The organism is Pedobacter sp. MC2016-24, assembly GCF_015223055.1.
GTDB lineage: Bacteria > Bacteroidota > Bacteroidia > Sphingobacteriales > Sphingobacteriaceae > Pedobacter.
On record NZ_JADFBX010000016.1, the window covers coordinates 1 to 115,343 of the forward strand.

The 115,343-nt window shown below is 43.0% G+C and carries 102 protein-coding genes and 1 tRNA gene (1 of these 103 running past the window's edge); 68 read left to right on the forward strand and 35 right to left on the reverse strand.

Going from position 1 to position 115,343, the window contains the following annotated elements; all coding sequences use genetic code 11:
- The 7 genes from IM797_RS23810 to IM797_RS23840 form a co-directional block, all read left to right on the forward strand.
- Positions 1-900 (forward strand): hypothetical protein (locus IM797_RS23810; RefSeq protein WP_194129719.1); only part of this gene is annotated, 900 nt, incomplete at its 5' end.
- A gap of 149 nt (positions 901-1,049) precedes the next feature.
- Complete coding sequence (locus IM797_RS23815) at positions 1,050-1,502, forward strand: protein-disulfide reductase DsbD domain-containing protein (protein WP_194129720.1); 453 nt, start codon at positions 1,050-1,052, stop codon at positions 1,500-1,502.
- Positions 1,503-1,504: 2 nt separating this feature from the next.
- On the forward strand, positions 1,505-1,882 hold the full coding sequence (locus tag IM797_RS23820) for an AraC family transcriptional regulator (RefSeq protein ID WP_194129721.1): 378 nt from the start codon (positions 1,505-1,507) through the stop codon (positions 1,880-1,882).
- A 25-nt stretch (positions 1,883-1,907) separates the two neighbouring features.
- The gene (locus IM797_RS23825) at positions 1,908-3,026 is read left to right on the forward strand and encodes a cellulase family glycosylhydrolase (RefSeq protein WP_194129722.1); all 1,119 of its coding nucleotides are present in this window, start codon (positions 1,908-1,910) and stop codon (positions 3,024-3,026) included.
- 279 nt (positions 3,027-3,305) lie between these two features.
- Positions 3,306-3,683, forward strand: a complete 378-nt coding sequence (locus IM797_RS23830) for a hypothetical protein (protein WP_194129723.1) — start codon at positions 3,306-3,308, stop codon at positions 3,681-3,683.
- Between the two features lie 256 nt (positions 3,684-3,939).
- Positions 3,940-4,869, forward strand: coding sequence for a hypothetical protein (locus IM797_RS23835; RefSeq protein ID WP_194129724.1), 930 nt, complete (start codon positions 3,940-3,942; stop codon positions 4,867-4,869).
- Positions 4,847-5,179 (forward strand): hypothetical protein, encoded by a 333-nt coding sequence (locus IM797_RS23840; RefSeq protein WP_228099081.1) that lies wholly within the window; start codon positions 4,847-4,849, stop codon positions 5,177-5,179. The genes IM797_RS23835 and IM797_RS23840 overlap by 23 nt, the downstream gene beginning before the upstream one ends.
- Before the next feature lie 35 nt (positions 5,180-5,214).
- Here the strand turns inward: IM797_RS23840 and IM797_RS23845 are convergent, their stop codons facing one another.
- Positions 5,215-5,925, reverse strand: coding sequence for a DUF1826 domain-containing protein (locus tag IM797_RS23845; protein WP_194129725.1), 711 nt, complete (start codon positions 5,923-5,925; stop codon positions 5,215-5,217).
- 235 nt (positions 5,926-6,160) lie between these two features.
- Here IM797_RS23845 and IM797_RS23850 point away from each other — a divergent pair, with 235 nt between their 5' ends.
- The 4 genes from IM797_RS23850 to IM797_RS23865 all read left to right on the forward strand — a co-directional run bounded on the left by IM797_RS23850 (position 6,161) and on the right by IM797_RS23865 (position 9,652).
- On the forward strand, positions 6,161-6,904 hold the full coding sequence (locus IM797_RS23850; protein WP_194129726.1) for a hypothetical protein: 744 nt from the start codon (positions 6,161-6,163) through the stop codon (positions 6,902-6,904).
- A 145-nt stretch (positions 6,905-7,049) separates the two neighbouring features.
- Entirely contained in the window at positions 7,050-7,808 is a 759-nt protein-coding gene (locus IM797_RS23855) for a hypothetical protein (protein WP_194129727.1), read from the forward strand.
- 387 nt (positions 7,809-8,195) lie between these two features.
- The gene (locus IM797_RS23860) at positions 8,196-8,567 is read left to right on the forward strand and encodes a type II toxin-antitoxin system RelE/ParE family toxin (RefSeq protein ID WP_228099083.1); all 372 of its coding nucleotides are present in this window, start codon (positions 8,196-8,198) and stop codon (positions 8,565-8,567) included.
- Complete coding sequence (locus IM797_RS23865) at positions 8,567-9,652, forward strand: ImmA/IrrE family metallo-endopeptidase (RefSeq protein ID WP_194129728.1); 1,086 nt, start codon at positions 8,567-8,569, stop codon at positions 9,650-9,652. Before IM797_RS23860 ends, IM797_RS23865 begins: the two co-directional genes overlap by 1 nt.
- Positions 9,653-9,678: 26 nt before the next feature.
- Here IM797_RS23865 and IM797_RS23870 read toward each other — a convergent pair whose 3' ends face one another.
- Positions 9,679-10,065, reverse strand: a complete 387-nt coding sequence (locus tag IM797_RS23870) for a helix-turn-helix domain-containing protein (protein WP_194129729.1) — start codon at positions 10,063-10,065, stop codon at positions 9,679-9,681.
- A 101-nt stretch (positions 10,066-10,166) separates the two neighbouring features.
- On the opposite strand from IM797_RS23870, the gene IM797_RS23875 reads away from it, so the two are divergent.
- Positions 10,167-10,766, forward strand: a complete 600-nt coding sequence (locus IM797_RS23875; protein ID WP_194129730.1) for an FMN-dependent NADH-azoreductase — start codon at positions 10,167-10,169, stop codon at positions 10,764-10,766.
- Positions 10,767-10,890: 124 nt separating this feature from the next.
- On the opposite strand, the gene IM797_RS23880 is transcribed toward IM797_RS23875, so the two are convergent.
- Both IM797_RS23880 and IM797_RS23885 read right to left on the reverse strand, forming a co-directional pair.
- A tRNA-Ala gene (locus tag IM797_RS23880) sits at positions 10,891-10,967 on the reverse strand.
- 104 nt (positions 10,968-11,071) lie between these two features.
- The gene (locus IM797_RS23885) at positions 11,072-11,746 is read right to left on the reverse strand and encodes a helix-turn-helix transcriptional regulator (protein WP_194129731.1); all 675 of its coding nucleotides are present in this window, start codon (positions 11,744-11,746) and stop codon (positions 11,072-11,074) included.
- Between the two features lie 200 nt (positions 11,747-11,946).
- On the opposite strand from IM797_RS23885, the gene IM797_RS23890 reads away from it, so the two are divergent.
- Positions 11,947-12,312: a response regulator transcription factor gene (locus tag IM797_RS23890; RefSeq protein ID WP_194129732.1), complete on the forward strand. Its 366-nt coding sequence runs from the start codon at positions 11,947-11,949 to the stop codon at positions 12,310-12,312.
- Here IM797_RS23890 and IM797_RS23895 read toward each other — a convergent pair whose 3' ends face one another.
- The 5 genes from IM797_RS23895 to IM797_RS23915 all read right to left on the reverse strand — a co-directional run bounded on the left by IM797_RS23895 (position 12,313) and on the right by IM797_RS23915 (position 22,245).
- Entirely contained in the window at positions 12,313-13,068 is a 756-nt protein-coding gene (locus IM797_RS23895; RefSeq protein ID WP_194129733.1) for a LytTR family DNA-binding domain-containing protein, read from the reverse strand. It abuts the gene before it with no gap.
- 90 nt (positions 13,069-13,158) lie between these two features.
- Positions 13,159-14,481, reverse strand: coding sequence for a RagB/SusD family nutrient uptake outer membrane protein (locus IM797_RS23900; RefSeq protein ID WP_194129734.1), 1,323 nt, complete (start codon positions 14,479-14,481; stop codon positions 13,159-13,161).
- An 11-nt stretch (positions 14,482-14,492) separates the two neighbouring features.
- A complete protein-coding gene (locus IM797_RS23905) occupies positions 14,493-17,855 on the reverse strand; it encodes a SusC/RagA family TonB-linked outer membrane protein (protein ID WP_194129735.1) in 3,363 nt (1,120 codons plus the stop codon).
- Positions 17,856-17,883: 28 nt separating this feature from the next.
- Positions 17,884-20,547, reverse strand: coding sequence for a zinc-dependent metalloprotease (locus IM797_RS23910; RefSeq protein ID WP_194129736.1), 2,664 nt, complete (start codon positions 20,545-20,547; stop codon positions 17,884-17,886).
- 81 nt (positions 20,548-20,628) lie between these two features.
- Positions 20,629-22,245, reverse strand: coding sequence for a histidine kinase (locus IM797_RS23915; RefSeq protein ID WP_194129737.1), 1,617 nt, complete (start codon positions 22,243-22,245; stop codon positions 20,629-20,631).
- A 541-nt stretch (positions 22,246-22,786) separates the two neighbouring features.
- On the opposite strand from IM797_RS23915, the gene IM797_RS23920 reads away from it, so the two are divergent.
- Both IM797_RS23920 and IM797_RS23925 read left to right on the forward strand, forming a co-directional pair.
- Complete coding sequence (locus IM797_RS23920) at positions 22,787-23,482, forward strand: DUF4377 domain-containing protein (RefSeq protein WP_194129738.1); 696 nt, start codon at positions 22,787-22,789, stop codon at positions 23,480-23,482.
- A gap of 108 nt (positions 23,483-23,590) precedes the next feature.
- The gene (locus IM797_RS23925) at positions 23,591-24,043 is read left to right on the forward strand and encodes a nuclear transport factor 2 family protein (RefSeq protein ID WP_194129739.1); all 453 of its coding nucleotides are present in this window, start codon (positions 23,591-23,593) and stop codon (positions 24,041-24,043) included.
- Between the two features lie 42 nt (positions 24,044-24,085).
- Here the strand turns inward: IM797_RS23925 and IM797_RS23930 are convergent, their stop codons facing one another.
- The gene (locus IM797_RS23930; protein WP_194129740.1) at positions 24,086-24,610 is read right to left on the reverse strand and encodes a hypothetical protein; all 525 of its coding nucleotides are present in this window, start codon (positions 24,608-24,610) and stop codon (positions 24,086-24,088) included.
- 252 nt (positions 24,611-24,862) lie between these two features.
- Between IM797_RS23930 and IM797_RS23935 the strand changes: the two genes are divergently transcribed.
- The 4 genes from IM797_RS23935 (at position 24,863) to IM797_RS23950 (ending at position 27,733) form a co-directional block, all read left to right on the forward strand.
- Complete coding sequence (locus IM797_RS23935; RefSeq protein ID WP_194129741.1) at positions 24,863-25,198, forward strand: hypothetical protein; 336 nt, start codon at positions 24,863-24,865, stop codon at positions 25,196-25,198.
- Positions 25,199-25,232: 34 nt separating this feature from the next.
- On the forward strand, positions 25,233-26,054 hold the full coding sequence (locus IM797_RS23940; protein ID WP_194129742.1) for an alpha/beta hydrolase: 822 nt from the start codon (positions 25,233-25,235) through the stop codon (positions 26,052-26,054).
- Positions 26,055-26,092: 38 nt separating this feature from the next.
- Positions 26,093-26,668 (forward strand): GDP-mannose pyrophosphatase NudK, encoded by a 576-nt coding sequence (nudK, locus tag IM797_RS23945; RefSeq protein ID WP_194129743.1) that lies wholly within the window; start codon positions 26,093-26,095, stop codon positions 26,666-26,668.
- A gap of 87 nt (positions 26,669-26,755) precedes the next feature.
- Positions 26,756-27,733 carry a Gfo/Idh/MocA family protein gene (locus tag IM797_RS23950; RefSeq protein ID WP_194129744.1) on the forward strand — a complete coding sequence of 326 codons (978 nt, stop codon included), beginning with the start codon at positions 26,756-26,758 and terminating at the stop codon, positions 27,731-27,733.
- A gap of 8 nt (positions 27,734-27,741) precedes the next feature.
- On the opposite strand, the gene IM797_RS23955 is transcribed toward IM797_RS23950, so the two are convergent.
- Positions 27,742-28,335, reverse strand: coding sequence for a hypothetical protein (locus IM797_RS23955; RefSeq protein WP_194129745.1), 594 nt, complete (start codon positions 28,333-28,335; stop codon positions 27,742-27,744).
- A gap of 164 nt (positions 28,336-28,499) precedes the next feature.
- Between IM797_RS23955 and IM797_RS23960 the strand changes: the two genes are divergently transcribed.
- The 11 genes from IM797_RS23960 (at position 28,500) to IM797_RS24010 (ending at position 37,676) form a co-directional block, all read left to right on the forward strand.
- Complete coding sequence (locus tag IM797_RS23960; RefSeq protein WP_194129746.1) at positions 28,500-29,147, forward strand: FadR/GntR family transcriptional regulator; 648 nt, start codon at positions 28,500-28,502, stop codon at positions 29,145-29,147.
- Positions 29,148-29,149: 2 nt separating this feature from the next.
- The gene (locus IM797_RS23965; RefSeq protein WP_194129747.1) at positions 29,150-29,983 is read left to right on the forward strand and encodes a sulfite exporter TauE/SafE family protein; all 834 of its coding nucleotides are present in this window, start codon (positions 29,150-29,152) and stop codon (positions 29,981-29,983) included.
- 6 nt (positions 29,984-29,989) lie between these two features.
- Positions 29,990-30,391, forward strand: a complete 402-nt coding sequence (locus IM797_RS23970) for a DUF1634 domain-containing protein (protein ID WP_194129748.1) — start codon at positions 29,990-29,992, stop codon at positions 30,389-30,391.
- 61 nt (positions 30,392-30,452) lie between these two features.
- A complete protein-coding gene (locus tag IM797_RS23975) occupies positions 30,453-31,046 on the forward strand; it encodes a hypothetical protein (RefSeq protein WP_194129749.1) in 594 nt (197 codons plus the stop codon).
- Positions 31,047-31,107: 61 nt separating this feature from the next.
- Positions 31,108-31,605 (forward strand): phosphoheptose isomerase, encoded by a 498-nt coding sequence (locus IM797_RS23980; RefSeq protein ID WP_194129750.1) that lies wholly within the window; start codon positions 31,108-31,110, stop codon positions 31,603-31,605.
- Between the two features lie 35 nt (positions 31,606-31,640).
- On the forward strand, positions 31,641-32,369 hold the full coding sequence (locus IM797_RS23985) for an acyl-CoA desaturase (RefSeq protein WP_194129751.1): 729 nt from the start codon (positions 31,641-31,643) through the stop codon (positions 32,367-32,369).
- A gap of 5 nt (positions 32,370-32,374) precedes the next feature.
- Positions 32,375-33,160: a DUF1295 domain-containing protein gene (locus tag IM797_RS23990; protein WP_194129752.1), complete on the forward strand. Its 786-nt coding sequence runs from the start codon at positions 32,375-32,377 to the stop codon at positions 33,158-33,160.
- A gap of 169 nt (positions 33,161-33,329) precedes the next feature.
- Complete coding sequence (locus IM797_RS23995; RefSeq protein WP_194129753.1) at positions 33,330-34,361, forward strand: cyclopropane-fatty-acyl-phospholipid synthase family protein; 1,032 nt, start codon at positions 33,330-33,332, stop codon at positions 34,359-34,361.
- On the forward strand, positions 34,361-35,605 hold the full coding sequence (locus IM797_RS24000; protein WP_194129754.1) for an NAD(P)/FAD-dependent oxidoreductase: 1,245 nt from the start codon (positions 34,361-34,363) through the stop codon (positions 35,603-35,605). The genes IM797_RS23995 and IM797_RS24000 overlap by 1 nt, the downstream gene beginning before the upstream one ends.
- Positions 35,606-35,629: 24 nt before the next feature.
- The gene (locus tag IM797_RS24005; protein WP_194129755.1) at positions 35,630-36,424 is read left to right on the forward strand and encodes a DUF1365 domain-containing protein; all 795 of its coding nucleotides are present in this window, start codon (positions 35,630-35,632) and stop codon (positions 36,422-36,424) included.
- Between the two features lie 13 nt (positions 36,425-36,437).
- A complete protein-coding gene (locus IM797_RS24010) occupies positions 36,438-37,676 on the forward strand; it encodes a cyclopropane-fatty-acyl-phospholipid synthase family protein (RefSeq protein ID WP_194129756.1) in 1,239 nt (412 codons plus the stop codon).
- 59 nt (positions 37,677-37,735) lie between these two features.
- On the opposite strand, the gene IM797_RS24015 is transcribed toward IM797_RS24010, so the two are convergent.
- The gene (locus IM797_RS24015; RefSeq protein ID WP_194129757.1) at positions 37,736-38,158 is read right to left on the reverse strand and encodes an SH3 domain-containing protein; all 423 of its coding nucleotides are present in this window, start codon (positions 38,156-38,158) and stop codon (positions 37,736-37,738) included.
- Positions 38,159-38,165: 7 nt separating this feature from the next.
- Entirely contained in the window at positions 38,166-38,663 is a 498-nt protein-coding gene (locus tag IM797_RS24020; protein ID WP_194129758.1) for a BON domain-containing protein, read from the reverse strand.
- A gap of 181 nt (positions 38,664-38,844) precedes the next feature.
- On the opposite strand from IM797_RS24020, the gene IM797_RS24025 reads away from it, so the two are divergent.
- On the forward strand, positions 38,845-39,324 hold the full coding sequence (locus IM797_RS24025) for a hypothetical protein (protein WP_194129759.1): 480 nt from the start codon (positions 38,845-38,847) through the stop codon (positions 39,322-39,324).
- An 85-nt stretch (positions 39,325-39,409) separates the two neighbouring features.
- Positions 39,410-39,865, forward strand: a complete 456-nt coding sequence (locus IM797_RS24030) for a hypothetical protein (protein ID WP_194129760.1) — start codon at positions 39,410-39,412, stop codon at positions 39,863-39,865.
- Positions 39,866-40,111: 246 nt separating this feature from the next.
- Here IM797_RS24030 and IM797_RS24035 read toward each other — a convergent pair whose 3' ends face one another.
- Positions 40,112-41,440, reverse strand: a complete 1,329-nt coding sequence (locus IM797_RS24035) for a DEAD/DEAH box helicase (protein WP_194129761.1) — start codon at positions 41,438-41,440, stop codon at positions 40,112-40,114.
- 113 nt (positions 41,441-41,553) lie between these two features.
- The gene (locus tag IM797_RS24040) at positions 41,554-42,900 is read right to left on the reverse strand and encodes an MFS transporter (protein WP_194129762.1); all 1,347 of its coding nucleotides are present in this window, start codon (positions 42,898-42,900) and stop codon (positions 41,554-41,556) included.
- Positions 42,901-43,022: 122 nt separating this feature from the next.
- On the opposite strand from IM797_RS24040, the gene IM797_RS24045 reads away from it, so the two are divergent.
- The gene (locus IM797_RS24045; protein WP_194129763.1) at positions 43,023-44,927 is read left to right on the forward strand and encodes a DNA topoisomerase IV subunit B; all 1,905 of its coding nucleotides are present in this window, start codon (positions 43,023-43,025) and stop codon (positions 44,925-44,927) included.
- Here IM797_RS24045 and IM797_RS24050 read toward each other — a convergent pair.
- The 3 genes from IM797_RS24050 to IM797_RS24060 are packed head-to-tail and all read right to left on the reverse strand — an operon-like array spanning position 44,924 to position 53,334.
- Entirely contained in the window at positions 44,924-45,904 is a 981-nt protein-coding gene (locus IM797_RS24050) for a YihY/virulence factor BrkB family protein (protein ID WP_194129764.1), read from the reverse strand. The two genes, IM797_RS24045 and IM797_RS24050, sit on opposite strands and share 4 nt — an antisense overlap.
- Before the next feature lie 7 nt (positions 45,905-45,911).
- Positions 45,912-48,227 carry a BamA/TamA family outer membrane protein gene (locus IM797_RS24055; protein WP_194129765.1) on the reverse strand — a complete coding sequence of 772 codons (2,316 nt, stop codon included), beginning with the start codon at positions 48,225-48,227 and terminating at the stop codon, positions 45,912-45,914.
- A complete protein-coding gene (locus tag IM797_RS24060; RefSeq protein WP_194129766.1) occupies positions 48,211-53,334 on the reverse strand; it encodes a translocation/assembly module TamB in 5,124 nt (1,707 codons plus the stop codon). The genes IM797_RS24055 and IM797_RS24060 overlap by 17 nt, the downstream gene beginning before the upstream one ends.
- A gap of 158 nt (positions 53,335-53,492) precedes the next feature.
- On the opposite strand from IM797_RS24060, the gene IM797_RS24065 reads away from it, so the two are divergent.
- A complete protein-coding gene (locus tag IM797_RS24065; protein WP_194129767.1) occupies positions 53,493-53,981 on the forward strand; it encodes a cytidine deaminase in 489 nt (162 codons plus the stop codon).
- A 69-nt stretch (positions 53,982-54,050) separates the two neighbouring features.
- The gene (locus IM797_RS24070) at positions 54,051-57,113 is read left to right on the forward strand and encodes a DNA gyrase/topoisomerase IV subunit A (protein WP_228099092.1); all 3,063 of its coding nucleotides are present in this window, start codon (positions 54,051-54,053) and stop codon (positions 57,111-57,113) included.
- A 69-nt stretch (positions 57,114-57,182) separates the two neighbouring features.
- Here the strand turns inward: IM797_RS24070 and IM797_RS24075 are convergent, their stop codons facing one another.
- The gene (locus IM797_RS24075) at positions 57,183-59,510 is read right to left on the reverse strand and encodes a M1 family metallopeptidase (protein ID WP_194129768.1); all 2,328 of its coding nucleotides are present in this window, start codon (positions 59,508-59,510) and stop codon (positions 57,183-57,185) included.
- A 25-nt stretch (positions 59,511-59,535) separates the two neighbouring features.
- Positions 59,536-60,120, reverse strand: a complete 585-nt coding sequence (locus IM797_RS24080; RefSeq protein WP_194129769.1) for a HupE/UreJ family protein — start codon at positions 60,118-60,120, stop codon at positions 59,536-59,538.
- A 69-nt stretch (positions 60,121-60,189) separates the two neighbouring features.
- Here IM797_RS24080 and IM797_RS24085 point away from each other — a divergent pair, with 69 nt between their 5' ends.
- Positions 60,190-60,666: a DUF6702 family protein gene (locus IM797_RS24085; RefSeq protein ID WP_194129770.1), complete on the forward strand. Its 477-nt coding sequence runs from the start codon at positions 60,190-60,192 to the stop codon at positions 60,664-60,666.
- 172 nt (positions 60,667-60,838) lie between these two features.
- Here the strand turns inward: IM797_RS24085 and IM797_RS24090 are convergent, their stop codons facing one another.
- The 4 genes from IM797_RS24090 to IM797_RS24105 all read right to left on the reverse strand — a co-directional run bounded on the left by IM797_RS24090 (position 60,839) and on the right by IM797_RS24105 (position 64,736).
- Positions 60,839-61,885, reverse strand: a complete 1,047-nt coding sequence (locus IM797_RS24090) for a hypothetical protein (protein WP_194129771.1) — start codon at positions 61,883-61,885, stop codon at positions 60,839-60,841.
- 467 nt (positions 61,886-62,352) lie between these two features.
- On the reverse strand, positions 62,353-63,237 hold the full coding sequence (locus tag IM797_RS24095; RefSeq protein WP_194129772.1) for a class I SAM-dependent methyltransferase: 885 nt from the start codon (positions 63,235-63,237) through the stop codon (positions 62,353-62,355).
- A 15-nt stretch (positions 63,238-63,252) separates the two neighbouring features.
- Positions 63,253-64,005, reverse strand: a complete 753-nt coding sequence (locus IM797_RS24100; RefSeq protein WP_194129773.1) for an ABC transporter ATP-binding protein — start codon at positions 64,003-64,005, stop codon at positions 63,253-63,255.
- Positions 64,002-64,736 (reverse strand): ABC transporter permease, encoded by a 735-nt coding sequence (locus tag IM797_RS24105; RefSeq protein ID WP_194129774.1) that lies wholly within the window; start codon positions 64,734-64,736, stop codon positions 64,002-64,004. Before IM797_RS24105 ends, IM797_RS24100 begins: the two co-directional genes overlap by 4 nt.
- A gap of 195 nt (positions 64,737-64,931) precedes the next feature.
- Here IM797_RS24105 and IM797_RS24110 point away from each other — a divergent pair, with 195 nt between their 5' ends.
- The 17 genes from IM797_RS24110 (at position 64,932) to IM797_RS24190 (ending at position 87,898) form a co-directional block, all read left to right on the forward strand.
- Positions 64,932-65,621 carry an SDR family oxidoreductase gene (locus tag IM797_RS24110; protein ID WP_194129775.1) on the forward strand — a complete coding sequence of 230 codons (690 nt, stop codon included), beginning with the start codon at positions 64,932-64,934 and terminating at the stop codon, positions 65,619-65,621.
- A gap of 18 nt (positions 65,622-65,639) precedes the next feature.
- Entirely contained in the window at positions 65,640-66,359 is a 720-nt protein-coding gene (locus IM797_RS24115; protein ID WP_194129776.1) for a PspC domain-containing protein, read from the forward strand.
- A 2-nt stretch (positions 66,360-66,361) separates the two neighbouring features.
- Positions 66,362-67,303: a LiaI-LiaF-like domain-containing protein gene (locus IM797_RS24120; protein WP_194129777.1), complete on the forward strand. Its 942-nt coding sequence runs from the start codon at positions 66,362-66,364 to the stop codon at positions 67,301-67,303.
- 15 nt (positions 67,304-67,318) lie between these two features.
- Positions 67,319-67,936 (forward strand): RDD family protein, encoded by a 618-nt coding sequence (locus IM797_RS24125; RefSeq protein WP_194129778.1) that lies wholly within the window; start codon positions 67,319-67,321, stop codon positions 67,934-67,936.
- A gap of 69 nt (positions 67,937-68,005) precedes the next feature.
- Positions 68,006-69,961, forward strand: a complete 1,956-nt coding sequence (gene ispG / locus IM797_RS24130) for a (E)-4-hydroxy-3-methylbut-2-enyl-diphosphate synthase (protein ID WP_194129779.1) — start codon at positions 68,006-68,008, stop codon at positions 69,959-69,961.
- Positions 69,942-70,532 (forward strand): RNA polymerase sigma factor, encoded by a 591-nt coding sequence (locus tag IM797_RS24135; RefSeq protein ID WP_194129780.1) that lies wholly within the window; start codon positions 69,942-69,944, stop codon positions 70,530-70,532. The genes ispG and IM797_RS24135 overlap by 20 nt, the downstream gene beginning before the upstream one ends.
- Before the next feature lie 80 nt (positions 70,533-70,612).
- Positions 70,613-71,812, forward strand: coding sequence for a FecR family protein (locus IM797_RS24140; RefSeq protein ID WP_228099093.1), 1,200 nt, complete (start codon positions 70,613-70,615; stop codon positions 71,810-71,812).
- 186 nt (positions 71,813-71,998) lie between these two features.
- Positions 71,999-75,595 (forward strand): SusC/RagA family TonB-linked outer membrane protein, encoded by a 3,597-nt coding sequence (locus tag IM797_RS24145; protein ID WP_228099094.1) that lies wholly within the window; start codon positions 71,999-72,001, stop codon positions 75,593-75,595.
- Positions 75,596-75,606: 11 nt separating this feature from the next.
- Positions 75,607-76,995, forward strand: coding sequence for a RagB/SusD family nutrient uptake outer membrane protein (locus IM797_RS24150; protein WP_194129782.1), 1,389 nt, complete (start codon positions 75,607-75,609; stop codon positions 76,993-76,995).
- Between the two features lie 95 nt (positions 76,996-77,090).
- Positions 77,091-78,020 (forward strand): ABC transporter ATP-binding protein, encoded by a 930-nt coding sequence (locus IM797_RS24155; protein WP_194129783.1) that lies wholly within the window; start codon positions 77,091-77,093, stop codon positions 78,018-78,020.
- A 28-nt stretch (positions 78,021-78,048) separates the two neighbouring features.
- Positions 78,049-80,346: a Gldg family protein gene (locus IM797_RS24160; RefSeq protein WP_194129784.1), complete on the forward strand. Its 2,298-nt coding sequence runs from the start codon at positions 78,049-78,051 to the stop codon at positions 80,344-80,346.
- A gap of 30 nt (positions 80,347-80,376) precedes the next feature.
- Complete coding sequence (locus IM797_RS24165) at positions 80,377-81,717, forward strand: DNA mismatch repair protein (protein ID WP_194129785.1); 1,341 nt, start codon at positions 80,377-80,379, stop codon at positions 81,715-81,717.
- 1 nt (position 81,718) lies between these two features.
- A complete protein-coding gene (locus IM797_RS24170) occupies positions 81,719-83,041 on the forward strand; it encodes a DNA mismatch repair protein (RefSeq protein WP_194129786.1) in 1,323 nt (440 codons plus the stop codon).
- A 36-nt stretch (positions 83,042-83,077) separates the two neighbouring features.
- Entirely contained in the window at positions 83,078-85,615 is a 2,538-nt protein-coding gene (locus IM797_RS24175; RefSeq protein ID WP_194129787.1) for a zinc-dependent metalloprotease, read from the forward strand.
- A gap of 111 nt (positions 85,616-85,726) precedes the next feature.
- The gene (locus IM797_RS24180; RefSeq protein WP_194129788.1) at positions 85,727-86,317 is read left to right on the forward strand and encodes a TetR/AcrR family transcriptional regulator; all 591 of its coding nucleotides are present in this window, start codon (positions 85,727-85,729) and stop codon (positions 86,315-86,317) included.
- Positions 86,318-86,354: 37 nt separating this feature from the next.
- Positions 86,355-86,579 carry a hypothetical protein gene (locus tag IM797_RS24185; RefSeq protein WP_194129789.1) on the forward strand — a complete coding sequence of 75 codons (225 nt, stop codon included), beginning with the start codon at positions 86,355-86,357 and terminating at the stop codon, positions 86,577-86,579.
- Positions 86,580-86,599: 20 nt separating this feature from the next.
- Positions 86,600-87,898: an MFS transporter gene (locus tag IM797_RS24190; protein ID WP_194129790.1), complete on the forward strand. Its 1,299-nt coding sequence runs from the start codon at positions 86,600-86,602 to the stop codon at positions 87,896-87,898.
- Here the strand turns inward: IM797_RS24190 and IM797_RS24195 are convergent.
- Positions 87,840-88,658 carry a S9 family peptidase gene (locus tag IM797_RS24195; protein WP_194129791.1) on the reverse strand — a complete coding sequence of 273 codons (819 nt, stop codon included), beginning with the start codon at positions 88,656-88,658 and terminating at the stop codon, positions 87,840-87,842. The two genes, IM797_RS24190 and IM797_RS24195, sit on opposite strands and share 59 nt — an antisense overlap.
- A gap of 171 nt (positions 88,659-88,829) precedes the next feature.
- Between IM797_RS24195 and hemA the strand changes: the two genes are divergently transcribed.
- The 15 genes from hemA to IM797_RS24270 all read left to right on the forward strand — a co-directional run bounded on the left by hemA (position 88,830) and on the right by IM797_RS24270 (position 105,149).
- Positions 88,830-90,056, forward strand: coding sequence for a glutamyl-tRNA reductase (gene hemA / locus IM797_RS24200; RefSeq protein ID WP_194129792.1), 1,227 nt, complete (start codon positions 88,830-88,832; stop codon positions 90,054-90,056).
- A gap of 28 nt (positions 90,057-90,084) precedes the next feature.
- The gene (hemC, locus tag IM797_RS24205) at positions 90,085-91,662 is read left to right on the forward strand and encodes a hydroxymethylbilane synthase (protein WP_194129793.1); all 1,578 of its coding nucleotides are present in this window, start codon (positions 90,085-90,087) and stop codon (positions 91,660-91,662) included.
- 26 nt (positions 91,663-91,688) lie between these two features.
- The gene (gene hemB / locus IM797_RS24210; RefSeq protein WP_194129794.1) at positions 91,689-92,657 is read left to right on the forward strand and encodes a porphobilinogen synthase; all 969 of its coding nucleotides are present in this window, start codon (positions 91,689-91,691) and stop codon (positions 92,655-92,657) included.
- 28 nt (positions 92,658-92,685) lie between these two features.
- On the forward strand, positions 92,686-94,059 hold the full coding sequence (gene hemL, locus IM797_RS24215) for a glutamate-1-semialdehyde 2,1-aminomutase (protein ID WP_194129795.1): 1,374 nt from the start codon (positions 92,686-92,688) through the stop codon (positions 94,057-94,059).
- Positions 94,060-94,095: 36 nt separating this feature from the next.
- Entirely contained in the window at positions 94,096-94,962 is an 867-nt protein-coding gene (locus IM797_RS24220; RefSeq protein WP_194129796.1) for a sensor histidine kinase KdpD, read from the forward strand.
- A 2-nt stretch (positions 94,963-94,964) separates the two neighbouring features.
- Entirely contained in the window at positions 94,965-95,669 is a 705-nt protein-coding gene (locus IM797_RS24225) for a response regulator transcription factor (protein WP_015809248.1), read from the forward strand.
- Complete coding sequence (locus tag IM797_RS24230; protein WP_194129797.1) at positions 95,669-96,184, forward strand: hypothetical protein; 516 nt, start codon at positions 95,669-95,671, stop codon at positions 96,182-96,184. Before IM797_RS24225 ends, IM797_RS24230 begins: the two co-directional genes overlap by 1 nt.
- A gap of 16 nt (positions 96,185-96,200) precedes the next feature.
- Entirely contained in the window at positions 96,201-97,223 is a 1,023-nt protein-coding gene (hemE, locus tag IM797_RS24235) for a uroporphyrinogen decarboxylase (protein WP_194129798.1), read from the forward strand.
- Between the two features lie 8 nt (positions 97,224-97,231).
- Positions 97,232-97,780, forward strand: a complete 549-nt coding sequence (gene hemJ / locus IM797_RS24240; RefSeq protein ID WP_194129799.1) for a protoporphyrinogen oxidase HemJ — start codon at positions 97,232-97,234, stop codon at positions 97,778-97,780.
- 124 nt (positions 97,781-97,904) lie between these two features.
- Positions 97,905-98,471 (forward strand): RNA polymerase sigma factor, encoded by a 567-nt coding sequence (locus IM797_RS24245; protein ID WP_194129800.1) that lies wholly within the window; start codon positions 97,905-97,907, stop codon positions 98,469-98,471.
- A complete protein-coding gene (locus tag IM797_RS24250; RefSeq protein WP_194129801.1) occupies positions 98,461-99,171 on the forward strand; it encodes a hypothetical protein in 711 nt (236 codons plus the stop codon). The genes IM797_RS24245 and IM797_RS24250 overlap by 11 nt, the downstream gene beginning before the upstream one ends.
- Before the next feature lie 9 nt (positions 99,172-99,180).
- A complete protein-coding gene (locus IM797_RS24255; protein ID WP_194129802.1) occupies positions 99,181-100,002 on the forward strand; it encodes an outer membrane beta-barrel protein in 822 nt (273 codons plus the stop codon).
- A 26-nt stretch (positions 100,003-100,028) separates the two neighbouring features.
- A complete protein-coding gene (locus IM797_RS24260) occupies positions 100,029-101,021 on the forward strand; it encodes an ABC transporter ATP-binding protein (RefSeq protein ID WP_194129803.1) in 993 nt (330 codons plus the stop codon).
- Positions 101,022-101,173: 152 nt separating this feature from the next.
- A complete protein-coding gene (locus IM797_RS24265) occupies positions 101,174-103,741 on the forward strand; it encodes a DUF5686 and carboxypeptidase-like regulatory domain-containing protein (RefSeq protein WP_194129804.1) in 2,568 nt (855 codons plus the stop codon).
- A 184-nt stretch (positions 103,742-103,925) separates the two neighbouring features.
- Positions 103,926-105,149: a peroxiredoxin gene (locus IM797_RS24270; protein ID WP_194129805.1), complete on the forward strand. Its 1,224-nt coding sequence runs from the start codon at positions 103,926-103,928 to the stop codon at positions 105,147-105,149.
- A gap of 24 nt (positions 105,150-105,173) precedes the next feature.
- Here the strand turns inward: IM797_RS24270 and IM797_RS24275 are convergent, their stop codons facing one another.
- The 10 genes from IM797_RS24275 to IM797_RS24320 all read right to left on the reverse strand — a co-directional run.
- On the reverse strand, positions 105,174-106,142 hold the full coding sequence (locus IM797_RS24275; RefSeq protein WP_194129806.1) for a zinc-binding alcohol dehydrogenase family protein: 969 nt from the start codon (positions 106,140-106,142) through the stop codon (positions 105,174-105,176).
- Between the two features lie 70 nt (positions 106,143-106,212).
- A complete protein-coding gene (locus IM797_RS24280; RefSeq protein ID WP_194129807.1) occupies positions 106,213-106,791 on the reverse strand; it encodes a Crp/Fnr family transcriptional regulator in 579 nt (192 codons plus the stop codon).
- A gap of 89 nt (positions 106,792-106,880) precedes the next feature.
- Complete coding sequence (locus IM797_RS24285; RefSeq protein ID WP_194129808.1) at positions 106,881-107,297, reverse strand: hypothetical protein; 417 nt, start codon at positions 107,295-107,297, stop codon at positions 106,881-106,883.
- 113 nt (positions 107,298-107,410) lie between these two features.
- On the reverse strand, positions 107,411-108,658 hold the full coding sequence (ilvA, locus tag IM797_RS24290) for a threonine ammonia-lyase IlvA (RefSeq protein ID WP_194129809.1): 1,248 nt from the start codon (positions 108,656-108,658) through the stop codon (positions 107,411-107,413).
- A 78-nt stretch (positions 108,659-108,736) separates the two neighbouring features.
- Positions 108,737-109,795: a 3-isopropylmalate dehydrogenase gene (gene leuB / locus IM797_RS24295; RefSeq protein WP_194129810.1), complete on the reverse strand. Its 1,059-nt coding sequence runs from the start codon at positions 109,793-109,795 to the stop codon at positions 108,737-108,739.
- 54 nt (positions 109,796-109,849) lie between these two features.
- Positions 109,850-111,367 carry an alpha-isopropylmalate synthase regulatory domain-containing protein gene (locus tag IM797_RS24300; RefSeq protein WP_194129811.1) on the reverse strand — a complete coding sequence of 506 codons (1,518 nt, stop codon included), beginning with the start codon at positions 111,365-111,367 and terminating at the stop codon, positions 109,850-109,852.
- Positions 111,368-111,385: 18 nt separating this feature from the next.
- Positions 111,386-111,982, reverse strand: coding sequence for a 3-isopropylmalate dehydratase small subunit (leuD, locus tag IM797_RS24305; protein WP_194129812.1), 597 nt, complete (start codon positions 111,980-111,982; stop codon positions 111,386-111,388).
- A 17-nt stretch (positions 111,983-111,999) separates the two neighbouring features.
- Positions 112,000-113,406: a 3-isopropylmalate dehydratase large subunit gene (gene leuC / locus IM797_RS24310; RefSeq protein ID WP_194129813.1), complete on the reverse strand. Its 1,407-nt coding sequence runs from the start codon at positions 113,404-113,406 to the stop codon at positions 112,000-112,002.
- Positions 113,407-113,446: 40 nt separating this feature from the next.
- Positions 113,447-114,610 carry a 2-isopropylmalate synthase gene (locus tag IM797_RS24315; protein WP_194129814.1) on the reverse strand — a complete coding sequence of 388 codons (1,164 nt, stop codon included), beginning with the start codon at positions 114,608-114,610 and terminating at the stop codon, positions 113,447-113,449.
- A gap of 12 nt (positions 114,611-114,622) precedes the next feature.
- Positions 114,623-115,343, reverse strand: partial view of an ATP-binding cassette domain-containing protein gene (locus tag IM797_RS24320; protein WP_194129815.1) — the 3' end only. Its footprint extends 746 nt past the window's final position; only the last 721 of its 1,467 coding nucleotides appear in the window; the start codon falls outside the window, past its right edge; the stop codon is at positions 114,623-114,625.

Sequence of the window (115,343 nt, forward strand, 5' to 3'; positions counted from 1 at the left end):
CAATACTTAAAAACTGGAAAACTAAATGTAAAAGAGCGCATCGACTGGGATACGAGAGCACCTATTGTGGAACAAAATAATACAAAAGATGATGAATTTTTAGGTTACTCTTTACTTCGAAAAAGTAAGGGAGGAGCATCATTTAGTCAATCTGAAGAAAAAATATCTATAAGAGAGTTTGATTTTTTATGGCTATACAATATGGTTTTATCAATGGGTAGAAATAGCTATGTAGCTGGTGCATACAGAACAACTTTGGGAAATCCAAATTGGTTTGTTATAGAAATTAAGGGCAAAGAAGTTTCTCCTACAAATTATTACGAGGAAAGGGAGCATCCCCGTGATTCATTGATTAACTGGCTCGCTGGAACTTTCTATGATTATGATATTAAAGTTCCATATCCAGGCATTAAATCCGATAGTATTTTTTTTCGTGAATATATGCTGGTGGATTTGAATAGATTTTCACCTTATAAAGGAAAAATAGGAAAGCGAAAAGTAAAGTCCTGGATAATCATAAAAAAAGATAACTCTTCATCTTTTCTTTCAAAATCGCCAATAAAAGACCAAGACCGGTTTGTTGAGTATCATGATAATTTAACTAAAGACCGACTTGAAAAAGTGAAGAATGTGACTTTTGGTCAATTTATTCAATGGTGTATGTATGACCAACATGTAATGATGCCACCAGTTTTTAACGAAACCGGGTATAATAAGGAAAAAATATCGCTTAGTGATTTGAATTTGGATTTTTGTGCAAATAAGAGTAAAGCTTTTTACGATAAAGTAAATTTAAGTGAGTGGAGGGCTGCCTTTAATCGCAATGGGCTCGATATTAAAGTCGAAGATAGGGAAGTTGAAGTCATGGTATTCAATAAAAAAGAAACTCCTTTTAAATAAATAATGCTCACCTGTTCCGCTCCAAAATTGGAGCGGAACTACTTAGGAAAAGAAAACGCAACACATATGAAACCATCATGATTTTTCAAACCACACAGTGAGATGAATAAATCTGGTAGCTTCATCACAAATAAAAACAAATTAAACATATGAAAAAACAACTGATCACGTTGCTGGTCCTGCCACTGCTTTGGGCAATTCATGCCAAAGCCCAGATCCTAAAACCCGTAAAATGGAGCTATGCAGCAAAGAAAATTTCAGATAACGAAGCAACAATAACGTTAAAAGCAGATATCGAAGAGAGTTGGCACATTTACTCTGCCTATCAAAAAGATGGCGGCCCATTGAAAACCAGTTTTAAGTTCAGTCCATCCAAAGAATATATCCTGGTTGGCCAAATAGCAGAACCCAAACCACTAGCAGTGTTTGATAAAAACTTTGATATCCAGGTAGACTATTTTGAAAACACCGTCACCTTTCAGCAAAAGGTTAAACTCAAAACCAAACAGACTACGGTAAAAGGAAAGCTGGAGTTTATGGCCTGTACCAAAGCACAATGCCTGCCACCTGATGAAGTTAATTTTTCCATCCCTATAAACTAGTTATGATCAACGAAGAAAAAATATTGAAAGACCTGGACAGGTTGATCCAAAGACACTTTTTGGAAGAGCGGAGCGCCGCATTTTATGCAAAACTGTTGAATATTCCTGCAGGATTATTAAACAACATTACAGAAGAAAACCTGGGTAAACGGGTGCCGGGCCTGGTACGGCAATACTTGTTGAAGGAAGCCAAAATCCTGTTGTCCTGTACGGAGAATAATATGAGGCAAATTACCTTTCAGCTCAATTTTGCCTATCCGGCTTGCTTTACCCACTTTTTTAGAAGAGAAACCGGGTTGACACCGACCATGTTCAGGAAGTTACATGCCAAACTGGATGGTGTCACCCTGGAAGGCGGCAACTTAAAAGTGAATTTATAACCCCATACATTTTAAGCAACGAGAAATGAAAAAACAGCTCATATTATTTTTATTCATGCTCTGTACAGCCGGGGTTTTTGCCCAGCAAAACACCCGATGGACGGAGGCACAGGCCAATGCCTGGTACGCCAGGCAGCCCTGGCTGGTGGGCACCAATTATACCCCGGCCTATGCCATTAACCAACTGGAGTTTTGGCAGGAAGAAACTTTTGACCTGAAAGCCATAGAAAAAGAACTGGCCTGGGCAGAAGCCCTGGGCATGAATACCCAAAGGGTGTTTTTACACGACTTATTATATAAACAAGATAAAGAAGGTTTGTTCAGGCGCATGGATGCCTTTTTAAGCCTGTGTAAGATTCACCACATCAAACCCCTGTTTGTGCTGTTTGACAGCTGCTGGGACCCGGCACCAAAGCTGGGTAAACAAAATGTACCCAGGCCACATACCCACAATTCGGGCTGGCTGCAAAGTCCGGGCATTGCTGCCTTGCAAAATCCGGCCGAATATGCCAGGCTGGAAGATTACGTAAAAGGAGTAGTTGGCCACTTTAAAAACGACAAGCGGATATTGGGCTGGGACATCTGGAACGAGCCGGAACACAGCAGCAGGAAACTGTTTCCTGTTGAAGATTTAAGCGAAAAAGCTAAACTGGATTTGGTGCTGCCCTTGCTGGCGCAATCCTTTGCCTGGGCCAGGTCGGCTTCGCCGAGCCAGCCGCTAACGGCTGCGATCTGGCAGGATTCGAACTGGTCGGTGCGCGATAGTTTAACGACTTGTCAGAAGTTGATGTTAGACAACTCGGACATCATTACTTTCCACAATTATAGGGGCGGGGATAAATTTGAAATGCGTGTGAAATGGCTGCAGCAGTACAACCGCCCGATCATTTGTACCGAGTATATGGCCAGGAATACCGGCAGCACTTTTGAAGCGGTATTGCCAATCGCGAAGAAGTACAAAGTAGGCGCGATCAACTGGGGTTTTGTAGCCGGTAAAACGCAGACCAATTATCCATGGCAGAGTTGGAGCGGTCAGTTTACGGCCGAGCCGAAGTTGTGGTTTCATGACATCTTGCGGCCGGATGGGACAGCCTTTGATGCGAAAGAAACGGATTTGATCAAACAACTGACGAAGGAGAAGTGACACTCGTCATTAGGGCGCTTGTGCTCGCGTCATTCCGGCGTTTACACTCGCGTCATTCCGACGCTAGTATTCGTCATTCCGGTGCTTACATCCGCGTCATTCCGGCGCAGGCCGGAAACTTACCTGAGGAGATCCTGAGATGAACTCAGGATGACGTTAGTGTTTATATTCGTCATTCCGGCGCAGGCCGGAAACTTACCTGAGGAGACCCTGAGATAAACTCAGGATGACGACAACAACAATACAACAACAACAACAACAACAACAACAACACATAAAATGAACAACGAATTTGCAAGATTAGGTCAATTGATTTTTGACCTCCACGCGGGCAAACAGTTTGACCTTAGCGAAGAAGAGAACTTTATTTTTTTAGAAGAAGAATACAAACGGATAACCATCCAACTGGGTGGAGTCTGGCATTATAAAGCCCTGGGCTGGACTTACGCCCTTGATTTTCACGCCGCCGAAGGCCAGCGCTTACTCACCAAACTCCGGATTGTAAAAGACGGAGATGAGTTACATGGCATGGATGAATTTGAGCGGGAGCGCTTGATCAGGGCTTACAAGAATCTGTTCATGGGCTTGACTGAGCTCATTAGAAGGATTGACATTTTGCGTTTAGGCAAGGGCGTAAATTTGGATGATGTTAATTAAATGATGCTACATAGGCTCTTGAAGTAATTGTGTTGATCTTATAAACGTCGTGTCAATCGTATAAACGTCATACTGAGTTTAGCTCAGTATCTTATGATATTAATGCTCTCTTTTTTTCATTAAGTTTTATTTGGTGCGGGGTAGCTGGTTACTGCCCCGCTTTTTTATGTAAACTATTTTAAAATAAATACATCGAAACTTGGTTATTGTGGTTGAAATTCTATTGATTCACACCAGGATTAAATAAAACCATTTTATGATGAATGAGTATGCGATTGCATTACGAAAAAAGAGTGATGAATTGTTGAAGGGAGCATTGGAAGCAAATTTTCCAGATTTTTTACGTTTTGTATATCCCGATGCAGATCAGGTTGTTGATTTTAGCAAGGGAATTCAATTTATGGACAAGGAGCTTTTCGCGATTATCCCTAACCGGGAGCGAAGAAGGGATGGTCGTAGAGCCGATTTGCTGGCTAAACTACATCTTAAAAACGGCACAGAAAAGTGGGTATTGCTCAATGTTGAAATTGAAGGGGGGAATGATGTTGATTTTGAAAAACGCGTTTATGAATATAACTATCGTATCCGTGATAAACACAAAGTATCAGTAGCTACCATTGCTGTTTTTACAGGAGGTAAAAGTCAGCGCAAGCCGCGGGTCTATCGGGATGAACTGCTGGGAACGGTACTTTCATTTAGTTATTTAACTTACCATATTTTTGACCACGATCAGGAAGCATTACTTAAAATGAATAATCCTTTTGCACTGATTGCGCTGGCTTGTCAAAAATCACTCCTGGAAGGCAAGATTCCGGAAAAACAACTTGGGGAGGAACGACTTATCATCGCTAAAGCATTGCTGAGTCATAATTATGACCATGACAGGATAACCAGCTTTCTGATTTTCATAAAAAACTTTATATACATTAACAATGAGGATATTAATTGTAAATTTGATCAGCTAATATCTGAACTAACAGGAGGAGAAATCAATATGGGAATTTTAGAGATAGTAAGAATGCAGGACAGGCGTGATGGCAGGCTGGAAGGAAAACTTGAAGGAAAGTTGGAAGGACAACATGAAGCAGCATTGAAAATTGCAGCTGAACTTAAAAAAGAAGGATTAACGGTTGATTTTATTGCAAAAACAACTAAGCTTTCCCTTGAAGAGATCGCATCATTATAGCGAAAATGATCAGCTAATATCTGAATTAACAGGAGGAGAAATCAATATGGGAATTTTAGAGATAGTAAGAATGCAGGACAGGCGCGATGGCAGGCTGGAAGGAAAACTTGAAGGAAAGTTGGAAGGAAAGTTGGAAGGAAGGTTGGAAGGAAAACTTGAAGGAAAGTTGGAAGGAAAACTTGAAGGAAGGTTGGAAGGACAACATGAAGCAGCATTGAAAATTGCAGCTGAACTTAAAAAAGAAGGATTAACTGTTGATTTTATTGCAAAAACAACTAAGCTTTCCCTTGAAGAGATCGCATCATTATAGCGTACAGGATAGTATGAATCGTGTTCGAAGGATAACTAGCATATCAAAAGCAGACGATACTCGCCTTCATTTTCTACAGGTGCCCTGTGAACACAGGGCAAGACTGTTTGTTCGGGATGATCTACAGCTAATTTCCAAAGATGACCCAATCCTAAATTTATTGGCCTGGCATTGACTTTAGGTCTATAATGCAGATCAAAATAATGTTCGCTCAGAAAGGTTTCGAACGTTGCATCTGGTCCATCATGTAGTTCTTTAAGCTTTTCCCGGATTTCCGGAACTAAAATCTTTTGCTCCACCTGATCATTCGGCAGGATCTCGCTTACCGCTCCGTAATAAGTACATAAGAAAGTATCCGCTGCAATGGCTGAACGGTCTATGTGATAAGAATATACATCTGTTGAAATGAAATCCAGTTCCTCATCTGTTTGATAAGCTTTGATCAGATTGAGGGAAGGAGAGGCTCCGCAATCAGTCAGGAGTCGCAAATCCTTCAAGATAATTTCCCTTGCAGCATTACCTTTTTCGGATAACCTGAGTGCTAAAAGTGTTTCGGCCTGCACCTCTGTAATATTTTGTACCAATTGAAGTTTAGATACAATTTCCTCAAAATCGCCTTCCAAATCCCTGTGCCAGCAAATTGCATTGACGGTTCCTTGAAAATGAGTAGCCACGAGCTCGGAAAAAGAGAAAACAACGCCAATTTGGGCGTTGTCCGAAAAATTATGTTCAGGTGTCCTAAGCATATGGCAATCAATAATTCGATACAAAAATAACCAACAAACAGAAAACAACCATAGAATTATGGCAAATATGAATTACCGGCTTAACTTAGTCCGCAAATCATGAAATCTTGTTTACATTTATATGAAATCAACTTAACGCAGATAATGACAACGCTTCTCATCCTACTGTCCCTAATCGATAATCAAGTTTGCGCATTTGCAATGAGTCCGGATTACACCACTTCTAAGTTATTTTATGCCAACGATTAGAGAAAGTTTCTTAAAAGGAGTCACTGTTATTTTAATTTTAGGTTGCGGTTTTGAAGGCAAAACGATTATGTCGGGCCCTGTTGCCATTAAAATCAATATGGTGGTTCAGTCTGTGAAGCATGAAGGAGATTCCTTAGTGCTGCTTACTAATAAAGACCACGCCGAGCTCATAAACGTTGAAAATATCAATATTCTTAAGGATCCCATGTATACAGAAAGGGGCGAAGTAAAGAACTCAAATGAGGGTTTTGTCGATGGCGAAGTTGTGCAGGAGATAGCTTATGAAGATCATGTATTTTATGTTAATGCCAAATACGGAATTAAGTTTCATCCAAAAAACCAAAGTAAAGGAATTGAGTTTAAAGTTGACTCTCTTTTAAAGCCATATGGTTACAATGGGGTTAACAATGGTAATTTTAGGCTCGACAAGGAAATTGCCACAAAAAACTTATCGTATGAGTTTTACACGCCAAAGGTGAAAAATCCGAACTCAGCAGATTCATTGATCCTAAAATACGATCTTGATCTAAAAAAAATAACATTCTTCACCTTTTCGAGCACGCTCGATGCTACAAAAAAAGGTAAGTTGTCCGGGGTTTATTATGTTTTGAATAAAACTGCCGACAGACCAAGAATCCAGATCTCTAGTGAAATAGCATTATCAGTCCCTGAAAACCCCTTAGAGATTCAAAAATTAATCTCGCGGTTTAAAGAACAGAAAGAAAAGTGATGAGCAAAAGTCAATATTTCCTACGGAGGTACTGAGATAGTAGTTCTCTATGGAGTTTGAAAAAATAAAAATTGGGCTTCTTGAATTTCTCAGGAAGGTGCCTGGTCAAAGGCCGATGTAAAATTGTATGATATCAAGTAAAACTATGAGTTTCAAAAAAATAATTCCTTATTTGATAATCCTGTTGATGGGAGCATGCTCATCTCAAAAAAAACTTAAAGTTATCCAATTTCTTACTGTGGAAAGAAATTTTCATGGACAATCAGTAGACTCGGATAGCAGTAGTTTCAAAATTGCTCATTACAACAACTGTACATTATACGAGGTGCAAAGTATCAAAGGAAATGTAACTACAGAATTTGTAGGAGATAGCCTTGTAAATAAAGTCTATCCCTCAAAAGATTTTATTACCCGATATTTTGTTGTCAAAAATGGAGCTAAAACCGGAATAAAGTATGATAGCCTTGTGACCAACTTACCTCGGAAATTCCCACTTGACTCGCTCTTGGAAATGTTGACTATAAATGAAGGGAATTTGAAAGGGCTTGGAATGGATCTGGGACGCCCCGCTAAAGTAAAAATTGAAGGCGCAAATGATGATGTGCTAATTGAGCATTACTTCGCTAAAGAAGGTTCAAGCACTATAGATTCAATTTATAGATTTTACGACAAAAGGCTAAATGATATTGGCTTTTCATTTTCTAAAAAATTAGATAGCGAAAAAAAGAGTAAACTACATAAAATTTCATATATCTTTTTGCCGACCAAAAATAAAAATGGTGTTTTGTCTGCTAGGTCGAAAATAGATTTTGAGATTAAAAAAATTAGCTTCGAACGCAGAGATCAAGAAAAGCTTATAGAGGTTTTCGGTAGATTTAAATACGACAGCAAAAATCAGTTGTAAGTATTTTAGGCGGACTAACGGGAGATGTCTCCCCTTCGTAAGATTTTAATAAGTAAAAGTAGAAAGGCAAATGCTTGCAGTGCTGCTGTAAATTCGCAAAATTCTGCATTATAATACAATATTTTTCTTTATAGTTTTTTTGTTGTCTTTATTTGATAATTTCAGGCCAATATCTTAGATTTGGGATATGAATAAGGAGTCTTATCAAATTCAGGCTGAACGGATGGAAATGTAATTTTCATTGTCGATAAGAGAGCTGGAAACGCTGAAGTTTTGACGGAGATTTCTGTACCTAATGCAAAGAAATTTTTTGAAAATAAACGAGTTTTTTACGACGTCATCTTATGAAATAACGACTAATCGCGTCCTTGTTTTTATTTACATTTAATGTTAATTAAAAAATCACATATATTTGCAGTGGAGATTACTTTTACAGATGGCAAGTTCGAAAGCCTCGCTAATGATGATAAAAAATTAGCTAAGGAATTTGGTGCTTTAAGGGCAAAAAAGATAAGGGCAAGGCTGATACAACTGCGAGATGCAGTTACTTTAGAAGATGTACGGAACTTGCCCGGAAATTATCATGAATTGCTGTATAACAGAAAAGGGCAGTGGGGGTGTGATCTCGATCAGCCTTATCGACTGATTTTTACTCCTGATGCAAGGCCTATTCCTCAGAATGAGGATGGACAATATATCTGGCTGGCAATTAATGGTGTAGAAGTAATTGAAGTTGTAAACTACCATAAAGAAAAGTGATGAGCAATAATCAATATTTCCCGCAATCAAGACCGCATCCGGGTGAAACTTTAGAAGATAAACTTGAGGAAATGGGGATGGGGCCAAAGGAATTTGCTTTACGTACCGGCAAACCTGAAAAAACGATAACGGCCGTTCTTAAGGGAGAGAGTTCCATTACATCGGATATGGCCGTACAGTTTGAAAATGTGACAAAAATTCCAGCACATTTTTGGATGAGCCATCAGAGAGGTTACGATGAATATATATCCCGCTTAAAACATCAGGAAGTGATTGATGCAGCGTTAACTTGGGCTAAATTATTTCCATTAGCAGCAATGATTAAACAACAATGGTTGCCATTTACAAATAATGAAACTGAGAAAACAGCATCATTGCTCGCCTTTTTCGGTTTTGCCAACCACACAGCATGGGAAGACTACTACTTTAATCAACAACTTAAAGTTGCTTTCCGTATCTCTCTTTCGAGCATCAATGAACCTTATTCAATTTCTGCATGGTTAAGAAGGGGGGAGTTACAAGCTACTGAATTAAAGACGCCGGAATACTCGGCGAAAAAGTTTAAAGCAGCGTTGCCTGAATTAAAAACGCTAATGGTAAAACATCCAAAGGATTTTTTTAAACAACTTCAAAGTATTTGTTTCCAGGCTGGTGTAAAGGTAGTGCATACCCCTTGCCTGCCAAAGGCTATGATAAGTGGAAGTACACGTTGGATTAACGACACGCCATTTATTCAATTAACGGGCAGATATAATCGTAATGACAGTTTTTGGTTTACGTTTTTCCATGAAGCCGGCCATATTTTATTGCATGGCAAAAAGGATATTTTTTTAGAAAAGATAGAATACTCTGATAAAGATAAAATAAAGGAAGATCAGGCTGATAAATTTGCGGAGACATGGTTATTAACGGAACAGGAAGAAGCCGAAATACTAAGGGCTGATCAGCTGAATGAGCAAGTTATTAGAGATTTTGCTCTTAAATTTAATACACATCCGGCTATTATAATCGGTAGATTACAGTATAAAAAAATAATCCCCTATTCTTTAGGTAGGGAATATCTGGAGCCTGTTGTATTTGAATAACTACTGTGCTAATCATTTCCACCTGTCTAAGACACGTCTTTCTTTTTTCTCATACTTTCGCGGATCATATCCCGGTGCTGGGTACCCCACAGGTATAACTCATGCAGTACGCTTTTTAAGGTATCACTATAGGGAGTAATTTCATAAATAACTGTTACCGGAGTTGTAGGATAGACACATCTTTTTACAAAACCATTTTCTTCCAAATCTTTAAGTTCTTTAGATAGGATTTTCGGGGTGATGCCCTGCACGGACTGCTGGATTTCGTTAAAACGTTGTGACCGTTCCAACAGGGTAAATATCAATGGGAGCTTCCACTTTCCGTTCAAAACAAATAGTGCATCACGGATAGCATTTACGTTTGATAGGCACTTTTCCCTATTGGGAATCTGTTCATCTACAATGGCTTTCATGCCGCCAAGATAAGGACTTTCCCAAAGGATAGCACTATCCTTTGGGAAAGTAGTATCCTTATTATACCTAAGGGAGATACCTTTGAAGAAAAATAATAGACATGAAAAAGATACTTCATTTGATATCCAGTTTTAGAAACGGCGACTCTGTCAGCATCAAGTTAGGTCGTGAAATAGTAGCTAAACTTCAACAAGCAAATCCGGGAGCGGTCGTACAGGAAGTGAACCTGGTGACTGAAAACTATCCCCACCTGGATGCCCCTCATTTTCAAGCCTTTTTAACGCCCGTACAGGAGCTTACCGATGTTGATCTCGAGGCGATAAAATATTCTGAAACGGCTATCAACCAGCTCATGGATGCAGACTACATTGTTATCGGGTCTCCATTCTACAATTTCGGGATCCACTCGGCACTCAAAGCATGGATCGATCACATCGTTCGGCCAGGTATCACGTTCCGCTATACCGAAAACGGGCCTGAAGGATTGGTAAAAGGCAAAAAGGTGTACGTTGCCCTAACCTCTGGAGGTGTTTACGCTGAAGGTCCATCTCAGGCCATGGACTTCAATGGGCCATATCTGAAAGGTGTGCTGGGAATTATGGGTATGACCGATCTCAAGATCTTTCGTGCCGAGGGGCTTAAAATTCCCGGTTTGCAGGAACAGGCCCTGAATAAGGCTATTGAAAGCATTGTACTTTAAAGTCGAATAATTGAGTAAAATTTCTCCATCACAATGAGGACAGCTGCTTACAATAAACGCCGAAACCCGAAGAAATATTAACGCATAAAAAAAGAGGCCGTATCAAACGGCCTCTTTTAAACGGTGGTGGAGAATATCGGATTCGAACCGATCACCTCTTCACTGCCAGCGAAGCGCTCTAGCCAAATGAGCTAATCCCCCGTTTCTTGGGCAAAAGTAATTAAAAGTTCGGCACCTGCAAATTAAATGTTAAAATAGATGTATTTACCTCAATGACCCTAAATACTCAAATCTCTTAAAGCCATTTAAATCAGGTTGAAAGCCTGTGCAAACCTGGTAAAATCATAATTGGACTGGGCATTTAGCTTTGCCCTGATGTTCCTGCGGTGTGTAATGGCCGTTTGTTCGGCAATGTGCAGGCGGTTAGCAATTTCTGCGGAAGTCTCTCCAAGGGCCGTGAATTTTAAGATCTCTTTTTCCCTTTTGGTTAAGGATGCAAATACCGCCTGGTTCTTTCGCAGAAAAGAATTTTCATCCAGGAGCCGGTTCATTTTACTGGTAATCTGGTGCTTTGGGCCAATGGGGGCGGCACAGGTAATGATGTGTGTGGCATTGCTGTTGGCGTCACGCAGAAAGATTTTGGAACTGCTCAGGTACCAGGTCCAGTCTTCATCTGCAGAGCTGCGGGCCTGCTGAAAATAGGTGAGGATCTTGTCTTCTTCAGTCGAATTGAGCAGGTCAGGTAACAGGGAAGAGTAGTCTGCAATTTCATCCTTGTTAAAATATTTTTCCTGGTAAGCAGCGCCCAGGTTGATCAGTTCCGGAAGGGTTGTCTTTAATGTTTTCAACCCATAATCTGACATGTATGCTATCGATTTATCTTCTAATTTGTGGACAACAACGATTATTGGAAGCCGGTGCTCAATTCCCTGCAGTAATTTAATCTGTTCCTGCAATAAGTGATGATATGTCTGATCCATGTGAACTAGATGTTGCTTTGTCCTGATTTACACGCCCTTAAATCCCAATGCAATGTTACTTAAAATTTACATATTATTATATAAAATGTGATCTTGAGCATATTCGTTAAATAAATGAAATAAATCACAAGCTTATTGAATTTATGGCAAAATTGTTGCTAATCAAAACGCAGAAGTTGAATTTCAAAACTAAAAATAATATGATTAAAAGAATACATGTACTTGAAGATGATGAGGATATCAGATACATTATCGGTGTTTTGTTAAAAGACGAGGGTTATGAATTGCAGCTTTCATCTACTTTTAGTGAACTAAAAGAGAAACTAAAAGATTCTGTACCTGATTTATTTATTCTGGATGTAATGCTGCCAGATGGAGACGGTTCTGATATCTGTACAGATCTGAAAACGGATATGTTTACCAAACACATTCCCATTATTGTCATGTCTGCAAATGATCAAAACAAAGAGCGTAGTATAGCTGCGGGGGCAAATGACTACATCAGTAAGCCATTTGACATTGATTATATTGTAAAAAGGATTAATAACCTACTCGAAAAAAAGTAGCTATTGGTTTAACCAATTCTTAAATGCTTCAGCCCGTTCTTCGCTTACAATGACTTCAATGCCATTGCCTGGTGCGGGTTGAAGCAAAATTTTTAACCGGTTTCTGGATAGTTTATACATCTCCCTGATGGCGTCAATGTTAATGATGAACTTCCTGTTGATTCGGAAAAAAGCAGCTGGATCCAGTTGCGGCTCTAAACTGCCTATCGTTTCTTCAATAATGTAATTCTGCTGATCCTTCGTCACCAGGAACAGGTATTTGTCTTCGGCCATAAAATAGGCCACATCTTCTGAATGGACTGTCCGGATCAGCTGACCCATCTTAACCATAAAACGGCTGCGCTGTTTTCCTGAAAATAATGCGGTACGCTGCTGGTTCTGCGATAAAATCAAATCCGGACTTTTACGCAGGTTATGCAGTTTATCTAAGGCTGATCGTACGTCATCTTCGTCAAAAGGTTTCAGCAGATAATCGATACCCTGATTTTTAAACGCCTTTAAAGTGTATTGATCGTAAGCGGTAGTGAAGATCACCGGACTGGCTACCTGGATCTGCCGGAAAATTTCAAAGCTTTCCCCATCACCCAGGTGTATGTCCATAAACAACAGGTCCGCCGTGTTCTTCTGTAACCAGGCTACTGCAGATTCTACAGTGCCCAGTATCGCCAATACCTGGATTTTAGGGTCAATATGGATGAGAATTTTCTGCAGCGTGTCTGCAGCCAGTTCTTCATCTTCAATTATTAATACCCTCATGGCTTTTCTTGCTTGAGGCGTAAAAGTAAAAAAAAACTCCGGTCTGCGAAAACACAGACCGGAGTTTGAAAAAATTAAGAAAATGAATGCCTATTTCAGCTCCGGGTTATTGGCCAGGGCCTCCTGTGGAAACTTAATGGTATACCTTGGATCATTTTTAAGCAACAAGTAGTCTTTTCCGCTTACCGTATGTTTGATTTGCGGTTGTCCGTATCGTCTCAGGTCATACCACCTGTGGCCTTCAATAGCCAGTTCACGCTCGCGTTCTGCAAGGATTTCTGTCATCAAATCTGCAGACGATAAAGCAGAAATCCTGCTTTGTTCCGTTTGGTAATAAGCCGGTTTTAAGCGTTTTGCCTTCAGAGCAAGCAGGCGCTGTAAAGCCAGGTCTTTGTTGTTGGTCTGCAATGCAGCCTCTGCAGCAATCAGGTACATTTCGCCGTTGCGGAAGGTGATTTTTAAAGCATTGGAATTGCCTTTTACAGATACATAGTCCGGACCGGATTTACTGAAGTATTTTGAAAAACGAAGGTCGTTTGCCTGGTTGTAAATGCCCAGTAAATGCGCAGAAATTAAAGCGATGTTGGACGATCTGGAATCCATTACATCTTCCATCGACATGATGTTTTCTTTAGACAGGTAGTTGTTTGGCAACACACTTCCGGTAGCATTCAGGTCTTCCAGGGCACTGTTGGTTTGCAGTACGCCCTGAGCAGCAGCAAGGGCTTTATCCCATTCGCCCCTGAACTCATAGATCCTGGCATAAAGTGCTTGTGTTGCTATTTTTCCGAAACGGTAGTTTTTTCCGCTATCCCATTTATCCACGGTCAGTAATTTTTCGCCGGCAGCAAGGTCGGAGAAAATCTGTGTATAAACCGCTTCTGTTGTAGACACCGGGAATTTTTGTTCAATGTCTATCGTAGTAGAAATCGGTACGCCACGGTCTGTAGCAGCAGTCGCCTTGTCATAAGGTTTAGCGTATAAATTGAGCAGTTCAAAGTGCGAATATGCCCTTAAGATATAGGCCTCAGCTTTGATCTGACTGGTTTCTGCGGTAACGCCTACTTTATTGTCAATATCTGCAATGACCTGGTTGGCATAAAAAATGGTTTTGTAAAATTGCACATACGGAAATGGGGCCGTAAGTCCATCCGGGTTTGCATCCTGCCAGGTATAAATGTCACGTACAGTTTGAAAATCCTGGCTGGTTTCATCTAAGTTTACCTCATCTGTGCGCAAAGCCAGCAGGGCTTTATGCTTCGGAAAGTTGGCATATGCCGAGGTCATCAAAGCCCTGAAATCTTCTACAGTAGTTGGGATGACTTTACCTGTAGGTTCTACTTCCAGGAATTTCTTGCAGCTGCTTACACTCAGGGTAAGTAATACTGCGCTTAATATAATTAATTTCTTCATTTGATTTAACATTAAAAAGTTGCATTTAAACCAATAGATATGCTCTTGGTGATGGGCTGGGCATAAATATTTCCATAAGTCTCCGGATCGAAATAACCTTTGTAATCAGATCCGAATACGAACATGTTTCTGCCCTCAACGCTGATTCTCAAAGAATTTGCTTTCACTTTTCCGGCGATTTTAGCTGGAAGGCTATAGCCCATACGGATGCTGTTGATCCGCACATAGCTCATCTTTTTTGCCCAGATGTCCAGGTTGTTGTAAGAATAACCCGGGTCATTGCCATTTAGCCAGCTGTAAGCCATCCAACGGCTGCCATCACCTGTATCGCTCCCGATAATTGCAGGTAAAGTACTGCCGGTATTGCCAGGGCTCCATGCATTTAACACTTGTCTGTTGTAATTCTGGCCACGGTCTAACGAAGCCGGGTTGTACGGCGGCGTTGCCAAAACCCACTGACTTAAGTTAAAATTCGCAGCAACAGCCAGGTCAAAGTTGCCGTAACGGAAACGGTTTACCAAACCTCCTGTATATTTCGGATCGCGGTCTCCAACATAAGTAAACAAGTTCTGGTACTCTTTATCGGTCAGGTTACTTTGTGCCAGCTGCCCAGGGAAGAAATCTGCATAAGGATCATACAGTTTGTAGAAATCTTCCATGGAAACCACTTTGCCATTTTGAACAAACTGGGGAATGCCATTGGCATCTAACCCGGATGTTTTGATGACAAACAAAGGATTGATCGAATAACCTTCTTTGGAAGGCGTCAGTGATTTTAAGCTCACCTTTTCCCTGATCACTTTGCTCTTGTTGTGCGCAAAGTTAAAATCTGTCCACCACTGGAAGTTCTTAGTACTGATGTTCCGGGTAGAGATGGTCAGTTCAAATCCCCTGTTTCTAACTTGTGCCCAGTTTGCATTGGTAAAATCGAATCCGTTTTCTAAAGACAGTTCCTGAATGCCAATCAGATCTTTACTGGATCTGTTGTAGTATTCTGCCGTAACCTGTACCGCATTGTTGAAAATGCCCAGGTCTACCGCCGCATTAAACGTTGCTGTTTTTTCCCAGCGCAGTTTTTGATTTGGCGGGTTGCTTACATTGATGGATGATTCTGAGTTTCCAGGTAAAATGGTACTGTTGTCATATACACCCACCACATATGGAGACGTGTTTTTGTCAATGTTTCCCTGGATACCATATGATGATCTTACGCGCAGGTTAGAGATCCATTTAACATCTTTAATGAAGTTTTCTTCTTTAGCATTCCATGCACCGGAAATGGAGTAAATAGGTAAGTATTTGTATTTAGGGTCTACACCAAACAGGTCAGATCCATCGTAACGAACACTTCCGTAAAGTGTATATTTTCGATCATATGTATAAGAAAGGGTACCGTAAAAAGAAGCGTAGGCGTTTTCAAGAAAGGTTTTTTGATAAGTTCTGTACGGGCTGTTTGCACCGCTGGTGTAATTGGAATTTGGGAATATAATCTCCTGACTGGTTAAGGTACGGTCATTATAACCAAAACCCCTGGTCATAATGCCCTGGTTCCTGGTTCTGCGGAACTCAGCACCTGCCAAAGCTTCAATCTCATGCTTCTCGTTAATCACTTTGTTAAACTCAAAGATGTTTTTCCAGTTGTACTGGAAGAAAGAAGTATTTTGATTTTGGATCATGCCGCCTTGTGGCAGGAAGTATTCGTATTTTTTAGTTGTTGAGTTGTAAAAACGCGTACCTTCACGGAACTTCCTTACGTAATAGGTATCCGGACTGCCGTATTTTTCTGAACCGTTTTCTTCAAACTGCAAACCAATTTCTGAACGGAAATTCAGTTCTTTAATGATTTTATAGTTGACATCAAAGATGCCTTTAAAGCTTTTGGCGCTCAGGTTGTACCTGGTGTTTTCACGTTCTTCAATAATGTTGAAAGGCACAAAAACATCGCCGTTTAAAGTAGATGATCCCTGGATATCCGGGTCATAAATGTACGCGCCGTTCGCATCTTTGATGCCCAGGTATGGGTTTACATTTCTCACATATCTGGATGGACTGGTGAAGGCGCTGGTTTCTGTCAGGTAGTTTTTCTGATTGGTTACAGATCCGAATAAGGCTGCGCCGAATTTTAGTTTCGGAGAAACGGTGAAATCGGTTTTTAAGGTGGTATTGTACCTTCTTAATCCGGTACCAATGGTAGATCCTTTTTCGTCATAAAAACCTCCGGAGAAATAGTAATTGGCTTGTTCTGTTCCGCCAGACAATCCCAGTGTGTACTGCTGGTTTACCGGCGACTGGTACAGTTCTTTACCCCAATCGGTATTCGTGTTTTTTAAGGCATTGATCTGGTCTTGTGTGCTGGTTTTAAGGCCTGAAAAGCCTTTGCTGCGGTAAGTTGCCAGTTCGCCTGTCTGGTTCAATATTCTGGAAACTGCACCCAGGTTATCCCGGTAGGTCAGATCTGATCTGGAAGCCAGCCCAAGTTCAAAGTCTACTTTTTCTGCTGCATTCATCAGGTTCAGCTTGCTGAAATCCGGACGTTCTCCAATAAAGGTATTGGCGCTGAAGTTGATGGCTGTAGGCCCTTTTTTACCTTTTTTGGTGGTAATCACAATCACACCGTTTGCTGCTCTGGCTCCATAAATGGCAGTGGCTGCAGCATCTTTTAAAATCGTGATGTCTTCAATATCATCGGGGTTTAAACCGGCTATGGGTAAATTGCGAAGCTGATCGATATTGTCCTTGTCCATGATGTTCTTTGGCAGGTCGGTGCCTTCTAATGGCAAACCGTCCAAAACCCACAATGGATCTTGTGAACCATTTAAAGATACGGTACCCCGGATGCGGATTTTAGGTGCGGCGGAAGGACCACCGTTTAAACTGGTTACAGATACACCCGCAACTTGTCCCTGTAACATCTGGTCGATACCCGAAACCCCGGTCTGGCGGATCTTATCATATTCCAGCTTGGCTACTGATGTGGTATTTTTGCGTTTGGCAATGTCGGTATAACCGTTAACAATCACTTCTGTCAGCACGTTATTGTCGCTAACCAGGGAAACGCTAACCTTGGTTTTATTTTTAATGTTCACCATGGCTGTGGCATAGCCTAAATAACTTACTTTTAAATAAGTTGTTCCCGCCGGAACTTTCAGGGTAAAGTGTCCATCGGCATCGGTAACGGCTCCGATTACGGAGTTCTGAATAACGCCGGGGGTAGACTGCTCGCCGATGGCGGGCTTGTCGACAAAAACGGAAGCCCCCGGTATCGGCTTTCCATCTTCTTCAGCCAGTACCGTCCCGGTTACTGTGCTTTGTTCCTGACTATAGCCTTGAAGACCAGATACGAGCAGGAATAGAAATATTAGAAATTTCTTCATTTGTACAAAATTATTGATAGTTTATGGTTTAATTGATTTTTAAGCTTTGTTTGATCCTCAAAATGAGATCTGTATGATGATTCTGTGTCTCCTGGTCGCCCTTTCGCTTGTTGGTTTCCAGTAGGTTAAGGATTTTAAGGAGCTCGCCACGTTTGGCAGCAGCCACATCAGATGTGCGCGTCATGCCATTCACATAGATGTTTCTGAGTTCATTCGACTGAAGCGCCTGCTCTTGCTGTTTAAAAGCGCGTGGCGTAAGGTCACACAGTTCCGGAAGATTGCTCTTTAAAGTCTTTTCAGGCAATAATGCTTTCTTATTGATTTTCTCCATCAACTTATCGGTGCTCACCAGCAGCACATCTACATAGTTCTGCTCGGTCATGCGCTCGTCCAGCGACAGCGATTTTCCTTTCTTTGTGTATTGGAAGGCCGATGCGCTGATTTCCTGAAGCAATTGGGATACTGTGTATACTTTGTCTTTGCCATAAATGGACTCCATTTCAAATAACCGCAGCAAACGCTCATCACTAACAAGGCTGTACATTAAGCTATACTGTTGCTCGCGTTTCAGGTTATATGGGCCGTACTCAAAGGGGCCAAGTGGGGTGTCTTTAATCGCAAAGGTGCTGGATAACAATGCCGGATTGAACAACCATTGCGGCAGGTCAAACAATTCCTTTTTCAGGTAAGTCATGGCTTCTTCCTGCGTAGCTTTCGGAACCGGGGTATAAGCTTTTTTGCCATCGCCGGCTACCGGGTTTTCCAGATAGTAGCCACCTACGTTAGCCATCACATGCTCGGCATAGGTATTCCATTGCCAGATGGCCGCCATGTATAACTTTCCGGCCTGCAGGTAGGAATCACCAGGTTCGGCCGACCAGCTCAGGATCTGTGGAATCAAACGTTGCAAGTTCTTCAATCCGTAAGTGCTGGCTTTCATGGCATTGTCGCCGATGTCTTCCGATTGTGCCCGTGGATCAACCACGTTCAGCGCACTTTGCTGTTCTCCATAGTGGTACAGCGGATCGTTCTGGTGTTTCGCGATCCAGGTTTTTTGTGTTTCCAGGTCCTTGCGCGGATCTTCGGTGTCTAACCAGCGGTAGCCCCAGGCAATGGCATATTTATCGTATACGCCAATTTGAGGGGTGATGTTGGTTACCTGATCTTCTGGTTGTGCAACGTAATTGAAACGGGCATAATCCATAATGGAAGGTGCTGTTCCGCCCATGCGGGAAGTATAAGCCGGCGAACGCAGGGAATCAACAGGGTAGGCCACTGAGGCACCCATATTGTGTTTTAAACCCAGGGTATGCCCGATTTCATGTGAAGACACGAAACGGATGGCATGGCCCATTTGCGCTGCGCTGAAATTGTTCTTTCTGGCGCCTGTATCAATAACCCCGGTTTGTACGCGCATCCAGTACTGCAGAGAGGTCATCACATTGTGCCACCAGATCACATCTGATTCCAGGATTTCTCCTGAACGTGGATCGACAACAGCAGGGCCCATGGCATTTGATTTTGGTGAAGCTGCATACGTCACCACAGAGTAACGGACATCATCGCCATCAAAATCAGCCGTATCGGTAACCAGTTTGGCTTGTATCGCGTTTTTGAAACCTGCGGCTTCAAATGCTTTTTGCCAGTCGTGTATCCCGTCGATGATGTATGGTCTCCATTGTTTTGGTGTCGATGGATCGATGTAAAATACGATCGGCTTAACGGGTTCTACCAGTTCTCCTTTCAGGTACCTTGCCCGGTCTTCCGGTTTAGGTTCCAGTTTCCATTTGGTGATCAGTTCCCGGGTTTCCAGTTTTTGCTGTACATCTGAAAAATACCATCTTGGGGTGGTAAAATAGCCAACCCTGTCATCCGCAAAACGTGGCTTCATCGGTTTTTCAGGGAGCAGCAACAAATTGGTAGTCACCACCACGCTGATTGGAATGGTCGTCTGGCCTTCGGTTACGGAGGTGCTCAGCAAGGAACGCACCACCAGGTTTTGAGGGAAGCTTTTGATGTGTTCAATGGCAGAAAGGGCAGTTTTTGCGCTGGTACCCAGTCCGATACCGTTAAATACATCGTTGAAACTTTTCTCTGTGCCGTCAAATACCTTGTTTACTTTAATCAGCACTGCAGAAGAGTCGGGGGAATAAGCCTCGATTTTAAAGGTTTCAATGACCGAGCCTACGAAATTGTCTTTTACAGACTGCGTAATGGCATCGCCAGCAGGTGATTCCACTTGTGGTACAATGGTTTTTACCCAGACTGTTTTGGCCAGTTTGTTGGGATAAAAGCGGATTACTTTGTTCTCGTAATTCATGCCTTTGTTTACACCCGCTTCATTGATGGCCATGGGCACGGAGGAGATTTTGTTGACCAGCAAAAAATCTTTCTCCATCAGCTTCAACGGAATTTCAAAATAGTAATCCGTTTCTACCTGGTGCACTTTGAAAATGCCATTGGTAGTTTTTGCTTTCTTTAAAAGGGTTTTGTAATCCTTTAAAGTGTTTTTCCTGGTGGTATCCTGATCTGCTTTCTTTTTCAGCGAATCCGTATTTTTTTTGTTAACGCTTATTTTTGGCAGCGTTTTCTGAGGCGTTTTAGGAAGTTGTTTTTTAGGTGTTTGCGCATTTATACCAATCGCGGAGATAAGAATAAATAAAGCTACAAGCGAAGTCTTATTTAAAATCATAAATCTAAAATGCCGCTATATTTATGGATTAAGAAGCGACAGAGAGTGGACTGCCATGATCAGGCAGATGAATCCGCAGTTTTAAGGAGTGAAGTGAATGAGGGGTAGGTAGCATTTATAGGTATTGCCCTCCACGCCATAGCGTATTTTCTCTGCACCAAGGTAGGCATAGGTGCTTTGCAGGTAATTCAAACCTTGCCTGCCCGAACCCTTCACATCATTGCGCAGCTGGAGGTTATTGGTCACCACAATCGTATCGCCCGCACTTTCTATTTTGATGTGTAAAGGCTTGGTTTTGGAAATCATATTGTGCTTCACCGCATTTTCAATCAGGGTCTGCAAACTCATAAATGGAATCTTCTCCTGCAGCTGTGCCTCAGAAATCTGGATTTCCAGCGGTTGCAAGGCGTCCCCAAACCTGATTTTCATTAAAAAGAAATACTCTTTTACAAATGTAAGCTCCTCGGCAACAGTGGCCAGTCCGTTCGGGTACGATTCCAGCACATAACGGTAAACCCTGGATAATTTCACAACAAAGGATTTGGCCAGGTCTGGATTTTGGGCAATCAGCGCGTTCAAAGAACTTAAGGAATTGAACAGAAAATGCGGGTTCACCTTCTCTTTTAGCGTATTCAACTGCAATAAAGCATTTTCTTTTTGCTGACGTTCGGCAACGATACTCAGCGCCTGCTTCTCGATGGAAACCTCCTGACGCTTCATTTCGGCCTGCTGCCTCAGCATAAATTCCTTTTGCCATTTGGTCTGGGCCCAGGCAATTAACAGCAAAATGAGTACGGCCGCACTGACAAACAGCATGGTGACATATCTTTCAATGATCTTGGTGTCTTCATCTATAACGAATACCGGCGTATCTACAACCATGGTCCATTTCATGGATGCGATGTGCAAAGGGGTGTAATACCGTACAACGGGCACTTGCAGGTAAGCCGAATTGACCATTTCATAACTGCTGACACTGTCGGCCAGAAAGGTTCTTTTCGAAGAGATCGCCGTATCTGCCTGTACCCTGGTGCCGATCAGTTCTTCATTGGGATTGCTGATGTAACGTCCCTGCTCGTCTATAACGAGTGCGGTAGCCCGGCCGACCGAATCCACACCCCAGAAATAACGCTGCAGCTTCTGCAGGTTGATGTCCAGGCCAAAGATTAAAACAGAAGAGTCTGCCAATCGGTGCCTGGAAGCAACCAGCCAGTGCAGGGAATCTTTTACAGCAACAATTCCGGCAGTTCTTGTCAGGCTGTCTTTTGAACGGAGTTGTTTGGAAATCCAGGTTTTCTGAAAATCCTGAATGGGTTGATGCTGATATAGCGCCCCATTTTTCTGAACGGATTGGTACACCGTATCTCCCCGGCTTACCATCGCATACCAGCCACTGTTGATTTTAGCATGACTCAACAGGAGCACTTCCATCGTAGATTTCATATCCTTAAAATCATTGCCGGAATTCACTGTAGTCATAATGGTTTCGGCAGCATTTAAGCCCTGGATCAATCCGTTGAATTCGTTCCGTATAATGGTTGATTTTAACTGAAAGGTTTTGGTTGCCAGTTCAACACTGATTTGCGCTGTTCTTTTACTGAGCTTCCCCGACATGAATAGCCCGATCCCAGTGAAACACAGGAATATAAAAATTCCCATGATGATGAAATACTTGGAACTGTAAAGGGGGCTTTTCATCCGACAAAGATGAAAAAATAACCGTTCTCTTCAAAGACTGGAACCTTTTGCGCTGAAGAAGCGCAAAAATTCCTAGGTCTTTTCTGAGAAGGTGATTTTTAAGAGAAAGGAAAAAATAACCGTTCTCTTCAAAGACTGGAACCTTTTGCGCTGAAGAAGCACAAAAATTCCTAGGTCTTTTCTGAGAAGGTGATTTTTAAGGGAAAGGAAAAAATAACGGTTCTCTTCAAAGACTGGAACCTTTTGCGCTGAAGAAGCACAAAAATTCATAGGTCTTTTCTGAGAAGGTGATTTTTAAGGGAATAGCATGTCGGGCGTGTCGGTGGCAAAATTGGGTTCTTCGAAGAGTCCTGGTGTCCTATTTCGTCCTTCTTCCGAATGGTTTGAATATTTGGTAGCAAAATTGGGTTCTTCGAAGAGGCCTAGCGTTCTTTCGGACCTTTTTCTGGGCCGAATTAATGCAGCCTCAGAGAAGAATCCCTATTTTGCCCTTTATGGAATACAAACTTTTTCCGCATCATCATGTTGTAAAAACACAAAAATGAAAAGTATCATGATGAAAAATATCGCTTCAAAATTGATTTTAACGCTTGGGTTAATTGTTGGAATCTCAATGGTCAGCAAAGCTGATTTAATCAGGCTGGTGGTTAAAGAAGATCTGGCCAGTTGTACTGGCATGGCCCCTATGACCTGTATGCAGGTGAAATATAAGAACAGCAAAGACTGGGAGATGTTTTATACTGAAATCTCTGGTTTTAAATATCAGCCGGGTTACCGTTACGTCCTGCTGGTCGATAGAACCAAACGTAAAAACGTTCCTGCAGATGCCTCAGCTTATGTGTATAAATTGAAAAAAGTAGTCAAAAAAGTGAAAATGAAAACCAATACTACAGTCTGGGATTATGTACTGAAGCACAAATGGAAACTGATCCAGATGGATGGCGTAACACAGGAAAATTCGCCGGTGTACATGGTGTTTGACGCTGTGAAGAAAAGTGTGCATGGTAAATCCGGATGTAATGGCTTTTTCGGAGGCTTTGAAAGAACCGAAGGCAAATTGAGTTTCAAACAAATGGCCGGAACAATGATGGCTTGCAGTGATGAACGGAATAAATTGGAACATCAGTTTCTGACTACGATTGGCGATAAGGCTTTCCGTTATGATGTGGCAGACCAGACCTTGAACCTATATGCAGGCGACAAGCTGGTGCTGATGTTTGGCGCTGCGGATTTGTAGTTATCGCTAAGTAAATTTTAAAATACTTCAGGCTGTACTGACATAAGGTTGTCAGTGCAGCCTTTTTTATTTGTATCCAAATTCACCATTCACCTTAAACTTGTCATCATGACCGCAAACCAGACCGCCAGAACCCGTAAATTAGTTCAAAGTTTTTATCAGGCATTAGCCACCCGCAACCTGGATGTGCTGGTGTCCCTGTTCTCGGAAACGGTAGACTGGGACATTCCCGGGAATGAAGATCTGGCTCCATGGTTGGGAAAGCGGAGGGGTAGGGTGGAAATCAGGGCCTTTTTTGAACTCTTGTGGTCTAGCATAGACCCCATTCAGGCACACATTGACCACATTTTAGTGGAGGATGAATTTGCCATTGCCACCGGGATGTTTAGCTCCAGAATGTTGAGGACAGGATCTGTGTATAACTCCATGTTTTCTGCACATTTTACGGTGCTCGATGGGCAAATTGTCCGGTATCGCTTACAGGAAGATAGTTATGGCCTGGTCGAAGCGCTTAGCTTGCCCAGGCCAGAAGTTGGCATTCCGATCTTTTGCCTGGGTTAAAAACCCGGTTGATCCTGGAAGGTATCAGGGCAATTGACATCGTCAATTACCCTGATAAGCATAAGTCATGCGTTTTGCAGCATTTTTCTTTTCTTCAATGCGTTTCAGGTGATCTTGAATCAAAGTATGATCAGTCTGACTTGATGTGGCTAAGGCTGCAGCGCTGTAATGTGCTTTAGCCTTGTCAAATTGATGCTGTTCTTCCTGATATACGCCCAGGCTTTCGTAGATGTTGGCTTTACAAACACCAGGAATGCTGAGCGCTTTTTCGGCCGCAGTTTCAATGCTTTTGTCCAGTTTCAGCAAAATCAGCAGTCGCAGGTAATGCTCGTAAACGTCCGGAAATTCGGCTTCGAGTTCAATACACTTCTTATAGTAATAACCTGCGGTTTGATAATTTTTAAATTGGTAATGATAAAAACAACCAAGTTGGTAATAAGCGCGGGCATAACCAGGCGCTATCTCAATGATTTCATTGAAATAGTGTAATGCCTTAGGTAGTTCACCGTAATGTAACTCCTCGATTGCCTGTAAATATTTTTCTTCTACAGTATATAAAATGTCCATTAGGATCTATGTTGTTTCGCTAAGGGTTCAATACTCCTTAACAAATGGGTGATGTAAAATGATTAAATGATGTTGTCTGTGTAAGACGTTGTCTAGCTAAAAGTGCTTGGCTTGGAACCAGGAAAATTGCCCATATCCAGCCGCATTAACCAATAAGACGGGCTAATGTGTGATTTTTGGATATGTTTAATCAGTTGCATGACAATAATATTTCCGCAAATATAAGGATAAAGTTTTTACCTTCACCATCTTATGATATTTTATGTAAAAAAGGCAGCCTATCCTGCAACAGAAAAATGGACTGAAGGTATGCTTATTGACCTGGTTGCAGAAAATGGCAATCATATTTGTTTGTCTGCCGCCATGACTGATGCAGCGTTCCGTATCGAATGGCCCCAGCAATCCAGGTACCTGACTTGCCTGAAAAAAGACCTGAGTTATTTTGAACTTCCCGAACAATTGGTCTTAAAAGTAAGGAGCAGCACTGGGAACAATGGCATGAATGCCGAGCCGATTGTGCTGGAACTCCCGGCCGATTTTGATGTGGCACAATTGATTAAGGCCTTAAAGGTGCTTACCCTTCATTAACAGATTATGGTTATCTTGTTTAAAAAATATAGCCATGTCTAGATATCTGTATATATTGATATTATTGGTTTTGCCCTGGTTTACCAGGGCGCAGGTTAAACCGACCCGCTCCCCAAATGTGCAGGTGATCGATACTGCCTTTAAAATGCCCCAATTAAATAAGCAGCGCAGGATCTGGATTTATTTGCCGCAGGGCTATGCAGCATCAGCTAAAAAATATCCTGTGCTTTACATGCATGACGGGCAAAATGTATTTGATGCAAAGACTTCCGCTTATGGGGAGTGGAATGTAGACGAGATTTTAGACAGTTTGTATCAGACCAATATTCAACAGGCCATTGTGGTTGGCATTGACCACGGCGGGGAAGATCGGCTGAAAGAGTACAATCCGTACGACAGTAAGTATGGTAAAGGAGCGGGGAAAGCCTATGTAGCGTTCCTGGTGGAAACCTTAAAACCTTACATTGATGCGCATTACAGAACTTTAAGGGATGCGAAACATACCAGCATTGCGGGCAGTTCAATGGGTGGATTGATTTCTATGTACGCCCTGGCCAGGTATCCTAAGGTATTTGGCAATGCAGGGGTGTTTTCTGCAGCCTTCTGGATTGCACCTGAGGTGTATAAAGAGGTTGCTGCCTTGTTGCCAAAAGGGACAAAAGCAAAGGTCTATTTTGTGACGGGAGGAATGGAAGGCGGGAGCATGTCAACAGACATGGAGCAGATGTACCAGCTTTTAAATCCCAAAGGAAAGCTGAAGAACATCCGGATGCTGGAACCTGCCGATGGTAAACACAGTGAATGGTTTTGGCACCGGGAATTTCCGGAATTTTATAAATTCATTTTCCAGCCGTAATTTAATGCTAAATTGCCCCGCTCATACGTTACTGTAATATGATTGATCAACTGAAGATTTTAGAGACAGAAGTACTGTCTGACAACTGGTATACCCTACGGAAAGTTACTTATGAATATTTCAAGGCTGGCAAGCGGGAAGTGCAGAGCCGTGAAGCCTATGACAGGGGAAACGGTGCGGTAATTTTATTGTATCATAAAGTAAAGAAAACCGTAATTCTGACCCGTCAGTTCCGATTGCCCACGTATTTGAATGGAAACCCATCCGGCATGCTGATCGAGGCTTGCGCAGGCTTGCTGGACAAAGATAATCCTGAAGACTGCATCCGGAGGGAAACAGAAGAGGAAACCGGTTACCGCATCACTGAGGTGAAAAAAGTTTTTGAGGCTTACATGTCGCCGGGTTCAGTCACCGAAATTCTGTATTTCTTTATTGCAGAATATAGTGCCTCCATGAAAGTAAACGAGGGTGGAGGTGTTGAACATGAACAGGAAAACATTGAAGTCTTGGAGCTTGATTTTACCCGGGCGATGGAAATGGTTGCCAACGGTGAAATCAAAGATGCCAAAACCATAATGCTAATCCAGTATCTAAGGTTAAATCAGATTCTTTAGCTGCTGGGGTAGTTTAGCCCGTATTGCTAATGGCATCCGCATTTGTTAATTTAGCAAATCCAATACAGGAAAACAGGATCAAAAGATATGCAGGAAATTAAATGGGGCATTTTAGGATGCGGAGATGTAACAGAGGTAAAAAGCGGACCCGCATTTAATAAGGTAGCCAATTCTTCACTGGTTGCGGTGATGCGCAGAGATGCCGCAAAAGCTGCCGATTATGCAGCCAGGCATGGCGTGCCGAAATGGTATAGCGATGCAGCGGAATTGATCAATGATCCTGAAGTCAATGCCATCTATATTGCCACACCACCGCTGCAGCATGAAGCCTATACCATCATGGCCCTGGCGGTTGGTAAGCCTGTTTATGTGGAAAAACCCATGGCGTTGAATGCTGCGGCCGCACAGCGGATGAAGGAAGCTGCGGAACAATATCTGACCAAATTGAGTGTAGCGCATTACAGGCGCGCCCAGCCCATGTTTTTGAAAGTCAAACAGCTGATTGATGCACAGGTTATTGGCGACATTCGTTTTGCCCAGTTGAAGATGTTGCAACCCGCAGATTCCAATATCATCGCCAATTCGGCAACCAATTGGCGTTTAGATCCTGCCATATCCGGTGGTGGCCTGTTTCACGATCTGGCTCCGCACCAGCTGGATTTGATGGTCTATTTTTTTGGCGATCCTCAGTCCGCTTCCGGATTAGGCGCCAGTCAGGGGCAGGTTGCCCAGGTAGACGACCTGGTGATCGGGCATATTTTATTCAAAAATGGGGTGGTTTTTAATGGAACCTGGTGTTTCACGGTCGCAAAGGCTGATCAGGCCGACCGCTGTGAGATTTATGGCAGTCAGGGTAAAATCAGCTTCCCGATATTCGGAAACAAAGTTACCCTGAGTAAGGACGGGGATGAAGAGGAGTTTATCTTTGATCCGATCCCGCACGTAGAGCAACCCATGATTGAAAAGGTAACGCAGTATTTCTTAGGCCGGGCAGAAAATCCATGTACAGCAGATGAGGCCATTTTGTCAATGCGCTTAATGGACAGCTTTACCGCCAAAGCCTGATTGCCGGATCAATCATCCAGCAAGGTCACACAGTCTGCTCCTTTTTCTTTCAAACGCGTGCTCAGCGTACTAAATAGTCCGGGTTCTTTAATGCTTTTATACAGATTGGTAATGGTCTGAAGTGTGCGTTCGTCTGCATCGCAGGCCTGCGATTTTTCCAGGTATGGAAGTAAAGCCAGGATCTGCTTTTTGTAGGCCTTAAAGCTTTCTGCATGCAAAGTGGCATTTTTTGCTTTTGCTGCTGCAGTAACTTTATTGGCCAGAACATTAGATTTTTCGAGTAATAAAAAGCCCAGTGCACGTTGTGCTACATAATATCCGGGTACCATTTTGATTACCTTTTCATAATGTGGAATGGCCAGATCGGGCTGCTTTTGTTCTTCATAAATGCGGGCCATGTGGTAATTGACATTGGCAACCTGCTTTTCGTTGAGCTCTGCGGAACGGGCCAGTAAAGCCTGGGTTTTTTCTTTTGCAGCTTTTTGATCCGGTGAATTCCGAACCGTGGTATAATCCAGGTATAAATCTTCAATTTTACCGGACTGAGAAAAAGCAGTTTGAAAGCTTGCTGTTAAAAGCAATGCGAGGATAATTCTGTGCATAGAGTCGTTAATTTTTACAAAGCCAAATGTAGGCATATTTATAAATTTTGTAATCTAAATCTAAAATTTATTGCGAAAGGTATGATGTTTGTTTTAAACATCATACGTTTGTCTCCTGTAATGGCTGATGATTTAATCAGTTTATGCAAAAAAAATAAGCAACAATGAGCGGAAAACTGTCTGACCGGGTAACGGAACAAATTAAAAAAGACATTGCTTCGGGAGTTTACCTGGAGGGACAAAAGATCCCTGCTGAACCTGAGCTGATGAAGCAATATGCGGTAGGGAGGTCGACCATACGGGAGGCCATCAAATCACTCGCCATCTCTGGCGTATTAAAGGTGCAGCAGGGCTCTGGTACTTTTGTAGCCACTGCGGATACCACTGAGAGCATTGATCAAAAGCTCATCAGGGCGGATTTTGAAGAGGTGAACAGCGTGCGCCGCTTGCTGGAAAATGAACTGGTCAGATTGGCTGCCATTCACCACAACGAAAGTCAGCTTGCCGAGGTATCCAGGCACCTCGATGCCAGAAAACTGGCCATCCATAGCGCTGCACAGCAGGACTGCATCGATGCAGATATTGCCTTTCACTCCGCCATTGCCCAGGCCGCTGCAAATTCGGCACTGGCAGAACTTTACATCAGCTTCACCTCAATCATCCGTAAGTTCTTTTCAGAAAGGGAGCAATCCGGCATCCAGCATTTTGCCATGAGCCACCACCTGCATGAACAATTGTTCAGGGCGATAAAAAGCAGGAAGCCGAAACAGGCACAGCAGGTACTTCAACAGATTCTCGACAATAATTATTAACCATGAGCATACTCATATTTACTTTAATTTTACTGGCCGGCGCCTATTTAGCCGGTTTATTGGGTTCTTTAACCGGCCTCGGCGGCGGAGTTGTCGTAATTCCCTTGTTGACCCTGGTTTTTCACGTCGACATCAGGTATGCGATCGGGGCGGCACTGCTCGCGTCCATCGCGACTTCCTCCGGGGCAGCCAGCGCCTATGTCAAGGAAGGGATTACCAATATCCGCCTGGGCATGTTCCTGGAAATTGCGACGACCATCGGTGCTGTAATTGGTGCTTTAATTGCAGTATATACCCCAACCAATACCATTGCCATCCTCTTTGGCCTGATCCTGATTTTTTCAGCAGCAATGACCTTAAGAAAAAAAAATACGGAAGCTTTAACGGAAGGCAGCAGGCTGGCAGCTTTGCTGAAACTCAACAATAACTATCCTGTCAATGGCGCATTGGTCGAGTACAAACTGACCAACGTCATCGGCGGCTTTTCGATGATGACGGTAGCGGGTGTCGTGTCCGGTCTGCTGGGAATTGGTTCTGGTGCGCTGAAGGTATTGGCTATGGATACGACCATGAAAATCCCCTTCAAAGTGAGTACCACCACCAGTAATTTCATGATCGGTGTAACCGCTGCGGCCAGTGCCGTGGTGTATCTACAAAGGGGATATATGGATCCCGGCATTGCATTTCCGGTGATCCTGGGCGTTTTGGCCGGTGCTTTTACAGGCTCGAAACTGTTAACGCGCATCAATCCCAAAGTACTCCGCATCATCTTTTGTGTCGCCATTACCTTTGTGGCCATCGAAATGATTTACAACGGTTATCACCATAAATTTTAAGAAAAGATGAAAAAGATATTGTCAAAAAGCTTTTGGGCAGATAAAGATGTAGAACAGCTGGTGGGCCGGATCCTGATCATCGGGGTGGTTACAGCCAGTATTGTGGTGCTCATTGGTGGGGTTTTATACCTCAACCAGCATGGTCAGCTGGCCGTTCCGGATTACCGGGTATTTAAGGGTGAAGGCGCCGGTTACACCACTTTTAACGGAATTTTTAAAGGCGCATTCCAGTTCAGTACCACTGAAATTATCCAGCTGGGGGTGCTGATACTCATCGCAACGCCGATATTGAGAATCATCTGCTCTTTATTTGCTTTTGTACTGGAACGCGATAAATTGTATATTTTCATCACACTGATTGTGCTCTGTATCATCATGTTCAGTATTTTCGGTGGGATCAAAGGCTAAGTACATTTTGTAATGTCCACAGATGTATTTACCTTCAAATTGTTAATGAAGGAGGAGTATTTTGGAAGATGAGATAAAAGGACTGGTACCACATGTACTCAGTTTTATTATTAGTGAGTACTGTAAGTATGGCTTCTTACTGGCCTATGAGCGCGATTTGTCTGATTTAAAGGGCCTGATCCCCGCAGATTCTATTGCCGCTGAGGATTTTGAATTGTTAGATGCGGTAGATGATCCGGTCGTGCAATGGTTATTGAATTCGATAGACAAGGTCATTGATTGTTCCAAAACCTATCTGATGATCAATAACCTGGATGAACTGGAAGTGATGGAAAATGAAACTTACAATGAGCTGGCCTCTTCTAACTTTTTTGTCTACATCATCGATTGGGAAAACAAAAGCTACCGCGATATGCTGACGAACTTGAATGCGGTATATTTTTCAATCGCCAATCTGCTATACCATACCGCTTCACAGCTCCGTACCAGGGAACTGGAATTGCCGGATGAGTTTTATGACAACAATGAATTCCTGGAAGTATACACCCACATCTTAAACCGGGAATTACCGGCTGATGATAAGAATGTCAGTCTGATTTATGAGCTCATTGCCGATTTAAACCAGGATCTTTTGGCAATAGACCGATTGTCATAAATGCTTATCGATTTAATTCAGATTAATTATATTTGAAAAATTAATCAAGACCAAAAAATAAATGTCAGATCAAAAAAAAGAAATTTTCGACGGCGTTGCACAACGCTTAAAAATTGAAGGATTTAATGTTGTAAACAGGGATGAAACCAGACCATGGGGCGGTTTCTTTGTAATTGATGAGGCTCAGGCACAGCAATTCGCCAATATCTATTTTGAGAAGTTAAATGTGGATGATTTGAAGATCTCAGGTAAACTGAGTCCGAAAATTTTAATAGTAGCACCGGATACCCGCTTATCATGGCAGTACCACCACCGTCGCGCAGAAATCTGGAGAGTAGTGAATGGTACGGTAGGTGTAATCACCAGCGATACCGACGAACAAGGTGAAGTACAAAAACTTTCTGCCGGTCAGACCATCAAATTGAAACAAGGTGAAAGACACCGTCTGATTGGTTTAGACGACTGGGGTATTGTTTCTGAAATCTGGCAACATACCGATCCGGAAAATCCTTCAAACGAAGATGATATCGTTAGGGTACAGGATGATTTTGGAAGATAAGAACTAAATACCTATAAAATTCGTTATTACCTTATATGGTTATTTTACTTTTCTTTCTTTTACATTGGTTTCTTTCCCTTTTTTCACAAACTTTCTTTTTACACCGTTATGCATCGCATAAGATGTTTAAAATGAATACTTTCTGGGAGAAATTCTTTTATATCATTACTTTTCTTTCGCAGGGCTCCTCGTTTTTAAACCCGAGGGCCTATGCAATTTTACACCGGATGCACCATGCATTCAGTGATACGGAAAAAGACCCGCATTCCCCACACTTTGTTAAAGATGTATGGGGCATGATGATCCAGACGAAAAATATTTATCTGAACTACTCCAAATACAATGTAGAGCCGGAGGAGCAGTTCAGGGACAATTATCCGTCCTGGCCGATCATCGATAAAATCGGTGATTCCTGGATTACCCGGATCATTTTCATCAGTTTTTATGTTTGGTTCTATGTCACTTTCGCTACGGCATGGTGGATGTTTTTATTGTTGCCGATTCACTTTTTAATGGGGCCGATTCACGGAGCCATTGTGAACTGGTGTGGTCATAAATATGGCTATTCCAACCACGACAACAATGACCACAGTAAAAATTCATTGCCATTGGATTTTTTAATGCTGGGCGAACTGTTTCAAAACAACCACCATAAAAAGCCGAATAATCCGAACTTTGCTTCAAAGTGGTTTGAGTTTGATCCAACCTATCCATTGATGAAAGTGATGCATTGGATGCGCATCATCACCATTAGAAAAACCTAAAGCCTATGAACCCGCTATCTCTTGTACTCATTAGTTTAGCGGCATGCTGCATCGTCATGACCCTGGTTTGGCTTTGGGCAACGCGCATTAAAAATGCAGGGGTAGTAGATGTTTTCTGGGCTTTCAATTTTCCATTAATTGCCTGTTTGCTGTACTTCCTGGCCGATGGCTGGGAAGTACGGAAAACTTTAATCTGTTCCATGGTGGTCATAGCCGGACTCCGGTTGGGCCTCCACCTCTATGCCCGTGTCATTGGGCACCTGCAGGAAGAAGAAGGACGTTATAAACAATTGCGCCTGGAATGGGCAGGTCATGAAAACCGGAATTTCTTCTGGTTCTTTCAGTTTCAGGCCATCTCCAATGTGGTGCTCGCCATTCCATTTTTCCTGATCGCACTGCATAAAAACCCGGTTTTGCAACTGGTCGAACAGATTGGAATCGGCCTTTGGCTGATTGCTGTAATCGGTGAAGGGCTGGCCGACTGGCAACTGTCTGCCTTTAAAAAAGATCCCCGCAATAAGGGGAAGGTCTGCGATGCCGGCCTCTGGAATTATTCGAGACACCCCAACTATTTTTTTCAGTCGCTGATGTGGTTCGCCTATTTTCTTTTTGCCCTTACGGCGCCCTGGGGCTTGCTGGCCATCATCAGTCCCCTGATCATTTGTTACCTGCTTTTCAAAGTAACGGGGATCCCTGCCACAGAAGAACAGGCGCTGCGTTCCAAAGGCGATTTGTACCGCAAATATCAGCAAACCACCAGCGTATTCGTTCCCTGGTTTAAAAAAGCTTAAGTTTTCGAAAATTATCCTACTGATAATTAGGTTGAAGCCCTCTTTTTAGGACTTTGCAGCATCTGTATGTTTAAAAATAACGTATGCTATTGTAAATGGATTCCGGGCTTTTTGGAATAATATTGATACCTTAATATAACATTAGACAATAACCTAATTGATACGCTGCATGTGGTACGACAGTTTAATAGAAAAAGATAAATTACCCGACACGCTTTTGCGCATGGGCATTCAAAGATTATTAAAACAACGCCTGGCTGATGAGCAAAGCGACGATGCCGAACTGCAGCAATTGAAGTTTAATGAACTGATCCTGGAGCTGAAAAATTCAGAGATAGCCATACACACCGCAGATGCCAATCAGCAACATTATGAAGTGCCAACGGAATTTTACCGCTATTGTTTGGGTAAACACCTAAAATATTCAAGTGCCTACTGGAATCCCGGCGTAACGGCCCTGGATACCGCAGAAGCAGACATGCTGGCTTTGACTTGTGAGCGGGCGGAGTTGGCCGATGGGCAGGAAGTGCTGGAGCTGGGCTGCGGCTGGGGTTCTCTTTCGCTGTACATGTCGTCCAGGTATCCTTCAAGCCAATTTACGGTCGTATCCAATTCCGCTACACAAAAGACTTATATCGATGAAGCTGCACGGACACGCGGCATCAGCAACCTCAGGGTCATTACCGCAGATATCAATACTTTTGAAATTGCACAAAAGTTTGACCGGGTGGTCTCCGTTGAAATGTTTGAGCACATGCGCAACTACAAATTGCTGTTGAAAAAGATCTCGGGCTTTCTAAAGGATGAAGGTAAATTGTTTGTCCATATTTTTACCCACCAGACCCTCGCATACAAGTTCGAAGTAAAAGATGAAAGCGATTGGATGAGCAAGTACTTTTTTACCGGTGGGATCATGCCCTCCAATCATTTGCTGTTTTACTTCAATGATGATCTGAGCGTCAGCAAACACTGGGTGGTCAATGGCAGGCATTATGCGAAAACCGCCGAAGCCTGGCTGCAAAATATGGATGCACACAGGAAAGAGATCATGCCCATTTTTGAGCAAACGTATGGTGCCGGTCAGGCGGTGAAATGGTGGGTATACTGGCGCTTGTTTTACATGGCCTGTGCCGAGCTGTTTGGCTATCGCAATGGCAATGAATGGATGGTTTGTCATTATTTGTTTAAAAAGAACGCCTGATGGAAAAAATGGCCATTATAGGTACCGGTATTGCCGGGATGGGCTGCGGCCATCTGTTGAAGGACAAATATGAGCTTACTTTTTACGAATCTGCGGACTATATTGGCGGTCATACCAATACGGTGGTGATCGAAGAGCAGGGAAAACCGGTTTACATAGACACGGGTTTTATGGTTTTCAATTACCAGACCTATCCCCATTTGTGCCAGTTGTTTGAAGAATTGAAAGCTCCGGTTAAAAAGACGGACATGTCTTTCAGTGTGCAATACCTTTCCAGTAAGCTGGAATACAGCGGATCAAGTTTAAACCATCTTTTTGCCCAGCGCAGGAATATCCTCAATCCTTCTTTTTTAAAAATGCTGTTGCAAATCAACCGCTTCAATAAGCAAAGTGTAGAGATCTTGGATGATCCGGCCTATGCCGATTACTCCATCGGCCGTTTCATCAAAACCTTTGGCTACAGCGAAGACATGTTGTGGAAATACCTGATTCCCATGAGTGCTGCGGTATGGTCGGCCCCAATGGAGCAGATCCTCGATTTTCCGGCAGTGTCCTTAATCCGGTTTTTTAAAAATCATGGTTTTTTAGGGTTAAACAGCCAGCATCAGTGGTATACCCTGCACCAGGGGAGCCAGGCTTACCGCCTATTGTTGATCAAACCTTTTAAGGACCGGATTAAACTGAATACGCCAGTCCATTCCGTATTGAGGCAGGATGACGGCCGCGTACAGGTCCGTACAGCCGATGGTACTGTAGCGATGTTTGATAAGGTGATTATGGCTTGCCACGCCGACCAGGCTTACCGGATTGTCGATCGGCAGACAAAAGATGAAGAAAGACTGTTGTCTAAATTTAAATATCAGCCCAACAAAGCCGTGTTACACACCGATGAAAGTTTAATGCCGAAAAAGAAACTGGCCTGGAGCAGTTGGAACTACCGCGTGGAAAAAGATGGCGATCGGTTGGTGCCCAGCACCATCTATTGGATGAACAGGTTACAGCAGGTATCTGATCAGCAGAATTATTTTGTGTCGATTAATCCCTCTCAGGCCCTGGATCCGGCAAAGGTGATTAAAGAGATTGCCTATGAGCATCCGCTTTTTGATGTCGCGGCCATGCAGGCCCAGGCCGAATTGCCGCTGTTAAATGTAAATGGCCCGGTATATTATTGCGGTAGTTACTTTAAATATGGTTTTCATGAAGATGCTTACGCCAGTGCAGTGGCGCTGTGCAAAAATTTATAAATCAATATAGCTAAATATCAGACCTTGAATTCTTGCTTGTACATATGTCATGTGATGCACCACCGGCTTGCTCCAAAAAAGCATGGTTTCTGGTATAAGGTGTATCTGTTCTATGTGGATTTGGATGAAATGGATTTACTGAGCCGCAAGTTTCGCTGGCTGGGGCACAATCGCTTCAATTTGTTTAATTTCAGGGACCGCGATCACCTCCAGCTGCCCAAAGATCAGCCTGATCAGCAAAAAACTGTGCGGGAGCATTTAACCACCTACCTGGCTGAAAAAGACATTGTGCTTGGCAATGGCAGGGTCATGCTGCTGACCAACCTGGCGGTACTGGGTTATAACTTTAACCCGGTGTCTTTTTATTTCTGTTATGATGAAAACCAGGAACCGCTTTGTGCAGTAGCAGAGATCAGCAATACTTTCAGGGAAATGAAAATGTTTTTTATTGGAAAGCAGGACCTGCATGGTGATCGTTTCAGGCAGCGCGCCCAAAAATATTTTTACGTGTCCCCCTTCACGGATCTGGATACGTTTTTTGATTTTAACCTGCAGATTCCAACCGAAAATCTGGACATAAAAATTGACGACTATGACCAGGAAGGAAAACGCTTTTTCATCAGCACACTAAAAGGACAACGAAAAGGATTGACTAATGGCAATCTGCTCCGCTGTTTTTTCTCCATTCCGTTGATTCCATTGCGGGTGATGATATTAATTCACTGGCAGGCTTTTTTATTATGGAAGAAAAACTTATCTTTTCATAAAAAAGCTTCAAACCGAAATCTTCAGAAAGACGTATATAAACCATATCAATAAATACTAGAGTATCATGTCATCGCTTTCCATAGTTAAAAGTAGAACCGGATTTTATGAGCATGCTGTTTTAAACGCGCTGGCCAGGATGACTTGCGGCAGTTTGAGCCTGACCTTGCCCAGTGGCGAGCGGATTCAGATTGGAACTGAAGGCGCAAAAAATGAAGCGCATATCGAGATTAAGGACCCGATGTTTTTTAAAAGACTGGTTTTGTACGGGGATATTGGTTTCGGAGAAGCTTACGTAGATGGCATGTGGGAAACGGACAACATCACCAATGTGATCAAATGGGTCTTGCTGAACATCGAAAATGCGCCCTCTGTTTCCGGAAGTAAAGCAAAAGGTTTGGCTTTAAACCTGTTCAAGTGGTTAAACCGCTTGTATCATAATGGCAGGGCCAACAGCATCTCCGGTTCCCAAAAGAATATTGCGGAGCATTATGACCTCAACAATGATTTCTTTGCGACTTTCCTGGATCCCAGCATGACGTATTCCAGCGGTTATTTTTATCGTGACGACCTATCCTTGCTGGAATCTCAATATGCTAAATATGAAAGGTTGTGCCGGCAGCTTAAACTTCAATCGACAGACCATGTGCTGGAGATTGGTAGCGGCTGGGGAGGGAATGCAATATATATGGCTAAAAACTACGGTTGCCGGGTGACTTCTGTAACCATTTCCGTAGCACAACAAAAGCTTGCAGTAGCCAGGGTAGAAGCAGCAGGTTTGTCGGCACTGGTCGATATTGTGATCTGTGATTACCGTGACCTGCAAGGTAAATACGATAAAATTGTCTCCATCGAAATGCTGGAAGCAGTAGGGCATAACTATTATGAAACCTATTTTGCCAAGTGTGATGAACTGTTGAAGCAGGATGGGATTTTAGCTTTTCAGGTAATAACAAGTCCGGATTCCAGGTATGATCATTTGAGAAAAGGGGTCGACTGGATTCAGAAACACATTTTTCCAGGCTCCTTATTGCCCTCCGTTGCCAAAATTAATGACGCGGTTAACAAAACGGGCGATCTGACCCTGGTAGATCTTAAAGATATGGGGCTGGATTATGCCAGGACCCTGAAATTGTGGTTCGAGCAGTTCAATGTCAATCTCAATGCGGTAAAAGCACTCGGATTCGACGAACGCTTCATCCGTAAATGGCAATATTATTTAAATTATTGTGAAGCGGCATTTGCGATGCGAAACATCAATGTGATGCAAATGGTCTATGTCCGGCCGAATAATACCGCGCGGTAAGGAGGATATTTAAGCTCGTCCTGCTGAAATGAATTCAGCAGGACGAGCGAAACAAATTTTTACCCAATTGGCGTCAGGTACTGCGTATACGCATAGCCCTGTTCGCCATCGGCCGTTTTGACCACCCACCATTGGTCGTTTTCTTTAGACACCAGGGTAACCACCTCATGTCTGGCAGCTTTCCCGACAATCTCGTCGTTGGTACTCGGGCCTTTGCGGATATTCAGGTTTGAACTGTTGGTGGTCACTTTCAGTTGAGCACCTTCAACAACACCAGCAACACTGTTGATATTCATGACCAGGTCTCCGGATGCATAATTTGGATCCAGGCGTTCATAAGTATCCCAAAGTTGTTGTTTAACCGTTCCGTTGGTCGTTCCGTCAATGTACAAAACGCCATCTTGTTCCCGCACGCTCAGGTTGCCGACGCCTGCAGTATTTGCTGCATCTATCAGTTCCTTATATTTCTCTTGTAAAGCCATTTTGTTCTTATTTAACAGTTAAACCAGCAGTTTCCACTTTTTTAGGTTTTAAAGCCTGTAGGGTCATCATTAATTTCTGCAGATTGGCTTTCTGGATTTCTCCTTTCAAGCTGATTACACCGTCTGCAACTGTTCCCGTTACGGTAGGATAATCCTTGGTTGCATCCTTCACTGCAGCAGCCAATGGGTCATCCATGCTTACGCTCACCGGCGTAGCTGGGGTAATGGTCAGGTTGTTGATGACTGATTTTACGCCTGCAACTGCTGCAGCTGTTTTTTCCAGACTATCTTTACTGCCCTGATCTGGGACCTGCCCTGTCAGCGTAGCAATGCCCTGGTCAACAGATACCGTTACGTTGGTTGCAGTGGGACTGGATTGAATGGCGGTTTCAACCCCGGCCTTTACGTCCGAATCTTTTGGTGTACTTTTACAGCCCGTAAAAGCCGCAGTCATAACGGCAGCAGCCATTATCAAAGCCATCATTTTGTTTTTTGTGTTTTTCATAGATTTTGTTGTTTAACTTATATAAGCCATATACAAGATATTAAAATTAAATAACAAAAGAAACGGAATTTAGTTGCTGGGACTGCCTGAAAATTTGAATTAAACTGGCCGGTTATTTGCAATGCATGAATCCATAAAGAATCACATTTACTAAATTTAATCAACCCCTTATTTAAATTTTATGGAATTAAAATCAGCAGCAGACGTTTTAAAGGAAGAAGGCATTTATGTCGGACAGGATGTCATTGGCGGAATTAACTGTTCAATCGGCTATCAGAAAGTTTTCAAATGGTCCTGGTTAGCGACACAATTGAACACATTTGTGATCATCGGCTCAACGGATCAATTGATAGACCAGGCTTTCATTGAACATTTTTCAAAAGCATGTTTTGAGTATTCCACCCGAAATAACCAGGGCTGGCCACGTGGTTTACAGTCTGGCGTAGGCTCTGTGGCTATTTTGCAGGGAAGCAACATCGATCGGAGCGGAGCTGCATTTTGTGAAAAATTAACTAAAAAACACTGGTCAGCATTCGAAATACCGGTCTTGTATTACACCCCTGAAAAAAGAACCGTCCGTTTTTTAAGCCGTCCTTTATGGGGTACCATTTATTTCCCATACTTTACCCAGCTGATTGATTCGGTCACCAGCCGTTTTTAATCTCATTTTGCCCTCACCGCATACATTTCAGTTGTTGTAGTATCCGATGATAATCTTTAAATTGCAGGCCTAGAATAATAGTACGATGAAAACATATATTTTAATGGCCTTCATGTTGCTTGGATTTGTTCAATTCAGCAATGCGCAATCCAATCCAAAAATGCCTACTCCACAAGAAATGGCAACTAAAAGCGTCGATGAACTGGAAAAGCGTCTGAAATTAAATCCAACGCAAAAAAGTGTAATCTATAATTACACCTTTGACATGTGCAAACACCAGCTCGACCTGATTAAAAAGCAGCAGGCCGGTACCTCCAATGAAGATGAGGTTACCAAGTTCTACAAAATGCAAAATGACACCAACAACAGCATTAAAACCGTCCTGAAAGGCGATCAGATTGCTGAATTTGATAAAGTACTTGAAGAACGCCTGAGCGGAGGTGATAAAAAGAAGAAAAAGAAAGGCAAACGCAACAAAGACGAAGCAGAAGAAGTAAGTGTAGGTATTGAAGGCTTAAAATCCGTACCGCCTGCCCAATAACCACCACTCATCCAAATCAACAAGATATCAGGTAAACGATAAACAAGTAATCAAGTAACAAATACTCAAGATATCAAGTAACCAATAAAAAATAATCAAGTAACAAATATCAAGTAACAAAAAAGGAAGCCTTCGTTCAAGGCTTCCTTTTTTGTTTTACTCACTAAAAATTCAGTGTCTGGAAGAGGGCCTAGGCGTCTTTTGCGCTTCTTCAGCGCAAATTATGCCAGCCCGAAAACAGATCACTTAATTTTTACCCCACCGCCTGTTACCACTATTAGCACTCCTTTTCGCTCCGCTCAAATTCGGTTGTCTTTCCGTTTTCTCTGTTCTCGGCCCTTTCTCTGTTCTTGCAGGTCTGTCTGGTCTGGCGCCCCTTGCAGGTTTCGCTTTTCCTTTTGACTTTGCAGCAGCAGCACCTGAAAGCAGGCTTTGCCAGCTCATCGCATAAGGATGATCTTCTGTAACCGGAATTTTAAGACCGATCAGTTTCTCAATATCATCTAAAAACTCTTTTTCTTCCGGATCGCAGAATGAAAATGCAGTACCACTTAAACCTGCGCGACCGGTACGGCCGATACGGTGTACATAAGTTTCAGGAATGTTCGGCAATTCGTAATTGATTACATGTGCCAGCTCATCCACATCAATACCACGGGCTGCAATGTCTGTGGCGACAAGGATCCGTGTGGTTTTAGCTTTGAAATTGGTCAATGCCCTTTGTCTGGCATTTTGCGACTTATTACCATGAATGGCTTCCGCTTTAACACCAACTTTGATCAGATCTTTAACGATCCGGTCTGCGCCATGTTTGGTACGTGAAAATACCAGTGCAGTTTCAATGGTTTTATCTTTTAAAATATGGTGCAATAAATCTTTCTTGTCGTGTTTCTCTACAAAGAAGATCTGTTGCTGAATTTTTTCAGCGGTAGAAGAAACCGGGGTAACCTCTACTTTGATTGGATCTGTTAAAATGGTATTGGCCAGTACCTGGATTTCTTTAGGCATGGTAGCCGAGAAAAATAAAGTCTGACGCTTGGCTGGTAATTTAGCAATCACTTTTTTTACATCGTGGATAAAACCCATGTCCAGCATCCTGTCGGCCTCATCCAGTACAAAAAGTTCAATATCGCGCAGACTGACAAAACCCTGGTTCATCAAGTCTAACAAACGACCTGGCGTTGCGACCAGGATATCCACACCACGGTGTAATGCATCGGTTTGTGCTTTTTGTCCAACACCACCAAAGATCACCAGATGCTTGATTGGCAAGTTCCGGCCATAAGCTTTAAAACTCTCTTCAATTTGAATGGCAAGTTCACGCGTAGGCGTTAAAACCAATGCTTTAATGGTTTTGTGTACTTTCGTATTGATGTGTGGTTTACTCAGCAATTGAAGCATTGGAATGGCAAATGCTGCGGTTTTTCCGGTACCAGTTTGCGCACAGCCCAATAAATCTCGGCCTTGTAATATAGATGGAATGGATTGCTCTTGTATGGGGGTAGGTTGTGTGTAACCTTCTGTTTGGAGCGCTTTTAAAATGGGCTCAATCAGGTTTAATTCTTCGAATAACAATGTATCTGTAATTTAATGTGTAATATAAGTTGAAACCAATAATTTTGTTTCGTCACAAAGGTACATATAACTATTGGCTTTTGCTTATTTCCTTTGCTTCATGTAAGTGTCTGTTAATTAGTGGTTTTTGATTCTTTAAAGCGGGAGAAAAACAAGAAGGCCAGGATACAGAGTACAAAGCCCACCGCACCATTTAAACGAAGCCCGTAATCGTTTCCCGGATCTTTTCCATAGACCGTTAGCATGGCAAAAACGGCAATACCCAATGTTTGTCCGAGTTTCACGAACAGGTATTTGACGGCAAAAAACATCCCTTCATGATTCTCCTTGGTTTCCTCTGTATCTTTCTGGGCGATGTCGGCCAGAATTGCATTGGGCAAAATACCCAGGGCCGCCAGGGGAAAGGAAGCTGAACACACCAGGATATACATTTGCATGGTAGGAGAAAAAGGCAGTTTGCCGAGAAAATAGATCGTCACAAAAATGAGGCTCAAAATGAAAAAAGCCACCAAAACCAATGGTTTTTTACCATATCGCTTAGCGCCATAATTGATGAACGGATAAAATACCAATGAAAGCACCACCATAATGCCCATAAACTTACCCCCATCAGAATCCGGTAAGCCAAGCAGTACGGTTACAAAGAATAACAGTCCGCTGGAAATGATGCTGAGTGCAATGTAGTAGGAGAAATCTGAGATCAGGTAATATTTGAAATTGGAATTTCTGAAGGTGTTCTTGATTGCCGGAATCAAGGCGATGTGCGTTGGCTTGGCTTCTGTATATTCCTTTTCATTGATAAAGGCAATGGGCAATACCATGACCAGTCCGGCAAAAATACTCAAACCCCACATGGTATATTGCAGGGCCTGCATCCTTTCGCTGATGCCAAATACCTGCTGAATCAGGTCCGCATAGTTGTTACACAAGGCCGCGATGATCATACCCAGTACAAAACCAACCTGCTGATAGGTGGACAGTTTTACTTTCTGCTCAGCGCTATGTGTCAGCTCGGCCAGCAAGGCATTGTATGGAATGATATAGGTGGTTACTGAAATGAAAAATCCAGCCAGTACAAAACTCAGCCACCAGGCATTGGTGATACTCTCATGTCTGACCAGGGGATAAAATACCAAGGCGCAGAATACCACAGCCGGAACGATCGCATATTTCATGATCGGAATTCTGCGGCCTTTGGGATTGGTACTCGCATCACTTTTTGAAGCAATAAATGGGTCATAGAGCGCGTCGAACAGTCGGCCCGAAGCGGCAATCAGCGACAGGATGTTAAATGCGCCAAATACCAGTAACTGGGGTACCAGTGGTGTCAGGCCCGAATTGTTTGGCGGCAGGTAAAAGTAAGGCAGCATCACGATGATGATATTGGTCATGATGCTCCAGCCCATCATTCCTGAAGCGTAAGCGATTTCTTTTCGTAAGGGTAGTTGTTTAATCGGCATCGGTCATCAGGGGCTAATACAAAATTGGCTCTGGCTAATTTATTTGTTGAATATACGTGAAAATGTGTATTTGTTGAAACTTTGTGATTGATTATACAGCTTATTCAGCTAAATTTGTAATTATGGCAGAACCTATTTATAACGATGATAGTATACGGTCGCTCGACTGGAAAGAACACATCAGGCTGCGGCCTGGTATGTATATCGGAAAGTTGGGAGATGGATCCGCACAGGATGATGGTATTTATGTATTGCTCAAAGAGATTGTAGACAATTCGATTGATGAATTTGTCATGGGCTCTGGCCGCATCATAGACATTACCGTATCCGATCAAAAAGTAAATGTGAGAGACTACGGGCGTGGAATTCCTTTGGGAAAAGTGATCGACTGTGTGTCTAAAATCAATACCGGTGGTAAATACGACAGCAAGGCCTTCCAGAAATCGGTAGGTTTGAACGGGGTAGGTACCAAGGCCGTAAATGCGTTGTCTACTAATTTTGTGGTGCAGGCTTACCGCGATAACAAAACCAAGAAAGTAGAGTTCTCAAAAGGGGAGATTGTGCTGGAGCATCCCATCATTGATACCACACAAAGAAATGGTACCGCCATTACTTTTTATCCGGATGAAAGCATTTTCAGAAATTACCACTACATCTCTGATTTTGTGGAAAGCATGATCTGGAACTACGTGTTCCTGAATGCGGGACTGACCATAAACTTCAACGGACAAAAATATTTATCCGAAAGGGGACTGTATGATCTTTTGCATAAAGTGGCCGATGTGGAAAGCATCCGTTACCCGATTATCCATTTGAAAGGAAATGATATCGAAATCGCCATGACACACGGACAGCAGTATGGTGAGGATTACTACTCTTTTGTAAACGGACAGCATACTACCCAGGGTGGTACCCATCAGGGGGCATTCAGAGAGGCTGTGGTGAAAACCATCCGTGAGTTTTATAAAAAAGAATACGATGCTTCGGATATCCGGTCGTCGATCATCGCCGCAATCTCGGTGCGGGTTCAGGAGCCTGTGTTTGAATCGCAGACCAAAACCAAACTGGGTTCTCAGAATATGGGACCTGACGGGCCATCGGTACGTACTTTCATCAACGACTTTGTCAAAAAAGAACTCGACGATTACCTGCACAAACATACCGATGTGGCAGATGCGCTTTTAAAGCGCATCCTGCAATCGGAACGGGAACGTAAAGACATTGCCGGAATTAAGAAACTGGCCAATGACCGGGCTAAAAAAGCATCTTTGCACAATAAAAAACTGCGCGACTGTAAAGTACACTTCAACAGTACACACGATAAAAGATACGAGACCACTTTGTTCATCACCGAGGGGGACTCTGCTTCGGGATCAATTACCAAATCGCGCGACGTAGATTGCCAGGCCGTTTTCAGTTTAAAAGGTAAGCCCTTAAACTGTTATGAGCTGACCAAGAAAGTCGTGTACGAAAATGAAGAGTTTAACTTGTTGCAACATGCTTTAAACATTGAGGACGGCTTAGACGGTCTGCACTATAACAACATTGTGATTGCTACGGATGCCGATGTGGACGGGATGCACATCCGCCTGTTGATGATGACTTTCTTTTTGCAGTTTTTCCCGGACCTGGTGCGTTCAGGTCACGTTTATATCCTGCAAACGCCTTTGTTCAGGGTGCGTAATAAGAAGGAAACCATTTACTGCTATAGCGATGATGAGCGGAAAAGAGCCATTGAGAAATTAGGCAATAAACCGGAAATTACCAGGTTCAAAGGGCTGGGTGAAATCTCTCCGGACGAATTTGGTTTGTTCATTGGAAAAGATATCCGCCTGGACCCTGTGATCTTAAAGGACCAGACGATTAAAAGCTTGCTGGAATATTACATGGGTAAAAATACGCCGGACAGGCAACAGCACATCATCAGGAACCTGAGAATAGAAAAAGATGAGGTGACTGAAGAACTGGCTAAAATACTGGAAGCCCCTGAAAGCCCTGAGGTTGAAGATACTTTAGATGTAGCTTAATCGGCTATCTTAGTATCTTCAGGATGCTGGGGCGGTAAGACAGCTACATTTTTTTCGACCACCACAATTTTGGTATGTACCGCGTATTTACTTGGCCTGATGGCCTCATCGTATTTTTCGGCATAGGCTTGTGTAAATTCTGCCCCGAAATAAAGGATAATTGCCGTATAGTAGATCCAGAGTAAGATCACGATGATGGATCCTGCGGCGCCAAAAGCGGAGCCGGGATTGCCCACTTCAATGTAAATCCCAATCAGGTACTTGCCCAAACTGAACAGCAATGCCGTAAACAATGCCCCGATAATTGCAGGTTTCCATCTCAGATCCACATCAGGAAGGACCTTGAAGATGACAGCGAAAATGATCGTTACAACGGATAAGGTTAAGGCATTCGTCACCACAAGCATCATCAGTTCAGAAACTTCCTCTACGCGGATGTATGCGGCGATCTTATGGCCCAGTCCGACCACAATGCTATTCACGACCAGGGAAACCAGCAATAAAAATCCCAATGAAGCAATCAAAGAGAAGGACAGAAGCCTGTTCGTAATTAGTTTTTTCCATCCCTTTTTGGGTACGGCTTTTACCTTCCAGATCAGGTTGATGCTATCCTGGATTTCTATAAAGATTGCTGTTGCACCCAGAATCAGGGTGACAATTCCTATAACCAGGCCTAAATTGCTTTTGCCGGAGTAGTTGGCATTGTTGACAAAGCTGCGCAATTGGTTGGCCGCATCATTGCCCACCAGTTCACTGATTTCTCCGAACAGCTTGGTATTGGGATCCATGTTGTCGCCCAGAAAAATGCTGGCTGCCGAAAGTACAATGATGATCAATGGTGTCAGTGAGAAGATGGTATAATAGGCTAAAGCTGCGCTCAGCTTCATCACCCGGTCATCAATAAAGCCTTTTCCAGCCGCAATGAATAAATGTGCTACCGCTTTAACAAAGCTGAATATTTTCTTTACAAACTTCATAGTCAGATTAAAATGGGTATCCAATTCCAATATTGTACACCAGGTTCTCTTTCCGCCAGCCGCTGCTGCCAAAATCGATTTGATCAAATACCCAACGTTTACCTTCCTCATTATAAGGTTTGCGGATTGGGAAGGCTACATCCAGACGGATCACAAAGATAGAAGCATCTACACGTAATCCGGCTCCGGTACCAACAGCAAACTCACTGATCGCATTTTTTAACTTAAATCCTGAGCCTGGTCTGTCAGGGTCTTCTTTTCTCAGCCACACATTACCCGCATCTACAAACAGCGCACCATAAAGCCGGCTAACCAGCTTTTGTCGCAACTCTGTACTCACCAAAGCTTTGATGTCGCCACTTTGATCCAGGAAATTGGAGTTGATCGACTTCGGATCGTTTTTAACATAGTAAGAACCTGGTCCAATGATTCTTGCTGCCCAGGCCCGGATGTCGTTGGTTCCGCCTGCAAAAAACTGACGTACATAAGGTAAGGTACTCTGGTTGCCATAAGCATAGCCGTATCCTAAATCAATTCTACTGGCCCAGGTCAGGTTTTTGGTGATTTTAAAATAATCTCTGAAATCAGCCTCTAAACGGACAAATTGATTCAATGCTACACCGGCTATCGATTTTTCACCCGCACTATTTTTCCCTGCAAATAAGCCCCATAGGTTACCGCCGGTTTCTAAAGTTCCGTTGAAATAGAAGTTGTTCCTGCGGTAATCCTCAAACTGGTTGGTATAGGTAAAGCCATAGGTACTTCCAATGATAAATTGTTTTTCCAGTACATTTCTCAGTCCCGGCGTTACATTCAGGATGCTGTCTCGTTTTACAGTATCACGGGTGAGATTAGAGGTCACAAAATTAATCGATATCGGGTTAAAGGAATGTTCCTTGTATTTGTCTTCATTCCATTTATAGCCATATTGTGCCTTGAAGGAGTTTAGGCTGTATAAAGACCCGCGGTTTAGCAATTGGTAGGAGAGTAAGGCCACGGTTTTGGGAATATAGGCATTGGTACTGTTGATGCCTTTAAATGGGGTAATGAACCTCGGGAACGTGAGCTTACCCTCGGCAGTAAAGGAATAAGAATTCAAGCCCTTTGAGGTGCCGCCGCCAAACTGGCTTTCAAAACCACCACTGGCACTGACATCCAGTTGCTCCGCACCTCTGAATAGGTTTCTGGTCGTCTGCGTCAGTTTGACTTCCGATCCTACAAAATTGTTGGACTTGCTGGTTCCGGTAACCGAAAAGGTCAGGGAGTTTTTCTTCAGCGGCGTGAGGTATACATTCAGGTCCAGTTGATTGTTTTTGACAGTATCTATCGGTATAAACTCTGCTTTTACGGCCTGAAAAGAACCAATGTTTACCATCCGGTTCAAGGATTGGTTGTGGTCTTTTCTATTGTACAATTCACCTTTTTTAAAAAATATCAGGCGGTTAAACAGGGGAGATTTAAAAGTATGCTGCGGATCGTAAATCTTGAAATCATTGTAGATTTCCGGAGTTGCTTGCCTTAAAGCACTGTCCCTTCTTAAACTGTAATTGGGATAGATTTTGATGTCCCTGATGGTATAAGGCTTTAAACCGGCATCGGGTGCAATTTCTTTTACCCGGATGCGGATGTCGACCAGGTTTTTACCAACGGTACTGTCTACCTGTAAAATCAGATAATCCGGCGCAAAATAAAAATAACCTACCTCTTTCAAATCGGCATCAATGCGTTCTCTTTCCCGTTTAAAGACATCCAGGTCATAGTAATCACCTGCCTTTAACAATGTGTTTTCTTTGTGCTGGTTGACAATACTGGTCAGCGCCCCGCTGTCCGGCGGAGAAGAAACCTGGTTGATCTTGTAGCGAATGCCTGTGTTGGCCGTGTATATTGCCTTGCCTTTTTTACCTTTAACGATGGTATCGCCAACTACGGTAGATTGCAGGTAACCCTGACTGATCAGATAACTGGTCAGTACCGCATTGTTGTACGGTAACTTGACCTCACTCAGCAATACCGGTGCCTGTCCTTTTTTTCTCAGCCAATTGCGGAGCCCGCCCTTTGGTTTTTTTGGTTCACCAGCAAGGTTATAAATCATTAAACCAAATTTCACACCAAGGATAGCGCTGTTTGGCTTAGGCCTGGTTTTATCCACTAGGGCTTCTTTTACTGCTTTTTGATCCTCAATTTTTACTGTGGAATCCGGATTGATTTTTACTTCGGCACCTGTGTATAAAATCTGCCCCGGCTTTAAACTTTTGGTTGTACTGCAGGCGGCCCAAATTAAACAGGCAGTTATAAATAAGCTGAATCTAATTAGTCTGTTCATCTTTAGGCTTTTGTTCTTGTCTTAATCTTCTTTTTTTAGAGAAATTCCTGAAAACTTCCCTGAATTTGTTATAATCTACCACCAATGCGAAACCTACACCAGTTTCTATAATTTGTCCTTCTATGACACCCTCGTTTTGATTGCGTCGATAGGCCCGGAGTCTGTATTTGCCATCTTTAGATAATAAATACTCAATATTGATGTTCCCCGCAATATTGGTCGAGTTTTGCCCGGCGGTTTGACCCTCAAGTCCAAATGAACTTCCTACCGTGACAATCAGCCTGTCGCTCAATAACTTTTTAGACAGGCCAACTTCCAATTGGGATTTGTTCTGGAAGCCATTCTCGGAGTAATCTTCTGAAGAGTTGATCCCGAAATTGATATCTACACCCTTAATCAGGTCAGAGGCCAGTTTGTTCAGTTGTTCGGTTAACAAATTACTCACACTTGATCTGGCAAAATTGGTAACCAGGCCATTTCCACTTCCGGCCAGACTTTCAAATGGATTGTCGGCAATGAAACGCTGCAAGACCAATAAGGCAAATACCTGTTTGTTGACCTGGCCTTCATCGCTGTTAATCTGTTGTAATTTTCCGTACACCAATCCTCCCTCAGCACCACGGTTATTCTCCGGCAAATCTATTTTGAATTTGATGATTGGCTTTAACAATTCTCCGGTCATCATGAGGTATACCTGGAAAGGTAATTTGTTTTTAGCGGTGGCAGAGCCGATATCTCCGGTTAAATCAATCGGCGCAGTGTTCACCTCGATCATGGCAGTCAGGTCGACTGTCGCGCTGGTTGGCTCCCCGGTCCACACAATATTGCTTCCCTGCTGTAACTTAAATTCACGTTTAACCGGACCTACAGATAAATTATAACTGCCACTGGATACATTGTACCGTCCTGTTAAACTCGTTTTTCCACTCGGATCCATGGTTGCGGTTAAGTTCGCATCACCTTTAATGTTCAGGTTATCTCCGTTCTGCGGGTCAACCACCACATTCAGTTCTGCTCCCGGATCGATGACGATAGTCGCACTCAGGTTGATGCCTTTAATCGGCGCTTTGCTGACCGAGTCAGAAACCGATAGCGCTTTTTTGCCGTTAAATGGTGGCGCATTGAAATCTACAAACTGAACGATACCTTCCTGGTCAATGATGGTCGGATCATCTGCCGGCATGGCAAAGAAGAATTTCGTTTTATCTTCGATTTTAATGTTCATGTTCACATCAGGCTGGTTCAAGTCTCCGCGGACACGGATGTCGCTGGTTAAATAAACTGTTCCGTAGATCATTTCATTGTCCTCAGAAGTGGAGTTTAAAGCCCTGAAGTTATTGGTACGGATGTCCATGTTGAACTTGAAGTCGCGGTAAGTTTTAGTCAGGATGCCTCCTGTGATGACTGCTTTTTGATTCAGTGAATCCAGGATCGTGAAGCTGTTGAAATTAATTCCGGTATCGGTAAAACTGATGGTTTCATTCGGCATCCTGAAAAATGAGTTCACATAGGCCACATTGAAGCCAGCCTGGTTAAATTTCAAATCTCCCAGTACTTTCGGGGCATCTAAGCTGCCTTTTACAGAGAGCGCTCCGCTTACAGTACCGGTTCCTTTTCTGATCTGTCCCATCGACAGGCTTTCTACTGCTTTCAGGTCAATCTTGTCGATATTCAGGGTCATGTCCAACGCGCTTTGCGGAGCTGTATAGTAAAATCCGCTTGCCCGCAGTTCATGAACGCCGGATAAAGCGATATTGGTTTCAAAGGCATTTGCTGTATTGTTATTTACCGCGATCCGAAGCGTACCCAGCATGTCTTTTTGGTAACGCAACTGGTCAACCGTCAGGTTGGCTTCAAATTTAGGGCTCGCCGCCAGGTCTTTCACCTGCACCGTACCATTAATCGAGCCACCGGCAAGGGCGGTATCTGCTTCTGCAAACCGGGTCAGTGTCTCAATACGGAAATCTTTAAATTTCACTTCCAGCGGCGCATTTGGCGTTTGCGTCTCGCTGTTGATGCTCAACAGCTGTCCGCCATTACTCAGGTTAAATTGATTGGCCAGGATGCCCGAAGCACCAAATTGCAGGTAGTTGTCTGGCGAAACCACCCATTTTTCATAGTTTAAAAATAATTTCTGCGGGTCAAAGCTAAACCTGAAATCTTTATTTATTGATTTAAAGATACCTCCCAATACGTATTTGTCTTTCCGCTTACTGTCGCGCAAATAGATGTTCAGCCCCAGGTCGTTGTTCACTGCCGCACCGCTGATCTCATTGTTAAAGAAGGCCAGCGAAGGGCTTTGCAAGCTCTTAATGGTCAGTTTATAATTCAGTTTCTGATCGTTGTTGTTGATGTTCAGGCGTGTGCTGTCTACCCGGTAACTGCCATAAGTGACCTGCGGAAATACGGCATTCATCACCAGGCTGTCTTTTTGGGTATCCAGTAAACCAAACATGCGGGAAGGGGCGAAGTTGCTCAGTTCCGGTACAAAGTTTTTTAAGATTTTAGGATTGTAAAAGTTGACAAAGAACCTGAAACGCTGGTCAGGGATTTTGGTGACTGTACCAAACTGGTAATATTTATTGATCTGGTTGATCATGGCAGATGCCAGGTGGGTCAGCTGGTATTTACCGTCAATTTTAGCACGTAAAAATTCAGACCTCAGCGTGAGCATGTTGTGGTCTGCGGTAGCCTCAGAGTGGACCATGATCGTGTCTACGTTAAAACGCTGACCTTCCTTAACCACTTGTAAGCCATTGATGTTAATATCGCCGTTCAGGTAATCCGGATCAGCAGTTTTGATATCCGCTTTAATCAGACCTGCAATTTTAAATTCTGTGGCACTGAAATTCAACTTCTGTAAATCAATCTGTTTCAGGTCTGCATTGGCACGTACTGCCGGGTATTTACCCGAAATGTCTGCATGCAGGGTTAAATTAAAATTGGCATTGCTATCCGCCATATTGCTTTTCAGATCAAGCTTTTGCTGCGCATACGTACCGCTTAAAATTAAATTGCGATAGGTGTATTTGTTGTAATAAGCACTGATCACCTGCCCGTTGATTGTGGCAGCAGCTTTTTTGGCATCCAGGCCTGTACCCTTAACATGAGCTTTCAGGGTAATCCTGCCCAGTTGAGGTGCCATTTGGATCAGGCGGCCTACATTGAAATTGTTCAGGTTCAGATCTGCAGTATAACTTTCCTTTCCTTTGGGGCCCTTCATATTCGCCAGCAACTTAGCCGAACCCATATCGGTATTGATGTTGAAGCCGGTGTTGAAATTGGTCATCGATCCTTTAAATTTACCGGTAGCATTGATGCTGTTTGGCAAGGTGATATTTGAGGGTAAACTCTTTTTAGGTATCACCACCAGCAGGTCGGCCTTGGTTAAAGAGAATTTTTTAATGTTCAGGTCTAAAACGGTTTTCTCTACATCAGGCAGCCCTTTGGCGGTACCACTGATGTCGATATGTGTCTGCTTCAAGCCATCAACCTGCAGTTTTGGAATCACCAGGTTATTCATGTAGCCATGCGCCAGGGCGCTTACCCTGATCTTTTCATTGCGGTAGTTTGCCGGTACAGCATCGCTAAAATAACCGGCATCTTTCAAACCAATGGTGGTATTTTTAACCTCTAAAAAGATTTTTACCCTTTCCGGATGTTTGGTCAAATCTTCCATCGAGGTGTAGTCCAGTTGTGTATTGTTGGCAATACTGGTATTTGGCGTTTTTAACACCAGGTTATTGATCTTGATTTGTTTTTCAGAATAGCGCACATCACCTTTCAGCTGGTTCAATACAAAGCCGCTCTTTTCCTGTAACTTTCCGTCTTTGACATTCACTTTGATACCCGCATCGCTGTACGTAAGTTTTTCTGCCAGTAATGCCAGTCCGTTAATGTTCAGGTGGTTAAAGTCCATGCCCTTACCTGGTTTTGCGCCCAGATGATCAAATTTAACTTTATTGTCGGCCAGGCTTAAGCTGTTCACCAGTAAGGAAATGCCTGGTGTTTTAACGGTTGCCGTGTCTGCCTTTGGAGTGGTCTGATTTGCTGCTGCCGGTTTAAAAGCAAAATCAATTGCTGATTGATTCAATTTGGCATCGTCCAGCTGGTATTTGTTGTTTTTGACATCCGCAATCAGTTTAGTCAACGAGAATGCTTTCAAATCAACTTTTGCCCGCATGTCTGATGCAGCGGTCTTAAAATCAACCTTACTGTCGTTGATTTTAGCTGTTTCAACTTTGTAATTGCTATTGGTCAGGTCTACGAAAAGTTTGGTCAGGGCCAGGCTGTTTAAATCTACATCTGCACTGGTCTTAGACAGGCGGTCGTCAAATCCTATTTTGACATTGTTGAAAGCAAAATCTTCAATTTCAACCAGCGGTAATTTACCGGATTCAGTTTTCGCGGTATCTATGCTGTTTTGTAAATGTGCCTGAAGCTGCGTCAAAGGTTTTTGCTGCAGGTATTTTAAGAAAGTGTTTTTTAAGGCCAGTGAGCGGATCACATAATGCTGTTTGTCCAGGTCAAAATCTTTAATATTCGCTTTAAATTCGCCTAAATTCAATTTCACATCGTTACCAGCTACATCATCACGGTATACGATACCGATGTCTTCCAGATCCACTTTTCCGACAGAAAATTTAAGCGTAGAAGTGGTGTCTTTTTGTACCTTTTCTTCTGGCTTTTTCTGTTCCGACATAAAAGCGTCTACTAAAAAGGAGAAGTTAAATGTCGTATCGGGATTGATGCGGGTGACATTTGCCCTGATTTTTTGCAGACTGATGCTGTTAATTTCTACTTTATTGTTGAGCAATTTGAATAAACTGATGTCTACTGCCAGTTTTTGCGCATACAAAAGGGTATCTCCTTTTTTATCTTCGATGTAGAATTTATTGAGGATGATGTCTTTAGGTAAGCCTATTTTGATGCTTTCCAGCCTGACCTCGGTATGCGTTTTGTTTTTTAAATAGTTTATAGCCTTGTCCTTGACAAAGTTTTGGACTGCCGGAATATTTAAAGACAGCGCGATGAGTACAACCAGCAGGATGACACTGCCCAGTACCCACAGAATAATTTTAAGACTTTTGCGTATATATTTATTCAATTGACCTATATTGAAAGTTTATGTATTGTCTGTTATCAACCAAAACCATGCCATTGGGGTGATTAATCGGCTTTATTATATTACAATCTATTGAATTAATTGTTTAAAACAATGAACAAAAAAATGTGGTTTGTTCAGTTATATAAAAATAAATGAATATGAGTTACCGGAATTTAAACATCAGTTATGAAGTTTTTGATAACATTAAAGCCTTGAACGGAGCAGACCATGCACTGTGTTTAAAGGCAGAAGAAGCGCTGTTAAATTCCTATTCGCCGTATTCGCGCTTTAAGGTGGGCACAGCGATCCGTTTAAAAGACCAGCGGGTGCTATTGGGCAGTAACCAGGAAAATGTAGCTTATCCTTCGGGTTTGTGTGCAGAAAGGGTCGCTTTATTTGCAATCGGCGCTGCCGATCCAAATGCGGTGATAGAAAGTATGGCAATTACCGCAAAAACTGATAACTTTGTCATCGAAAAACCGGTGACATCCTGCGGGGCCTGTTTGCAGGTCATGGCAGAATTTGAACAAAAGCAAAAACAGGAAATAGAAGTCCTTTTTTATTGCATCGGTGGTGAAATTATCAAAGTTAAGGGGATTAAGAACCTATTACCTTTTGTGTTTGTAGAAGCACGTCTGGAAGGCTAGGAATGTTCAAAATTCAAGCTTAATATTTCAACCTCAACTCTTATATTTACAGCATACAATCCTTTTTTGATGAGCGAAGAAATAGAAAAAAACGTAAACGATGAAAACAAACATACCGTAATTCCAATCAACGGACTTTACGAAAACTGGTTCCTCGATTATGCTTCTTACGTCATTCTTGATCGGGCGGTACCTCACATCAATGATGGGTTAAAGCCTGTTCAACGACGAATCATGCATTCTTTGAAAGAGATGGATGACGGGCGTTTCAATAAAGCGGCCAACGTAATCGGGAATACCATGAAATATCACCCCCATGGGGATGCTTCCATTGGTGATGCGATGGTGCAGATCGGGCAAAAGGATTTACTGATCGATTGCCAGGGTAACTGGGGTGATCCCGTAACTGGCGACAGTGCTGCGGCACCGCGTTATATCGAAGCCCGCTTGTCAAAATTTGCCAACGAGGTGGTTTTCAATGCAGATACCACGATTTGGCAATTGAGTTATGACGGCCGTAACAATGAGCCGCTTACTTTACCGGTTAAATTTCCATTGTTGCTGGCACAGGGTGCTGAAGGTATTGCTGTAGGCTTGGCAACCAAGGTGATGCCCCATAACTTTGTGGAACTGATTGATGCTTCTATTGAAGTTTTACAAGGGCAACGTCCCAATATTTTACCCGATTTCTTTACCGGCGGTATGGCTGATTTTTCGGCTTATAATGAAGGTATGCGTGGCGGAAAAGTGCGGGTCCGGGCTAAAATCACAGAAAAAGATAAAAAAACACTGGTCATCACCGAAATTCCCTTCAGTACAACTACAGGGTCGGTCATCGATAGCATCTTGTCTGCCAACGATAAGGGCAAGATCAAAATCAAGAAAATTGAAGACAATACTGCAGCAAATGTAGAAATCGTTGTGCAGCTGGCACCGGGCATTTCGCCCGATGTAACCATTGATGCGCTTTATGCTTTCACCTCCTGCGAGGTATCCATCTCTCCGAATACCTGCATCATTAAGGACGACAAACCTCAGTTTCTGAGTGTGAACGACATCCTGATTGAAAACACGAAAAATACCAAGGCCCTGTTAAAAAAGGAGCTCGAAATCAGGTTGCATGAACTTCAGGAAAAGATCTTCTTCAGCTCATTGCTCAAGATCTTCATTCAGGAAGGGATGTACAAAAATGCAGAATATGAAAACTCCGGCAATTTTGATACGGTAGTAGAGGTATTGAACCTGTTGTTTGAACCTTTTAAAGCCCAGCTGTACCGCGAAATCTTACCTGAAGATTTTAAAAAGCTGATCGATAAACCCATGAGTAGCATTACCCGCTTTGATGTTAAAAAAGCGGATGAGCAGATGAATTCATTGGCCGAAGACATTAAAGTGGTTAAAAACCATTTAAGGCACCTGACCGATTACGCCATTGCCTGGTACCAGAAATTGAAAGATAAGTATGGCAAAGGCAGGGAGCGTAAAACTGAAATCCGTTTGTTTGATCGGGTTGAGGCTTCTAAAGTGGCCCTGGCCAATGTGAAATTGTATCTGAACCGTGAAGATGGTTTTATTGGTACCGGCCTTAAAAAAGACGAATTTGTGGCCGATTGTTCGGACATCGACGAAGTCATCGTATTCAGAGAGGATGGAAAGTGTATCATCACCAAAGTAGCCGATAAAACCTTTGTCGGTAAAGGGATCTTGCATGCGCAGGTGTTTAAAAAAGGCGACGAGCGTACCATTTACAACATGATCTATAAAGATGGTGCCAGTGGCGTCTCTTACATCAAACGCTTTGCTGTAGTGGGGGTAACCCGCGATAAGGAGTACGACCTGACCAAGGGTAGTAAGGGTTCTAAAGTCCTGTATTTTACAGCCAATCCAAACGGAGAGGGAGAAGTGGTAACGGTACAGCTAAAACCACATACCAAATTAAAGAAATTACAATTCGATCTGGATTATGCCGATATTGCCATTAAAGGCCGGGGTTCGCAGGGAAATATTGTTTCTAAATATCCAATCAAAAAAGTCTTGTTCAAAAGCAAGGGCGTATCCACTTTATCCGGTCTGAAGATCTGGTATGATGAGCTGCTCAGACGCCTGAATGTAGACGGACGTGGTAAATACCTGGGCGAATTTGACGGCGACGATAAAATCCTGCAGGTGCATAAAGACGGATGGTATGAACTGAGTACTTTTGAGCTCAGTAACCACTTTGATGCAGACCTGGTACTGATCCAGAAATTTGATCCGGAAAAACCTTTTGCGGTGGTACAGTATGAGGGTAAAGCTAAAAATTATTTCATCAAGCGATTCGTATTTGAAGCGATTGGTGTGGGTAAAAAAATGAGCCTGATTAGTGAGGAGGCGGGGTCTAAATTCCACCACCTGACCAGTAATCCTGAAGCTGTGCTGAAGGTCGATGTCCTGAAAGGAAAAACCCAGATTCCGGAAACCCTGGAGATCCTGCTGTCCGAATTTATCGATGTGAAAGGAATCCGTGCCAATGGAAACCGCTTGACACAGCATGATGTGCAGCATATCGAAATCTTTAACCATGAAGAGATTGAGCTGGAAGAGCTCAGTAAAGCTGAGGTAAACCCGGATGAAGAGGCTACGGTTACTGACGATGCCAACGCTGACGATACCAGCACTGACGATACCAGTACAAACGATGAGGGGAATCAAGACGATGAAGGTCGCGACGATGAAGAGGGGCCTGCAAACGGAGCCGATGACGATGATGACCCGATCCCGCCTGCTCCCGAAGCTCCGGTAAAAAAGGTTTCGGCGAAATCTGATCCGGAAGTCGTAAAGGAAACTGCTCCGGAAGAACCAGTTGTGGAAAAACTGTTGGTAAAAGAAGAAATCAATAATCCTGATGTGGATAACCCTGTGGAGAAACCGAAAAAGTCCGCTTCGAAAAAGCCTTTTCATGTACCTGTTAAAGAGGTAGTTAAACCTGCTGTGCCAGATGTGGAGAAACCTAAAGAAACAGCGGCATCTGCAACAGAAACTAAGGAAGACAATGCTCCTGAAACTTCATCAGAAAAGGAAAAGCCTAAAAAGGCCTGGAATACCAAGGTTCCCTTAGAGATTACCAATCCCGACCAGCTGGATTTATTTTAATACCAGTAGTCTTATACAATAGCAATATAGAATAGCAATGGGCCCAAAGTTCAACTTTGGGCCCATTTTTTATTTTTGTCGTGATTGCTGCATCGGGTTCGCTCCATTTGAACTCCCTCTGGGTAGCTGTTGTTGTTTAAACAATTCAAACCTGGACGTTTGCGCTTTTCTTGGCCAGGAATTGTTGGCCTCGTCAATGTCCGCAGTTTCCCGATAAGGATCCAATTGTACGGAAACAACGGCTTTGTCTTTGGCAAATACTTTAGTCACCTGATTTTCGTTTTTGCGCCAGATATAAGCCGGTATGCGCTCTATTTCTTTTGTGCCATCGGTAAATGTCCATTCCAGGATAATTGGCATCACCAGCCCACCTTCATTGCTGAATGAAAGCTCGTAGAAATGCTTCTTGCTTTCATACAATTTGCGTTCAGCCTCAGATAGTGCGTTGTAATAATGCTGAAAATCCTGATCTGCGGTTTTACTCACCTCAAAACGCTTAAACTTATTGTAGAAATCCAGTAAACTGGTGTCTTGCTCCACTGCAAACTTCAAGCCTTCTTTGCGGTTGCGTTCGCGGCCAATGTTATACAGGTCCTTGTCGTAGCTTTTTTGTAAAGTTTCATTTTCTACGGCCGGATTCATGCTGTTCATCCGGTAATACTTGACATCGTTTAAGGCAATGTCAACCGGTTCTGTGCCAAAAAACCAACCTCTCCAAAACCAGTCCAGGTCTACTGCCGAAGCATCTTCCATCGTTCTGAAGAAGTCCGCAGGCGTAGGATGTTTAAATGCCCATCTTCTCGCATATTCCTTAAATGCATAATCGAACAGTTCCCGGCCCATCACGGTTTCGCGTAATATATTTAATGCTGTGGCGGGCTTGGCATAAGCATTGGGGCCAAAATTGATGATGTTCTCCGAATTGGTCATGATGGGCTCCAATTGATCTTTGGGCATTTTCATGTAATCGGTTATTTTGTGCGCCGGACCGCGTTGGGATGGGTAATTGTTATCCCAGGCCTGTTCGGTGAGGTATTGGCAAAAGGTGTTCAGGCCTTCGTCCATCCAGGACCACTGCCTTTCATCAGAATTCACAATCATCGGAAAGAAATTATGACCCACTTCGTGGATGATCACACTGATCATTCCGTATTTAATGGCCTCGGTATACGTTCCATCTTTTTCTGCACGCCCGTAATTGAAGCAGATCATCGGGTATTCCATTCCATTTGCCGCTTCTACAGAAATGGCGACAGGATATGGGTAGGGGATGGTATGTTTGGAGTACGTCTGCAGGGTATGTGCCACAACCTTGGTTGAATATTTATGATAAAGTGGGTAAGCTTCCGGACCATAGTAAGACATGGCCATGATCTTTTTTCCGTTGATATACGTTCCCATGGCATCCCAAACCAATCTTCTTGAGGAGATCCAGGCAAAATCGCGAACGTTTTCAGCAACATAAGTCCAGGTCTTTTTTGCAGTAGATTTTTGCTGCATGGCTGCCTTTGCCGCTTTAAGATCCACAATTTCAACCGGGCTTTTTGCCGTTTGTGCCGCATTCCAGCGCTTTAAATTGCCGGCACCTAGTACCTGTGCATAATTCTGACACTCGCCGGTTGCACCCACCACATGGTCTGCCGGAACAGTCATGTTTACCTTATAATTGCCAAAAGCCAGGGCAAATTCGCCCCTTCCTTCAAACTGCTTATTTTGCCATCCCTGGAAGTCGGAATAAACCGCCATTCTAGGAAACCATTGGGTAATGGTAAACAGGTAGTTGTCATCTTCCGGAAAGTACTCGTATCCACCCCGGCCACCGTCAACCATCCGGTTTGCGATTTTATAATTCCAGGTAATTTTGAGTACATATTTTTGCTTCGGCAATAAGGTTTGCGGCAAATCTATGCGCATCATCGTATTGTTGATGGTATAGGGCAGGGCTGTGCCCTTTTCATCGGTTACCTTAAGTATTTTTACACCCAGCTCATTTGGCAGATTCATGATGTCGGACAAAGCCTTGTAGTTCATCTGATCTGTTATTTTACTGCCCTCGGTGAGCTTATTGTCACTTGTTGATTTGTGCTGGTTTTCATCCAGTTGAACCCATAAATAGCTGAGCGGATCGGGAGAGTTGTTGTGGTAAGTGATGGTTTCAGCACCATTCAATTGCAGGTTCTTTTCGTCCAGTTCTGCATTGATCAGGTAGTCTGCGCGTTGCTGCCAGTAAGCCGGCCCGGGCGCTCCAGACGCTGAGCGGTAGCTGTTGGGATCAGTTAAGATCGTTCCCAGTTGTTCAAACTTATTTCCGTGGTTGGAGCCCGGGTTGTTTGGATATTGACCGAACGCGGAGATACTGAAAATCAGCGTAAGGACAAAAAGTAGGGTTTTCTTCATTTGGATTGGCTGTTTGGTTATGCTTTTAAAATAGCGCAGCAAATCGTTCTGCAGCCATGATAAAGGATATCCCAAATATAGCTGATGAAAGAAAGAAATTCCAGTCCCATCGCTTTATTTTTACAAAGTGGATCAGGACGAATGACAGGAGCAGTGTTGCCAGGACAATGATCAGCTGGCCAAATTCCAGTCCCAGGTTAAAGGACAGCAATTCCACCGCAATGCTTTTACTTTTCCCAAGCAGGCTTTTGAGGTAATTGGAAAAGCCCAGGCCATGGATCAATCCGAAAAATACCGCCATAAGGTATTTGAAACGCATGTTTTTAGGTTTCATTCGCTTACTGAGGATGTTACTTAAGGTGGTGATGAGAATGGTCATGGGAATTAGAAATTCGATCCAGGCCGTGTTTACAGTGAGCAGGTTAAACACACTTAAAGCCAGGGTGATGCTGTGGCCAATTGTAAATGCAGTAACCAGGACCAGCATTTTTTTCCATTCGGTAAGGGTATACATGCTGCAAAGTGCCATGACAAATAGAATGTGATCGTAACCTTGCCAATCTAAAATGTGCTGCCAGCCCAGTTCAAAATAAAGCGGAAAATCTTGCATTTCGTTTTAAACTTGTAATTATTGGTTAAATTTGCAGCAATATCTTGATTTACCTTAAGAAAACCAATTATGTGGCCATCCGTATTGCTGATCTTTCTGCATCTTTTTCATCCCTTCTATGTCAGCGTTACTGAGATTGAGCAAAACCAGAAGCATAAGACGGTACAGGTGAGTGTCCGCATCTTTTTTGACGACTTTGAAAAAGCGCTGGACAAGAAATATAAAACCAAAGTGAACATTTTAAATCCGGCAGACCGCAAACAACTGGATCTTTTAATGGCGTCTTACATTAAGGATCACCTGAAAATTAATGCCAACGGTAAAAATCTGGAGCTCAAGTATCAAGGTTACGAAATTGAAGAAGATGCCGCCTGGTGTTATTTTGAAACCGCTGAAATTGCTCCTGTCAAAGAATTGAAAGTGAAGAACGACATTTTGTTCGAGCAACATGCCGGGCAGAGCAATATGGTTCATGCCATAATTAACGGACTGAGGAAAAGCACCAAGCTGGACAATCCTAAAAGTCAGGCTTCGTTTTCGTATTAGATGTCCTTCGGACTGAGTGCACCCTGAGACAATGTTTAATCCAGGCTGAGTCCACGTATTTCCCGTAAAAACGTGGACTCACCGTGGACTCACCGTGGACTCACTGTGGACTCACTCCAAAGGAAAAGCCTCCGGTTGTAAGGCGGAGGCTTTCTGTAAATCTTTAAATGTCCTATTGATATTGGATATAAATCGGAATTGGTTTCAACTTCATCAGATCTTCAGGGGTCATCAATTTATTAGGTGCTTTTTTCAAATCGTTTTTATAGAACAATTTAAATCCTGTAAACTGAACCGGCTCTGAATAGATAAAGTGGCGGTAAGTGCCTTTTTTCAATTCAGGTTCGCCCCATCCGTCCATATGCATCACGATCTGAACTTCCGGACGCAATTTGATGTTCTGGTAATTGGTTACCATTTTTTTAGTAAAACGGTGAATGGTAAATACCTTTGGAGGCAGGTTGTATTTTTTTACCAGGTCAGCCAGGTATTGAGATACATAATTGATATCTGCAGCATCATAGGTCCCAATTTTTTTACCTGGAAGGGATCCATCTTTCATGGAGAATTCCGGATCGATACCTAAATGTACAAAAGGCAATTGTAAATATTTTTCGATGTGCGGAAGTTCTGCTTTAATGTTACTTAAAGCTACTTGTAAATCTAAAAATACGATGGTATTCGGACGCATTTTAGCGATGGCCAGTACCGAGTCAATTTGGCTGTTAGCCATGCGGTTGATGTATTTGCCATCTCTGCCCGGTGTTCCGCTCGCTACCGCTGCAATATAGTGTAAACCTGGTTGTACCGGGGTAGAAGGATCTACCTTTTCCCAGTGCTTAACTTCTGCATCCAGTCTTCTCCACATCTCTTTTGGTGCATATTCGCCAAGTGCGCCCATTTTTTTAGAGTGCAGGTTACCGTAATATACCACAATGCGTTTAAATGGAAGGATTGCACCAGCCAGTGGGTAAGGCTGTTTTTTTACCGGCCATTTTCCGGTTGTATCGCCATTGGCCAGTTTTTTTAACAAGGCATCGTATTTGGCAGTGTCGACTGGTTTTCTTAAGTCTTCCACTTCAGTAACGGTACTATCTCCAGCTGCTGTTGTCTTCGTTTTTCCGTTTACTTTCTTTGCATCGGAAGCACAGCTGACAAATAAGCCCATAGATGTGGCAGCTCCGATTAAAATGACGCCTGCCAGATGAGGTAATTTCATAGATTATAATTGTTTTTTAAGGTAAGATACAAAAACTGGTGTTGTTTAATCTTGCTTGACTAAAATTATACAAGTATACCAAATCAAATGGATATAGAAGCCCTTTCCGGGAGGATTATGTAAAATATTTTCAATTTGTTTGGAATTATTCTAAATAAGTTACTATACTTGCATTGTTATTTAAAACGGTTCTAAATAATGGTTTTAAATTTAAGATTTACCGTTTTAAATTAGCCTGAAACAGGTTATGAGGTAGAATTTTTGACAAGATAAACGATTGGATAATCAAGATACTATTTGGTTTAGTTTAGTTGATAAGACCGCTTCCGGTGGATTCCGGAAGCTTTCTTTTTTGAAGAAAGAAACGGGCAGCTAAGCAACCAGATTAAAGAAGCTTAGGCAGTATTGTGTTACTGGATTAGGTGTGTTTTAGAGGCGTCGGCTTGAGTAACCGACGCCTTTTTATCTTATTTAAAGGAATTGAATTTTCCGAAAACACCAAGGGGTAATTTGATGCCAGAGGTTGCCTGCAGATAAAGCTCTCCGGTTTCCAGGTTTTTAACCTGTGGAAATGAGGTTTTGATCAGGTTTTCCACAATCACCGAGGAGAAGCCTAAGGAATAGGTATTCAGGATCAGGAAGTGTTCTTCCGGATCGAGCAATTGGACCACTTCGGTCATCATTTCCTGGATATGGTCTTCCAGTTTCCATTTCTCGCCATTCGGTCCGTGGCCAAATGCAGGTGGGTCAAGGATGATCCCGTTGTATTTTTTACCGCGTTTCAGTTCTCTTTTTACAAATTTCAAGGCATCTTCCACTACCCAGCGTACATCCTGCAGTTTAGAAAGTTCCTGGTTCTCGTTGGCCCAGTTTACGACTTGTTTGATGGAGTCTACGTGGGTGGTATCTGCTCCGGCTGCTTTCGCAATTAATGAAGCGGCACCAGTGTAGGCAAAGAGGTTCAATACTTTCGGGACCGGGGTTTTGAATTTTTTAATGCAACCGGAGATGTAATCCCAGTTTACAGCTTGCTCTGGAAATACACCAACATGTTTAAAAGAGGTTAATCCCAGTCGTAAATTGATGGTCACATCATCATTGGTGTAGGCTACATTCCAGCGATCGGGCAGTTGAGCTGTGCTTTTGATCCATTCACCCGAAGTAGCAGAGCGGCCTTTAAAGCGGATATGGGTTTTCTTTTTCCATTCGTTGTCCGACAATGTCTTTTTCCATACAGCCTGAGGCTCTGGTCTGGAAAGTACTAAATTTCCAAAACGTTCTAATTTTTCAAAATCACCACAATCAATCAACTCATAATCTTTCCAGTGTGTGGGTGTTAACAGGCTTATCATAAAAATGGGTATATATTAAAATTTGTCTTTTGCAGCTTTCATGAAACGGCTGGCAAAAACAAAATCATTTAGTTCTTGAACATCAGTGTGGGCGATCTCTTTGTTGGAGCCTTCCCAGAATTTTTTTCCTTCGTGTAAGAAAAGGATATAATCGCCAATACCCATTACCGAGTTCATGTCGTGGGTAACTACAATGGTGGTGGTATTGTATTCTTCGGTCAGTTCTTTAATCAATTCATCAATAACGATGGAAGTTTTAGGATCCAGACCAGAGTTGGGCTCATCAACAAATAAGTATTTCGGGTTCATGGCAATGGCGCGGGCAATGCCTACACGCTTTTTCATCCCGCCGGACAATTCGGCCGGAAACAATTTATTTTTACCTTCCAGGTTTACCCTTTCCAGGCAAAAGTTAACGCGCTCCAGTTTTTCTTTGCGGCTCTGCTCGGTAAACATGTTTAAAGGGAACATGATGTTCTCTTCAACGCTCATGGAATCGAATAGGGCAGATCCCTGAAAAAGCATCCCGATTTCTTTACGGATTTCGATCTTCTCTTCAAAATTCATCGTGGTGAATTCGCGGCCATCGTATTCAACGCTACCTTGTTCAGGATGGTGTAAACCGATCATGCATTTGAGTAAGGTTGTTTTTCCTGAGCCTGAACCACCAATGATCAAATTGGTTACACCAGGTTTAAACTCACCTGAGATCCCTTTAAGTACCTCATTGTCGCCAAACGATTTGTGAATGTCTTTAATCTCGATCATAGTAATAACTGGGTTACAATGTAATCACATGCCAAAATGGTAATACAGCTCACCACTACAGCTCTTGTACTGGCTTGTGCCACTTCCAGCGCGCCGCCTTTAACATAAAAACCTTCGTAGGCAGGTACCGATGTGATGATGAAACCAAAAACAAAAGCTTTAACCAGGGCCACTACAATGGTATATGGATTAAAATCTGTGGTGATCCCCTGAACGTATTCGGCAGGAGTAACCGCACCAGATAAAGTACCACCAATATAACCACCTGTGATGCTCAGGAACATAGACATGATGACCAATAAAGGCACCATGGTGATTCCGGCAATGATTTTAGGCAAGATTAAATAACCCGGTGAATTGATGCCCATAATTTCGAGTGCATCGATCTGTTCGCTGACCCGCATGGTGCCGATCTCGGAGGAAATGGCAGAACCGATTTTACCGGCCAGTACAATGGCACTGATGGTAGGGCTGAGCTCTAAAATAGATGAATCCCGGTTAACGGAGCCGATAATGGTTTTTGGAATGAAATCACTCACCAGCTGGAAAGCAATTTGCAATGTCATTACAGCGCCGATAAATGTGGATATGATTGCAATCAGACCTAATGAGCCTACGCCAATAAAATCCATTTGTTTGAAAATGGCTTTTAAATAGATTTTAAATTTTTCAGGCCTTCTAAAAACCGCTTTGAGCAGTAACAGGTAGCGTCCAAAATTGGTGAAATTCATTGATTAAAAATTAGCTTTTGTAATATATCCAATTGTAGTATGCTGGAGCTTGCATGACAATAGCACCCATGTACTACAAAGAAACAAATAAAAAGTTGAAAAAAGATGATGCGAACCTTTTCTAACGCTGTATTCCTAACAAGACGCGTGCCGTAGCCTTCTTTTTTGTATTATTGCGGAATAAGATGTTTAAACATGAATGCAATAATAACAGGTGCCACAAGGGGTATTGGTAAAGCGATAGCGGTTAAACTTGCAGAAAGCGGCTATGATTTGGCCCTTTGCTCCAGGAATGAAAATGAGTTGAAAGATTTTGCAGCGTCTTTGAGTTATACCGGGGTACAAATTCTGACCTATCGGGCAGACTGTGGTGTGCGGGAAGAAGTTTATGCTTTTTGTGAAACAGTTTACGAACAAATGCGTGGCGCTGATGTTTTAGTAAATAATGCAGGGGTGTTCCTGACCGGAAGTTTATTGGATGAAGCGGACGATCAGTTGCATAAACAGTTGAATGTGAATTTGAATGCGGCTTATTATATGTCGAAGTTTTTTGGAAAAAAGATGCGTGAAAGGCAATCCGGGCACATATTTAACATTTGTTCAGTCGCTTCTAAGGTTGTTGTAGAAAATGCAGGTAGCTATTCTGTAACTAAAGCAGCTTTGCTGAGTCTTAATGATGTATTGCGGCAGGAACTATCGAAATACAACGTTAAAGTAACGGCAATATTGCCAGGTTCGACATTGACCTCGTCGTGGGAAGGAACAGAAATTCCGGCGGAGCGATTTGTACAACCAGAAGACATTGCCCATACTTTGTACACCATTTTAAATTTAAGCACTGGTGTAAATGTTGATGAAGTGGTATTGAAGCCGTTACAGTTTTAATTATAGGAGGGCCATATTATGGAAAAGAGATTGTTTAGGAATGAGTATGACAAAGTAGTTGCCGGGGTATCGTCTGGTGTTGCGGAGTACATGGAAGTGGATGTAACCATCATCAGGCTGTTGTTTGTATTGTCGACCATTTTTTTAGTAGGCACAGGGGTTTTGGTTTACCTGATCTTGTGGATTGTAGTGCCGGTCAATAATGACCCGGCGGTCAGATTTTCAAAATTTAATGACTTTTTTAATAAACAAAATAATCCGTTTAATACGACGAATCCATTCACTAAAAATAATCCTTCGGAGGGCACAGGTCCTTTTCAGGATTGGACATCATCAACTATGAAAGAAGATAGCCACATGGCCTGGAAAAAATCCGGTGATTTTAAGGCCTATAAAAAAGATAATGAAACCGGACGCACGGTAGCTGGCTTGTTTTTGCTGGTGATTGGTCTGTATTTTTTAATGGACGAGTTTAACCTGATCCCTTTTGGCTTCAAGCTGGCCAAATTGTGGCCGGTGGTGTTTATTGCCATTGGGATAAGTTTCATCATCAAGTCGAAGAACAAAAAGAAATGGGAAGCCTGGAAAAATGAAAACCCAGCTCCGGGCACTGCTGCTCCTGAAACACCAGCTTCGCCTGGGTTTCCGGTAGATCCGGTTGCACCTGCAAATCCTGAAAACCAAAATTTCGGAACAGCGGATCCTGCTTCCATTGATTTCACTAAAAAAGACCAGTAGCCATGAGATTAGATCGCGTAATGTGGGGCATTATACTGCTGTTTGTGGGCGGTGTCCTCTTGTTGGAAAACTTTCAGGTCATTGATTTTTACTGGCGCAATGTGTGGCGGTTCTGGCCTATATTTTTAATTATTGCCGGGGTAAATATCCTCTTTAATAAAAACAGGTCGCAGCTTGGCAGTATCATCTCCATTGTGATCCTGGTATTTACACTTTGCCTGCTGTTTTTTAAAGGGCAGGAGTCGCCCGATGGAAAACGCCTGTTTAATGTCGGAATTGGCGGCAGGGGCGACCATTCAGACCCGAATGCAAACAAGCTGGAACATTTGCATTTTTCAGAGCCCTTTGTGGATGCTGTGGATATGCGGACGGTCCTGAATATCTCTGGTGGTGGCACTTCTTTCAATCTGAACGAAAGTGCAGATAGTTTGATTACGGCAGATGTGAAAAAGAGAGGCGGCGTTTTTACGGTTAAAAACGTAAACTCTGATGGCTTGCGGACCATTGATTTTAAGATGAAAGGCAATTCCAACTGGAGCGTAAGCGAAGGCGGGAACGAGGTTGAACTGCGGTTGAACAAACAACCCAAGTGGGAGGTTAATGTAAACCTTGGGGCCGGAAGTATTGATTTCGATTTATCGGATTATAAAGTCAGTGATTTTAATTTTGATGGTGGTGCAGCAGCCTTGTCGGTTAAATTCGGGGCTTTACTGCCTTTGACCAATGTGAATGTAAAAACCGGGATCGCCGATGTTAAAATTAAAGTGCCTGAGGTTGCAGGTTGTAAAATCAGGGCCAAAACGGGTTTGTCTTCTAAAGAATTCAATGATTTTAAGAAAATGAGTGACGGTACTTTTGAAAGTGCCAATTATGAATCTGCTGTTCGTAAAATAATCATAAATTTAGACGGAGGATTAAGTAACTTTGAGGTAAGCCGTTATTAGGGGTTACTTTAAAGTATGGGATATCAAGAAGTTCAGTATACCGTTGTAGTCAACGGAAGACCGGAAGGTCCTTATCGTTTTGATGAATTGACTGCGCTAGTCATTACCTCAGATACCTTTGTGAGGAAGACTGGAATGGATGACTATAAAGAAGCTCACGAGTTTGAAGAACTCCGTGAGCTTTTTGGTTTCAGTTACCAGCAAACGGCTCCCCAGTACTTTGCTGCATTTGACCAGCGTTTACTGGCTTGTGTGATTGATTACTTTTTCATTACCCTGGTGTATGCCCTGGTGATTTTATTGGGCTTTATTGTCGTTACAGAGAAATCTCACCGCATTGCACTCGCCATTGTTGGCTTACCCTTTATTTTTATTGTAAAACTGATTTATGGTACAATCACCGATGCTTCGGCCAAACAAGGGGGGATCGGCAAGCGCCTGATGAAGATCAGGGTGACCGATCTGGATGGTGGGCGGATAGGTTACGGAAAGTCGCTGGGCCGTAATTTGAGTAAAATTTTGTCGCTGGCGCCTTTTCTGATTGGTTACCTGTACAGCTTCCTGAACCGCAAGCAGCAATGCTTTCACGACATCATTGCCGGCACGCTTGTGGTGAAAGACAGGTTGATCTAGTTCACATCAGCTATAGTTTACACCAAGGTTATAAACTTAATCTTTATCTTTGCGGAAGATTTTGCATTCATGGAAGAAGTAACGTATTGTAACAGTTTAAATCAGTATTCAAGGTTTTTAACACGCGAGGTGAATATCGGGGATATCCCGATGGGCGGGCTAAACCCAATCCGTATTCAGTCGATGACAACCACAGACACCATGGATACCATTGGTACGGTGGAACAAACCATCCGCATGGTCAACTCTGGCTGTGAGTACGTGCGCATTACCGCGCCTAGTATGAAGGAGGCAGAGAACCTCGCAAACATCAAAAAAGAACTCAGATCAAGAGGTTATACGGTACCCCTGGTTGCCGACATCCACTTTACGCCCAACGCGGCGGAAGCTGCGGCCCGCATTGTGGAGAAGGTACGTGTAAATCCGGGCAACTATGCCGATAAGAAACGTTTTGAAAATATAGAATACACCCAACAGGCCTATCAGGCAGAACTGGACCGCATTTATAAGAAATTTATACCCCTGGTAAAGATTTGTAAGGAATACGGAACGGCCATGCGGATTGGGACCAACCATGGTTCGCTATCTGACCGCATCATGAGCCACTATGGCGATACCCCACGTGGTATGGTCGAGTCGGCCATGGAGTTTATCCGCATGTGCGAAGACCAGAACTATTATAACCTGGTGATCTCCATGAAGGCCAGCAATACCCAGGTGATGGTACAGGCCTATCGTTTGCTGGTTGAAACCATGGTTAAGGAAGGAATGAATTATCCTTTACACCTTGGGGTAACCGAGGCCGGCGATGGTGAAGACGGACGGATTAAATCGGCCGTAGGTATTGGAACTTTACTCGAAGACGGCCTGGGCGATACGATCCGGGTGTCTTTAACGGAAGATCCGGAATTTGAAGCACCAGTTGCCAAAGCGCTTGCACTGCGTTATGAAAAACGCGCATTGCTGGACCTGAATGGCAATCCCCTAAGTACCACGGGGCAGCGGGAACGCCTCGTGATTGGTGATTTACCTTATAGCCCTTATGCTTATCAACGCCGGCATACCTTGCCGGTACAACATATTGGCGGGGCCCACCATCCGGTTGTGATGATGGATGTTTCTGCTGAAAATCTGAAAGATCCTTATTTCCTGACTTCGGTAGGATACCAGTACAGCGCCGGGCTGGATAAATATAACATGGCCGATCAGGCCTGTGACCTGGTTTACCTGGGCGATGCATTACCTTCTTTTTCTTTCCCTGGAAATTTAAAACAGGTTTACAATTATGAAACCTGGCTTGCGCTGAAGAATAAGCAAAACTGCCATCCATTATTGTCTTTTAACGATTATTTAACTGTAACGGTTAAAGATGAGTTTTTGAACCTGGTTAGCCTGAAAGCCGAGGAGCTTGCTGGTGCAGACCTGTCAGCATTGCAGGGAAATGTGGTATTGGTATTGGAGACTGAGGCTGCGCATGGTATGGCTGCACAAAGAGCACTTTTTATCAGCCTGATGAAACATCAGCTGGAAGTTCCGGTCATTATCAAACGAAGTTATGCCGGGCTGAATGCCGATGACCTGATGTTGTATGCCGCGACTGACCTGGGCGCGTTGCTGACAGATGGAATGGGGGATGGTGTATGGATTGATGCTGACCGCGAGATTGGTTTATCACTGGTCAATGCCACCAGCTTCGGTATTTTACAGGCCACAAGAACAAGGATTTCTAAAACGGAATACATATCTTGCCCGAGCTGCGGGCGTACGCTGTTCGACCTGCAGGAAACGACACAACTGATCCGTTCACGTACCGACCACCTCAAAGGCATCAAGATTGGGATTATGGGCTGTATTGTAAATGGCCCGGGTGAAATGGCCGATGCAGATTACGGGTATGTAGGCACTGGTCCGGATAAAATCACTTTGTACCGCGGTAAGGAAGTGGTTAAGAAAAATGTCAATGCCGGGCGTGCGCTGGATGATTTGATTGATTTAATTAAAGAAGATGGGAATTGGGTCGACTGAGAAAGCTAACATAATTGCCCTGAAAGGAGGTGATGAGTCTGCTTTTCGTCTTGTTTTTGACCTGAATTTTAAGAAATTATATACATTTTGTTACCGTTTGCTGAAAAACAAAGAGCAGGCAGAAGAGGTGGTAAACGATACCTTTTTGAATGTCTGGATCAACAGGGGGCGGTTGAATGAAGACCTTTCTATTTCGCCTTATTTATATACCATATCCAGGCGACTGGCTTTAAATTCTTTGCGACAGATTGCGACTTCTCAAAAAGCGGTTGATCAGCTCTGGCTGACGATGGAGAAAGTAAGTAACGATACCGAGGAAGCTGTTATCCTTGCAGATTTGCAGCGCTTTACAGAAGCCGCACTGGTGAACTTAACACCACAGCAGCAGGTTATTTTCAGAATGAGCCGATATGAAGGTTTAAATTATGATGAAATTGCTGCCAAACTCAATTTATCCAGAAATACCGTTAAAAATCACCTGATTGCGGGTTTGAAGCTGCTTAAGGCTCATTTTAACCAGTCAGACAGCGCCTATTTTTTGCTCATTGCACTGAGTTTTATAAAAAAATAAAAAATAATTGCGCCTCACTTAGTCCTAATTTCATTTTGCCGTGTAATGCTTATATAAACCTATTGTAAAGGGAATATAAAATGATGGCAGATCAAGCGCGTGTAAAGGTATTGCTTCAACAATTTGCAGATGGAAACATCAGCCAGTTGGAGTATATGGAGTTGATGGGGGTTTTTAAACTCAATGGGAATGACGATGATGTTTTTGCTGCCATGGATGAGGTATGGAAAAATATCCATACGGAAGAAAACTATACAGACAAAGACACCGAATATTTTTATCAGCACCTGATTGGGCAGGACCAGTTTAAAGTTTTGAAAACGAAACCAGTGGCCAGAAAGCTCTGGTCACGGATTGCTGTAGCAGCCGCTGTGCTGCTGATCTTCAGTACCGCGGGATATTTAATTGATGCCAGGTATTTTTCAGATACACCGGCACGTATTGCAAACACAGCTAAAGATATCCCGGCAGGGAAGAACAGCGCGGTGCTCACTTTATCGGATGGTAAAGTCATCGACCTGAATACAACCCCCGCTGGTGCAGTGCTCAGTGAAAGTGGCATGCAGGTCGTTAAAGCGAAAGATGGACAACTGGTTTATCGTGTGCAATCCGGGGCAACCGGTAATGTTGGGCAGCAGGCTTTGAATACCATCAGCACACCTAAAGGGGGCCAGTACCAGGTCAATTTGCCTGATGGAACCCGGGTTTGGTTAAATGCGGCTTCTTCCATGAAATTTCCAGTTCAGTTTAGTCGGAAAGAACGCCGTATCTTGTTAAATGGAGAGGCTTATTTTGAAGTGGCTAAAGACAAATTGCACCCTTTTGTGGTAGAAACGGCTAAGCAGGCTGTGGAAGTGTTGGGTACACATTTTAACATCAGCGGATATGCTTCAGATGAGCTGACCAGAACTACACTGCTGGAAGGTTCCGTTCATGTGCTTGATCTTGAGCGGAATAGTGCCGCGCTGACACTTAAACCTGGGCAGCAGTCGGAAATGATTTCCGGGCGATGGAAGGTTTCTGAAGTTAACGCGGAAGAGGCTGTAGCCTGGAAAAATGGAACATTTCTATTTACAGGACAAAGCCTGGAGGAGATCATGAAACAGGTAGAGCGCTGGTATGATGTAGACGTTGTCTTTGAAGACAAAGCGCTTAGAAAGCAGGCATTTAGAGGTACCATTTCAAGATTTAAAAATATATCCCAATTGTTACAGGTTTTAGAATCAACAGGATCAGTTCATTTTAAAGTAGATGGAAGGAGGATCAGGGCTATGCAATAAACTTACCAGGCCTTGAACACCATAAAAAAAACCGGGAATGCGTCAACATCCCCGGCCAAAATAAGTGTTCAGATGAGACGTATTCACACATAACAACTAAACCACTAAACAACAAATGTAATGAAATTTAAGGATCCAAACAGATCTGGGCATTTTGCCTGTATAAATAATTCAGTAGTTCGCACCATGAAACTAACGATAATTATACTAACCACCTTTTTGATGCAGGTCAGCGCAGCCGGACTTGCTCAGAATATATATTTCGTAAAGAAAAATGCCTCTTTAAAGGAACTTTTCACGGAGATAAAGAAACAGACCGGATATAATGTATTCTGGCAGGAAGGCAAAGTAGATGATGGGCTTAAAATTAATGCCTCCTTTAATGCGGTACCCTTAACCGAGGTACTTCAGGCGGTGCTTAGACCAGCAGCTTTAGAGTTTCGGATCGTCAATCAGACGATTGTCGTTAAACAAAAAGATGAATCCTTTCTGGATCGCATCAGTTTCTACATTGGTGCTATTGATGTGGAAGGTAAAATCGTAGATGCAGAAACAGGCAAGGCGATTCCGAAAGTCACAATTACCCTCAAAGGTTCTACCCGGTCGGTAGTGGCCAATGAAAATGGCTCGTTCCGGTTTTCAGGCCTGCCCGATGATGCCGTATTGGTTTTTTCAAGTATTGGCTATGTGAGCCAGACTGTCGCAGCCAGACCAAGCATGGAAGTGAAAATGTCACCTGCTGCACAAACACTGGAAGATGTGGTGGTGTCTACAGGTTATCAGACCCTTAAGCAAAGCACAGCTACCGGGGCTTATACGGTAATTACGGCCAAAGATATAGAAAGTACACCTAGTATCAATTTGCTGGAGCGTTTAGAAGGCAAAGTACCAGGGGTGCTGTTTGACATCCGAAACAATAAAATAGAAATCAGAGGTGTGAGTTCTTATCCAAACCAAACGGCAAGGTATCAGCCTTTGGTGGTGATTGACGGTTTCCCTTCCAGCAATCAGGATTTGGCGACCTTGGCCTCCGGCCTCGTAGAAGGAAGTTTAACGTACAGAAATCAGCCTGCCAACTCCGGAAATGCGGTGATCAGTACATTTAATCCGGCTGACATTGAAAGCATTACCTTTTTAAAAGATGCTGCGGCAACTGCAATCTGGGGTGCCCGGGCGGCGAATGGGGTGATTGTGATTACCACCAAACGTGGACAGGCAGGTCGATCGGATATTAATTTTAGCGCCACTTTAAGTACGGCTGCTCCCGGAAATTTCTCTAACCTCACCTCGATGAACAGTGCTCAGTACATTGAACTTGAGCAAGAGATGGTCAATAAGAACCTGGTTAGTGATCCTGTTGCTGCCTTGATCTCATCGCCTGCAAATGGCTGGAGATCCCAGCCTGTATCAGAAGCGGAAGAGTGGATGTTTAAGGCGAAAAGAAACCCTGCCTATGCGGCGCAGGCAGATTCGGCATTGCGCGTACTCAGCGGAAGATCGAATATTGATCAATTGCGCGACAACCTATTGCAGCGGGCAGTGACCCAGCAGTATAACCTGTCATTTTCTGGAGGAGGCGGCAATTCCAGTTATTATGTTTCTGGAAACTATACCAAAGATCAACCCGTTTATCGTAGTAATTCAGGTGAACAATACTCCGTGCTCTCTAACCTGACCAATAATTTTTTGAATAACAAACTGAGTTTGACCACTGGTCTCAATTACAATTATTCCAAAAGTCAGGTCAATGGTGCCGCATTACAGGCCTTTGGAACAGGCCCCTTTGGTTTAGCTCCTTACAGCATGTTATTGGATGAAAATGGAAATAAAATATACCGCGGTATTGCTTTTACAACCCAGGTATCCGATAGCTTAACGCGGGTCAGAGGTTTAATGCCCTGGACCTATAATGCAATCGATGAGCTAAATTATGGCAATACCATCAATACCACAAATTCGCTTAGGTTCACTGCAGCACTTAATGGAAAAATAACCAGCTGGCTGAATCTGAATGTTTCCGGGCAATTGCAAAAAAGCTGGCAAGATTCCAGACAGCTTCAAAATCAGGATAGCTATTATGCCAGAAACCTGATTAATGAGGGTACCAATACAGCAAACCAGGCCACATCAGGTTCCATTTATGGTTTTCCAAAAGGTGGCATCTATAGTACAGCTAATTTTGAGCGGGAAAACTACAGCCTGCGTTCCCAACTGGATGCGAAAAAAGATTTTGGCAAAGACCATCACATTGAGGTCGTGGCAGGAACTGAAATTCGCCAGGAAAGGTCCAGGAGTGTGGAGCAGGATATGTATGGTTACAACGAAGATCTGGGCACTTTTGCCAATGTAAATACTTCCAGGAACGGTTCATTGGCAGGTTATTACACGACCATTTATGGGCAGCGTAAAACTTTACCTACGCCACCTGCACAATTGCCGAAAAATACACGAAGATATCTTTCCTATTACAGTACCGGATCTTATGCTTTTGAGCAAAAATATTTTGCCACGGCTAGCGTGAGGTTTGACGACATTAACGTACTGGGTGCAAGTCGTAAAGCAAGAGCCACTCCTTTATGGTCTGCAGGATTGCGTTGGGATTTGAAAAAGGAAGATTTGCTGCAATCGATCAAATGGATGGATCAGTTGAGCATCCGCAGTTCATACGGGACTGCCGGTAATCCTCCGGGAACCGCGGCAAATGTATCAACGGTACAATTGAGTATTCCGGATAGCTATTCTCAGCTTCCGGTAACTACGATCGGAGCGGCAGCAAATCCTGACCTGAATTGGGAGATTACGAAGATGTTCAATATTGGAATGGATGCCGCGTTTTTGTCAAATCGGTTGTTATTGACCATGGACATCTATACCAAGCGTACAAAAGATATTTTAATGAGTCTGCCGATTAACTCGGCTTATGGTTTGAGTTCGCTTCAATACAATGCTGGTTCATTATCAGGTAGGGGTGTAGAGTTGAGTTTGACTGGTCATATCGTTCGGAGCAAGGACTGGGGCTGGTCAGCGAATTTCAATGCTGCATACAACACAAATACCGTAACTGAAAGTAGATTTCCAAATATCATGACCAATGTTGGAGGAGCTTCTGGCTTAACCGTTGGGCTACCGACTGACAACTTTTTTGTATACAGGTGGGCTGGGCTGGATAATAAAGGTCAGGGGCAGATTTATGCTGCAGATGGCAGCATCATTTCATCAACCAACAACACCATTGTGGCCCAGGATCTAATTGCTGCAGGCAGAACTACAGCGCCATATAATGGTGGGTTTAGCAATACTGTGAGTTATAAGAATTTAAGTTTATCGGCCAGGGCTACATTTTATCTGGGACATAAATTCATTTATCAGGGGATTACTGCGGACCAATATCCAACTAATGGCAGTATCTCAGGTTTAATGGGAACGAGCCGTGATTTGGCCAATCGGTGGCGTCAACCTGGTGATGAAGCTTTCACCAATGTTCCGGGGCTTGCGGGAGTAAACATCAATACCGTAAACAGGTATATCAATTCAGATCTGAATGTCAGAGATGCCGGACAGATCCGTTTGCAGCAAATTTCCCTGAATTATCGTGTTCCAAAAGGAGTGTTTAAACGTACACCTTTTATCAAGGGCATTAATGTGGGCGCTACGGTAAGTAATGTTGGATTAATCTGGGTGGCCAATAAAGAAGGCGTTGATCCGAATTATCAAATGACGACTTCTTTCTTAAATCTGCCGCCTACACGTAATTATGTAGTTAATCTAAGCCTATCACTTTAAACTTTAAGACCATGAAAAAATTACTATATGCCATCTTCATCTCAGTTATTTTGTGTGGTGCCACAGCCTGCCGTAAATATGTTGAAATAGAACCTGAAAACCTGAGGGTGCTGAAGCTGACAGCCGATTATCAGAATTTACTTTACAATTCGACGGTTATGGACCTGTCGTATTTTAAACCCATTTATTCCGGTGACGATATTGCTTCCGATGATATAAAATGGCAAAATACCCTTGCCGTAACTACGGGTAATATGTATATATGGGCCGACCGGGTGTACGGTTTTAATGAGGAGGACGTGGATTGGGTAAACAGTTACAAACAGATTTTTATCTGCAATCAGGTGCTTCTGGGGGTGATGAGTAGTGAGGGGGGGAGCCAGATCCAAAAAGAAGCGGCTTATGCTTCGGCGCTGGTGCACCGGGCATATGCCTATTATACGCTGGTAAACTTATATGCAAAGCAATACGATCCGGAAAGTGCAAATACCGATCCGGGCATCCCCTTGGTTACACAACCGAATTTTACAGCTGATTTAACCAGGGCTTCTGTTAAGGCAGTTTATGATTTTATTGCAGCTGATTTGATGCGCGCTTTGCCTGCCTTGCCGGACCAGCCTGATTTTATTTCCAACCCTTCTAAACCTGCGGTATATGCCATGCTCTCCAGGGTGGCGCTGAATAGAAGGGATTTTGTGGAAGCTAAACGTACAGCTGATCTGGCCTTGACTTTTAAACGTGGTCTCATCGATCTGAGCAGTAACGTTGCGGTGGGATCTGCGCTACCAACTATGCCTTTGAAATTTCAGAATCCGGAGGAAATCTTTTTTAAACGGACGCCTTCCTTAAATCCTGCAATACCTTTAAGTCCGGATGCGCTAGCTGTATTCACTTATAGCCCTGCAGCGGCGAAAGATTTGCGCTATGTGAATTTTACCGTATCCGGTTCAACATTATTCAATTCTCCATTTACTACGCTTGCCTACAGAAGGGCTTCACTTGCTGGCGATGGTACGTATACCGGTCCGAGTGTTCCGGAAATGTTGCTGATCAAAGCGGAATGTGAAGCGCGTGCCGGAAATACAAACGCAGCATTGGATTTACTGAATGAACTCCGCAAAAAGCGATTCAAACCTGCGGATTATGCAGATTTGTCGGCAGCGAATGCTACGGTTGCGTTGGGCCTGGTGCTTGATGAGCGGAAAAGAGAGTTTATGGGAAGGGGCTTTCGCTGGTTCGACCAACGCAGACTGAGTAAGGATGCGGGCTTGGTAAAGACGGTCACAAAAGTATTTAAGGACGTCACCTATACTTTACAACCCGGCAGCAACCGCTATACTTATGCCATTGCTGATAAATACACCCAGTTAAATCCAGAAATCGTCCAGAACCCAAGATAGCATAATCATGGTCACCTGATATCATCGGCCGGGATAAACAAATCCCGGCCGATTGGACATGCTATGCGCTATAAATCCTACTAACCTTATAAGATATGAATGAACCAATCGTAAGCGTAAAAGGCCTTTCCCACCAATACAGTGTGCAGTGGGCAGTACGTGACATTAATTTTGAACTGACAAAAAATGGCATTTATGGCCTGCTTGGCCCCAACGGGGCTGGAAAGTCGACCATTATGAACATCATGTGTGGTGTAATCAAGCAAACACATGGAGAAGTATTTATCAAAGGGGTTAACCTTGGCGAGTATCCAGAACGTGCGAAACGTCATATTGGCTTTTTACCACAGCAGCCCCCTTTACAAAACGATCTCACTGTAGAGGAGTTTCTGATCCATGCGGCAAATATCCGACTAATGGAAAGCTCGCGGGTAAAAGACGCGGTGGCCGAGGTGATGTTGAAATGTGGCATCAGTCAGTTTCGCAGGCGGCTCATCCGGAACCTTTCGGGAGGTTACCAACAACGGGTAGGGATTGCCCAGGCCATAATTCACAAACCTGATTTTGTGGTGCTTGATGAGCCTACAAACGGCCTCGATCCCAACCAAATCCTTGAAGTGCGCGGCTTGATCCGGGAAATTGCGGAAGAGCGCACTGTCGTGCTTTCGACGCACATTCTTCAGGAAGTACAGGCCCTTTGCGATCACATCTGGATGATCAATGAAGGCAGTATGATTTTTTCAGGAACACTGGATGAATTTGATAACCATATTGTTCCCAATACACTGGTCGTTTCCCTGGTGGCTGCGCCAACTGCTGAAGAATTACTGGCAGTTGCGGGAGTAATACATGTCGAGGAGCTGGGTGGTATCCGTTACCGGCTGAGGTTTAACGACGCCCAGGATGTGGTGGAGCGCCTGGTCGAAACCAGTGTGCTCAAGAAATGGCGACTCATTGAAATTGCCCTTGAGAAAAACTCACTGGAGACCGTTTTTGCAGAACTAACAAAGAAAAAATCAAAATAAACGAGCGGTTTCGCTGATAACTTATAGCATGAAAACAATATTTAAAATAGCAAAAACCGAACTACAGGTATTGTTCTATTCGCCTGTGGCCTGGCTCATACTGATCATCTTCAGTTTCCAGTTGGGCGCAATCTTTACCGGGGGCTTTGATTTCCTGGTCAAGATCAACATCACCATGAAACAACCTTTAAGTAATGTCACTTTCAACTCTTTTGGTAGTGCTTTTAATGGTTTGTTTGTAAAGATGCAGGGATACCTTTACCTGTATATTCCATTACTCACCATGAGCATCATGAGCCGGGAGTTGGGCAGTGGCTCGATCAAACTCCTTTATTCTTCCCCGATCAGTAACCGGCAGATCATTCTGGGTAAATATGTAGCCCTGATGGCATTTGGATTGGTGATGATAGGCATTGTCAGCATTTTCTGTCTTTTCACCATCATAACGGTCGATCATCCGGATATTCCTTATTTGTTAACAGGTTTGGTTGGTCTGTATTTACTCATCTGTGCTTATGCTGCGATTGGCCTGTTCATGTCTTCCCTGACCACTTATAATGTGGTGGCTGCATTGGGTACACTCTGTATCTTTGGGCTATTAGCCTATGTAAAAGGAGTGGGGCAGGATATGGAGTTGGTGCGCGACGTGACCTACTGGCTCGCGATCACTGGCCGAAGTGATACTTTTATTGCAGGCATGATCACCTCTGAAGATGTACTTTATTTCCTGATTGTAATTGCGCTATTTCTCGCATTTACGATTATTAAATTACATTCAGGACGACAAAAAAACAAATGGATCACCGTTTTGGGACGTTATCTTACCGTGTTTTTGGTCGCCATTGTTCTGGGCTATTTCAGTGCCCAGCCGAGCTTCAAAGCTTATTATGATGCCACACGCGCAAAAGTCAACACCCTCACAAAAAGTAGTCAGGAAGTAATGAGTAAGCTGGATGGTGGTTTTACCATCACCACATATAGTAATATGCTGGATCCTACAGGATATACCGCCCTGCCCATCGGCTACAAGAATGATGTAAGCTCGTTCAACCAGTATATCCGCTTTAAACCTGAAATCAAACTCAATTATAAATATTATTACGAGCCTACAGAAAATCCGATGCTGGATCGGATGTATCCGAAGTTAGATGCCAAACAAAGGCTGGATACGCTGATTAAATTGAACAATTGGAATTTTGACATCGTACCGTATGGTGACCTTAAAAATGAAGTTTCATTGAAGGAGGAGAACTTCCGTTTTGTACGTGTGCTTGAAAGGGAAAACGGTCAGAAAACCTTCCTCCGGATTTTTGACGATATGCGCAGGTTACCTTCAGAAGCAGAAATTACGGCAGCGATTAAACGCCTGGTGATGAAGCTACCTGTAGTGGGTTTTGTTCATGGACATGGAGAACGGGATAGTAACGGGGAGACTGACAGGGGCTATAAAACCATTGCGCGCCTTAAGACCTTCAGATACTCACTGATTAACCAGGGTTTCGATTTTAAGGATTTAACCCTGGATCAGCCTATTCCTCAGGACATTAAAATTATTGTAATTGCAGAACCAAAAAATGGTTATCGCGCAGAGGAGCAGGCCAATCTCGACCAGTATATCGCTCGCGGAGGTAATTTAATTATCGCTGGTGAGCCAGGACGTGAGCAGCAAATGAATGCAATTACTGCAAATCTGGGTGTAAAATTCTTGCCAGGTCGGTTGGTTAAGCCGGCGGTTAAATTCCAGTCAGACTTGATGTTGATGAGACCAACGCAAGCCGCTATCGATTTTTCTCCTCATTTTAAATTGATGAATAAGATGGAAGAGGTGCTCAGCATGCCTTCTGCCAATGCACTTGAATATCAGGAAGACAAAGGTTTTAAGGTGACACCTTTGTTCCGTACGGATTCAGTGGGGAGTTGGAACGAAATCGAAACAACCAATTTTGTTGACGATAGTGTAAAGCTAAATCCTGCTGCCGCTGAAGTTGAAAAGTCATATCCGACGGTTTTGGCTTTGTCCAGAAAGATCAGGGACAAGGAGCAAAAGATCATCATTACGGGAGACGCCGACTGGATGAGCAATGGGGAACTTGGAATGCAAAGAAATGATGTACGGGCCTCCAATTATTCCCTGATTGTGGCTTCCTTCTTTTGGCTTTCCAATGGCGAAGTTCCGATTGATATGCGCCGGGACGATCCTATTGATAACGCATTGCATCTTACCGTTGGGGCCTGGGCTTTCTTTGGCCTGTTTTTGAAATGGGGCATTCCCCTGGGCATGCTGGCGGCAAGTCTGATTATCTGGATTCGCAGAAGAGGACGATAGATCCGGGGTCATTCATATAAAAAAGATATTATGAGTTTTTTAGTAGACAAACAAACGCTGGACGATCTGAACGTCTTCAATAAGAAGGCCCGGGATTCTGTATTCGGACTTTTCAATCGTACCCGTACCCGCGGTGGTGCTGAAATTCTTGAACAAATGTTCCGGTATCCATCGTCGGATGCCGGATTAATCAATCAACGAAGCGAGGTTATCCTTTATTTTAAGCATACCGAGCTTGCTTTCCCCTTTCGGGAGGAGTGGTTTGACCTGATTGAACATTATCTGGACCATGCCGATGAACGCAGTAAGTTGTCAGGGGAAGACAATAAGTTAGGCAGGGCTTTGAACCAATTGATCGGTGCAGATGCGCAGTACAAGGAAATCGCCAAGGGTGTAGGGGCTGTAGTAGACCTGTTATCTGCTTTCCGTCAATTCTTAGGCAATATGAGTCGGGATCCTAAGCATCCATACCAGCAAGAGCTGAATGCCATAGCACAAATTCTGGAAAGCCCCACATTGCAGCGTATCGGGACAGAGGCCGCAACTGGAAAGTACAATTACGAAAAAACTGCAGATCACGACCAGGTGTTGCGTTTTCACAATAAGGAACAGATCAGAAAGCTCTTGTCTTTTGCTTACCAGCTGGATGTTTACCTTGCCGTGGCGAAGGTAGCCGATCAGCAGGGGTTTGTTTTTCCTAAGGCCCTGGCAGCTGGCAACATGGAGCTGAAGGTTAAGGGACTCTATCATCCACTGATCGAAAATGCAGTAGGTAACGACCTCTTGGCAGGGCCGGAAAAGAGCGTTATTTTTCTCACCGGTGCAAATATGGCAGGTAAATCTACCCTGATGAAATCGCTCGGCATTGCCGTATTTCTAGCGCATATGGGATTTCCTGTAGCAGCTAAACACATGGAGTTTCCGGTGATGGACGGATTGTTCAGTACGATCAACCTACCAGACAACCTGAGTATGGGGTATAGCCATTTTTATGCAGAGGTCTTGCGGGTGAAAAAAGTAGCTGAACAACTTGCTCAGAAAAAACGGCTGTTTGTGATTTTTGACGAGCTGTTTCGTGGAACAAATGTCAAAGATGCTTATGAAGCAACAGTAGCACTTACCACTGCTTTTGCTGGTAAAACCGATTCCATATTCGTCATCTCCACACACATCATCGAAGCCGGTGCGGTACTGCAGGAAAGATGTGCGAATATTCAATTCCGCTATTTGCCAACCCTCATGGCGGATACAAAACCAGTGTATACCTATCAACTGGAGCAGGGAATTACTGCTGACCGGCATGGTATGCTCATCATTGGTAATGAAGGTATTATTGAGATTTTAAAAAATAAAAAAAACAGGGGCCAGTAAGATGTCATTTATAACGGATAAACAAACATTGGACGATTTAAATGTATTGGGCAAATACAGGAATAAATCGGTTTTCAATCTTTTCAATGAGACCAGAACGGCAGGCGGAGAACGTTTACTGGAACAGTTTTTTCAGCAACCCCTGACTGATTTTGAACAAATCAATGCGCGCAGTGCACTCATCGGTTATTTCCAGAAAAAGGAGATCGCCTTTGCTTTTGACCTGACATTATTGCAGCAAACTGAGCATTATCTGAGTGGTTCATCCGCTTCAAGTCTGTTGGGCGCAGTTGCCCAGGGAGGACGGCGTAAAATCTTATTGCTCATGGGTTTAAAGGTAGAGTATGATTTGGTGCTGGATGGTCTTCACGCTAGTATTAAAATCCTGTATGCCATCCGGGAATTTGTAGCCCATAGATTAAAAGAAGATGGGCAAAGTCCTTTTTCAGCTGAACTGAAGCAGGTGGATGACGTGTTTAAAAGCACGAAATTGGAATGGCTATCCCTGGCCGCTGGTACGACACGTTTATCTTTCCTGCAGTCTGTTCGATACGACTATCTGCTGCGCTCGGCGCTGCGGGCGGAACTGGAAATGGTGTTGAAGCTGATCCATCGGATCGATCTGTTTACGGCTGTCGCATCGGTGTCCAAAGCGAACGCATTTACATACGCGAAAGCGCTACCTTCCGAGCTGGATTTTCTGCATATAGAACAAGGTTTTCATCCTTGCCTGGAGCGGGCTGTTCCCAATTCTGTATCGATGGATGCAGGTAAGAACGTCATATTTCTGACCGGAGCAAATATGGCAGGCAAATCTACCTTTATGAAATCGTTTGGGATTAGCCTTTATCTGGCCCACATGGGCTTTCCCGTACCGGCGAAGTCCATGAGCTTTTCGGTGAAGGAAGGAATGTATACTTCTATAAATGTTCCTGATGACATCAATATGGGGTACAGCCATTTTTATGCCGAGGTTCTTCGGGTCAAAAAGATCGCGGAAGAAATCAGTACCCCGAAAAATCTATACCTCATTTTTGATGAACTGTTTAAAGGCACCAATGTTAAGGATGCCTATGATGCCACATTGGCCGTTTCTGAATTGTTTGCTGAATATCGCAATTGCTTCTTCATCATTTCGACACATATAGTGGAAGTTGGGGAGGCGCTGGGTCAACGCTGCAGTAATGTTGTATTTACCTATATGCCAACTGAAATGCAGGGTAAAATACCGGTATACAGCTATCGGGCTCAAGAAGGAATCAGCAGCGACCGGCATGGCATGATGATCATTGAAAACGAAAATATTCTCGGAATCATCGGATAAGAGAGGATTACAACAAACAAACCAAAATAACATACAATGTTTAAACAAAAATCACTATTATTTTATTGTGCGCTCAGTCTGGGTACCTTCGTATCCGGATGCGCTATTTTTCACAAGAAAAAAGTACCTGCGCCGAAAGTTGTGGCTGTTGATCCCGCAAAGAAAACGGCCGATAGTCTGAAAAAGGCTACGGCATTGAAACCTTACGCAGAGATCATCACCAAAACAACCAAAACACAAAAGGGCTTCATCACCGTTCATCAGAAAGAAAATAAATACTATTTTGAAATTCCCAATGCCATTTTAAACCGGGAAATTCTTTTTGTAAACCGGGTGTCCAAAGCTTCTGCTGATATGCGTAACGGCGCTAACGGTTATGCCGGAGACCAGATTGGCGAAACGGTATACCGCTTTGAAAAAGGTCGCGATAAAAAGATCTTTTTAAGAAGGATTTCTTTTTCTGAATACAGTAAGGACAGCACCACAACGATGTTTGCAGGTGTCAGGAAAAACAATATACAAGCCATTGCAGCGGTATTTCCTATGCTTGCACTGACTAAAGATTCTTCTGCCACAGTGGTAGAGGTGACTGATTTTCTGAACAGCGACAATGATATTCTTTACTTTGAACGTAAGGTGTTTAAAGACAGGGCCGGTATGGGGGCGCAGCAAAATGACAAAAGCTATATTGATTATGTCCATGCTTATCCTAAAAATGTGGAAATAAGAGCGGTTAAGACTTATAGTGCAGGTTTAAATCCGAGCAGTTCAAGTTATACGATTGAGCTGAACTCATCCATGGTCTTATTGGATGAAAATCCCATGAAACCACGTTTACAAGATTCACGCATCGGTTATTTTTCGACTTCATTCAGGGATTTTGACGCAGATCCGCAAGGTGTAAAAACGACAACTTATGTCAGCAGGTGGAAACTGGAACCTAAACCGGAAGATGTTGAAAAGTACAAACGGGGTGAACTGGTGGAGCCTGCGAAGCAGATTGTATTTTACATAGATCCGGTTACGCCAAAAAAATGGGTTCCATATTTAATTCAGGGGGTGAACGACTGGCAGAAAGCTTTTGAAGCCGCAGGTTTCAAAAATGCGATTGTTGCGAAGGAAGCGCCAACCAGGGAACAGGACAGTACCTGGAGTATTGATGACGCAAGACATTCGGCGATTATTTACAGGCCTTCGGCAGTTGCGAACGCCATGGGGCCAAGCACGGTTGATCCGCGCAGTGGTGAGATTATTGAAAGCCATATTTTCTGGTACCATAACGTGATGTCGGTTTTGCAGCGGTGGTACATGATGCAGACCGGGGCCGTAGATCCAAGAGGAAGAAAAGCGACTTTTGACGATGAGCTGATGGGTAACCTGATTCGTTTTGTATCCTCTCATGAGGTAGGCCATACTTTAGGATTGATGCATAACTTTGGTTCAAGTTCTACCGTTCCGGTTGAGAAACTAAGAGATAAAGCCTGGGTAGAGGCACACGGACATACGCCGTCTATCATGGATTACGCAAGGTTTAACTACGTTGCCCAACCGGAAGACAACATCAGCGAGAAAGGATTGTTCCCAAGGATTGGCGATTATGATAAATGGGCCATCAAATGGGCGTACACCTGGCATCCTGAATTTGCCAGTCCGCAGGACGAGCAAAAAGTGCTGGTAAAAATGGCTACAGATTCTATCAGGAGCAACAAACGTTTGTGGTTTGGCAATGAGATGGAGCCGTTTGACCCAAGATCACAAAATGAAGATCTGGGTGATGATGCAGTTAAGGCCAGTACTTATGGGATTAAGAACTTAAAGCGGATCATACCGCAGGTTGGGCAATGGCTGACTGTTCCGGATGCAGACCAAAGTAAATTACAGGCTGGTTATGTTGGTGTTTGGGAACAATACCAGCTTTATCTGGGACATGTGATCAAAAACATCGGTGGTATTTATCATACTGTTAAGGTTAATGGAGAGCCAGGGCCGATTTATGAGCCTGTAGGTTATGATAAACAAAAAAGGGCAGTGAAGTTTGTGAATGACGAGTTGTTTAATACGCCAATGTGGTTAAACAACAAAGATTTAGCTCAGAAACTGGATCTGAACTTTGATGCGGAGCTTAACAATTTGCAGAAAGGAGCAATCAATGCGCTGGTGATGCGCAATCGGATTATGAAATTGTGGGGAAATGAACACAACGGGTCTGGTGTTAAAACCTATACCATTAGTGATCTTTTTAACGATTTGAATGCTGGAATTTTAAGGGAAGCACATAACGGAACGAATGTGGATTACTACCGTAGAAATTTACAAAAGGTATATGTATACAGATTATTGGAGCAAACTTTTATACCCAATGAGATGAACACCAGTTTTGGTTTGTCGACTTATAAATTTACGGCGACCGACCTGAAAGGATTGTTTAAAGCAGAGCTTAGGAAACAACGTGAACTTTTTGTTAAAGCGGCTAAAAAGCCGGGCCTGAACGCCCTGACCAAGGCTCATTTTAATGAAATGGTGGCTATGATTGACAGTAAGTTTACTGCGGACAAGAATGGACTGATCAATTGACAGTTTTCATCTGGTGTAAAAGGGGTATCATTCATTTGATACCCCTTTTTTTTTATTTATTATATAAATGAATGAATATTCATTTATATTTGTTGTACTAAATAAAACGATATGCGTGTTAGGGATGTAAATAAAGTTGAACTGGTTAAGCAGAAGGCTATTGAGTTATTGGTAGAACTGGGATTTGAAGGGTTTACGATGAATAAACTGGCTAAGGCATGCAAGATTTCTGTAGCTACGCTTTATATCTATTATCAGGACAAAGACGATTTGATTTTGAAAATAGGGATGGAAGAGGTCACGCGGATGAGTAATGTGATGCTGGAGGATTTTGATCCGGAATGTTCTTTTGCTGAAGGGTTGCGTCAGCAGTGGAAAAACCGGTCGAAGTGCATGCTGGACAATCCGGTGTCGGTCCAGATGATCGAGCAGTTGCGCAGTTCTACTTATCAGGAAAAGGTTTTCGAGGTTTTCGGCGATACTTTTAAAGTACCCCTTGGCAAATTTATGGAGAATGCGGTGAAAAGGGGTGAGATTGATCCCTTGCCTTTAGAGTCTTACTGGAGTGTAGCTTTTGGTCCGCTCTACAGCCTGATCCGTTTCCACAATGAAGGGCGTAGCCTGAGTGGAAAACCATTCGTTTTGACAGATGAAGTGCTTTGGAAGGCATTTGATCTGGTACTTAAAGGGCTTAGTAAATAAGTCCGGTTTTATTATTTTACAATTAACAATTACTGCGATGGAAATGAATTTTGAACACATCCTGCTTTTTAAAACAACCATCAAAACAGAAGCAGATAAGCACTTTATTGCCGGGGTTATGCAAGCACGGCAAATTGAACAGTGGACCGTAGATCTGCAGGATATTGATTGCGTATTGCGCATTGTATCGCCTACGCTCCAGACGACTGAAGTGATCGCATTCATTTCGGAAAACGGGTACCTGTGTGAGGTACTCACTTAATACATTTAATCAGACAAACAATGCAACAAACAACACCAATGATAGCAGCACCTTTTACCGGTTACCAGAAACTGGTCATTGCATTGCTCGCTTTGCTCCAGTTCACCATTGTGCTGGATTTTATGATCCTGGCGCCCTTGGGTGATTATTTAATGAAATCTTTGGCTATTGCACCTACAGGCTTTGGCCTGGTGGTTTCTTCTTATGCCTTTAGTGCGGGTGCCTCTGGTATCCTGGCTGCCGGATTTGCAGATAAATTTGACCGCAAAAAGCTGTTGCTGTTTTTTTACAGTGGCTTTATTTTAGGGACACTTTGCTGTGCGCTTTCTACTTCTTACGAGATGCTCCTGGGCGCGCGTATCGTAACCGGTCTGTTTGGCGGTGTGATCGGCGCAATTTCGATGACCATCACGACAGATTTATTTGAAGTTCATCAGCGTGGCCGCGTGATGGGTTTTATACAGATGACTTTCGCCGCCAGCCAGATATTAGGAATTCCGGTGGGCCTGTACCTGGCTAATCTCTGGGGCTGGCATTCTACATTCCTGATGATTGTGGGATTGGCTGTACTGATTGCTTTGACGATCATTTTTAAGCTGAAACCCATTGACAAGCACCTGGCTATACAATCGGATAAAAGTGCTTTTTTACACTTATGGCATGCCGTTTCTAATAAATCTTACCAGATTGGCTTTTTAGCCACGGCATTTTTAAGTGTGGGTGGTTTTATGCTAATGCCTTTCAGCAGCGCTTACCTCATCAACAACATCAACATTACACAAGCACAATTGCCGATGATATTCATGTTTACCGGATTGGGTACAATCATCGTCATGCCCTTAATTGGCAAGCTGAGCGACCGTGTAGATAAGTTTAAGCTCTTTGCTGCAGGTTCGGTTCTGGCGGTTGTGATGAGTGTGGTGTACACCAATCTGACCCCGATCCCGGTATGGCAGGTGGTGCTTGTCAACACGGTTCTTTTTGCGGGCATCATGAGCCGCATGATTCCGGCAACGACTTTAACCATGAGTATTCCGGATATGAAGGATCGTGGTGCTTTTATGAGTGTCAATTCCTCTCTGCAACAAATGGCGGGCGGTTTAGGCGCAGTTTGTGCCGGACTGATTGTAAGCCAGAAGACAAAGACCAGTCCGCTGGAACATTACAATACCCTGGGTTTTGTAGTTGCGGTGCTGATCCTGATCTGCGGTATTTTTGTCTACCAGGTTAGTAAAATGGTGAAGAAAAAAGAGGCCGATGCTATTGCAAAAAAGCCAGGCTCTTCTCCAATACCTGTTCCAAATGTGCTGGAAGTTTAGTTGAAGTATAAGGATGTGAAGCGCCATACACGTGATTTGCACCTGCAATTTTTTGAATTTTAGCTTTGATCTGGTGTTGAGCCAATTGCTGCGCCACACTAAATTTAACATTGACATCGTCATCCCCATGGAGAATTAACCATGGGGATTTCACTTTTTCAGCAGCTTTAAGGATGTTGTACGCTGATTTGTGCTGATTGAAATCCTCCAGTAAAGTGCTGTTTAAAGGCATCTTCTCTTTTGTGCGGGCGTTTTCTACATAGATTTTGCCTGTAGTCATCCATTCTGCTTCCTGCTCTTTTTTCCACAGACTTGAAAAATCGGCTATGGCCGACCAGGTTATGAGGTGCTGAATGCGTTTGTCTGCTGCGGCTTGCAGGATGGCCAGACCACCGCCACGGCTGTGCCCGATCAGGTTGATCTTTGTGTCCGGATACTTTTGCGCCACATCGCTAATCACCTGTTCCAGGTCGAACATTTCCTTGCTGACCGTATTTTCTGCAAACGCATTTAAATCTGTTACGTCATTCGGATTTTTTGCTGTTACTCCGCTGTGGGAAAGGTTAAATTTAATGAACCGGTAACCCCGACTGGCAAAAAAAGCAGCGCTTAAGTGATGTGCACCCCAATCTTTGAAGCCTTTAAAGCCGTGAATAAAAATTATGTTGTCTGGATCTGTGTTTAAATCGTCATAAGTGATATCGCCAAAGATGGGTTTTTCATCCGATCCGGTAAGTTCAAAGGGCTCTGTTTGTATCATAAAGGTAGTCCGCAAAGGTTTTAGATCAATATAACAAAAAATTAGTTTAGATGTTTAAAGGGAGGTCTTTATTTAAAATCTTTCTAAATAGCTCTTAATTACAGCATAATGACAGTGGAACAAGGTTGTGTTGTTACTTTTGTTTCGCTAAAAACAAAGAGGTAATACATTTTGGAATATTTAAAGATCATTGCTTTCACGCATAAACAAATCGACCTAAAAGCATTGGGTAAATTGGTGATATGTGAGCATACATTAGACGATAGATTGAAGAATCTTCAATCGGAGTTAGGTGTTAAAGAAATATTCTACATGAGTACCTGTAACCGCGTTGAATTTGTATTCACTTCGCCGGATCATTTAAGCAAAGCTTTCATCCTTCGTTTCTTAACTGTACTTGACATGGGGTTGCCCCAGCATTACATGGAGCAGTTCATTGAAAATGTATCTGCTTATGAACAGCTGGATGCTTTCAATCATTTGCTGCGCACTTCCTGCTCATTGGAGAGTCTGGTAGTGGGTGAGAAAGAGATCCTGGCGCAGATGCGCAAAGCCTATGAGTCTTGTCGCGTTGCTGGTTTTACCGGCGACTATATGCGGATGATCATGAACCGGGTAGTTAAAACAGCCAAAGAGGTTTATACGCATACCAACATTTCTAAAAATCCGGTATCGGTTGTTTCCCTGGCTTACCGCAAATTGCGCGATTTAAAAATGTGTGCAAATTCACGTTTGCTCATCATTGGGGCTGGCGAAACCAATAAGAACCTGGCGCAATACCTGAAGAAACACAAATATTCTAATTTTTCTGTGTTTAACAGGACGCTGGAGAATGCGGAGGCTTTGGCCAAAGAACTTCACGGAACGGCATATCCCTTATCCGAACTTGAAAATTACAATCAGGGATTTGATGTCATTATCACCTGTACCGGATCAACAGAGCCGATCATTACCGAAGAAATTTATAAGAAACTACTAAACGGAGATACAACTAAAAAAGTCATCCTTGACCTGGCGATTCCAAATGATACCGCTGCAGAAGTGATCAATAACTTCCCGGTGTATTACATTGAAGTCGAATCATTGAAAGAAGTTGCCCGTAAAAATATTCAGGAACGTTATGATGAGCTGGTGAATGCCGAGCACATCATTGAAGAAAACATCAAAGATTTTGGCCTGGTTTTGCGTCAGCGTAAAATAGAAATCGCCATGAGTTGCGTTCCGCAAAAAATTAAGGAAATTAAGCATACCGCTATCAATGGTATTTTTGCTGAAGAGATCAACAATATGGATGAAAACTCCAGATTGGTATTGGAAAGAGTGATGGATTACATGGAAAAAAAATACATCAGTGTTCCAATGGTTATGGCAAAGGAGATATTGGTAAAGAATAGCTAAATTTACCGAAAAAAATACCATCAAAAACGTGAAAAGACTTATTATAGGTACAAGAGGCAGTGATCTGGCTTTATGGCAGGCTAATTTTATTAAGGATACACTGGCCGGTATTGGTGTAGAAGCCGAATTGAAGATTATCAAAACCCAGGGCGATAAGATATTAAACCTGCGCTTAGATAAACTGGAAGGTAAAGGTTTTTTTACCAAAGAACTGGAAGAAGAACTTTTAGGTGGTACCATTGACATCGCTGTACACTCTCATAAAGATTTACCAACGGTACATCCGGCCGGACTGACAATCGCAGCCGTTACGGAACGCGAAGATCCATCTGAATTGCTGCTGATCTTAAAAGATTGTGTAGACATCAGCAAAAAACTGTCTCTTAAAAACGGGGCTATGGTTGGCACTTCTTCCAACAGACGTAAAGCACAATTGCTGGCCCTGCGTCCGGATTTAAATATAGAAGATTTAAGAGGTAACGTACCTACCCGCATCCAGAAATTAAGGGATGAGGATTACGATGCCATCATGATTGCCAAGGCAGGCGTGAACCGCTTGAATATCGATCTTTCAGAATTTCATGTAGAAGTGGTGGATACCACAGAACTGGTGCCGGCCCCTGCACAAGGCGCTTTGGCCATCCAGATTCGTGAAAATGATACCGAACTGTTTGAAGTGCTCCAAAAAATTCACCATGCAGATACCGCTGCCGAAATTGGCGTGGAACGTAAGGTGTTGAATTTGTTTGAAGGGGGTTGCCACATGCCTTTAGGCTGCTATTGCAAAAAAGAAAATGGCCTGTTTGAAATCTGGACTTCTAAAGCAGAGACCGATGAGGACTTTCCCGACCGCTTGTTTTACCGGGTGGAAAGTCTGGACGGCATGGCTGAAAAGATTGTGGCTAAATTTAGTGCCGAAAGAAAGTTTCCTGCCAAAGTTTTTATTTCAAGGGAAGTTGGCGAGCATAATTATTTAAGAAAGGCGCTTGAAAAACATCAGATAGAAATTGATGGCAGGTCGCTGATCCGTACTTTTCCAATTGTGAATGTACTGGATCCTTTTTATTTGAAACACATTGACTGGATCTTTTTCAGCAGCAGGAACGGGGTAGATTATTTCTTTAACCTGAAACCGGTATTGCCTAAACATGTGAAGTTTGGTGTAGCTGGTCGCGGATCTGAAGACTCCCTGAGACGTGCCGGTCATTTAGCCGATTATGTTGGCGAAGGTGGCGATATTGAAGATGTAGCCGCGTTGTTTGCGGAACAGGTTGCCGGGCAGACGGTATTATTTCCGAGAGCTCAGGATTCCCTGTTAACCATACAAAAAGCATTGAAGCCGGATACCAGAGTGATTGACTTGCCAATTTATGAAACGGTGATGGAAGATGATATTGACCAGACTTACGCAGAGGTGCTGATCTTTACCAGTCCGTCAAATGTGGATGCCTATTTTGTAGACAACCTCCTGGACCCGGGCCAGCAGGTAATTGCCATTGGCAATTCTACAGCTAAGAAATTTGACGAGATGGGGTTGAAGTATATTTTGCCTTATGCGCCCGATGAGATTGGTCTGGCCGAAGCTGTTTTCGGTATAGATGTATAAAGAGCAAAGATTAAAGAACTAGAGATATGGTACACCGTCCGCGTAGATTAAGGAAAAATCCAATTGTGAGAGAGATGATAGCCGAAACCCGGTTAGCTAAAGACATGTTTATTTACCCGTATTTTATTGTGCCGGGTAAGGATGTGATCCATCCGCTGGAGGCGATGCCTGGCATCAGTCATTTTTCTGAAGATACCCTGGTTAGGGACGTAGAACAAGGTTTAAAACTGGGCGTAAACAAAATTATGCTTTTTGGTGTTGGGGATGAGAAGCGTGAAGATGCAGCTTCTGCTTATCACGACCATTCGCTGGTGCCTTCTGCGGTACGTTTGCTGAAAAAGAATTTTGGCGACGACTTATACGTGGTTACCGATGTTTGCGTTTGTTCTTATACGACACACGGTCACTGCGGTATTTTGAAAGATGACTATGTGCAAAACGATGCTACAGTAGAAGTGATTGCAAAAATGGGATTGGCCCATGCCGAAGCTGGTGCAGACATGCTTGCGCCTTCGGATATGATGGACGGTAGAATTGCTGCGATGCGTAGTGTATTGGATGGTGCTGGTTATGTCAATACAGCAATCATGTCGCACGCTACTAAATTTGCTTCGGCTTATTATGGTCCTTTTAGAGAAGCTGCAGATTGCGCACCAAGTAAGGGCGACAGAAAAGCTTATCAAATGGATTTCAGAAATGGCAATGAAGCATTGAGAGAAGCCTTGCTGGACGAAAGTGAAGGTGCTGATGTGTTGATGGTGAAACCTGCCCTGGCTTACCTGGATGTGATGCACAACCTGAAACAGCATACGGATCTTCCCATTGCCTGTTACAATGTATCGGGAGAGTATTCCATGGTTAAGGCCGCTGCGCAAAGGGGCTGGATTGACGAGCAAAAGGTAGTGATGGAGACCATGCATGCTTTTGCACGTGCCGGAGCCAGCATTATTACCACATATCACATCCGTGATATGGTAGAACAGAAATGGATATAAGTGACTTTTATATAATTTTATATTTGAAATGTTAGAATCTTTAAAAAAAATGTTCTCAGGAAATGAAGGTGACATGCCGGTTAACACAGGTAGCAAACCAGATATTTCAAGAGAAAAATCGGCAGAACTATACGAAAAGGCGAAGAACTATTTTCCAGGTGGTGTAAACTCTCCTGTAAGGGCTTTTAAGTCTGTTTATGGTACGCCTCTTTTTATTCAAAAGGGCGATGGCTGTTTTGTATGGGATGCAGATGGAAATCAATTTATAGATTTTTGCGGCAGCTGGGGACCTCTGATCTTAGGACACAACCATCCTAAAGTAAGGGAAAAAGTTACTGAAGTGATGCAGTCGGGCATGAGCTTCGGCGCACCGACAGCATTGGAAAATGAACTGGCTGAGCTGATCATTAAGAACAATAAATTTGTAGAAAAAATACGTTTTACAAGTTCTGGTACAGAAGCGGTGATGTCGGCGATCCGGCTGGCACGTGGTTTTACCGGACGGGACAAGATCATCAAATTTGAAGGCTGCTATCATGGGCACACCGATTCGTTATTGGTTAAAGCAGGCTCTGGCCTGGTGACCTTTGGTGAAACGTCTTCAGCAGGTATTCCGAAAGCTTTTGCACAGGAAACCATTGTATTGCCGTTAAACGATACTGAAGCCTTAAAGTTGGCTTTTGAACAATTTAAAGACGAGGTAGCTGCGGTTATTATTGAGGGCATTCCTGCAAACAATGGTTTATTGATGCAGGATGCTGCTTATATTGAGTTTTTACAAAACATTTGTAAAGAAAATAAAGCCCTGCTGATTTTTGATGAGGTGATTACGGGTTTCAGGTTGGGCTTTGAAGGTGCAGCAGCGCATTATGGTGTAAAACCTGATATTGTTACTTACGGTAAAATTATTGGTGGCGGCTTACCTGTAGGTATGTATGGTGCTTCTGCTGAAATTATGGGACATATTTCTCCTGATGGTGGCGTGTACCAGGCTGGTACACTGTCGGGCAACCCGGTAGCAATGGCTGCTGGTATTGCACAACTCACAGAACTGTTGCGTTCCGGTTTTTACAAAGACCTGAACAATAAGGCCAGTGAGTTTGCCGAAAGTATCCAGCGTTTTGCCACAGCCAGAAATTACAAGTTAAAAGTATTTCATGTGGGCTCCATTTTCTGGATGGCCTTCACCGATAAAGATAAAATCCAGTGCGCAGCGGACATTGATCCTGCCAGCATGGAGAAATTCAAAGTACTGCACCGCGAGTTGTTGAACAGGGGTATTTATTTAGGTCCCTCTGGTTATGAAGTAGGATTTGTTTCTGCAGCACATACCAAAATAGAACTTGAAAAAGCCAAACGTGCTATTTTTGATAGTTTGGATATCGTTTTCAGAAATAAGTAATAAATAGGTATATTTATAAAGGTAAAATAGATAATCTTGAAGAAATCGATCGTTATATTTTATTTCATGTTGCTGTACGCTTTGGTACAGTTGATCTCATGGGGCTCATTGGTTGTGAAACTGGAACCTGCCAGAATGGCAATGGTGATGGGCGAAGGATCGGTTTTTTTATTTTTACTTTGTATCGGTGCTTATTTTTTGCATCAGTCCATCAAAAAAGAAGAGCGCCTGCGCGAGCAACAGCAAAACTTCTTATTGTCGGTAACCCATGAGCTCAAGTCGCCTTTAGCTGCCATTAAGTTATCTATCCAAACCATTGTCAAAAGAGATTTGGATAAGGCCAGACAAACTTCCCTGTTGAGCAATTCACTGAAAGATATTGAACGTTTAGACGATCTGGTAGAGAATATGTTGTTGGCTACCAAGATCGAAAACCGCTCCTATTCGTTTCCTAAGGAGGAATTTGACTTTTCTGAACTCGTTACTAAAATCACCGACCGCCTGCAGGTGCATTCTTGTGGCTGCGAGCAGATGATCACACCTGTGATTAAACCGGGCATTAAAGTAATGGGCGATCAGTTTGCACTTTCTTCTGTGGTGACCAATCTGGTTGAGAATGCGGTCAAATATTCTGGTCCATGTGCCGATGTTTCTGTTGAACTGACGCAAAAAGACGGGCATCCTTTCCTTAGGGTTTCTGACAAAGGACCCGGAATTCCTGATGGTGAAAAGATGCTGATTTTCGATAAATTTTATCGTGTTGGTGATGAGAATGTCAGAAAATCAAAAGGAACTGGTTTAGGCCTGTTTATTGTTAAGGAAGTATTACAAAGCCACGACGCTGATATCAGCGTTAGAGATAACGTACCGCAAGGTGCTATTTTTGAAATAACATTTAGTTGATTATGCAACAGAAATTAAGAATATTGCTGGTTGAAGATGAAGACCATTTATTAGATGCCATAAAACTTAACCTTGAGCTTGAAGGTTATAAAGTTCACGCCGTTAAAGATGGTAAAACCGCTTTAAAAGTTTTTAAAGAGGAGCGTTTTAACCTGATCATTCTGGATGTCATGCTTCCTGAAATGGATGGTTTCCAGGTTTGTGAGACGATCAGACTTGAAAATACAGAAGTTCCAATCCTTTTCTTAACCGCTAAAAATACGAGTGAAGACCGTGTAATGGGCCTTAAAAAAGGTGCTGACGATTATTTAGTGAAACCATTTAACCTGGAAGAGCTGATTTTAAGAGTAGGTATTTTGGTGAAACGCAGCATGAAAGCAGATGACCTGAAAGAAATCAATTCTTATAAAATAGGGGATAAAACCATTTATTTCAACTCTTTTGAATTGAAACAGGATGATGGTGTCATTGTACCGCTGACCAAAAAAGAGACCATGCTGCTCAAATTACTGATCGAACGCAAGAACGAAGCAGTATCGCGTGAGCAAATTCTGGAAACGGTATGGAATTATGATGTTTATCCTTCTACCCGTACCATTGATAACTTCATTTTAACCTTCCGTAAATATTTTGAGCCAGATCAGAAAAATCCGGTTTATTTTCATTCCATCCGTGGCGTAGGTTATAAATTCACAGATATTCATTAATGTATAACGCCAAAGGTAGGTATGCCCTGATGGCTGTTTTTGCCATCGCCGGGTTAGTATGCCTGTATTATCAACAGTATCAGCTGGCTGCAATAGCCGGCTTTTTGCTTGCATTCGTTTTGTGGAGCCATTTTAAACACAGCTCCATATTGCTGGCCTCCAAGTATTTTAAGAATGGCGACTATGAGCGGGCGCGACGTTTATTGAGCGAGGTGCCCAATGCTGACAGATTGGCAAGAAACAGACGCGGCTATTATGAGTTTATGCAGGGTAACATTGCCCTGAAAAGCGAAGATTATGCTGCGGCGGAAACCCATTTTCAAATCGCCAGCCGCTTTCCACTGGGTGGTAAAAACGATAAAGCTTTTGTATTGATCCACCTTGCCAATCTGGCATTGCGCCGGAAAGACAAAGCGCGGAGCAAGGCTTATGTAGAGAAAGCCAAAGAACTGGCCGTCACTGCAAAAGCACAGGATATAATTAGTAAAATAGAAAAAGAAGTTAACAGCTTATAAAAACAGAAAGATTTAGATGAACACGTTATTTTTAGATGCCGCATTTTCGAAGCAAACAGAGCGCCCACCGGTATGGATGATGCGCCAGGCAGGTCGTTTTATGCCAGAGTACTGGGAGATTAAAAACAAATACTCCTTTTTGGAAATGTGTAAAACACCTGAAATTGCTGCAGATGTAACGATGTTACCAGTTGATTTGCTGGGTATTGATGCCGCAATTTTATTCTCTGATATTTTGGTGACCGGAGAAGCGATGGGGGGCGATTTGAGTTTTACCCAGGGTGTAGGACCTAAATTTGCGAATCCTGTACGGACACTGAAAGATGTTGACGCATTGGAGGTTGATGTTTTAGACCGCCTGCAATATGTGGCTGATGCCATTAAAGTGATTCAGCAACGTTTAAATGGAAGCATTCCTTTGATCGGTTTTGCTGGTGCCCCTTTTACGGTGATGAGTTACCTGGTTGAGGGTGGTTCTTCTAAAGATTTTAAACTGACCAAATTGCTGATGCACAACCAACCGGAAGTTGCACACAAATTATTGGCTAAAATTGCAAAAGTAACAGCGGATTACCTGAACTTACAAATTGCTGCTGGAGTAAATGCCGTTCAGATCTTTGACAGCTGGGCTTTGGCTTTGTCCTGGAACGATTACCAGGAATTCTCCCACCGTTACATCCAGGAGATCATTGCCAACTTAAACCGTAAAGATATTCCTGTAATTTCTTTCTGTAAAGGCAGCTCGGTTTTTGCACCGATTATGGCTGAAGCTAAGCCAGATGTGATTTCGGTAGACTGGAATGCCGATTTATTGAATATTAAAAACAGTTTGCCTGCTGGTATTGCAGTACAAGGTAACCTGGATCCACATATTTTATATGCAGAGCAACATGTGATCAAAAAAGAAATCCTTCGCTTGTTTGAGCGCATGCGCGGACAAAATGGGTTCATCTGTAATTTGGGGCATGGTATTATGCCTGATATTCCATTTGACAATGTAAAGTACGCCATTGAGGTAATTAAGGACTTTAAGTACTAAGGCTAGACATGGAAGAATACTATTTATACATCATGTCTGTTCACATCATCTTTGTGGTGAGTTGGATGGCAGGATTGTTTTATAGTGTGCGTTTGTTCATTTACCATACCGAGGCCAAAGACAGGCCTGAGCCGGAACGAAGCATTTTACAGAAAGAATACGAAAAAATAGAAGCCAAGCTTTGGAATATCATTACTACCCCGGCCATGGTACTTACCGTACTTGCCGGGATTGGCATGGTTTGCATCCGGCCCTGGTATCTGGATATGCCCTGGTTCCAGGTCAAACTGGGCTTTGTGGCCTTGTTACTGGTTTACCATTTCATCTGTCAGAAAATCATGAAACAGCTGAAACGCGGTGAATCCAAAATCAGCTCATTTAAGCTTCGTTTATGGAATGAGGTGGCAACTGTACTGCTGGTCGCTATTGTGTTTACTGTGGTGTTAAAAAGTGCAGTAAACTGGGTGTATGGTTTGGTTGGGCTGATTGTGTTTTCTGTGGTCATCATGATGGGGGTGAAGTGGTATAAGTATTACCGCAAAAAGAACAATTGCTAAAGAAATTGTATCAAAGAATTCAATGATAGCTCCTGAAAAGGGGCTATTTTTATTTGATTATTTTTTTAACCGGCCATGCAACCTTTTGTTTAAACCCATCGTCATCTAGTTACCAAACACACAAATGGAATTGACGCAATATAGAATTGAGGACTTATTAGCAGGATGCAAAGCCGGTAAGCGGAAGATGCAGGAAGCGCTATACCGGCAAACAGCGGCGAAGATGCTGGCTGTTTGCATGCGTTATGCAAAAGATACGATGGAGGCAGAAGATTGTTTACAACTGGGTTATATGAAGGTTTTTCAAAAGATTGGGGAATATCGCGGGGATGGCAATTTTGAAGGTTGGATGAGAAAAATCATGGTCAATACAGCTATTGAATCTTATCGTAAAAATTTGCGGCAGATGAACGTATTGTCTATTGAAGATACACAGGAACCCGCTTCAACAGGCTTTGATTTGAATAGATTGGGCATACAGGATTTAATGAAACTGATACAAAAGCTGGCCGATGGCTATCGCATTGTATTTAACATGTATGCCATTGAAGGCTATTCTCATCAGGAAATAGCTGCTGAACTGGGAATCTCGGAAGGTGCGAGCAAATCACAGTTGTCCAGGGCAAGAGCGATATTAAAAGCAGAAATTATTAAAATGGAGGGCATAAACTATGCAACATATGCAGGATAAAGCATTCGACCAATTGTTTAAAGATGCGTTGGATCATGCTGAAATACAGCCATCGGCAGATTTATGGAACAACCTGGCTAAGGATTTAAAGGAACCGGTGGTTAAACGTCAGCTTCCCATATACTGGATGGTTGCCGCTGCAGTTGCGGTGGTACTCTTGTCTGTACTGTTGTTCGTACCTGGTCAGGAAAAAATTAAACTTCAGGGCGCCCCGATGGCTGTCCAAGATACCCGTGTTGCACCTGTTGTTGTGGAACAAGCCGCTTCAACTCAGGATGCAGCCATTACAAATGGAGACAACAGTACGCCACTGGTCATTGCTCCACGCGTAAATGAGGTAGACATGGAAAAAGATTTTAAGGCCATGCAACCAAAAGAAGCTTTGGCTCGTCATGATCTTAAAAAGGTAGCCCTTGTCCCTGAAGTAAGGCAAGCGATGGGACCTGACCCTTATGCCGGGCAGGATGTGGTCATGGCCAAAGTGGATGCGACTGAGGTACCTGATCAAAATGTAACTGCTGAAACTGAAGAACCAGAACATAAAGGAATCCGGAACTTTGGGGACCTGGTCAATTATGTAGTGGATAAGGTAGACAAGCGGGAACAGAAGTTTTTAAAATTTAGCTCTGATGAGGATAACTCTTCATTGATTGGTATCAACATCGGATTTATCAGATTGAATGCAAAACGACACAAATAAACTATGAATATGAGAAGTTTACTATTTAAAGCGCTTATAGGTAGCGCACTAACATTTGCTTTGACGCCTGCAATCGCTCAGGTAACTACTACATTGGATACCACCACTGCTGTAGTGAAGAAAAGAAAGGTTTTTAAGGCCACACTGAATTTAGGTGGTGCTGAGCATGAAAAAAAGGATAGCGTTCGCGCTGCTGAAGGAAAACAGGGACGGTTTATTGGTGGGATTACCATAACGCGTGTGGATTTAGGCTTCAGCAGATTGGTGGATAACAACAGCTTTACGCTATCTCCGCAAAATGATTTTCTGGATTATAAAGGCGGAAAAACCAGTACATTCTCTTTTGACATCGTACAAATGGGATACCGTTTCAACCAGCATTTTAAAATTTATGTGGCCGGTGGTTTCGACTGGACACACATCCGTTTGCGTAAGGACATCACCATTCAACGCGATAAGCCAGAGTTGACTTATGTGGAGGATGATGTACATTTTTCTAAAAACCGTTTTTCAAGCAGCTATGTACACATGCCTTTGAACTTTGAGTTCAGAACCAGCAAAAATGAGAATGACAAGCGTTTTTACTTTGTAGTTGGTCCTGAAATTGGATTTCTTTTAAACGGCAAAATCAAACAGATCAGCGAGGAGCGTGGAAAGCAGAAGTTTAAAGACGATTACCGTTTCCAGGCTTTCAGGTATGGTGGTACCTTCCGTATGGGATATGGTGGAATTGGTTTGTTTACCAAGGTTTACTTCAATGATATGTTTGCCAGTGCACCGCAAAAAGGCCTGACCAATATGTCCTTCGGTTTAACATTTGGGCTGAATTAAGCCCATTTTGTTTTATATTTGCCTTTGTGGAAGAACCAATCATCAGCGTTAAAAACCTAACCAAACAACATCAGACAGCACAGGCCTCGGGTATTTCCGATATCAGCTTTGACATCCTTAAGGGAAACATTGTGGCCATACTTGGCGAAAGCGGAAGTGGTAAATCTACCTTGCTGAAGTCTATTTATGGTCTGCTAAAGGTAGATGAAGGAACAGTTAGTTTTTTTGGAAAACGGGTGCTGGGGCCAGACGAGCAGTTGATCCCCGGCCACAAAGAGATGAAAATGGTTACCCAGGATTTTTCATTGAACATCTACGCGAAGGTTTATGACAACATTGCGTCTATGCTTTCCAACACCAATGTGCAGTCCAAACACCAGAAAACGATGGAAATGATGCAGCACTTGCACATTGAACATTTGAAGGACAAAAAGATCACCCAACTGAGTGGGGGCGAACAGCAAAGGGTAGCCATTGCAAAGGCGATGGTCAGCGATACTTCAGTTTTGTTACTTGATGAGCCTTTTAGCCAGGTGGATGCCCTGCTCAAGAACCAATTGCGGGCAGACATTAAACGGGTCGCCGCAGAAACCGGTGTGACCGTGGTTATGGTATCACATGACCCTGCAGATGGCTTGTTCCTTGCAGATGAACTGCTGATTTTAAAAGATGGTCAGCTGTTGCAGCGTGGCAGACCTGTAACTGTTTACAATAATCCTGATCATGTGTATACTGCACAACTGCTGGGAAATGCCGTGGTACTGTCTGCTGAAGATGCCTTAAAGCTGGGTGTTGAGGTGAAAACTGCACATGCCGTATTTTATCCGGAATGGGTGGAGTTGAAAAGCACCTGGAACAGCCGGCGGTTCGAAGTCAAAGATGTGTATTACAAAGGTTTTTATGAAGAACTGCTATTGGAAAGGAATGGGGTAACGATCCGGGCGATACAATTGAACCGGGGTGAGCATAAAAAGAATGACCATGTTCAAGCTGCAATTGGCCGTTTTTTAAGTCTGTAATTTCCTGAAGCTCTTATTTAAGGCTTTCATTTTTCATTTTGATGTCATAACATTTAGTGTTAAGCTTTAACCTGACTTTTTTAGTATAAAATTCAAAAGTTGAGTATTAACTTTGCTGGGCTTAATAAGTTTTAAGCGATAAATTAAATGTTGTGAATCGTCACCAATTCAATAAATCATTTTTCTCTACACTTGTAGCTCTTTTCCTATTCAGCTTGTCTGGTTTTGCGCAGCAAACCACAATCAGCGGATTGGTAAAGGATGCAGCTACAAAAGAGACTTTGCCATATGTATCTTTCATCATCACCGGTACCCAAAAAGCGGGAAGAACCGATGCTGATGGTAAATACACAATCACGGTATCAGGCAATTACGAGAGCATCCGCTTTAGTTATGTAGGTTATAAAACCCAGGTTAAAGCAATTAAGCCAGGTATTGCCCAAACTGTAAATGTCATGATGCAACCTGAGGCTACACTGATGAACGAAGTGGTCATCTCTGCAGGTAAGCGCCAAAAATACAGGAACAAAGAGAACCCGGCTGTAGAACTGATCCGCCAGGTGATTGCCAACAAGGCAAAAAACCGCATGGATGCCTATAATTTTGTGGAATACCAGAAATATGAAAGGATGTTGTTCTCGATGAGTAACCTGTCGGATAAATTCAAGAACAAGCGCATGTTCCGTAATTACCAGTTCTTATTCCAGGAACAGGACTCTTCAAAAATAGGTGGAAAGACTTTATTGCCGGTATTTCAACAGGAAAAGCTGTCGGACAATTATTTTAAAAAGAGTCCGGAGAAGCTGAAGACTGTGGTGATTGCAGACAAGCGCGTTAATTTTGATGAGCGTTTCATTGACAATCAAGGCTTAACGGCCTATTTTGACCGGATGTACCAGGACATTGACATTTACGACAACAACGTTTCTGTGGTCAGTAACCAATTGTTAAGTCCGATTGCAGATGGCGGCCCTACCTTTTACAAATATTTCATTACCGATACCATTGTCAATCACAATCCGAAGCTGATCGAGCTTTCTTTCATGCCAAGGAACAATACCGACCTGTTGTTTGAGGGTAAGCTGTACATCACCATGGATGGGAATTATGCCGTTCAAAATGCTTATTTAACAGTCAATAAAAACATCAATCTGAACTTTGTGCGGGCTTTGGAAGCCAAGCTTGATTTTGAACAAAATCCGGACAAGCGTTACCATTTGAGCAAAAGTAACCTGCTTGTTGATTTTGGATTGTTGAAAAACGGGGGAATGGGTTTTACCGGTGAACGTACGGTTAACTATAAGGAGTATAAAATTAACCAGGAACGACCGGATACGACTTACCGTGGTGCGGGACAGGTTTTGGTGGCTGCAGGAGCAGAAACCAAGTCGGAACAATTTTGGGCCAGCAACCGTCCCGAAACGTTGAGCAATACCAATGCTTCGGTTTACCATAACCTGGATACTTTACAGCATATCCCTTCTTTTAAACGCACAATGGACATTGTAACCTTGTTTTTTGCCGGTTATAAAGACTTTGGGCCATTTGAAATGGGCCCGGTAAATACATTTTACAGTTTTAATAGTGTAGAAGGTTTTCGCTTGCGACTTGGGGGACGTACAACACCTAGTTTGAGTAAACGTTATTATTTTGAAACTTATGGCGCTTACGGTTTTGATGATCAGAAGTGGAAGTACTTTTTAAGTGCGACCTACTCATTGAACAACAAATCGATTTATGCCTTCCCTCAGAACTATATACGTGCAAGTTTTCAGCGCGATACCAAAATTCCTGGTCAGGAGCTGCAGTTTGTACAGGAAGATAACTTTCTGCTTTCCTTTAAAAGAGGGGAGAACAACATGATGCTGTACAATGATTTTTACAAGATTGATTACATTCACGAGTACGAAAATCATTTTTCTTATACCATTGGCCTGCGCAAATGGAATCAGAGTCCGGGCGGATCATTGTATTTTAGTCGCGGTAACAGTTCCAGTCCTTTTGACCGGATCAATCAAATCAATACCTCGGAGGTTTCATTAGGCTTACGGTATGCCCCGCACGAGAAATTTTACCAGGGTAAAGTTTACCGCACCCCATTTGTAGACCGCTATCCAATTTTTAACCTGCGTTATACTGCCGGAATTAAGGGCGTTTTGGGTGGGGACTACAATTACCATAACCTGATGGGGAGTATAGACAAGCGTTTCTATTTATCGCAGTTTGGTTATAGCGATGTCACCGTTGAAGGAGGCTATAATTTTGGAAAAATACCTTTTCCATTGTTGTCTATCCACAGGGCTAACCAGACTTATGCTTACCAGTTACAGTCCTATAACCTGATGAATTTTATGGAGTTTGTGAGTGATCACTATGCCAGCCTTAACATTGATCAGAATTTTAATGGTTTCTTCTTCAACAAAATTCCTTTGCTGAAACAGCTGAAGTTGCGTGAAGTGGCTTCCTTTAAAGTACTGTATGGTGGTTTAAGGAATGAGAATAATCCTGCAGTCAACAACGAGGCCATGCAATTTGTACGCAATGCAGATGGTGTGCCGATCACGTATGCTTTAAACCGCGAACCTTACATGGAAGGTAGTGTTGGTGTGGGTAATATCTTTAAAATATTAAGGGTAGATGCAGTGAAAAGGTTCAGTTACCTGAACAATCCGAATGTGTCCAGCTGGGGAATCCGCGCCAGGGTTAAATTTGATTTTTAAACCACAGCCGATTGCTCCAATCGTTTGATGTGATGTTTGAAATAAATGACAATACAAAAGACTACTAATTAAGTAGTCTTTTGTATTTTTGTACCATTGACAATTTGCTATTCAAAACCGATTTGTTTCCTGATGCGCATATCGGTGTTTTGTAATGGTATATTGTTCATTAATTCAGATCAACATGATAAAGAAATATGTATTTCTGGGAATAAGCATACTTACCTCCTTATATGCTGTGGCCCAAACTGATTTAAAACAGGGAAAATGGCGTGCAACATTGCAACGCCCGGATGGTTACCAGATTCCGTTTGAACTGGAGCTGAAGCGGCAGAGTGGAAAACTTGAATGTTACATTGTAAATGGGACAGAACGCATGAAAACTGAGCAGATTGTAAAGTTTAAGGATTCTCTATTGATCCGGATGCCAGTCTTTGAATCTTACTTTCGGGTGAAGGTGGTTAATCAGGATAGTTGGAATGGGGTATGGATTAAGGGAGGTTCAGAGAAAGACCTGGTGATTCCCTTCGTAGCTGTGGCTGGCAAAAGCAGGTTCGAATCCACAAAGACCGGTACCTTGCCACAGGTACAGGGCAAATGGAAAATTGAATTTACCCGGGCCAACCAAACGAAAAGACCTGCAATAGGTGAATTTATCCAAAACGGGCAGTCCGTTCGCGGTTCTGTGCTGACGCCTGCCGGTGATTATCGTTATCTGGACGGCATTGTTAAAGGAGACTCTCTGCTGCTGTCAACTTTTGATGGGATTCATGCTTTGTTATTTACTGCTAAAATAAGTAATGCACAGCTGGAAGGCCATTTTTACAGTAGCGCTTCTGTTCCGGAGCCCTGGATTGCCATAAAAGATGCGAATGTAAAACTGGATGCCCCGGTAACTACAGTGAAAGCAGGAAGTGACGGTAAGCTGGATTTTAGTTTTAAAGATTTAAATGGAAATACCGTTTCCCTGCAGAGTGAGCGGTATAGAAATAAAGTGGTGGTGATCCAGTTGATGGGATCCTGGTGTCCAAACTGTATGGATGAAATGGCTTTTTTAAGTGAATATTATCGTAAAAATAAGGATCGTGGTGTGGAAGTGATTGCGCTGGCTTATGAGCTGAGTACAGATGAAGCCAGGTCTAAAAAAAGCCTCCAAAAATTCCAGCAACAGTTTAAGGTGCAATACCCCATACTAAATACCGGTGTGGCCGTTGGTGATCCGAAACGTACAGAAAAAACTTTGCCTCAATTGTCAGAGATCAAAGTTTTTCCTACCAGCATCATCCTGGACAAAAATGGTGTGGTCAATGAGATCAATACTTCTTTTTACGGCCCGGGTACCGGCGAATACTATGTGCGGTATAAATCAGATTTTGAAAAGCGCATTGACGGTTTATTGGCTAAATAGGCCGTTGCTGTATTGTATGTCGGGTTAGATGGTTACGACAAGTCTTCTCCCCTCAGCAATTTCCATATCCCAGGCCTTTTCAATGTCCTGGATCTGAACAGTAGCGACTTCCATCTTTAACTTTTGATCTGCGGCCAGCTGGAAAGCCTCCGGAAGGATTTCACTGAACAGCAGTTTAACTTCTTCTTTTGTCCAGCTTCCCAAACCGGAACCGGATAGCCGAAGGTCTATGCTGCGCAGTACTTGCGACGATAAAGTGATGTTGTCTCCAGCCATCGCACCTACAGCTACAAATCGTGTTTTGGGGGAGAAGGTGCCTTTACCTTTCAAGGCGGCGAGGATCATTTCTGCCGGATGACTCCAAAGGTAATCGATCACTACATGGATGGGGCTCAGCGCGTGGATACCTTTCAGTTGTTCAATAAAAGCATCATCATCTTGATTTAAAGATATCAGTACATCTGCACCCAGGTTGGGCAGGCTTTGGAGTACCTCTTCACTTCGGCCAGTTACGATGATTTTTCCAGCACCATATTGCCGGGCCAATTGAATGGCTATTTTACCCGTAATACCTGTTGCACCATTGATTAAGACCGTTTCTCCGACCTGCAAACCAGCACGGAACCGCAATGCCATAGCCGATCCCATAATCGCATTGGGAAGTGCTGCGGCCACCGAATCGTCTAAATTTTCAGGGACAGCCGTAGTCCAATCCTTTAAAAATATGGCTTGTTCTGCCATGGTTCCATTAACACCAATACCGTAAATGCGCTGGCCATTAGGCAAGGTGCCAACGCCATCGGTACCCACTACAACTGGTTTTGTTGTTTTTTCTGAAGAATAGTGCTTACCGCTGGCTTTCGATTTGTCTAGATTTTTTACGGCCACAGCCTTTATCTGCACCAAAACTTCCTGGTCATTTTGAACCGATGGTTCATCGATTTCTGTATATTGAGGTATTTCTCCTGCCTGATTGATTGTTGCTGCTTTCATTGTCTTTGTATATTTTACCCGACAAATTTATCGACTTCAGCAAAGGGCTACGATAACATTTGTTATCAAATCAAGGCTTTTTTCTGGCCAGCTCGCTTTTTACCCGGCTGAGATGTACACTGCTTACGCCCAGATAAGAAGCGATATAATGTTGTGGAACGCGCCTGATCACCATGGGGTTGTCTTTAATGAGTGCTTCATAGCGCTTTAGAGGGGAATCCCTCAGAAAAGAAAGGAAATGGTGCATGTAATGAAATAAGCGCTCAAAGAGATAATCAATCAGTTCGTTGCGGATGTCCAGTGTATGTCCAAGTTGCTGGTGTATGGTTTCCAGGTCTTGTTTGCTGATGTACCAGATTTCGCAGGGCTCGATGGTTTCGATGTAGAGCAGACTGGGCACTTGCTTTTTAAAGCTTTCTATAGAGGCCACAGTTTCATTTTCAAAAAAGAACTGCATGGTCAGTTCCTTGCCATCGCTGTTGAACCAAACACGAACGCAACCTTTTTCAATGAAGAAGATTCTGTTGGCTATTTCTCCTTCTTCAAGTAAGGTTGTTTTTGCCGGGATTTCTAATTTTTTGAAATAGCTGGAGAATGCTGCAAACTGAGTGTCATTGATCCCGAATTTTTTCCTTAGTTGTTCAAGCATAAGCGGTAAATCTAACTGAAAGGCCATAAAAAAGCAATGCCTGTATCATGACTTGTGATACAGGCATTGCTTTTTTTATTGAAATTATTTTAAACTACATTTTTAGCTGCTACAATTACAACTTTAACCCTAACGTTCGTAATCGGCTTAGTAGGATTCGGAGCAGAAAAACTTGAACTTTGTATAGTAAGTACTAGTTTATTATTCGAAACCTCATAGCTGTAAGAGTCTAGATTATAGACAAACGGAACTTGAATGTAACTGGTTTCATTGTTGTAAGAAATGTAGACCAGTGTGCCTTCATTTTCTAAACCGTACTGATCTATCTCCGGGATTTTAGTAAAAATGTTTGTATACGTTTTTCCACCATCAGTTGTTGTCCATTGATTTGGAGCAATATCATAAATGATTGATTTATTGGAAGTCTCCTGTACGATTGTGTCCTTCTTACACGACGCCAGGCCCAGCGTGGCCGTACAAAGTAATAATAATATAAGTTTTCTCATCTGTTTGTGTGTTTCCGAACTTAGAGCAAATTTATTGCCACAAATTCCATGTTTTCTGTTTTACTTATATTGTAATGAAACTGTGATACAAAATACCCTTCTGAATAATGCCTTTAAACCAGATATTCGAATAGTGTCTGGTCGTTATTCAGTTCAATAATTTCGAACTTGAATTCTTTCATTCTTTTCACCAGGGCATCATAATCTGAACGGTTGGCCAATTCGATACCTACCAATGCAGGGCCATTCTCTTTATTCGTTTTTTTGATGAACTCAAAACGCGTAATGTCATCATGCGGACCTAAAACATTGTTGACAAATAATTTCAATGCACCTGGTCTTTGCGGAAAACGCACAATAAAGTAATGCTTCAAACCTTCGTAAAGCAAAGATTTCTCTTTGATTTCCTGCATGCGCTCAATGTCGTTGTTGCCACCACTGATGATACAGACCACCTTTTTGCCTTTGATTTTATCTTTATAACTGTCCAGTACCGTTACCGATAAAGCACCTGCAGGTTCTACGACAATGGCATCTTCGTTGTACAATTTCAATATGGTGGTACACACTTTCCCTTCCGGAACCAATAAAACATCGTCCAGCACGCGTGTACAGATGTCGTAAGTTAACTTGCCGACCAATTTTACCGAGGCGCCGTCTACAAAACGGTTGATTTCTGGCAGGGTAACGGGGCCGCCATGCTCAAATGCTTTCAGCATAGAAGGCGCACCCTCAGGTTCTACCCCGGCCAGTAAAATATTTGGGTTGTGTGCTTTTAAAAAATGACCAACACCTGCGGATAAGCCACCACCACCAATCGGCATGATGACCACTTCAACCTCTGGCAAATCTTCCAGTATTTCTACCCCAACAGTACCCTGACCTTCAATAATGCTGTAATTGTCAAAAGGAGGGATGAAAGTCATGTTGTGTTTTTCGGTATAAGCTAAGGCTTCTTTTAAGCAATCGTCAAAAGTATCTCCAACAAGTACCAGCTCCACACTGCCGTTACCAAACATTTCTGTTTGCTTTACTTTTTGCCTGGGTGTAATCTCGGGCATAAAAATCACGCCTTTGGTACCCAGTTTATCGCAGGAGAAAGCTACACCCTGGGCATGGTTACCGGCGCTTGCACAAACAATTCCGCGGCTAAGCTCTTCTGATGTCAGCTGACTGATCATATTGTAAGCACCGCGAAGTTTATAAGAACGTACAATTTGTAAGTCCTCACGCTTCAGGTAAATTTCGCATTGGTAAGTTTCAGAAAGCTTGGCGTTATAAATGAGTGGCGTATGTTTAACCACATTGGCCAATCGCTGCGCCGCAGCTTTGGAGTCTAAATTAAGAATTGATTCAGTCATTTTTTATGAAAAATAGAACCGCCACCTGTTGACCAGATGACGGTTAATTGTATTCCGCTAAAGGGTATACAAAGATAGTTATATGTTAGCAGCCAACCAATCGCCTACTTCGCTGGTTTTATATGCTTTGTTTTTACCTGAAAGATCTTCAGTGACGATGCCTTCAGCAAGTGATTTGTTAACTACCTCACGAATCAGTTCTGCTTCTTCTTTCAATCCGAAAGCATCTTCAAACATCATGGCTGCAGACAATACGGTAGCCAATGGATTTGCGATGTCTTTACCAGCTGCCTGAGGATAAGAACCGTGGATGGGTTCAAATAAAGAGGTATGAATACCGATAGATGCAGAAGGCATTAAGCCCATAGAACCAGAAATTACAGAAGCTTCATCTGTTAAGATGTCGCCAAATAAGTTTTCTGTGATCAACACATCATATGAACTAGGCCATTGTACCAAACGCATCGCTACAGCATCTACAAATTCGTAGCTCACCGTAACCTCAGGATAATCTTTTTCCATATCCTGTACCGTTTCTCTCCACAAACGTGAAGATTCCAATACGTTTGCTTTATCTACACAGCATAGTTTTTTGCTACGGGTCATGGCCATTTCAAAGCCCAGTTTAGCCAAACGCTGAATTTCTGCACGGGTATAAGTACACGTATCGAAAGCGGTATTGCCATCGTCTTTACGACCTCTTTCTCCAAAATAAATACCCCCAGTCAATTCACGCAATATGATCAGGTCGGTACCTTCAATGCGCTCTCTTTTTAATGGAGAATTGTCAATTAAAGATGGGAAAGTAAATGTCGGACGAACATTGGCAAATAATCCTAATTTCTGACGCATTTTAAGCAAGCCTTGCTCCGGACGAACCGTAGCTTTTGGGTCATTGTCAAATCTTGGGTGACCAATGGCACCAAACAAAACCGCATCAGCCGCCATACACACTTCATGAGTCGAATCTGGATAAGGCTCTCCCACAGCATCAATTGCTGCTGCACCGGTTAAGGCTGAAGTCCACACAATCTCATGGTTGAATTTTTTTGCTACTGCATCAGATACTTTTACGGCCTGGTCAATAACCTCGGGACCTATTCCATCTCCTGCTAATAGCGCTATATTAAGTTTCATATTTTATGTTATGTTTTTTTATTGGGTTTAAATTAGGGTTATTCCGCCAAATGTTTAAATGATGTTTAACATTTTTTGGGTGGCTTTAATGGCCGAAACGGTTTGATCTGAATCCAGACCGCGGGTAATGAATACTTTCTGTGCGGTTTCCCAGGTAATGATGGTTTCACACAAGGCATCTGAATTACTTCCGGGAGCAATCCTTACTGCATAATCAATCAGTTTGGGTAAACTTCTCTTTTTCTGGGTATATACTTTAGCCAGGGCATTCATAAAAGCATCGTATTGCCCGTCGCCTTGTGCATTTTCCTCAAATTTTTCGCTTTCTATGACCACAGAAATGGTTGCCGAAGGGCGTAGGCCCATCGAGTTCATCAGCACATAAGACTCTACAACGACCTTTTCTTCGTACAAACTGCTGTCCAATACATCAGAAATGATATAAGGCAAATCTTCCTTAGTCACCGTTTCTTTCTTGTCGCCCAGCTCAATTACGCGTTGGGTTACTTTCTTTAAATCGGCATCATTTAATTTTAAGCCCAGTTCCTGCAGGTTTTTCTCAATGTTTGCCTTGCCAGATGTTTTACCCAGTGCATAACTGCGCTTACGGCCAAAACGCTCCGGAAGCAGGTCATTAAAATACAGGTTGTTTTTGTTGTCGCCATCGGCATGTATACCCGCAGTTTGCGTAAATACATTGTCGCCAACAATTGGTTTGTTGGATGGAATGCGGACACCAGAGAAAGTTTCAACCAGTTTACTTACCTTATAAATTGAAGATTCTTTAATCTGTACCTGAACCTCGGGGGCAAAGTCGTTGATCACCGCAACAGCACTGGCCATGGCTGCATTTCCAGCCCTTTCACCCATACCGTTTACGGTTAAGTGTAATCCGCTGATTCCGGCTTTCACCGCTTCCAGCACATTGGCCGTACCCAGATCATAATCATTATGGGCATGGAAATCAAAGTGTAGGGTAGGGTACTTTAACTTCAGTTCCGTAATAAACCTGAAGGTTTCGCCAGGCGTTAAAATGCCGAGTGTATCTGGCAACAGGATCCGTTTTACAGGCTGACCGGATAGAAAGTTTAACATTTGATAAACATATTCCGGCGAATTGCGCATGCCATTGCTCCAGTCTTCCAGATATACGTTGGTTGCAATCTGATGTTGAACAGCCAGGTCTATCACCTGCTTAATTTCTCCGAAATGTTGTTCCGGTGTTTTTTTAAGCTGATGGGTCAGGTGGTTCATGGAGCCCTTGGTTAAAAGGTTCTGCACTTTTGCCCCTGCATTTAACATCCAATCAATAGATACACCATTGTCAACAAAAGTCAACACTTCAATCCGATCTGCATAACCATTGGCTTCAGCCCAGGTTAAAATTGCTTTTACGGCCTGGAATTCTCCGTCAGATACACGTGCAGAAGCAATTTCTGCACGGTCTACCTGCAGTTCTTCCAATAACAATTGGGTTATGGTTAACTTTTCTGAAATGGAGAAGGACACCCCCGATGTTTGTTCCCCATCGCGGAGTGTCGTATCCATTATCTCTATTTTCCTTCTTTCCATGTAAAGATCCTCGGATATTTAAAGCGGAAGATGCAAGGCGAATTCCTCTATTTCCGGTTTGATGCTTTGCAGATAATCGATATCGTCAAAGCCATTCAGCATATTGTCTTTTTTATACGGACTGATTTCGAAAGTTTCCTGATCACCACTTGCCAGCAGGGTAATGGTTTGTTCAGGAAGGTTTACTTCCAGTTCAGTATTCGGATCTGCATGAATTGCAGCGAAGATTTTTTCTGCAAATTCAGGACTCACCTGAACTGGCAATACACCAATGTTTAAGCAGTTGTTTCTGAAGATATCAGCAAAGAAGCTGGATACTACACATCTGAATCCGTAGTCATATACGGCCCAGGCCGCATGTTCTCTGGATGAACCTGAACCAAAGTTTTTACCGCCAACCAATATTTTACCACTGTAAATCGGGTTGTTCAGTACAAAATCAGGTTTAGGTGTATTGTCCGGATTGTATCTCCAATCGCGGAAAAGGTTATCTCCGAAACCCACACGTTCTGTCGCTTTCAAAAAGCGGGCAGGGATCAACTGGTCGGTATCTATGTTTTCTATTGGAAGCGGAACAGCTGTGCTTCTTAAGGTGTTAAATTTATCGTAAGCCATTTTAATCTTTTTTTGTGTTAGACAAGTTCTTCAATTAGGGTGCGTGGGTCTGTTACTACCCCGGTAATTGCAGCAGCTGCGGCAACCAGCGGACTCGCCAGCATTGTTCTTGAACCCGGACCTTGTCTGCCTTCAAAGTTTCTGTTCGAAGTACTTACCGCATATTTTCCAGCAGGGATCTTATCGTCGTTCATGGCCAGACAAGCTGAACAACCTGGCTGACGCAATGTAAACCCAGCTTCAGTTAAAATATCCAATAAACCTTCTTCCTTAATCTGGCTTTCTACAATGTGCGATCCAGGTACCAGCCAAACCGTTACATCGTCAGCCTTGTGTTTACCTTTTACCAGGGACGTAAAGGCTCTGAAATCCTCAATACGACCATTGGTACAGCTACCTACAAAAACAAAGTCTACTTTTTTACCGATCATGGAATCACCTTCAGAGAAACCCATATAACCCAATGATTTGGCATAAGTTTCTGCACCACCTTCTGCATGAGCAGCATCAGGGATATCCTGAGAAATACCCATACCCATACCCGGGTTGGTTCCGTAAGTGATCATCGGCTCTATTTTAGAACCGTCAAAAGTCAATTCTTTATCAAAAACAGCATCCGGATCTGTTTTTAAAGTTTTATAATAGGCTAAAGCTTTTTCCCATGCTTCGCCTTTAGGGCTAAACTCGCGACCTTTTACGTAATCGATCGTGGTTTGATCAGGAGCAATCATACCGCCACGTGCACCCATTTCAATACTCAGGTTACAAACCGTCATGCGGCCTTCCATGGTCATGTTTTCGAATACATCACCCGCATATTCTACAAAATAACCGGTTGCACCAGAGGTAGTCAATTGAGAAATGATAAACAGGGCCACATCCTTAGGCGTTACACCAATACCCAGTTTGCCATTTACGTTGATGCGCATTTTTTTAGGTTTTGGCTGCATAATGCACTGCGTAGAAAGTACCATTTCTACTTCAGAAGTACCAATACCAAAAGCGATGGCACCAAAAGCACCATGGGTAGAAGTATGTGAATCGCCGCAAACGATGGTTGCGCCAGGTTGAGTAATTCCGTATTCCGGACCAACAACATGGACGATACCGTTTTTCTGGTGACCTAAGCCCCAGTGGCTGATGCCGTATTCATTTGAATTTGATTCCAGTGCCTTCAACTGGTTTGCAGAAAGTGGATCAGCAACCGGTAAATGCTGGTTAATGGTTGGCGTATTGTGATCCGCGGTAGCAAATGTACGCTCCGGATATAATACACTGATTCCCCTGCTTTTTAAACCTAAAAAGGCAACAGGGCTGGTCACTTCGTGGATAAGATGGCGGTCGATGAAAAGTACATCCGGGCCACCTTCTATCTTACGTACCACGTGAGTGTCCCACACCTTATCAAATAATGTCTTGCTCATTTTGTTTGTTTTTATTATAGTTTTCTAGTTGATCAAATGGTTATGCCAATTGTTGCTTGCCCATCATCAATAAAAGATCCTGGTCATTAATATCTAATTTGTTATCTGCTACGGCAAGGAAGCGATGGTAGGCCTCGCCCAATTCATCTTTACTCAAGGTAAAGCCCAGGCGCTCCAAATGGAATTTCAAAGCATGTCTGCCGCTGCGTGCCGTAAGTACGATACTTGCATCAGGGAAACCTACATCTTCCGGGCGGATAATTTCATAGTTTTCGCGGTTTTTCAGGAAACCATCCTGATGGATACCTGAACTGTGTGCAAATGCATTGCTGCCTACGATTGCTTTATTTGGCTGTACAGGCATACGCATTTGCGAGCTGACCATACGGCTTAATTCATAAAAGTTTTTGGTGTTGATATTGGTTTTTAAGCCCAATGCTTCATGTGTTTTTAAAATCATGACCACTTCCTCCAAAGAGGTATTTCCTGCACGTTCACCAATTCCATTGATGGTACCTTCAATCTGGCGTGCACCATTTTGTAAACCGGCAATTGAATTGGCGGTGGCTAAACCCAAATCATTGTGGCAATGTACAGAAATGATCGCCTGGTCAATATTTTTTACGTTTTCTTTCAAAAACTTGATCTTACTGCCATATTGATCAGGAAGGCAATAGCCATTGGTATCCGGTATATTGACTACGGTAGCACCAGCAGCAATTACAGCTTCCACCATTTTAGCCAGGAATACCACATCAGCACGACCAGCATCTTCTGCATAAAACTCAATGTCCTCTACAGATTTTTTGGCATATTTAACGGCTTCCACGGCACGCTCCAGAATTTCTTCCCTGGTGCTGTTGAATTTATGCTTAATGTGCATATCTGATGAGCCGATACCTGTATGTATCCTTGGACGTTTGGCATATTGCAGCGCAGCCACAGCAGAATCAATATCTCCTTTGTTTGCACGTGTAAGTGCGCAAATGATTGGCTCAGATACTGCTTTCGATAACTCTACAACACTTTGGAAATCGCCAGGACTGGAAATCGGGAAACCTGCTTCAATGATATCTACACCCAGTGCTTCTAATTCTTTGGCAATTTCAATTTTTTCAGGGGTTGTCAATTGGCAACCCGGTACTTGTTCACCATCCCTTAAGGTGGTGTCAAACACATAAACTCTATTCGGATCGTGTAACATAATGCTTAGGGTTTAGGTAATACTAAATATATTTTCAACGGTTTTTACTGCACCGTTCTCTAATAAGATTCTATTTTCAATACAAGCGGGCAATTGTGATTCGAAATGGCCCACATAAATCAATGTGGTTCCGTGACTGCACAATTCATCCACCAGCTGGTTAAAATGTCTGGTCTGCTGCTGATCCAGACCCTGGCAAGGTTCGTCCAGGATCAATAGCTCCGGATTTTTAACAATGGTCCGCGCCAGCAAAGCCAGTCGTTGTTTGCCCAGGGGCAATTCATTCATCAGTGTGTTTTGATAAGCGGTGAGGCCAAAATAATGAATGAGTTCATCAGCCTGTGCTTTTTTGGTATAACCCGGATCACAAAACAAACCTGAGCTGTCATAAAAGCCAGAAATGATGCTTTGTGCCACCGTTGCCGAAGGGTCAAAATACCAATGCAGTTCCGGAGAAATCAAGCCGATTCGCGCTTTGATTTCCCAGATGCTCTCTCCACTGCCGCGTTTGTTGCCAAACAAATAAAAGTTGTTGGCATAAGCCTGAGGGTGATCGCCGCAAATTAAACTCAGTAAAGTAGATTTTCCAGAACCATTGTGGCCTTGTAAAACCCATTTTTCTCCGGATTTAACTTCCCAGTTGATGTTTTTTAATACCTGTTTGTCGCCATAGCTGATGTTTACATCAACCATTTTGATGATTTCAGTATCGGTTTTTGGAATTGCAAAATCA

Coding starts and splice junctions, on each gene's coding strand:
- IM797_RS24285 (WP_194129808.1), bottom strand. CDS start 107,297: ATGAGAAAACTTATATTATTATTACTTTGTACGGCCACGCTGGGCCTG.
- IM797_RS24020 (WP_194129758.1), bottom strand. CDS start 38,663: ATGAAAAACACAAAAAACAAAATGATGGCTTTGATAATGGCTGCTGCC.
- IM797_RS24115 (WP_194129776.1), top strand. CDS start 65,640: ATGGAAAAGAGATTGTTTAGGAATGAGTATGACAAAGTAGTTGCCGGG.
- IM797_RS24255 (WP_194129802.1), top strand. CDS start 99,181: ATGAGAAGTTTACTATTTAAAGCGCTTATAGGTAGCGCACTAACATTT.
- IM797_RS24160 (WP_194129784.1), top strand. CDS start 78,049: ATGAAAACAATATTTAAAATAGCAAAAACCGAACTACAGGTATTGTTC.
- hemL (WP_194129795.1), top strand. CDS start 92,686: ATGTTAGAATCTTTAAAAAAAATGTTCTCAGGAAATGAAGGTGACATG.
- IM797_RS24185 (WP_194129789.1), top strand. CDS start 86,355: ATGGAAATGAATTTTGAACACATCCTGCTTTTTAAAACAACCATCAAA.
- IM797_RS24000 (WP_194129754.1), top strand. CDS start 34,361: ATGGAAAAAATGGCCATTATAGGTACCGGTATTGCCGGGATGGGCTGC.
- IM797_RS24085 (WP_194129770.1), top strand. CDS start 60,190: ATGTGGCCATCCGTATTGCTGATCTTTCTGCATCTTTTTCATCCCTTC.
- IM797_RS24225 (WP_015809248.1), top strand. CDS start 94,965: ATGCAACAGAAATTAAGAATATTGCTGGTTGAAGATGAAGACCATTTA.
- IM797_RS24095 (WP_194129772.1), bottom strand. CDS start 63,237: ATGATAAGCCTGTTAACACCCACACACTGGAAAGATTATGAGTTGATT.
- IM797_RS24075 (WP_194129768.1), bottom strand. CDS start 59,510: ATGAAGAAAACCCTACTTTTTGTCCTTACGCTGATTTTCAGTATCTCC.
- hemB (WP_194129794.1), top strand. CDS start 91,689: ATGGTACACCGTCCGCGTAGATTAAGGAAAAATCCAATTGTGAGAGAG.
- IM797_RS23950 (WP_194129744.1), top strand. CDS start 26,756: ATGCAGGAAATTAAATGGGGCATTTTAGGATGCGGAGATGTAACAGAG.
- IM797_RS23820 (WP_194129721.1), top strand. CDS start 1,505: ATGATCAACGAAGAAAAAATATTGAAAGACCTGGACAGGTTGATCCAA.
- IM797_RS23905 (WP_194129735.1), bottom strand. CDS start 17,855: ATGAAGAAATTTCTAATATTTCTATTCCTGCTCGTATCTGGTCTTCAA.
- IM797_RS24065 (WP_194129767.1), top strand. CDS start 53,493: ATGAGTTACCGGAATTTAAACATCAGTTATGAAGTTTTTGATAACATT.
- IM797_RS24055 (WP_194129765.1), bottom strand. CDS start 48,227: ATGAACAGACTAATTAGATTCAGCTTATTTATAACTGCCTGTTTAATT.
- nudK (WP_194129743.1), top strand. CDS start 26,093: ATGATTGATCAACTGAAGATTTTAGAGACAGAAGTACTGTCTGACAAC.
- IM797_RS24245 (WP_194129800.1), top strand. CDS start 97,905: ATGGAATTGACGCAATATAGAATTGAGGACTTATTAGCAGGATGCAAA.
- IM797_RS24315 (WP_194129814.1), bottom strand. CDS start 114,610: ATGTTACACGATCCGAATAGAGTTTATGTGTTTGACACCACCTTAAGG.
- IM797_RS24025 (WP_194129759.1), top strand. CDS start 38,845: ATGGAATTAAAATCAGCAGCAGACGTTTTAAAGGAAGAAGGCATTTAT.
- IM797_RS24080 (WP_194129769.1), bottom strand. CDS start 60,120: ATGCAAGATTTTCCGCTTTATTTTGAACTGGGCTGGCAGCACATTTTA.
- IM797_RS23855 (WP_194129727.1), top strand. CDS start 7,050: ATGAGTTTCAAAAAAATAATTCCTTATTTGATAATCCTGTTGATGGGA.
- IM797_RS24105 (WP_194129774.1), bottom strand. CDS start 64,736: ATGAATTTCACCAATTTTGGACGCTACCTGTTACTGCTCAAAGCGGTT.
- IM797_RS24300 (WP_194129811.1), bottom strand. CDS start 111,367: ATGGAAAGAAGGAAAATAGAGATAATGGATACGACACTCCGCGATGGG.
- IM797_RS23845 (WP_194129725.1), bottom strand. CDS start 5,925: ATGCTTAGGACACCTGAACATAATTTTTCGGACAACGCCCAAATTGGC.
- IM797_RS24070 (WP_228099092.1), top strand. CDS start 54,051: ATGAGCGAAGAAATAGAAAAAAACGTAAACGATGAAAACAAACATACC.
- IM797_RS23990 (WP_194129752.1), top strand. CDS start 32,375: ATGAACCCGCTATCTCTTGTACTCATTAGTTTAGCGGCATGCTGCATC.
- IM797_RS23830 (WP_194129723.1), top strand. CDS start 3,306: ATGAACAACGAATTTGCAAGATTAGGTCAATTGATTTTTGACCTCCAC.
- IM797_RS24280 (WP_194129807.1), bottom strand. CDS start 106,791: ATGCTTGAACAACTAAGGAAAAAATTCGGGATCAATGACACTCAGTTT.
- IM797_RS24165 (WP_194129785.1), top strand. CDS start 80,377: ATGAGTTTTTTAGTAGACAAACAAACGCTGGACGATCTGAACGTCTTC.
- IM797_RS23930 (WP_194129740.1), bottom strand. CDS start 24,610: ATGGACATTTTATATACTGTAGAAGAAAAATATTTACAGGCAATCGAG.
- IM797_RS23980 (WP_194129750.1), top strand. CDS start 31,108: ATGTCAGATCAAAAAAAAGAAATTTTCGACGGCGTTGCACAACGCTTA.
- IM797_RS23920 (WP_194129738.1), top strand. CDS start 22,787: ATGAAAAGTATCATGATGAAAAATATCGCTTCAAAATTGATTTTAACG.
- leuD (WP_194129812.1), bottom strand. CDS start 111,982: ATGGCTTACGATAAATTTAACACCTTAAGAAGCACAGCTGTTCCGCTT.
- IM797_RS24250 (WP_194129801.1), top strand. CDS start 98,461: ATGCAGGATAAAGCATTCGACCAATTGTTTAAAGATGCGTTGGATCAT.
- IM797_RS23890 (WP_194129732.1), top strand. CDS start 11,947: ATGATTAAAAGAATACATGTACTTGAAGATGATGAGGATATCAGATAC.
- IM797_RS24190 (WP_194129790.1), top strand. CDS start 86,600: ATGCAACAAACAACACCAATGATAGCAGCACCTTTTACCGGTTACCAG.
- leuB (WP_194129810.1), bottom strand. CDS start 109,795: ATGAAACTTAATATAGCGCTATTAGCAGGAGATGGAATAGGTCCCGAG.
- IM797_RS23885 (WP_194129731.1), bottom strand. CDS start 11,746: ATGGATCAGACATATCATCACTTATTGCAGGAACAGATTAAATTACTG.
- IM797_RS23955 (WP_194129745.1), bottom strand. CDS start 28,335: ATGCACAGAATTATCCTCGCATTGCTTTTAACAGCAAGCTTTCAAACT.
- IM797_RS24275 (WP_194129806.1), bottom strand. CDS start 106,142: ATGAAAGCAGCAACAATCAATCAGGCAGGAGAAATACCTCAATATACA.
- IM797_RS24125 (WP_194129778.1), top strand. CDS start 67,319: ATGGGATATCAAGAAGTTCAGTATACCGTTGTAGTCAACGGAAGACCG.
- IM797_RS23965 (WP_194129747.1), top strand. CDS start 29,150: ATGAGCATACTCATATTTACTTTAATTTTACTGGCCGGCGCCTATTTA.
- IM797_RS23815 (WP_194129720.1), top strand. CDS start 1,050: ATGAAAAAACAACTGATCACGTTGCTGGTCCTGCCACTGCTTTGGGCA.
- IM797_RS23895 (WP_194129733.1), bottom strand. CDS start 13,068: ATGAGGGTATTAATAATTGAAGATGAAGAACTGGCTGCAGACACGCTG.
- IM797_RS24090 (WP_194129771.1), bottom strand. CDS start 61,885: ATGAAATTACCTCATCTGGCAGGCGTCATTTTAATCGGAGCTGCCACA.
- IM797_RS23960 (WP_194129746.1), top strand. CDS start 28,500: ATGAGCGGAAAACTGTCTGACCGGGTAACGGAACAAATTAAAAAAGAC.
- IM797_RS23985 (WP_194129751.1), top strand. CDS start 31,641: ATGGTTATTTTACTTTTCTTTCTTTTACATTGGTTTCTTTCCCTTTTT.
- IM797_RS23995 (WP_194129753.1), top strand. CDS start 33,330: ATGTGGTACGACAGTTTAATAGAAAAAGATAAATTACCCGACACGCTT.
- IM797_RS24100 (WP_194129773.1), bottom strand. CDS start 64,005: ATGATCGAGATTAAAGACATTCACAAATCGTTTGGCGACAATGAGGTA.
- IM797_RS23850 (WP_194129726.1), top strand. CDS start 6,161: ATGCCAACGATTAGAGAAAGTTTCTTAAAAGGAGTCACTGTTATTTTA.
- IM797_RS24140 (WP_228099093.1), top strand. CDS start 70,613: ATGATGGCAGATCAAGCGCGTGTAAAGGTATTGCTTCAACAATTTGCA.
- IM797_RS24015 (WP_194129757.1), bottom strand. CDS start 38,158: ATGGCTTTACAAGAGAAATATAAGGAACTGATAGATGCAGCAAATACT.
- IM797_RS23925 (WP_194129739.1), top strand. CDS start 23,591: ATGACCGCAAACCAGACCGCCAGAACCCGTAAATTAGTTCAAAGTTTT.
- IM797_RS24135 (WP_194129780.1), top strand. CDS start 69,942: ATGGGAATTGGGTCGACTGAGAAAGCTAACATAATTGCCCTGAAAGGA.
- IM797_RS24145 (WP_228099094.1), top strand. CDS start 71,999: ATGAAACTAACGATAATTATACTAACCACCTTTTTGATGCAGGTCAGC.
- IM797_RS24040 (WP_194129762.1), bottom strand. CDS start 42,900: ATGCCGATTAAACAACTACCCTTACGAAAAGAAATCGCTTACGCTTCA.
- IM797_RS24230 (WP_194129797.1), top strand. CDS start 95,669: ATGTATAACGCCAAAGGTAGGTATGCCCTGATGGCTGTTTTTGCCATC.
- IM797_RS23835 (WP_194129724.1), top strand. CDS start 3,940: ATGATGAATGAGTATGCGATTGCATTACGAAAAAAGAGTGATGAATTG.
- IM797_RS23935 (WP_194129741.1), top strand. CDS start 24,863: ATGATATTTTATGTAAAAAAGGCAGCCTATCCTGCAACAGAAAAATGG.
- IM797_RS23860 (WP_228099083.1), top strand. CDS start 8,196: ATGTTAATTAAAAAATCACATATATTTGCAGTGGAGATTACTTTTACA.
- IM797_RS23825 (WP_194129722.1), top strand. CDS start 1,908: ATGAAAAAACAGCTCATATTATTTTTATTCATGCTCTGTACAGCCGGG.
- IM797_RS24110 (WP_194129775.1), top strand. CDS start 64,932: ATGAATGCAATAATAACAGGTGCCACAAGGGGTATTGGTAAAGCGATA.
- IM797_RS23910 (WP_194129736.1), bottom strand. CDS start 20,547: ATGATTTTAAATAAGACTTCGCTTGTAGCTTTATTTATTCTTATCTCC.
- hemE (WP_194129798.1), top strand. CDS start 96,201: ATGAACACGTTATTTTTAGATGCCGCATTTTCGAAGCAAACAGAGCGC.
- IM797_RS23875 (WP_194129730.1), top strand. CDS start 10,167: ATGAAAAAGATACTTCATTTGATATCCAGTTTTAGAAACGGCGACTCT.
- IM797_RS23915 (WP_194129737.1), bottom strand. CDS start 22,245: ATGAAAAGCCCCCTTTACAGTTCCAAGTATTTCATCATCATGGGAATT.
- IM797_RS23970 (WP_194129748.1), top strand. CDS start 29,990: ATGAAAAAGATATTGTCAAAAAGCTTTTGGGCAGATAAAGATGTAGAA.
- IM797_RS24050 (WP_194129764.1), bottom strand. CDS start 45,904: ATGAAGTTTGTAAAGAAAATATTCAGCTTTGTTAAAGCGGTAGCACAT.
- IM797_RS23940 (WP_194129742.1), top strand. CDS start 25,233: ATGTCTAGATATCTGTATATATTGATATTATTGGTTTTGCCCTGGTTT.
- IM797_RS24010 (WP_194129756.1), top strand. CDS start 36,438: ATGTCATCGCTTTCCATAGTTAAAAGTAGAACCGGATTTTATGAGCAT.
- IM797_RS24170 (WP_194129786.1), top strand. CDS start 81,719: ATGTCATTTATAACGGATAAACAAACATTGGACGATTTAAATGTATTG.
- IM797_RS24030 (WP_194129760.1), top strand. CDS start 39,410: ATGAAAACATATATTTTAATGGCCTTCATGTTGCTTGGATTTGTTCAA.
- IM797_RS23900 (WP_194129734.1), bottom strand. CDS start 14,481: ATGAAGAAATTAATTATATTAAGCGCAGTATTACTTACCCTGAGTGTA.
- IM797_RS24155 (WP_194129783.1), top strand. CDS start 77,091: ATGAATGAACCAATCGTAAGCGTAAAAGGCCTTTCCCACCAATACAGT.
- IM797_RS24180 (WP_194129788.1), top strand. CDS start 85,727: ATGCGTGTTAGGGATGTAAATAAAGTTGAACTGGTTAAGCAGAAGGCT.
- IM797_RS24195 (WP_194129791.1), bottom strand. CDS start 88,658: ATGATACAAACAGAGCCCTTTGAACTTACCGGATCGGATGAAAAACCC.
- IM797_RS23865 (WP_194129728.1), top strand. CDS start 8,567: ATGAGCAATAATCAATATTTCCCGCAATCAAGACCGCATCCGGGTGAA.
- leuC (WP_194129813.1), bottom strand. CDS start 113,406: ATGAGCAAGACATTATTTGATAAGGTGTGGGACACTCACGTGGTACGT.
- IM797_RS24175 (WP_194129787.1), top strand. CDS start 83,078: ATGTTTAAACAAAAATCACTATTATTTTATTGTGCGCTCAGTCTGGGT.
- IM797_RS24045 (WP_194129763.1), top strand. CDS start 43,023: ATGGCAGAACCTATTTATAACGATGATAGTATACGGTCGCTCGACTGG.
- IM797_RS24150 (WP_194129782.1), top strand. CDS start 75,607: ATGAAAAAATTACTATATGCCATCTTCATCTCAGTTATTTTGTGTGGT.
- IM797_RS23870 (WP_194129729.1), bottom strand. CDS start 10,065: ATGAAAGCCATTGTAGATGAACAGATTCCCAATAGGGAAAAGTGCCTA.
- hemJ (WP_194129799.1), top strand. CDS start 97,232: ATGGAAGAATACTATTTATACATCATGTCTGTTCACATCATCTTTGTG.
- ispG (WP_194129779.1), top strand. CDS start 68,006: ATGGAAGAAGTAACGTATTGTAACAGTTTAAATCAGTATTCAAGGTTT.
- IM797_RS24120 (WP_194129777.1), top strand. CDS start 66,362: ATGAGATTAGATCGCGTAATGTGGGGCATTATACTGCTGTTTGTGGGC.
- IM797_RS24270 (WP_194129805.1), top strand. CDS start 103,926: ATGATAAAGAAATATGTATTTCTGGGAATAAGCATACTTACCTCCTTA.
- ilvA (WP_194129809.1), bottom strand. CDS start 108,658: ATGACTGAATCAATTCTTAATTTAGACTCCAAAGCTGCGGCGCAGCGA.